General features: G+C 45.8%; 93 protein-coding genes and 1 riboswitch (2 of these 94 cut by a window edge). Of the genes, 47 read left to right on the forward strand and 46 right to left on the reverse strand.

What is annotated here, in order from left to right; genetic code table 11:
- The 6 genes from OGH69_RS00900 to OGH69_RS00925 all read right to left on the reverse strand — a co-directional run.
- Nucleotides 1-341, reverse strand: the 5' portion of a protein-coding gene (locus OGH69_RS00900) for a hypothetical protein (protein WP_265172547.1). 163 nt of this gene lie to the left of the window's left edge; only the first 341 of its 504 coding nucleotides appear in the window; it begins with the start codon at nt 339-341; the stop codon falls past the left edge of the window.
- A 1-nt stretch (nt 342) separates the two neighbouring features.
- Nucleotides 343-603 carry a hypothetical protein gene (locus tag OGH69_RS00905; protein WP_265172548.1) on the reverse strand — a complete coding sequence of 87 codons (261 nt, stop codon included), beginning with the start codon at nt 601-603 and terminating at the stop codon, nt 343-345.
- Between the two features lie 65 nt (nt 604-668).
- Nucleotides 669-1,463 carry an ABC transporter ATP-binding protein gene (locus tag OGH69_RS00910; RefSeq protein ID WP_265172549.1) on the reverse strand — a complete coding sequence of 265 codons (795 nt, stop codon included), beginning with the start codon at nt 1,461-1,463 and terminating at the stop codon, nt 669-671.
- Complete coding sequence (locus OGH69_RS00915) at nt 1,463-2,497, reverse strand: iron ABC transporter permease (RefSeq protein WP_265172550.1); 1,035 nt, start codon at nt 2,495-2,497, stop codon at nt 1,463-1,465. Before OGH69_RS00915 ends, OGH69_RS00910 begins: the two co-directional genes overlap by 1 nt.
- Nucleotides 2,497-3,633, reverse strand: a complete 1,137-nt coding sequence (locus OGH69_RS00920; protein WP_265172551.1) for an ABC transporter substrate-binding protein — start codon at nt 3,631-3,633, stop codon at nt 2,497-2,499. The genes OGH69_RS00915 and OGH69_RS00920 overlap by 1 nt, the downstream gene beginning before the upstream one ends.
- Nucleotides 3,634-3,788: 155 nt before the next feature.
- On the reverse strand, nt 3,789-4,241 hold the full coding sequence (locus tag OGH69_RS00925) for a DUF4442 domain-containing protein (protein WP_265172552.1): 453 nt from the start codon (nt 4,239-4,241) through the stop codon (nt 3,789-3,791).
- Between the two features lie 146 nt (nt 4,242-4,387).
- Between OGH69_RS00925 and OGH69_RS00930 the strand changes: the two genes are divergently transcribed.
- The 6 genes from OGH69_RS00930 to OGH69_RS00955 all read left to right on the forward strand — a co-directional run bounded on the left by OGH69_RS00930 (nt 4,388) and on the right by OGH69_RS00955 (nt 8,766).
- Nucleotides 4,388-4,840, forward strand: a complete 453-nt coding sequence (locus tag OGH69_RS00930) for a DUF4870 domain-containing protein (protein WP_265172553.1) — start codon at nt 4,388-4,390, stop codon at nt 4,838-4,840.
- Nucleotides 4,840-5,220, forward strand: a complete 381-nt coding sequence (locus OGH69_RS00935; RefSeq protein ID WP_265172554.1) for a hypothetical protein — start codon at nt 4,840-4,842, stop codon at nt 5,218-5,220. Before OGH69_RS00930 ends, OGH69_RS00935 begins: the two co-directional genes overlap by 1 nt.
- Before the next feature lie 86 nt (nt 5,221-5,306).
- Nucleotides 5,307-5,639 (forward strand): PadR family transcriptional regulator, encoded by a 333-nt coding sequence (locus OGH69_RS00940; protein WP_265172555.1) that lies wholly within the window; start codon nt 5,307-5,309, stop codon nt 5,637-5,639.
- 3 nt (nt 5,640-5,642) lie between these two features.
- Entirely contained in the window at nt 5,643-7,394 is a 1,752-nt protein-coding gene (locus OGH69_RS00945) for a PspC domain-containing protein (protein WP_265172556.1), read from the forward strand.
- Nucleotides 7,395-7,454: 60 nt separating this feature from the next.
- Entirely contained in the window at nt 7,455-8,186 is a 732-nt protein-coding gene (locus tag OGH69_RS00950) for a head GIN domain-containing protein (RefSeq protein WP_265172557.1), read from the forward strand.
- A 91-nt stretch (nt 8,187-8,277) separates the two neighbouring features.
- Nucleotides 8,278-8,766 (forward strand): nuclear transport factor 2 family protein, encoded by a 489-nt coding sequence (locus OGH69_RS00955; RefSeq protein ID WP_265172558.1) that lies wholly within the window; start codon nt 8,278-8,280, stop codon nt 8,764-8,766.
- 197 nt (nt 8,767-8,963) lie between these two features.
- Here OGH69_RS00955 and OGH69_RS00960 read toward each other — a convergent pair whose 3' ends face one another.
- A complete protein-coding gene (locus OGH69_RS00960) occupies nt 8,964-10,199 on the reverse strand; it encodes a WD40 repeat domain-containing protein (RefSeq protein ID WP_265172559.1) in 1,236 nt (411 codons plus the stop codon).
- 585 nt (nt 10,200-10,784) lie between these two features.
- Nucleotides 10,785-12,584: a translational GTPase TypA gene (gene typA, locus OGH69_RS00965; protein ID WP_265172560.1), complete on the reverse strand. Its 1,800-nt coding sequence runs from the start codon at nt 12,582-12,584 to the stop codon at nt 10,785-10,787.
- 311 nt (nt 12,585-12,895) lie between these two features.
- Between typA and OGH69_RS00970 the strand changes: the two genes are divergently transcribed.
- From OGH69_RS00970 to OGH69_RS00990, 5 genes are read left to right on the forward strand one after another with little or no spacing between them, the layout of a single operon-like run.
- The gene (locus OGH69_RS00970; RefSeq protein ID WP_265172561.1) at nt 12,896-13,804 is read left to right on the forward strand and encodes a MerR family transcriptional regulator; all 909 of its coding nucleotides are present in this window, start codon (nt 12,896-12,898) and stop codon (nt 13,802-13,804) included.
- Nucleotides 13,801-15,294, forward strand: coding sequence for a phytoene desaturase family protein (locus OGH69_RS00975; RefSeq protein WP_265172562.1), 1,494 nt, complete (start codon nt 13,801-13,803; stop codon nt 15,292-15,294). Before OGH69_RS00970 ends, OGH69_RS00975 begins: the two co-directional genes overlap by 4 nt.
- Nucleotides 15,291-16,130 carry a phytoene/squalene synthase family protein gene (locus OGH69_RS00980; RefSeq protein WP_265172563.1) on the forward strand — a complete coding sequence of 280 codons (840 nt, stop codon included), beginning with the start codon at nt 15,291-15,293 and terminating at the stop codon, nt 16,128-16,130. The genes OGH69_RS00975 and OGH69_RS00980 overlap by 4 nt, the downstream gene beginning before the upstream one ends.
- Nucleotides 16,131-16,140: 10 nt before the next feature.
- Nucleotides 16,141-16,587 (forward strand): sterol desaturase family protein, encoded by a 447-nt coding sequence (locus tag OGH69_RS00985; RefSeq protein WP_265172564.1) that lies wholly within the window; start codon nt 16,141-16,143, stop codon nt 16,585-16,587.
- A gap of 60 nt (nt 16,588-16,647) precedes the next feature.
- On the forward strand, nt 16,648-17,430 hold the full coding sequence (locus OGH69_RS00990; protein WP_265172565.1) for a hypothetical protein: 783 nt from the start codon (nt 16,648-16,650) through the stop codon (nt 17,428-17,430).
- 55 nt (nt 17,431-17,485) lie between these two features.
- Here OGH69_RS00990 and OGH69_RS00995 read toward each other — a convergent pair whose 3' ends face one another.
- From OGH69_RS00995 to OGH69_RS01015, 5 genes are read right to left on the reverse strand one after another with little or no spacing between them, the layout of a single operon-like run.
- The gene (locus OGH69_RS00995; protein ID WP_265172566.1) at nt 17,486-18,025 is read right to left on the reverse strand and encodes a DUF4252 domain-containing protein; all 540 of its coding nucleotides are present in this window, start codon (nt 18,023-18,025) and stop codon (nt 17,486-17,488) included.
- Nucleotides 18,026-18,030: 5 nt separating this feature from the next.
- The gene (locus OGH69_RS01000) at nt 18,031-18,561 is read right to left on the reverse strand and encodes a DUF4252 domain-containing protein (protein WP_265172567.1); all 531 of its coding nucleotides are present in this window, start codon (nt 18,559-18,561) and stop codon (nt 18,031-18,033) included.
- A gap of 53 nt (nt 18,562-18,614) precedes the next feature.
- Nucleotides 18,615-19,088, reverse strand: coding sequence for a DUF4252 domain-containing protein (locus OGH69_RS01005; protein ID WP_265172568.1), 474 nt, complete (start codon nt 19,086-19,088; stop codon nt 18,615-18,617).
- Nucleotides 19,089-19,093: 5 nt separating this feature from the next.
- The gene (locus OGH69_RS01010) at nt 19,094-19,537 is read right to left on the reverse strand and encodes a hypothetical protein (protein WP_265172569.1); all 444 of its coding nucleotides are present in this window, start codon (nt 19,535-19,537) and stop codon (nt 19,094-19,096) included.
- Nucleotides 19,518-20,033, reverse strand: a complete 516-nt coding sequence (locus OGH69_RS01015) for an RNA polymerase sigma factor (RefSeq protein WP_265172570.1) — start codon at nt 20,031-20,033, stop codon at nt 19,518-19,520. Before OGH69_RS01015 ends, OGH69_RS01010 begins: the two co-directional genes overlap by 20 nt.
- Nucleotides 20,034-20,144: 111 nt before the next feature.
- On the opposite strand from OGH69_RS01015, the gene OGH69_RS01020 reads away from it, so the two are divergent.
- Complete coding sequence (locus OGH69_RS01020; protein WP_265172571.1) at nt 20,145-21,587, forward strand: S41 family peptidase; 1,443 nt, start codon at nt 20,145-20,147, stop codon at nt 21,585-21,587.
- 62 nt (nt 21,588-21,649) lie between these two features.
- Here OGH69_RS01020 and OGH69_RS01025 read toward each other — a convergent pair whose 3' ends face one another.
- Both OGH69_RS01025 and OGH69_RS01030 read right to left on the reverse strand, forming a co-directional pair.
- Nucleotides 21,650-22,723, reverse strand: a complete 1,074-nt coding sequence (locus OGH69_RS01025; RefSeq protein ID WP_265172572.1) for a DUF5074 domain-containing protein — start codon at nt 22,721-22,723, stop codon at nt 21,650-21,652.
- Between the two features lie 6 nt (nt 22,724-22,729).
- Entirely contained in the window at nt 22,730-24,559 is a 1,830-nt protein-coding gene (locus OGH69_RS01030) for a TonB-dependent receptor plug domain-containing protein (RefSeq protein WP_265172573.1), read from the reverse strand.
- 29 nt (nt 24,560-24,588) lie between these two features.
- A riboswitch (cobalamin riboswitch) is annotated at nt 24,589-24,799 on the reverse strand.
- Nucleotides 24,800-24,960: 161 nt separating this feature from the next.
- On the opposite strand from OGH69_RS01030, the gene OGH69_RS01035 reads away from it, so the two are divergent.
- On the forward strand, nt 24,961-25,866 hold the full coding sequence (locus tag OGH69_RS01035) for a TIGR01777 family oxidoreductase (protein WP_265172574.1): 906 nt from the start codon (nt 24,961-24,963) through the stop codon (nt 25,864-25,866).
- Between the two features lie 95 nt (nt 25,867-25,961).
- Complete coding sequence (locus tag OGH69_RS01040; RefSeq protein ID WP_265172575.1) at nt 25,962-27,476, forward strand: tetratricopeptide repeat protein; 1,515 nt, start codon at nt 25,962-25,964, stop codon at nt 27,474-27,476.
- Here the strand turns inward: OGH69_RS01040 and OGH69_RS01045 are convergent, their stop codons facing one another.
- Nucleotides 27,477-28,403, reverse strand: a complete 927-nt coding sequence (locus tag OGH69_RS01045) for a peptidase associated/transthyretin-like domain-containing protein (RefSeq protein ID WP_265172576.1) — start codon at nt 28,401-28,403, stop codon at nt 27,477-27,479. It abuts the gene before it with no gap.
- Between the two features lie 43 nt (nt 28,404-28,446).
- Nucleotides 28,447-29,121 carry a hypothetical protein gene (locus OGH69_RS01050; protein WP_265172577.1) on the reverse strand — a complete coding sequence of 225 codons (675 nt, stop codon included), beginning with the start codon at nt 29,119-29,121 and terminating at the stop codon, nt 28,447-28,449.
- A gap of 341 nt (nt 29,122-29,462) precedes the next feature.
- Between OGH69_RS01050 and gyrB the strand changes: the two genes are divergently transcribed.
- Genes gyrB through OGH69_RS01065 form a run of 3 tightly spaced genes read left to right on the forward strand, consistent with a single transcriptional unit; the run spans nt 29,463 to nt 33,371 of the window.
- Complete coding sequence (gene gyrB, locus OGH69_RS01055; protein ID WP_265172578.1) at nt 29,463-31,403, forward strand: DNA topoisomerase (ATP-hydrolyzing) subunit B; 1,941 nt, start codon at nt 29,463-29,465, stop codon at nt 31,401-31,403.
- Nucleotides 31,404-31,419: 16 nt separating this feature from the next.
- Nucleotides 31,420-32,439 carry a DUF6588 family protein gene (locus OGH69_RS01060; RefSeq protein ID WP_265172579.1) on the forward strand — a complete coding sequence of 340 codons (1,020 nt, stop codon included), beginning with the start codon at nt 31,420-31,422 and terminating at the stop codon, nt 32,437-32,439.
- Nucleotides 32,436-33,371, forward strand: a complete 936-nt coding sequence (locus OGH69_RS01065) for a malate dehydrogenase (protein ID WP_265172580.1) — start codon at nt 32,436-32,438, stop codon at nt 33,369-33,371. Before OGH69_RS01060 ends, OGH69_RS01065 begins: the two co-directional genes overlap by 4 nt.
- A 124-nt stretch (nt 33,372-33,495) precedes the next feature.
- Here OGH69_RS01065 and OGH69_RS01070 read toward each other — a convergent pair whose 3' ends face one another.
- On the reverse strand, nt 33,496-33,873 hold the full coding sequence (locus OGH69_RS01070; protein WP_265172581.1) for a hypothetical protein: 378 nt from the start codon (nt 33,871-33,873) through the stop codon (nt 33,496-33,498).
- A gap of 173 nt (nt 33,874-34,046) precedes the next feature.
- Between OGH69_RS01070 and secDF the strand changes: the two genes are divergently transcribed.
- The 6 genes from secDF to OGH69_RS01100 all read left to right on the forward strand — a co-directional run bounded on the left by secDF (nt 34,047) and on the right by OGH69_RS01100 (nt 39,780).
- Nucleotides 34,047-37,019: a protein translocase subunit SecDF gene (secDF, locus tag OGH69_RS01075; RefSeq protein WP_265172582.1), complete on the forward strand. Its 2,973-nt coding sequence runs from the start codon at nt 34,047-34,049 to the stop codon at nt 37,017-37,019.
- Nucleotides 37,020-37,164: 145 nt separating this feature from the next.
- Complete coding sequence (locus OGH69_RS01080) at nt 37,165-37,875, forward strand: MotA/TolQ/ExbB proton channel family protein (protein ID WP_265172583.1); 711 nt, start codon at nt 37,165-37,167, stop codon at nt 37,873-37,875.
- Nucleotides 37,876-37,877: 2 nt separating this feature from the next.
- Nucleotides 37,878-38,270: an ExbD/TolR family protein gene (locus OGH69_RS01085; protein WP_265172584.1), complete on the forward strand. Its 393-nt coding sequence runs from the start codon at nt 37,878-37,880 to the stop codon at nt 38,268-38,270.
- 6 nt (nt 38,271-38,276) lie between these two features.
- A complete protein-coding gene (locus tag OGH69_RS01090) occupies nt 38,277-39,062 on the forward strand; it encodes an energy transducer TonB (protein WP_265172585.1) in 786 nt (261 codons plus the stop codon).
- A 56-nt stretch (nt 39,063-39,118) separates the two neighbouring features.
- Nucleotides 39,119-39,361, forward strand: a complete 243-nt coding sequence (locus OGH69_RS01095; protein ID WP_265172586.1) for a DUF6364 family protein — start codon at nt 39,119-39,121, stop codon at nt 39,359-39,361.
- On the forward strand, nt 39,361-39,780 hold the full coding sequence (locus tag OGH69_RS01100; RefSeq protein ID WP_265172587.1) for a type II toxin-antitoxin system VapC family toxin: 420 nt from the start codon (nt 39,361-39,363) through the stop codon (nt 39,778-39,780). Before OGH69_RS01095 ends, OGH69_RS01100 begins: the two co-directional genes overlap by 1 nt.
- 33 nt (nt 39,781-39,813) lie before the next feature.
- Here OGH69_RS01100 and lgt read toward each other — a convergent pair whose 3' ends face one another.
- The 4 genes from lgt to folE form a co-directional block, all read right to left on the reverse strand.
- The gene (lgt, locus tag OGH69_RS01105; RefSeq protein ID WP_265172588.1) at nt 39,814-40,758 is read right to left on the reverse strand and encodes a prolipoprotein diacylglyceryl transferase; all 945 of its coding nucleotides are present in this window, start codon (nt 40,756-40,758) and stop codon (nt 39,814-39,816) included.
- A gap of 62 nt (nt 40,759-40,820) precedes the next feature.
- Nucleotides 40,821-41,072: a membrane protein insertion efficiency factor YidD gene (gene yidD, locus OGH69_RS01110; protein WP_265172589.1), complete on the reverse strand. Its 252-nt coding sequence runs from the start codon at nt 41,070-41,072 to the stop codon at nt 40,821-40,823.
- A gap of 2 nt (nt 41,073-41,074) precedes the next feature.
- Nucleotides 41,075-42,556, reverse strand: a complete 1,482-nt coding sequence (gene cysS, locus OGH69_RS01115; RefSeq protein ID WP_265172590.1) for a cysteine--tRNA ligase — start codon at nt 42,554-42,556, stop codon at nt 41,075-41,077.
- Nucleotides 42,557-42,582: 26 nt separating this feature from the next.
- The gene (gene folE, locus OGH69_RS01120) at nt 42,583-43,254 is read right to left on the reverse strand and encodes a GTP cyclohydrolase I FolE (protein WP_265172591.1); all 672 of its coding nucleotides are present in this window, start codon (nt 43,252-43,254) and stop codon (nt 42,583-42,585) included.
- 383 nt (nt 43,255-43,637) lie between these two features.
- On the opposite strand from folE, the gene OGH69_RS01125 reads away from it, so the two are divergent.
- Nucleotides 43,638-43,997 (forward strand): hypothetical protein, encoded by a 360-nt coding sequence (locus tag OGH69_RS01125; protein ID WP_265172592.1) that lies wholly within the window; start codon nt 43,638-43,640, stop codon nt 43,995-43,997.
- 11 nt (nt 43,998-44,008) lie between these two features.
- Entirely contained in the window at nt 44,009-50,638 is a 6,630-nt protein-coding gene (locus tag OGH69_RS01130; RefSeq protein WP_265172593.1) for a T9SS type B sorting domain-containing protein, read from the forward strand.
- An 83-nt stretch (nt 50,639-50,721) separates the two neighbouring features.
- Here the strand turns inward: OGH69_RS01130 and OGH69_RS01135 are convergent, their stop codons facing one another.
- From OGH69_RS01135 to OGH69_RS01150, 4 genes are all read right to left on the reverse strand, one after another.
- Nucleotides 50,722-51,264, reverse strand: a complete 543-nt coding sequence (locus OGH69_RS01135) for a DinB family protein (protein WP_265172594.1) — start codon at nt 51,262-51,264, stop codon at nt 50,722-50,724.
- 57 nt (nt 51,265-51,321) lie between these two features.
- The gene (locus OGH69_RS01140) at nt 51,322-51,861 is read right to left on the reverse strand and encodes a Crp/Fnr family transcriptional regulator (RefSeq protein WP_265172595.1); all 540 of its coding nucleotides are present in this window, start codon (nt 51,859-51,861) and stop codon (nt 51,322-51,324) included.
- Between the two features lie 84 nt (nt 51,862-51,945).
- Entirely contained in the window at nt 51,946-53,139 is a 1,194-nt protein-coding gene (locus OGH69_RS01145) for a pyridoxal phosphate-dependent aminotransferase (RefSeq protein WP_265172596.1), read from the reverse strand.
- A 401-nt stretch (nt 53,140-53,540) separates the two neighbouring features.
- Complete coding sequence (locus OGH69_RS01150; protein WP_265172597.1) at nt 53,541-53,969, reverse strand: DUF1573 domain-containing protein; 429 nt, start codon at nt 53,967-53,969, stop codon at nt 53,541-53,543.
- Between the two features lie 163 nt (nt 53,970-54,132).
- Between OGH69_RS01150 and OGH69_RS01155 the strand changes: the two genes are divergently transcribed.
- Nucleotides 54,133-56,763, forward strand: coding sequence for a valine--tRNA ligase (locus OGH69_RS01155; RefSeq protein WP_265172598.1), 2,631 nt, complete (start codon nt 54,133-54,135; stop codon nt 56,761-56,763).
- Between the two features lie 183 nt (nt 56,764-56,946).
- On the opposite strand, the gene pheT is transcribed toward OGH69_RS01155, so the two are convergent.
- The 6 genes from pheT to OGH69_RS01185 form a co-directional block, all read right to left on the reverse strand.
- Nucleotides 56,947-59,373, reverse strand: a complete 2,427-nt coding sequence (pheT, locus tag OGH69_RS01160) for a phenylalanine--tRNA ligase subunit beta (RefSeq protein ID WP_265172599.1) — start codon at nt 59,371-59,373, stop codon at nt 56,947-56,949.
- Between the two features lie 136 nt (nt 59,374-59,509).
- The gene (locus OGH69_RS01165) at nt 59,510-60,145 is read right to left on the reverse strand and encodes a hypothetical protein (RefSeq protein WP_265172600.1); all 636 of its coding nucleotides are present in this window, start codon (nt 60,143-60,145) and stop codon (nt 59,510-59,512) included.
- Nucleotides 60,132-60,650 (reverse strand): hypothetical protein, encoded by a 519-nt coding sequence (locus OGH69_RS01170; protein WP_265172601.1) that lies wholly within the window; start codon nt 60,648-60,650, stop codon nt 60,132-60,134. Before OGH69_RS01170 ends, OGH69_RS01165 begins: the two co-directional genes overlap by 14 nt.
- A 20-nt stretch (nt 60,651-60,670) precedes the next feature.
- Complete coding sequence (locus OGH69_RS01175; protein ID WP_265172602.1) at nt 60,671-61,318, reverse strand: hypothetical protein; 648 nt, start codon at nt 61,316-61,318, stop codon at nt 60,671-60,673.
- A 53-nt stretch (nt 61,319-61,371) separates the two neighbouring features.
- Entirely contained in the window at nt 61,372-61,896 is a 525-nt protein-coding gene (locus OGH69_RS01180; RefSeq protein WP_265172603.1) for a hypothetical protein, read from the reverse strand.
- Nucleotides 61,896-62,540, reverse strand: coding sequence for a hypothetical protein (locus OGH69_RS01185; RefSeq protein ID WP_265172604.1), 645 nt, complete (start codon nt 62,538-62,540; stop codon nt 61,896-61,898). The genes OGH69_RS01180 and OGH69_RS01185 overlap by 1 nt, the downstream gene beginning before the upstream one ends.
- A 179-nt stretch (nt 62,541-62,719) precedes the next feature.
- On the opposite strand from OGH69_RS01185, the gene OGH69_RS01190 reads away from it, so the two are divergent.
- The 4 genes from OGH69_RS01190 (at nt 62,720) to OGH69_RS01205 (ending at nt 68,160) form a co-directional block, all read left to right on the forward strand.
- The gene (locus OGH69_RS01190; RefSeq protein WP_265172605.1) at nt 62,720-65,209 is read left to right on the forward strand and encodes a M14 family zinc carboxypeptidase; all 2,490 of its coding nucleotides are present in this window, start codon (nt 62,720-62,722) and stop codon (nt 65,207-65,209) included.
- A 63-nt stretch (nt 65,210-65,272) separates the two neighbouring features.
- A complete protein-coding gene (locus OGH69_RS01195; RefSeq protein ID WP_265172606.1) occupies nt 65,273-66,286 on the forward strand; it encodes a tetratricopeptide repeat protein in 1,014 nt (337 codons plus the stop codon).
- A 55-nt stretch (nt 66,287-66,341) separates the two neighbouring features.
- Nucleotides 66,342-67,313 carry an endo alpha-1,4 polygalactosaminidase gene (locus tag OGH69_RS01200; RefSeq protein ID WP_265172607.1) on the forward strand — a complete coding sequence of 324 codons (972 nt, stop codon included), beginning with the start codon at nt 66,342-66,344 and terminating at the stop codon, nt 67,311-67,313.
- 91 nt (nt 67,314-67,404) lie between these two features.
- On the forward strand, nt 67,405-68,160 hold the full coding sequence (locus OGH69_RS01205; RefSeq protein WP_265172608.1) for a DUF2490 domain-containing protein: 756 nt from the start codon (nt 67,405-67,407) through the stop codon (nt 68,158-68,160).
- Between the two features lie 16 nt (nt 68,161-68,176).
- Here the strand turns inward: OGH69_RS01205 and OGH69_RS01210 are convergent, their stop codons facing one another.
- Together OGH69_RS01210 and OGH69_RS01215 are read right to left on the reverse strand one after the other, a co-directional pair.
- The gene (locus tag OGH69_RS01210) at nt 68,177-68,569 is read right to left on the reverse strand and encodes a response regulator (protein WP_265172609.1); all 393 of its coding nucleotides are present in this window, start codon (nt 68,567-68,569) and stop codon (nt 68,177-68,179) included.
- Nucleotides 68,562-70,517, reverse strand: coding sequence for an ATP-binding protein (locus OGH69_RS01215; RefSeq protein ID WP_265172610.1), 1,956 nt, complete (start codon nt 70,515-70,517; stop codon nt 68,562-68,564). The genes OGH69_RS01210 and OGH69_RS01215 overlap by 8 nt, the downstream gene beginning before the upstream one ends.
- 193 nt (nt 70,518-70,710) lie before the next feature.
- Here OGH69_RS01215 and dnaK point away from each other — a divergent pair, with 193 nt between their 5' ends.
- Nucleotides 70,711-72,606: a molecular chaperone DnaK gene (gene dnaK, locus OGH69_RS01220; protein WP_265172611.1), complete on the forward strand. Its 1,896-nt coding sequence runs from the start codon at nt 70,711-70,713 to the stop codon at nt 72,604-72,606.
- A gap of 578 nt (nt 72,607-73,184) precedes the next feature.
- Here dnaK and OGH69_RS01225 read toward each other — a convergent pair.
- From OGH69_RS01225 to OGH69_RS01255, 7 genes are all read right to left on the reverse strand, one after another.
- Nucleotides 73,185-74,447 carry a glycoside hydrolase family 5 protein gene (locus OGH69_RS01225; protein WP_265172612.1) on the reverse strand — a complete coding sequence of 421 codons (1,263 nt, stop codon included), beginning with the start codon at nt 74,445-74,447 and terminating at the stop codon, nt 73,185-73,187.
- Between the two features lie 95 nt (nt 74,448-74,542).
- On the reverse strand, nt 74,543-74,839 hold the full coding sequence (locus OGH69_RS01230; protein ID WP_265172613.1) for a carboxypeptidase-like regulatory domain-containing protein: 297 nt from the start codon (nt 74,837-74,839) through the stop codon (nt 74,543-74,545).
- 123 nt (nt 74,840-74,962) lie between these two features.
- Entirely contained in the window at nt 74,963-75,697 is a 735-nt protein-coding gene (locus OGH69_RS01235; protein WP_265172614.1) for a carboxypeptidase-like regulatory domain-containing protein, read from the reverse strand.
- Between the two features lie 11 nt (nt 75,698-75,708).
- The gene (locus tag OGH69_RS01240; RefSeq protein ID WP_265172615.1) at nt 75,709-76,464 is read right to left on the reverse strand and encodes a carboxypeptidase-like regulatory domain-containing protein; all 756 of its coding nucleotides are present in this window, start codon (nt 76,462-76,464) and stop codon (nt 75,709-75,711) included.
- A 93-nt stretch (nt 76,465-76,557) separates the two neighbouring features.
- A complete protein-coding gene (locus OGH69_RS01245) occupies nt 76,558-77,400 on the reverse strand; it encodes an alpha/beta hydrolase (RefSeq protein WP_265172616.1) in 843 nt (280 codons plus the stop codon).
- Between the two features lie 163 nt (nt 77,401-77,563).
- Nucleotides 77,564-78,325, reverse strand: a complete 762-nt coding sequence (locus OGH69_RS01250; RefSeq protein WP_265172617.1) for a C40 family peptidase — start codon at nt 78,323-78,325, stop codon at nt 77,564-77,566.
- A gap of 171 nt (nt 78,326-78,496) precedes the next feature.
- Nucleotides 78,497-79,675, reverse strand: a complete 1,179-nt coding sequence (locus OGH69_RS01255) for an acetyl-CoA C-acyltransferase (RefSeq protein ID WP_265172618.1) — start codon at nt 79,673-79,675, stop codon at nt 78,497-78,499.
- A 192-nt stretch (nt 79,676-79,867) separates the two neighbouring features.
- Here OGH69_RS01255 and OGH69_RS01260 point away from each other — a divergent pair, with 192 nt between their 5' ends.
- Entirely contained in the window at nt 79,868-80,227 is a 360-nt protein-coding gene (locus OGH69_RS01260) for a hypothetical protein (RefSeq protein ID WP_265172619.1), read from the forward strand.
- Between the two features lie 154 nt (nt 80,228-80,381).
- Here the strand turns inward: OGH69_RS01260 and OGH69_RS01265 are convergent, their stop codons facing one another.
- Complete coding sequence (locus OGH69_RS01265; protein ID WP_265172620.1) at nt 80,382-80,798, reverse strand: OsmC family protein; 417 nt, start codon at nt 80,796-80,798, stop codon at nt 80,382-80,384.
- Between the two features lie 110 nt (nt 80,799-80,908).
- Here OGH69_RS01265 and OGH69_RS01270 point away from each other — a divergent pair, with 110 nt between their 5' ends.
- Nucleotides 80,909-81,880 (forward strand): hydrogen peroxide-inducible genes activator, encoded by a 972-nt coding sequence (locus OGH69_RS01270; protein WP_265172621.1) that lies wholly within the window; start codon nt 80,909-80,911, stop codon nt 81,878-81,880.
- Between the two features lie 72 nt (nt 81,881-81,952).
- Here the strand turns inward: OGH69_RS01270 and lpxD are convergent, their stop codons facing one another.
- Entirely contained in the window at nt 81,953-82,945 is a 993-nt protein-coding gene (gene lpxD, locus OGH69_RS01275) for a UDP-3-O-(3-hydroxymyristoyl)glucosamine N-acyltransferase (RefSeq protein WP_265172622.1), read from the reverse strand.
- Between the two features lie 214 nt (nt 82,946-83,159).
- Between lpxD and OGH69_RS01280 the strand changes: the two genes are divergently transcribed.
- The 7 genes from OGH69_RS01280 to OGH69_RS01310 all read left to right on the forward strand — a co-directional run bounded on the left by OGH69_RS01280 (nt 83,160) and on the right by OGH69_RS01310 (nt 97,609).
- On the forward strand, nt 83,160-84,839 hold the full coding sequence (locus tag OGH69_RS01280) for a DUF6377 domain-containing protein (RefSeq protein ID WP_265172623.1): 1,680 nt from the start codon (nt 83,160-83,162) through the stop codon (nt 84,837-84,839).
- A 273-nt stretch (nt 84,840-85,112) separates the two neighbouring features.
- Nucleotides 85,113-88,169, forward strand: coding sequence for a SusC/RagA family TonB-linked outer membrane protein (locus OGH69_RS01285; RefSeq protein WP_265172624.1), 3,057 nt, complete (start codon nt 85,113-85,115; stop codon nt 88,167-88,169).
- A gap of 12 nt (nt 88,170-88,181) precedes the next feature.
- Nucleotides 88,182-89,660 (forward strand): RagB/SusD family nutrient uptake outer membrane protein, encoded by a 1,479-nt coding sequence (locus OGH69_RS01290; protein WP_265172626.1) that lies wholly within the window; start codon nt 88,182-88,184, stop codon nt 89,658-89,660.
- Nucleotides 89,661-89,672: 12 nt separating this feature from the next.
- Entirely contained in the window at nt 89,673-91,127 is a 1,455-nt protein-coding gene (locus tag OGH69_RS01295; RefSeq protein ID WP_265172627.1) for a SusE domain-containing protein, read from the forward strand.
- Complete coding sequence (locus OGH69_RS01300) at nt 91,127-92,878, forward strand: endo-dextranase (RefSeq protein ID WP_265172628.1); 1,752 nt, start codon at nt 91,127-91,129, stop codon at nt 92,876-92,878. Before OGH69_RS01295 ends, OGH69_RS01300 begins: the two co-directional genes overlap by 1 nt.
- A gap of 88 nt (nt 92,879-92,966) precedes the next feature.
- Nucleotides 92,967-95,108 carry a glycoside hydrolase family 97 protein gene (locus OGH69_RS01305; protein WP_265172629.1) on the forward strand — a complete coding sequence of 714 codons (2,142 nt, stop codon included), beginning with the start codon at nt 92,967-92,969 and terminating at the stop codon, nt 95,106-95,108.
- Nucleotides 95,105-97,609: a glycoside hydrolase family 31 protein gene (locus OGH69_RS01310; protein ID WP_265172630.1), complete on the forward strand. Its 2,505-nt coding sequence runs from the start codon at nt 95,105-95,107 to the stop codon at nt 97,607-97,609. The genes OGH69_RS01305 and OGH69_RS01310 overlap by 4 nt, the downstream gene beginning before the upstream one ends.
- Before the next feature lie 66 nt (nt 97,610-97,675).
- Here OGH69_RS01310 and OGH69_RS01315 read toward each other — a convergent pair whose 3' ends face one another.
- Both OGH69_RS01315 and OGH69_RS01320 read right to left on the reverse strand, forming a co-directional pair.
- Nucleotides 97,676-99,076 carry a di-heme oxidoreductase family protein gene (locus tag OGH69_RS01315; RefSeq protein WP_265172631.1) on the reverse strand — a complete coding sequence of 467 codons (1,401 nt, stop codon included), beginning with the start codon at nt 99,074-99,076 and terminating at the stop codon, nt 97,676-97,678.
- 57 nt (nt 99,077-99,133) lie between these two features.
- On the reverse strand, nt 99,134-100,327 hold the full coding sequence (locus OGH69_RS01320; protein ID WP_265172632.1) for an imelysin family protein: 1,194 nt from the start codon (nt 100,325-100,327) through the stop codon (nt 99,134-99,136).
- Nucleotides 100,328-100,464: 137 nt separating this feature from the next.
- Here OGH69_RS01320 and OGH69_RS01325 point away from each other — a divergent pair, with 137 nt between their 5' ends.
- The 7 genes from OGH69_RS01325 to OGH69_RS01355 all read left to right on the forward strand — a co-directional run bounded on the left by OGH69_RS01325 (nt 100,465) and on the right by OGH69_RS01355 (nt 114,985).
- Nucleotides 100,465-101,571: an imelysin family protein gene (locus OGH69_RS01325; protein ID WP_265172633.1), complete on the forward strand. Its 1,107-nt coding sequence runs from the start codon at nt 100,465-100,467 to the stop codon at nt 101,569-101,571.
- A gap of 1 nt (nt 101,572) precedes the next feature.
- Nucleotides 101,573-102,949, forward strand: a complete 1,377-nt coding sequence (locus OGH69_RS01330) for an HTTM domain-containing protein (protein WP_265172738.1) — start codon at nt 101,573-101,575, stop codon at nt 102,947-102,949.
- Complete coding sequence (locus OGH69_RS01335) at nt 102,888-105,359, forward strand: TonB-dependent receptor domain-containing protein (protein WP_265172634.1); 2,472 nt, start codon at nt 102,888-102,890, stop codon at nt 105,357-105,359. The genes OGH69_RS01330 and OGH69_RS01335 overlap by 62 nt, the downstream gene beginning before the upstream one ends.
- Before the next feature lie 117 nt (nt 105,360-105,476).
- The gene (locus tag OGH69_RS01340; protein WP_265172635.1) at nt 105,477-108,728 is read left to right on the forward strand and encodes a tetratricopeptide repeat protein; all 3,252 of its coding nucleotides are present in this window, start codon (nt 105,477-105,479) and stop codon (nt 108,726-108,728) included.
- 28 nt (nt 108,729-108,756) lie between these two features.
- Entirely contained in the window at nt 108,757-110,643 is a 1,887-nt protein-coding gene (locus OGH69_RS01345; protein WP_265172636.1) for a DUF3857 domain-containing protein, read from the forward strand.
- Nucleotides 110,640-112,616: a DUF3857 domain-containing protein gene (locus tag OGH69_RS01350; protein ID WP_265172637.1), complete on the forward strand. Its 1,977-nt coding sequence runs from the start codon at nt 110,640-110,642 to the stop codon at nt 112,614-112,616. Before OGH69_RS01345 ends, OGH69_RS01350 begins: the two co-directional genes overlap by 4 nt.
- A 395-nt stretch (nt 112,617-113,011) precedes the next feature.
- The gene (locus OGH69_RS01355) at nt 113,012-114,985 is read left to right on the forward strand and encodes a heavy metal translocating P-type ATPase (protein ID WP_265172638.1); all 1,974 of its coding nucleotides are present in this window, start codon (nt 113,012-113,014) and stop codon (nt 114,983-114,985) included.
- 179 nt (nt 114,986-115,164) lie between these two features.
- Here the strand turns inward: OGH69_RS01355 and OGH69_RS01360 are convergent, their stop codons facing one another.
- Nucleotides 115,165-115,343, reverse strand: partial view of a catalase gene (locus tag OGH69_RS01360; protein WP_265172639.1) — the 3' end only. The gene runs 1,984 nt beyond the window's last position; 179 of the gene's 2,163 nt are visible here — the last part of the coding sequence; its start codon lies off the right edge, out of view; it ends in the stop codon at nt 115,165-115,167.

A 115,343-nucleotide genomic window follows, 5' to 3' on the forward strand; every position in this document is an offset into this window, starting at 1 on the left:
TCATCTGTCGCAAAGGCCACGGTATAACGATTTTCATAAAATGTTATCTTCATGCTGTAGTGTATCCGGTGACTATGCGTTTCTCCCCTGTCACGGTAAAAAAAACCATTCCTCTTATATGCGCTGATGGTCAGTGAGTTTGTGGTGACCTCTGTGACATCGGCACCGCTTTCCTTCCGATTGAATTCCTGTGCCCATGCTGTGGTTATCTCGATCAGTTTGTCATTTGGCGTTGCGGGAATAGAAACCTCTATGGGATCAAAGCCATAAGGCTCCAGTTCCATCTTAGGTGGCTGAGCCAGTGCGGACACCGAAAGGAATAAAAATACCAGGCGGTACATATCAGGCTTTTTTAAGGGCTTTTTCAAACTCATCCTTAATCATGCCTGTAGAAACCAGAAACGGCTTCTTGGTAATGGTAACGTTGATACTGTCCCCTTCTATGGTATAATTTCCGGCAAAGCTGCCCACGGGGGTATCGCCCTCAAAGCTGCCTTGTTGCTCATCGCCTGCTACCTTACCCTTGTCGCCGACAGTATTTTTTATCTTGTTGAGTAATTGGGATTTATCGCCCGGATAGGTTACGGTAAATTGACTTGCCATGATTTTTGTATTTAAGTTAATACGTAAATTTAACAAATCCCCAACCGATAAGTGTTTAGCTTATGTTAAACGTTCTCATCCCGGATGATGAACCTGCCTTTATCCGGATCAAAAATGATGTCCGGATCATCGAACAGCGTATCGAATGTTTTTTGGCTAACGAGGTGTTGCGGCGTACCCTGAATGGTTTTCCTGCCGTTCATCACAATGATTTCATCACTCATTTGCAATGCCAGGTCAAGGTCGTGGGTAGAGTAAAGGATGCATTTTCCGGCTTCAGCGGCCAGTTTTTTCAGCAGGCGCAAGAGGTTGGCTTTATGCAGCAGGTCGAGGTGGGTGGTAGGCTCGTCGAGGATGATGAGCGGTGTATCCTGTGCCAGCGCACGTGCTATCAAAACTTTTTGCAGCTGGCCGTCGCTTATCTCGTGATGCCTCCTGTGGGAAAGGTGGCCTATCTGTGTAAGCTGAAGCGCCTTTTCCACCTGTGCGAGATCTTCACCGGAAAGCGACCCCAGCCAGTTGGTATAGGGCTGCCTGCCCAGGGCCACGAGCTCAAACACGGTAAGGTTGCTGGGCGGCAGGCTTTCCGTCAGCACAATGCTGAGGTGTTGTGCCAGTTCTTTTGCAGGATAGGAGGGAAGGCTTTTGCCATTGAGCAAAACAGTTCCGGAAAGGGGTGGCTGTATGCCTGTGAGCGTACGCAACAAGGTTGATTTCCCGATGCCGTTCGCCCCGATGAGTGCATTAAGGCTGCCTGCTTTTAAAGACATATTGATATCCCGGGCGATAATTGCGCTGTTTTTACCTGAATAACCTATGCCGAGGTTTTCTGTTACCAAGATGTTTTTCCTGTTTTCCATCAGCTGAATACTCCTTTCTGTTTGCGCATCAGCAGCCATATTACTATAGGTGCGCCAATGATGGATGTTATGGCATTTATAGGCAGTACGTTTTCGCTGCCGGGCAGTTGGGTAAAAGTATCGCAAATGAGCAATATTATTGCGCCTGTCAGCAGTGAGGCCCAAAACAGCACCAAATGGCTGCTGGTGCGAAAAGCAAGCTTGGCAATATGCGGCACGACCAGGCCAATAAAGGCTATTGGCCCGGCAAATGCGGTGATGCATCCGGTTAATAGGCTAGCTGCCAGTATGATTATAAAGCGCGTCCGTTTAAAATTGATGCCAAGGCTTTTGGCATAGCGTTCGCCCAGTAATAAAGCATCAAGGGGCTTGATGCAGGCAGCAGACAGCATAAGTCCGGTCAATACAATTACTCCCATTATCAGGATGGTGCTCCAGGGTAGGTTGCCAAGGCTTCCCAGTGCCCAAAATGTATATTTTTGAAGTTGTTCAGCGCTGCTGAAGTAGGTGAGTACGCCAACAATAGCGCCTGCAAAACTCGAGAACATCAGGCCGATAATGAGGATGGCCATGGTGTCGCGAAGGCGCTGTGCCACCACCAGTATGGCCATGAGGACAAGAAAGCTGCCCAGTGTTGCTGCAAGCACTACGCCGTAGGCCGAAAGGAAAAAACCTGCCAACACACCCGGCAATAGCCCCGAACCGAGGATGACAAATGCAACACCCAAACCCGCACCGGAGGACAGCCCCAACACATCCGGGCCTGCGAGCGGGTTGCGGAAAAGCGTCTGCATCAGTAGCCCGCTGACGGACAATCCCATACCTGTAAGCAGCGCCGTAACGGCTTTAGGGAAGCGGTAGTTCAGTATGATATAGTCCCATGCAGGTTTGGAGGCATTGCCGCCGGTAAGGGTTTCAAACACTTCGCCTAAGGGTATTTTTACCGCGCCCAGACTGATATTGGCCAAAAAGAGGAAGGCCAGGGCAAAGCCAAGCAGGGTAAAAACAGCTATGTTCCGCTTTTTGTTCCGCATTATTTCAGTCGCTCGAAGAATTGGAGTTGATACCCTGGCAGCAGCTCCGGATGTAGTATGGCAATAAGGTCCTTCAGCACCAGGTCAGGACGGTTATTGGCGAGTTCATAGTAGATGAGCCCGCCTGTCTTTCCTTTTTTATTGGAGGAAGAATACACCTGCTTGTCCTTGAACGATTTGAACTGCGTATAGTGCGGGTTGGCATCGGTCATGTCCTTTAGGGAGGTGTACTGGCTCGGGCCAATCCAGAAGTCGGCATTCTCCGCCCTGTCCAGCACTGTTTCCAGCGAAAGACTGAGGCTGCCCGTTCCTTCGGAACCTGCCCAAAGGTAATCGGCACCCGCATCTTTCAGGAATAATGCCCCCCAGCTGCCGCCCTGGGGCATGTACCATTGGTTTTGGTAAATGGCACCGCAAAGCACGGTGGGTTTTGCTTTGGCTTTTTGTGCCAGTGCCAGCGCATCATTATATTCTTTTTCAATTTTGGCAAACAGCTCATCGGCTTTCGCTTCCTGATCATACAGCGCACCGAAAAATTTGATCCATTCGGCCTTCCCCAGCGGCGATTGTTCGTTCCAGTCGCCGTTATACAGCACTTTCATGCCGCTTTGCACCAGGTTATCCATGGTCTTGTTATGGCTACTGATACTGAACCCTACCAATGCATCGGGGTTGAGGTCGAGCAGTACTTCGGTATTAAGCTGCTCATTTTTACCAACTTCCTTTACCATTCCCGCATCTATGCGTGCCCTTGTCTTTTCGGAAGAAATGAAATTCATGTCGGGAAAGCCTATCAGTGTGTTTTCCGCACCAAGCATTTCAAGCGACGGGATGTGGGTAGTTGAGGTTACCACTATGGTTTTAAGCGGTACCTGAATTATTGGAAACTTTTTGAACTTATCAGGTATCACCGCATTTTTTTTCTTTTGCATCACATAAGTAAAAACCTCTTTCGAGTCCGGCCATGGGTTGGTGACCATAACGAGTGTATAGCCTCCATAGCGATAAATTTCCAGGCCTTTTGCATGCTTTATCGAATTACTGACAATTGTTGAGGCTGATTTGAGGACTGTCGGTTCCTGCTTACATCCGGTAAAAGCCACGGCAATGAACAGTATGCAGAGTATTTTTTTCATGAATGTGTATGTTCCCGCAAATTTATGGGATAATTTATTTTTAACCACGAATTACACAATTTCACTAATTAGATTGGTCAATAAAAGATAACAATTGCGTCTTTCCGGTATAATGTAATGCAATTTTTGAAGTTTGTGTGATTTGTGCTTAAAAACTACTTCACTTTGATGCTCCATTCAAACTCCATTTCAGAAACCTGATCGCCTTTTTGGTCTGTCCCAATGGATTTCATCCAGAAGGTTTGCCCTTCGCCGGTTGCTATAGCCGTTTGTATGGCTTGGTCTATCAGGTGGCCGTCGTTGCAGGTAAAGGTAATCCTGCCCGTGGCTTTCTTGGAAAAATTGCCTTTGTTGTTGGCTACGAGCATCGATATTTTCTTGCCGCTTTTCTTTATGTGGTACATCACTAATGCGCCTGTGGTAAGCTCCGCTGCCATGGCCTGCACGGCAAAATACATGGAGTTAAAAGGATTTTGGTTGAACCACCTGTGCTTTACCGCAGCAATGCAAAGAGTGGGCGAAATTTCCTTTACGCGCACCCCGCTCCAAAATGCGGAAGGCAGCTTGAAGAAAAGGAAGGTATTGAGCTTAGAGGGCGTGAATTCCATATTTTACTGTATTTTTTGCTAAAATACAGATAATTATCGAATTTAATAAATGTTAATATTTTGTTAAATATTAGTACTTTGTATTGCATAATACCTGACGATAGCCATATATTTGCATAGGATATTAATTGATATAAGCATATACTATGGAAACCACAAGTAGTAAAAATACATCAGTACTGTTGCAGCTCAGCGCATTGTCGCAATATATTTTCCCTTTGGGCAACTTCATTTTCCCGACGCTGATATGGAGCATTAAGAAGCATGAATCTAAATTTGTAGATGAGAATGGTAAGCAGGCCATCAACTTCCAGCTTAGCCTTTTGATGTACTCGCTGGTTTTGGGTATCATCGCGGTGCCTATTTTCATCTATACTTTGTTCAGCGACGTGAGCTTTAAAATGGTTAACGACGGCGACTGGGTGTTGGAGGAGCTATCGGCAGGGAGGGTTACAGGGCTTGTCATCATAGGTGCTGTTGCGGCTTTCATTTTTTTACTACTAAAAGTGGCCGAGTTTTTCCTTATCATTTACGCCGCGGTAAAAAACAGCAACGGAGAGAATTATAGATATCCGTTAACCATTAATTTTATAAAATAATGAAAAGGATAGCAGTATTAATGGCGCTTGCAATTGCATTTTTTTCCTGCAACTCACGGTATGAGCAGGAGAATGACGACAAAGGCAATATTATGCGCAAGACAAGCGAGAAAACGCCTTTTACTAATTACTCGCTTGAAATGAGAGGTAATTTTGACTATAGCGAAGACGGTGTGCAGATAACCGGGGTTCCCGAAGGCGGTTATGCTAACTATTCGTACAATGACATAGAAATAGAAGTGCGTAAGGGTAAGGGCAATGCGCCGGAAATATCCATTTATGAAAAAGGGGAGAAGGTAGCCCCGGAAAGCGAAAAAGGCAGGGACCTGCTGGAAGATGCCATAGGGCGTATGCAGGATCTTCAGGAACGCTACGAATAAGAATCAGCCGACCAATTATAATTCAATCATCATCAATCAATCATCAATCAAAAAATGGACAGTTTAATCATCAAACATGAAAGCTTATGAACATTGAGAATACCAAGGCACAGATGCGAAAAGGGGTTTTGGAATTCTGTATCCTGTGCGTGCTTAAGCAAAAGGACGCCTACACATCAGAAATCCTTGACACCCTCAAGAGCGCAAGGCTGCTTGTAGTGGAAGGTACCGTATACCCGCTGCTTACGCGATTAAAGAACGACGGCCTCCTTAGCTACCGCTGGGAGGAATCAACATCGGGGCCGCCACGCAAATACTACGGCCTGACCGATGAGGGGCACGAATTTTTAAAAGAACTAAACGTCACGTGGACGGAACTATCCGACGCAGTAAATATCATAACCAGTCAAAAAGCATAAGTCATGAACAAAACAGTAAGTATAAATTTAGGAGGCCTTTTCTTCCACATCGATGAAGATGCCTATCAGAAGCTGAATCACTACTTCGACGCCATACGCCGCTCTCTTTCTGCCGATGGAAGGGACGAGATCATGAGCGACATTGAAGGACGCATTGCCGAGCTTTTGACTGAAAAGCTTAAAAGCGATAACCGTGTAGTGAGCCTTCGCGAAGTGGAGGATATCATTGCCGTAATGGGCCAGCCTGAAGATTACAGGATCGACGACGAGTCGGGCGAAAAGGCAGGCAGCAGTACTAATTATTCAGGTTATAATCCCAACTATAACTACAATTACAAGACCAAAAAGTTTTACAGGGACGGCGACCGTTCTATTGTGGGAGGCGTATGTGGTGGCATAGCGCACTACTTCAGGATCGACCCGCTTTGGATCAGGATCATCTTTGTATTGTCGTTGTTCATTACCTTCTCTGCAAGCCTTTTTGTGTACATATTGCTCTGGATACTTATCCCGAAAGCTATAACTACTACAGAAAAGCTGGAAATGACAGGCGAGCCCATCAATATTTCGAACATCGAAAAAAAAGTAAAGGCGGAAATAGACCAGTTTGGCGAACGACTCAAGTCGATGGATTATGAAAAATTCGGGGCTAACGTGGGTTCTGGTGCCGAAAAGGTAGGGAATGGGATCGCTGCCGTATTTATGGCCATATTCAAAGGCATTGCGAAAGTTATTGGGGCGATAATTACCATCTTCTCTGCGCTTACGCTGGGTGGCCTGGTAGTGTTTTTTATAACCACGCTGTTCACTTCGGCACTTATCAACACCCCATGGCTGACCGCTCACGACATTTTCAATTATACCGATACGCCTTTTTGGGTTATAGGCCTGCTAATGTTGTTCACTTTCGGTATACCGGTATTCTTCCTGTTTCTTTTGGGCCTCAAAATCATGGTGGAAAACCTTAAGCCCATAGGCAATGTTACAAAATATACGCTACTTGCCCTTTGGATTTTGGCATTGTCTGTATCCATATACCTCGGCATCAGGCATGCGACCGAAATTGCCTATGAAGGTAAGGTTGTCAAAGAGCTAAAGGTAAATTTACCGGAAGATGATTTCATACTTAAGGTAAAAATGAATTATAATACATTATATTCCAAGTCAGTGGATGATCGCAGGGATTTCAGGATTACACAGGACTCGACAGATAACGACGTGATCTATTCTACAAACGTGGAGGTGCATTTCATCAAAACCGACAAAGAGAAGGTATTTGTGGAGGTAGAAAAGCTCGCGGAAGGCAGCTCACCGTCGGAAGCGAGGAAAAGGGCAGAAAAAATAAATTATAATTTCGAGTTAAAAGGAAATACCTTAACTTTAGACAATTATCTTCTCACTAACCTTGAAAACAAATTCAGGATGCAGCGCGTAAAGGTCTACGTATACCTGCCTTCGAACAGTATGCTTGAGGTTGATAAGAATATGAGGGATTATATCCGTTCCGACTATTCAGACCTTTCGGTTGAGTGGAGCGACAAAGACCAGATGTACCACCTCTTGGAAGATAAGCTGGAATGCCTTACCTGTGTTGAGGATGTGGTTGAACCGGACGCTGTGTACATTGAATCAACTACTGATCCTGACTCAATAAATATTGAGGCAGACTCACAGGGCAGCCGCGAAAACGTGAAGGTAAAAATGAAGGCTGACGAGAATGGCCTGCAGATTGAGACCGAAACCAAGAGAAATTAAAAATGCCGCACGGTTATTATAACCGTGCGGTTTATAAAACAACCATAAAACCAACCAATCATGATCAAAGTTATTTTGCACATAACCAAGGCAATAATAGTAGTCATCACATCACTGATGTTCTTGTCGTGCGGCTTCGACTTTAAACGAGTTGACGGCGACGGCAACGTAGTGACGAAAGAACGTAAGCTGACAGGTGATTTTACTAAAGTGTCTGCAGGAAATGGACTGGAAGTGATAATTGAGCAGGGGAACGGCTACATGGTAACTATTGAGGCAGACCAAAACCTGCACGAACATATTATTACCGAAGTAAAGGGCGATGAACTGGAAATAAAAGCCGATGTTAATATTGGCAATGCTACGGCAAAAAAAGTCATCGTGAGGCTGCCTAAAGTTGAAAGTATCGAATCGGGTAGCGGATGCACCGTCAGCAGCAGAAACACTCTAAAAGCAGATTCTATACTGCTTTCGTCAGGTAGTGGCAGTACCCTTACGGTTGCCATTGAAGCTAAAAATGCTACTGTAGAATCAGGCAGCGGCAGCAGCCTTATAGTTACCGGCCGCACCGAGAACCTTACAACCGATTCAGGTAGTGGCAGTACACTCAATGCAAGGGGGCTTACGGCAAAAGAAGTTAAGGCAGAAGCATCAAGTGGCAGCACCACTGTTGTAAATGCCACAGACGACCTCGACGCAAATGCCTCCAGTGGGGCAAGCATCAACTATGTATCTACCCCATCAAGCCTGAGCAAGAAATCCTCGTCAGGCGGCTCGGTAGGGCAGGAATAGATTCATCCGCATTCCATCATCTTCGTAACCATAGGTAGGTTACGACGTGAAGTGAATGCCAACTTATCAATCATCAATCAAATCACGAACCATGAAACAACTATTCCTGGCCGCCCTGCTATGCCTTTCGGCCATTGGCTACAGCCAAAAAGACCCTGCCTACCCTGCAAATCAAAAGGATCTCGAAATCAAGATCCTTGCATTCGACAAAGAAGTTTTTGATGCCTACAACACCTGCAACACTGAGGCTATGAAGGAATTTTTTACTGAAGACCTGGAATTTTACCACGACAAAGGTGGCATGACCAATACCCGCGACGAAATGATAGCCCGAACCAAACAGAACCTGTGCAGCAGGCCCGGCTGGAAAATTCGACGCGAGGCTGTACCGGGGACTTTAAAAGTGTACCCGCTGGAAGGCTATGGCGCGATACTTACAGGTGAGCACAGGTTCTACGTCACCGAGAATGACAAGGAAGAACTTACCGGACAGGCCAAATTTACCCACGTATTCCTGCTGAAGGACGGTAAGTGGAAGATAGCCCGCATATTGAGCTACGACCACGGGCCGGCAAAATAAACTTCTGATTTTTTATACTTGAAACCCTCCCCATATTGCCATTTGGGGAGGGTTTTTCAGTGGTATATATATTGTACGTTTTCCATTAATCATAGGAGAAATCTCCCTCTTCTATTTCGATAGTGAGAGAAATCTCAAAGTATTAAAGACAATTCGAGATTTCTCACTCCGTAAACTCCGTTCGAAATGGAAAACCATTATTCCGTGCCTATTTTATAAACACCTGTGTACCCGTCATAACCGAAGTAGTTATAATGGTTGATGGCAAAGTACTTCCCGTCGGGCGACCATACCGGTATCCCGAAAGAAGTGCTGTCGGTTTTGATGTTGTTCATCAGCATCTTTCCTGTAGCCACTTCATACACCATCAGCTTGTCGAACGATACTACCACAAGGTATTTGGCATCAGGGCTGAAAGCCAGCCTGCTGGTGCGAAATCCGGTATTGATGGTGTGTACGCGCTCCAAGGTTTCGGTATTCCAGATATCTACGAAATGGTAGGAGCCGCCGCCCATGGCAACCAGCTTATCATCGGCCGAAAAGGAAAAGGCCTCTACACAGCCGGGCTGCTCAATGCTGCGGCCATTACCAAAGTCGAGCAGCTCATCTTCCCCATACTCTACTGCATATTTTCCGGTACGCGAAAAGCCGCGTGCTGCCGTTTTTGGGGTTTTGTCCGAAATCGCTCCTGTGGCAATGTCTACCACCCCTGCTATTTTATTATAGCGGGTAATCCACACGATACCCTGCTCCTCATCAATCTTCATGTCGCCGAACATATCCTCGAACTTCTGCCTCCAAAGCTCCTGCCACGTTGCGGTATCAAAGCACACGATCTCGTTCTCTGAACTGGAGGCGATGAGTTTTGATCCGTCTTTGGTAAATACCAGCACTTCAGTTCCCTCCTCAATGCCGGGAAATGGCTCCAAACGGACGACTTCCGCATCGAAGTTGGGCATGAAAGGCGCTGCCTCCCCCGGATGTACATAAGACCGGGTTTCATAGCTCGTTGTGCCCCACGACTGGCCTACCTCCAGATGCTCGAAAAGGCGGGCATCGTGTACGTACACTTCATAATCCGCCTGTACGAGTTTCTCCTCGTCTTTCCATGGGCCGTCGCCATAGTAGAAGTCGTGGTAGCCGGTATAGTCCCTTAGAGGGTAGTTCCTGGTGCTGAGCTGCTTTACATGGTCGATGTATTTATAGGCATTGGCATTCACCCAATCCTCATCGAGAAACTCGTCCATTGATATTTGTGTTGCAATGTAAGCATCGCTGTCCCACAGCACGCGCAGAAACATGCTTTTATCTGTAGGCAGCGGTTCGTGGCTTTCGTAGGCCACATCATAATATACCACGATCACTTTCATGGTAATTTTCTTTTGGTCCGGCTCCTTTTTCAGTATGCGGATACCATAGAGGTCTGTTGACATAGGTTTTGTGTTTTGTTTTACCCGTTGGTTAATGGCGGGAAGCAAATATATCTTTTTTATTGTGGCGGTTTATGATGTTCGGAAAGTTAATTATTATTTATTGAAGCAGTGGCCTTTCGCTGCAGAATAGTTGCCATTTACTTTTTGGAATTTTGAGATTTCTCCACTACGCTGCGTTGCGGTCGAAATGAAAGCTACACTCTTGCATGTAAATATTTAACCACCCGGCCTTTCAGGCACCCCTCCAAGGGAGGGGAAGAGCTGCACTCCTGCAGGATGAGCATTGAAATAGGCCTCAATAGTTACGTATTGTCGGCACGTCCAGGCTCCCTCCCCTTTGGGGAGGGTTGGGGAGGGGACTTTTGACTGTAAAGATTACCGCGCTCATTCTTCCGCTTGCAATTACAGCTACATTCCTGCTGGAAAACTAAACACTAATAGTCACGTACTCCCGGCACGTTCCGGCACCTCCCCTTCGGTGTGGGTTGGGTAGGGGAACAAAAAAACCGGACTCTCTCAAGTCCGGTTCTATATTTATCCGTTGCAATTGGGCCGACAACTGTCAACCATCAACTATCAACCAATTTAAGCGATCTTATACCTCTTCCTGTCGTTTTCGTTCAGGTAGATCTTGCGTAGGCGAAGGCTCTTAGGCGTTACTTCTACGTACTCGTCTTTCTGGATGTATTCCAGGGCTTCTTCAAGCGAGAACTTGATAGCCGGGATGATGCGCGCCTTATCGTCGGCACCGGATGAACGTACGTTGGTCAGCTTTTTAGTCTTGGTTACGTTCACAACCATATCGTCACCACGTGAGTTCTCACCGATAACCTGGCCTTCGTAGATGTCCTCATTCGGGTCAACGAAGAACTTACCGCGATCCTGTAGCTTGTCGATTGAGTAAGGGATGGCCTTACCGTTCTCCATTGAGATAAGCGACCCGCTCAAGCGGCCCGGTATCTCGCCTTTGAACGGCTGATACTCCAGAAAGCGGTGCGACATGATCGCCTCACCCGCAGTAGCGGTAAGCAACTGGTTCCTTAGTCCTATGATGCCCCTTGACGGGATGTTGAATTTAATGATCATGCGGTCTCCTTTTGGTTCCATGCTCAGCATTTCGCCTTTGCGAACGGTAACAAACTCTACCGCACGTCCTGAAAGGTTTTCCGGAAGGTCGATGGTAAGCTCTTCGATAGGCTCGCATTTTACGCCGTCGATCTCTTTGATGATAACCTGGGGCTGCCCGATCTGTAGTTCGTAACCTTCCCTCCTCATCGTTTCGATAAGTACCGACAAGTGGAGTACGCCACGGCCAAACACCATGAATTTATCAGCGCTGTCTGTCTCAGATACGCGAAGGGCAAGGTTCTTTTCCAGCTCTTTTGCCAGCCTGTCCTTGATGTGGCGCGAGGTAACAAATTTACCTTCTTTACCAAAGAAAGGAGAGTCGTTGATAGTGAAAAGCATGCTCATGGTTGGCTCATCAATAGCAATTGAAGTAAGCGCTTCAGGGTTTTCGAAGTCGGCAACGGTATCGCCGATCTCAAAGCCTTCAATACCTACAAGTGCACAGATGTCGCCTGCTATTACTTCCTCCACTTTCTTACGGCCAAGCCCTTCGAACGTGTGAAGCTCTTTTATTTTCGACTTGATGATCTTGCCATCACGCTTCACAAGGCTTATGTTCATGCCCTCGCGAAGTATGCCCCTTTGAAGGCGGCCGATGGCGATACGGCCTGTGAAGCTCGAAAAGTCAAGCGATGTGATAAGCATTTGCGGCGTACCTTCAGATACTTTAGGTGCAGGGATGTGTGCCAGTACCATATCCAAAAGCGGCTCGATATTTTCAGTTTTGTTTTTCCAGTCGTCAGACATCCAGTTTTGCTTGGCCGAACCGTATACGGTTGGGAAGTCAAGCTGCCACTCTTCCGCGCCAAGCTCGAACATAAGGTCGAACACTTTCTCGTGCACCTCTTCCGGCGTACAGTTTTCTTTGTCTACCTTATTGATTACCACGCATGGCTTCAGGCCAAGGTCGATGGCTTTTTGCAGTACGAAACGTGTTTGCGGCATTGGGCCTTCAAAAGCATCTACAAGCAGGAGTACACCGTCGGCCATGTTGAGTACGCGCTCTACCTCGCCACCAAAGTCGGCGTGGCCCGGGGTATCGATGATGTTGATCTTGGTGCCTTTGTAGGTTACCGATACGTTCTTCGACGTAATGGTAATACCCCTTTCGCGCTCAAGGTCGTTGTTGTCCAGGATAAGGTCGCCTGTGTTCTCGTTCTCACGGAACAGCTGGCAGTGGTACATGATCTTGTCAACCAGTGTTGTCTTACCGTGGTCAACGTGGGCAATGATCGCAATGTTTCTAATGGGTGTCATACGTATTTTTTTGAAGGTGCAAAGGTATGATTTATTTCGACAAAAAAAACTTTAGTTATGAGGAGGTTAGCATAAAATTTTTATAGCATTGAAAATGTAACCATTTAGAAACGAAAAAGTAATGTAAAAGGTAGTTTATCATTAGAAATTGGAAGCTTGGTGCCGCATTTTTATAAGAGATAAAAAATTCTTAAAATAATCCTAAAGCACTTTTTGAACAGGTTTTATTTGACTAATTTAAAATTTAACAAGTCATTAACTTTTAACCACATTTATAGGACTTACTTTTGTTTAATGTTTTTTAAAAAAGAATGAACAATATTAAAAATATATTTACCATCAAGGATTTGGAAAACCTTTCCGGAATCAAGGCCCATACCATCCGGATATGGGAAAAACGGTACAATATATTGCAGCCGCTGCGTACTGAAAGTAACATACGGTATTATGATGTAGCCAGCCTGCAAAGAATACTGAACATTAGTACCCTAAACTCTTTCGGCTATAAAATTTCCATGCTTGCAAGGGTGCCAGAAGATGATATTCCGAAAATGGTGAAGGAAATTTTGTCAAATAAAAGCCTTGCCGGGCATGTTGTCAATAATTTCAAGCTGGCAATGATGAATTTTGACAAGCAGCTTTTTATGACAACTTATAATTCCCTGGCGGATAAAAAGACCTTTGGTGAGATATTTTATGAGTGTTTTATTCCATTACTGGAGGAAATTGGGTCACTATGGCAAACCGATACGATAACTCCTGCGCATGAACATTTTATAAGTTATCTGATCCGGCAAAAGCTCGCTTTGGAAACCGCCAAGCTTCCACTTGATGAAGATAATGGCGACAGGACTTATGTACTGTACCTCCCCGAGGAAGAAATTCACGAATTGGGTCTTATGTTTCTTAATTATGAGCTTCAGCAAAAAGGTTATAAAACCATCTATATAGGCGAGAATGTGCCTCTTAGCAATATTGAAGAAATAAAGAACCATTTTGAAAAAATTACCTTTATATGCTATACAACGGTTGCACCGGGCTTTGATGCTGTAAATGCATACATAAAAGAAATGAATGAAAAGATAGTCAATGACGATACCACTGAATTGTTGCTCTTTGGCCGTAATACTCACTATCTGAATGACAATATCATCAATAATAAAATTAAAGTGTATAGTTCAATAGTTGCTTTTACAGAAACCCTTCACATCAAAGTATGAGAAAACAGGCAAAAATAATAGGTTCCGGATTTTCATCACTTGCAGCGTCGTGCTATCTGGCACAGCAGGGTTATGGTGTTACAGTTTATGAAAAGAATGCTGCAATAGGGGGGAGGGCACGACAGTTGAAGCGTGATGGCTTTACCTTCGACATCGGCCCTACGTGGTATTGGATGCCCGATGTATTCGAACGATTTTTCGGCGACTTCGGCAAAAAGCCGTCCGATTATTATGAACTGGAAAAACTGTCGCCTGCTTACAGTGTTTATTTTGCCGAAAAAGATTTCGTTACCATTGCCGACAACCTCGACGAAATTGCCGATACTTTCGAATCCATTGAAAAAGGCAGTGGTGCAGAATTGCGTGAATTCATTGATGAAGCCAAAAGCAATTACGACATAGCCATAAAAGACCTGGTGTACCGCCCGGGGGAGTCGCCTATAGAGTTGGTTACCCCGCAAACCATGATGAAGATGGGGCAGTTTTTTGGCAATATATCCAAAGACATCCGTAAGCGTTTCAAAAATAAAAAACTGGTACAGGTGCTGGAGTTTCCCGTGCTGTTCCTTGGGGCAAAACCAAGCGACACACCTTCGTTCTACAACTTCATGAATTACGCTGATTTCGGCCTTGGCACCTGGCACCCGAAAGGCGGTATGTACAGCGTGATAAGGGCAATGGAAACACTTGCCAAAGAACTCGGAGTAGAAATAATTACGAATGCGAATATTGAAAAGATAGGTGTTGAAGGCGGAAAGGCAACACACCTCATCATAAACGGAAACAAGATCGATGCCGATATCATAGTAAGTGGGGCCGACTACCACCATACTGAAACGCTGCTCGACAAACAATACCGTGCCTATTCAGAAAAATACTGGGAGAAGCGCACATTCGCACCGTCATCGCTGCTGTTTTATATAGGGTTTGATAAAAAGATAGAAAATGTCGAGCACCATACGCTCTTTTTCGATACTGATTTTGACATCCATGCCAAAGATATTTATGACAACCCTAAATGGCCGGAAGAACCGCTCTTTTATGCAAGCTTCCCTTCGAAGACCGACACTGATGCCGCACCTTCAGGCAAAGAAGCCGGCATTTTCCTGATACCGCTTGCACCGGGACTGGAGGATACACCCGAGCTGAGGGAGCGCTATTTTGAAAAGATCATCTGCCGCTTTGAAAAACTGACACAGCAGGAGGTGAGGAGTCATATCCTTTTTAAAGAATCCTTCTGCGTGAATGATTTTGTGAAAGAATACAATTCTTATAAAGGCAATGCCTACGGGCTGGCCAATACGCTGTTGCAAACCGCTTTCCTTCGACCGAAACTGAAAAGCGGCAAAGTGAAACACCTGTACTTTACGGGCCAGCTTACCGTTCCGGGTCCGGGCGTGCCACCTGCGCTCATATCGGGTAAACTCGTTGCAGGCCTTGTGACCAAACATTCTAAATACAACAAACAATCTGAAATACCTACCCTATGAAATCGATCTTTGATACCATATCGTACGATTGCAGCAGGAACATTACAAGAGCATACAGCACGTCATTTTCGCTTGCTGTAAAAATGCTGTCGCCACGCATACGCAGGGATATCTACAATATTTACGGCTTTGTAAGGCTTGCCGACGAAATCGTGGATTCGTTCCACGACTACGACAAAGAAATCCTTTTCAATCGCTTTGAGAATGATCTTAAAAATGCTTTGGCAGACAGGATAAGCCTGAACCCTGTGCTGAATGCCTTTCAGCATACGGTATACAAATACAATATCGACAAAAGCCTGATCGATGCTTTCATGGCAAGTATGGAGCAGGATTTGGTAAAGAAAGACTACGCCACCTTTGCCGAATACAACCAGTACATTTACGGTAGTGCCGATGTGGTGGGGCTGATGTGCCTGAAGGTTTTTACAGATAATGATAACGAACGCTATGAAGCGCTGAAAGCTCCTGCAATGCGCCTTGGTTCGGCATTCCAGAAGGTCAATTTCCTCCGTGATCTCAAGGCCGATATGGAAGGGCTGGAACGCAATTATTTCCCAACGCTTAACCTTGATGAAATGAATGACGATACCAAGCGTGCTATAGTTGAGGAGATCGAGGCCGACCTGCATGAAGGTTATTTAGGTATTTTACAGCTTCCGGCAGAGGCCAAGTTTGGCGTGTATACAGCGTATGTTTACTATCGGACATTACTCAAGAAGCTCAAGAACACCCCGCCACTGGAAATCAAGAATACCCGTATACGTGTACCTAATTACCAAAAAATGGGGCTTCTGGCGCGTTGCTATGTAAACTATCATTTCAATTTACTTTAACTTTGTACCCATGTGGTGGATATATATCTTAGTTTTCCTGCTCACCTTCGGAATGATGGAATTTATGGCGTGGTTTACGCACAAGTACGTCATGCACGGTTTCCTGTGGTCACTCCACAAAGACCATCACCGTAAGGACCATGACTCCTGGTTTGAGCGTAACGATACTTTTTTCATTTTCTACGCGGTGATAAGCATTGGGTTCTTTTTGCTGTGGCGTTATGATATCCTTGAAATAGGCCTGGCCATCGGGTTGGGAATATTCGCCTATGGGCTAACCTACTTTTTGGTGCACGACATCTTCATCCACCAGCGGTTTAAGATATTCCGCAATGCTACCAGCCGCTACGGCAAAGCAGTTCGCCGTGCCCACAAAATGCACCACAAACACCTTGATAAAGAGCATGGGGAATGTTTTGGGATGCTCCTGTTCCCGATGAAGTATTGGAGGAAATAATTTTTGCCGTTTGGTTTTTCCGGTGATCTTTTAATTAAATTTATCGGAAAATCAACACTGATGAAAACATTCCTTGCAGGGATATCGCTGCTGGCGGTACTTGCGAACTACTGCACCCCAATCCGGAAAACTCTTCCATCACAAACCGGTTACACCGGAGCGGCGGCAGATTCCGGATTTGTACGTAAGGAACAAGCCGTAAAGCTCCTTTTACAGGCAAATTACGATTTGGGGTACGAATTGGAGCCAGGGCAGCGTGACACACTGGACCTCAATCTGCATGACATCACGGATACCGACACACTTGGCAAATACTACCGCATGGATAACGGCAATTATCTTGCCTGCCTGCCGGATGTAATTCATCCTGATCGTTTTTCAATCCTTGTACTTCTCGAATATTCACCTGATGGTAAGGTACTCCAGGCAGAGCCTTTTTATGGGGGTATGCACTTCTGCTGCTGGGATAAATACTATGACACCCTTAACAAGCATGAGGAAGGCTACTATAGCATAAATACGTGTGGTACAGGGTCGGGACATTGTTCCTCTTACACACATCTTTTTAAAGGTTTCGGTCAGCAGGGCGGTTATATATGCACTTACATTTGGACAGGATGGTGCAAGCCGGGACGCAAGGCAATGCTGGCATGCCATCTTACCTCAAAAATGGAAATTAAAAACGACACTGTGACCATGCATTACAAAATGGAGCACCTGAAAGAGCGCCGCAACGGCAAATATAAAACAGTCTTCTCGGAAAAATTCGACGTAAAATATGTGGAGCGGGAGCAGGGTTGGGTAGCACTCGACAGTACTAAGATTAATGATTTTCCGTATTAGACAAAAATCCCCCGCAAGCCAAAACTTACGGGGGATCCTACTAACCTAAACAAACCTATTTATTTTTGAGCAGTTGCTGCAGCGGTGCAAACTGCTGTGTATCTATATTGGCCTTTTCCAATAACCCTGCAATGGTCAGTACATTGTTTGGTGTCATGTCGTCGCCCAGTACGCGTACAACGCCAAAACCGTTGTCCTGGTTGTGCACGAATACTACAAATTCATCAATATTCTCGCCTTCACCCTTAGTACTGATGGATGCGCCGCTCGTACCGTTGTTAAACTTCATCAGTTCTTCATACTCCGATTTTACAAGCGTCCGGACCTGGTCTTTTTCTTTGTTATATTTTGCATGGTCCACATCCAGGCTGTCCGCTTTATATACCAGCACATTGAACTTATGCAGCGATTTAAGCGCCTTTGTTTCTTCAGGAGACAGCTTAATGTTCTTGGTATCTATGAAAGTCGGGGCGATGTCAAGGCTAACAAAGCCCGGGTTGCCACCTTTTTCAACATAGTATTTTTGTAAAGTAGGCTCGTTGGAGCACGAGGCAAGCAATAGCAGTGCGAAGCTGGCTAACAGTATACGTTTCATGGCTCTTATTTTTTAGATTTTGAAGCTTTTTTCAGTTCGGTACCACCCGGCAGGCTCATCTTGTCAGTCAGGATGGATATCTGGCTTAGGTCGAAGTTGCCTGTAAGCGACATGATGATGGTTTCCTGCTTGCCGCCGTCCATGAACATGAGCAGTTCGCGCACTTGGGATGCCGTAGTTCCCGACTTCACGTAGATCTTAATGTTCCGGCCTCCTTCGTTGATGCGCATCAGCTCTTCAAGCGGGTTATTTTTCAGGTAGGCATCTACAGTAGCCTTCATTTCGGCGCTGTATTTGGAATTCACAGTGCGGAATACCTTGAGGTTGTCCAGCTTTTTAATCAGGTCGATATACTGCTGGTAGTTCGCCTTGTCCTCACCGGTAGCCTTTACCTGCGACATCAGTTGGAACATTTTTTTGTTCACTATTACGCTTTCAATGCCTGCCTTGTCCTCAAATTTGTCAAAGGCGGTTACCTGTGCGTGCATCAGGGTTGGCAATATGGCAAATACTAAAGCTATTATCAGGTTTTTCATGGTCTTCATTTTTAGTTCTTTTGTTTTTGGTGTTTTTTAGGGCATGGAAGGGCTTATTTTTTAAGCCCCTCAATGTCGTTCAGGTTCAGTGTCCCGGTAAAGGATACCAATACCAGGTCCTTGTCATCTCCGCCTTCAACAAATATAAGGCCTTCCTTGATGATGGATTCTGTTTTGCCTTGTGCGGCATAAATTTTCACTTTTTGGCCGTCCTGGTTTATGCTCATCAGTTCGGTAAGTGGGTTCTTTTTAATATATTCTGCTACCGATGCCCTAAGCGCATCCTTGTGCTTTTTTTCCTTAGTGGTAAATACCTTCAGGCCCTCTATGTTTTCTGCCATATCAAGGTAGCTTTGGGTCTTTTTGTCATCGGAAACCTTCACTTCGCCAAGCATCTCGAACATCTCCTTATTCACGGTTATAGACGATATGCCCTCCACGTCCTGGAATTTGTCAAATGCTTTTGTTTGTGCAAAGGTTACAAAAGGCATTGCTGCCATTACTGCTGTGATTATAAACTTTTTCATGATTATCAGTCTTTAAATATTGTTTTTCTTGATTTTTCGTATTCTCCTATGTAATTAACGCTTTCAACACCCACGTTTACATTTTTGGAGAGCATGTTCAGCGCCTTCTGCGTTTCCCTGAAGGCTACCTCGGGGTCGTCATAGGTGCCGAGGTCCCCACTCGCAGGCTGCTCATGGTTATTAAAAATGGTAAACATGCCCAGCATTACCGCAACGCTTGCCGCAACCGATATCCATGGCCTGTAATTCCTTTTGGCTTTCAGTGGCAGCGGCTTTTCAAATTGCTGTGTGCCGGCCTGGGTAAAATACCCGAACATTGGCCTGTACTGCTCCAGGTGCGGCGCCACATCCGGTGAAGAAAAATACAGCTGCAGCTGTTTCTCTTCGGCAATACTGGTTTCTGCATCAAAATATTTCTCCAGTAGTATCTCAATTGTTCGTAATTCCATAGCGGTGTGTTTTTAATAGTTCCTCCCTCATTGTCTTCCTGGCCCTGGACAGCGCCACCCTTACAGCGGTCTCGTTCATGTCCATTATTTTGGCTATTTCCTCAAATTCATATTGTTCAATGTCCCTCATCTGCAATATCAGCTTCTGCTGTTCGGGCAATGTTTCCATTATCTTTTCAGCCCATTCCCAGCTGTCCCTGTCCTCTGCCTGCTGCTGCAATCCTGCCTGCCGGTCGGTGTAGTTGCTGTGCACTATCCGCATCTCGGTAGCCCTTTTGGACTTCAGCTGGTCCAGGCAGTAGTTTTTGGTCATTGTCATCGCCAGGGCTTCAACGCTCGAGTAGCTTTCCAGCTTCGCCTTGTTGTTCCATAGCTTGACAAGCACCTCCTGCGTGGCGTCCTCGGCCTCCTCGTTGCTCACGAGCAGCCGTTTCGCCAGCCGGTACAGCCGGTCCTTAAACGGAGAGATCACTTTTATGAACTCTTTCTGATCCATTACTGATGGTGGTTTGTTATTGGTTTATAAAAGGAAGACGAATAGGCATAACTTTTGTTACAAGCTATATCAAAATTATTTAAATTTACGTTCTGTAAAAAATTGAATTGCATGAAAAAGATAAGATTATTAATGGCTTCGCTGCTTGTTGGCGCGCTTGCCTTCACAGGGTGCGAAGACATGGACGACAATGCCGTACCCGTAAACGACTTTATATGGAAAGGACTTAACCTTTATTATTTGTGGCAGGCTGAAGTTCCGGATCTCTCGGATGAGCGGTTTGCCAACCAGGGCCAGCTCAATTCCTACCTTGAAGGATTTTCCAGCCCTGAAGATCTATTTGAAAGCTTGCTCTACCAGCGCGGCACTGTAGATCGTTGGAGCGTATTGGTGCCTGATTTCCGTGTATTGGAAAATGCCCTGCAAGGTGTTGTAAAAAGTAACGGTATGGAATTTGGCCTTGTCTATACCGATGGTACCCAAACGGCTATTTTTGGTTATGTAAGGTATATATTACCCAATACGGACGCTTCTGCTAAAAACATTCACAGGGGCGATATTTTTTATGGTGTAAACGATACTCCCCTGACTCCTGAAAATTACCAGAGCCTGCTTGGCGCGGATACGTATACCCTCAATATGGCGACGTATAATAATGGCGTAGTCACCCCTACAGGTACTACAGTAACACTAACGAAAGCTGAGTATGCCGAAAATCCGGTGTACAACGTACAGGTTACCGAAGTAGACAACCACAAAATCGGATACTTTATGTATAATGGTTTTTACAGCAATTACGATTCCGACCTCAATGCGGCCTTCGGCAATCTCGCTTCGCAGAATATTACCGACCTGGTCTTGGACCTTCGCTATAACTCCGGAGGCTCTGTGCGCACAGCTGCCTTTCTTGCCAGCATGATTACGGGACAGTTCAATGGTGAGCTTTTTGCCAAGCAGCAATGGAACAACAAACTGCAAAGCTATTACGAGGACAATAACCCCGATGCGTTGCAGAACCTGTTTACCAATCAACTATCAGGAGGGGCATCCATCAACAGCCTTCACCTGAATAAAGTATATATACTTACAACGCGCTCTACAGCTTCGGCGAGCGAATTGGTAATCAACTGCCTGAAGCCATACATAGATGTTGTGGTGATAGGCGATACCACTACAGGAAAAAATGTGGGGTCTGTAACACTATACGATTCACCTGACTTCGGCAGGAGCGGCCGAGACGGAAGCCACAGGTATGCGATGCAGCCCATTGTTCTGAAAACCATAAACGCCGATGGCTTTGGTGACTATAGTGCCGGCATTGCGCCAACCGTAGAATTACGTGAGGATTATGGCAATATGGGTGTTATAGGCGATCCTGCAGAACCGTTATTTGCGGCTGCGATTGGCGACATTACCGGAAACGGCAGGCCCATATGGTCTCCATCCAAAAAGCATAAAGGCTTTAAAGATTCAAAAAATATACGCCGCTTTGGTACCGAGATGTATATAGACGAGATGCCGGCGGGATCGGCAGCGTTACAGCCAATACCATAAAAGCGAAAAACTCCACCATGTCGGTGGAGTTTTTCATTATAGAAACAATTTAATAGCCTGAATTAATCGTTGAAATAGAATCCTGCAGGAGTTATCCCAACGGTAAAAGATTGCGGTGTCCCACCGGTCAGTCCGTACACATGTACTTTTCCGTTTGAGTTGAAGTTACCTGCATCGCCGATATAGATGCGTCCATCCTCAACTGCAAAGGCAGATACGCCATATACGCCTTGTTCTGTTGTGGTAAATATAGGTTCAGAAGGAAGTGTAGCAGCGTTCTTTGCCATGGTATAAATGTCAGAACCTTCGGTGAAATAAATTTTATCATCCTCTATTACAAGGTTGGTAGGGTGGCTCGTGCCGGTAAAACCAAGTGTAGAAGTTACCGAATTGTTAGAAAGGTTGATAACCACAAGGCTGCCCGGGGTTTCAGGGGTTGGTGCCCATGATGGTTTTCCTTCGCACATTACATAAAGCTTCCCATCTTCCTCTTCCATGGTGTTAGGCACATCACCAACAGCAATCGTAGTTACAACCGCATTCGTTGACCCATTGATAACGGTAACTGAGTTGCCGTACCCATAACCTCCTTTATGCGTAACATACAGTTTGCCGTCCTCTTCAAGAATGCGCTCCGGGCCTTCCGCTACAGCGATCTCCGAAGTTACAGTATTCGAAGAAAGGTTAATAACTGCTATATAGTCGTCAGTTGTAACGCCACCGTCACCCCAGTTGGTTACAAATGCCTTGTTATTGCTAAAGGCAATGTATCTTGGGTTGTCAAGCCCCTGGCTTATAGTACCAACGTGTGCAAAAGTGTAGCGGTTTACGATTTCGATTTTGTTCGAAGCATTCATTACAATGTAGGCAAGGTCGCCTTTAAAGCCAATGTCCTGTGCTGTATCACCAAGGATGTGGCCCGGGTTTACTGCAGCGAAAATGTTGTTCTCCAATAGTAGGCCGTCAGAAAGGAAAGAAACGGTAGAGTTGCTTTGGCCGAAGTTACCTTGGTTGATGATGAGCATTCCGTTGTCATAAGCACCGGATGGCGCATTTCCATTTGAGTCGTCGTCGCTACAAGATGCAAATATTAGCGATCCTGCAAGCGCTGTAAGGATTAGTTTGTTGATTTTCATTGTATATCAGAATTTAAAATTAAGGTACATATTGTAGTAGCGTCCCGGCATGGGGCGCATGATCACGTTTTGGTATTCCTCGTTCCAAAGGTTGTTTGCCTGTACTCCCAGTGCAATGCCTGAAAGCACTTTGAAATTATATTCAGCCCCGATGCCGGAGACATTGTAGGCATCAAGATTGTAGGCATTGTCCGTACTGGTAAAAACTTCCCCATTGAACACATGCCGGTAATATCCCGAAAAGCCCTTATAAGCATAGGCAAGTGAGGCCGTAGCCTTGTGGAGCGGTACATAAATGAGCTGTTCGGTTTTCCCGTCCTCGCGCGATACGGTATAGGCATAGGTGCCGTTAAATTCCAGTTGCCCTCCACCTATTTTCTTTTTCCAGTTCAGGATGGATTCCAGGCCATAGGTATTAACTTTATCCACATTCTCAGGCCTCCAAATGCCGCCCGCAGAAGGTACCCAGCGCAGCATGTCCTGCAATTTGATGTAATAGCCGGTCAGCGTAAAAGTAAGGTTGCCAAAATGCAACACATTGCCCAGTTCTGCCTGGTACGAGTTTTCATGCTTCAGGTTAGGATTTCCTGTGCCCTGCCAGTACAGGTCGTTGAAGGTAGGTATCCGGAAGTTGCGTGAAGTATTGACTTTAATCGTGTAAAAGGCAGCAGCTTTAATGGCTGTTCCTGCCGAGAACAGCAGCGGGCTTTCATAGGCATTGGTAATTTCCTTTCGGATACCCAGTTCGTAATGGAATTTTTGCGAAACCTGGTGCTTCATTAGCAGGCTGCCCGAACCAATGCCTCTTTTTTCAGACAGTATGTCCGAACCTTCCCCATTGTTTTGGGTGTAGTCGATAATCGTATTAAATTTTATCTTTTCGGATATATCATATGCCAAATCATATTTCCCGATGAATGTTTTTACCTTTCCGAATGTATAGTTGCTGTTTTGGTGGTTTTCGTAATACCTGTATTCTTCCTGCAGGTAAGCAACTTTTATCTTCGATGTAAATCGATTATAGTAACCCGCCCATTCAAGCAGGTTGCGGGTATTGGTGTCATAGTATTTACTTTTTGAAGGAGTGCCCAGCGTTCCTGAAAAGTGCCTTTCACCATCATAAACATAACTGTAAAGCTTCAGGATGTTCCTGTCATTCAGTTGGTAGGCAAAAGCGGCATTCAAACTGGTGTTATGATACTGGCCATTCTCATTTTTCATGTCCCATCCCGGGTAGTCATAGTCGTTATCCGAACTGTTGCGGCTAACGCTTAGACCGGTACTCAGCTTTTCACCGGATGCTTTCAGGTTGTAGTTCGCCCCGAACGTGTTGAAGCTGCCGTAATCTATGCGCAGTGAATTGTCAAACTTATCACCGAAAGTAAGGTCATTATCCAGGTGGATGCTGCCGCCAATAGCACTGCTTCCGTAAATGACACTGCCGCCACCGGCACGTACTGTAACCGAATTAAAGTCGCGTGCATTGATGATGTTGAAATCTGTTTGCCCGTTCAGCTGCGAATTGATGTTGATGCCGTTCCATATCACGGCCGTCTGTTGGGCAGTAGTGCCGCGGAAGGAAGGGGATGCCACCATTCCGAGTCCATTCTCCTTAAAATAAATCACGGTATTGTATTGCAGCAACGAAGTAAGCGATGTGCCGTTCCTGCCTGGTAAGGAATCGTTCAGTTGCTGTGTGGATTGTGTGCCTGAGAACTCAAGTAATTGCATATCTGAAACAATCACTTCCTGCAATTGCACAATGGTGTCATTCTGCGCAAAAATGAATTGGCACAGCAACAGAAAAAACGGTAAGATGATTTTTTTACAAGCCATAATCCCTGAACCTTTTTTCCCGAAGGTCCGATATTAGTTATGCTCAAGGCAGGTCTCCTGGCTTGCGTACTGTTGTTTACCTTCCCGCCTTTACAGACAGTGGTTTGCAGTTAACAACAGCCTTCCGATTTACAATCGGAATAAGCTTACAGTTGCGGGAACAGCCCGGGATTTTAACCCGGTTCCCTTTTAATGCGGCACGCCGAAAAATGCGCCGCAACCTTAAGTTGGCGCAAAGATAGCATTATTAGGGACTAATTTCATCTATATGATTAATTTTTGATTTAGTCTCAAATAAGGCTGGAGCTGAATTTTCAATCATAAACAATAGTTAAACGATATGTTTTTAAATGATATTAAATTATCTGGCCTTACCTTTGGTTTTAAGAAAATAAAAAGCCATGAAAGTTTTAATAACCGGGGCTACCGGGCTCGTGGGAACCGAGCTCGTATCTTTACTGCTTAAGAATGGTATCCATATACATTATCTTACCACATCTGAAAAAAAACTACAACACGAAACGCAATATAAAGGTTTTCTCTGGGATCCTGAAAAAGGTGAGGCCGATGTACGTTGCATTGAAGATGTAGATGCTATAATCCATCTTGCAGGGGCTTCCATCTCCAGGCGCTGGACTGATGCTTATAAAGAAGAAATCCTGGAAAGCCGGGTTGTTTCGGCCAACCTGCTGTACAAAATACTCAAAAACCACAATCATACTGTAAAGCACTTTATTTCAGCGTCAGCCATAGGTATATATCCGGACAGTACAGACAAGGTATATTCTGAGGATAGTCCTGAGGCAGATGACTCATTCCTTGGGCAGGTAGTCACGAAATGGGAGCAGGCTGCCGACCTTTTTTCCCAATTGGGCATTTCGGTCACAAAAATAAGGACCGGACTTGTGCTTTCCGGAAAAGGAGGTATGCTCAAAGAACTTGAGCTGCCGGTCAAATTCGGTTTAGGTGCGGCTTTCGGAAACGGAAAGCAAATGCAGTCATGGATACACCTGCGGGACCTGGTGGGTATTTACCATTTTGTACTTATGCACCATCTGGAAGGGATATACAATGCTGTGGCGCCCTATCCCGTTAGCCAAAAACAACTAATCAGGCAAATAGCAGAAGCATTAAAGGTGCCTTTTTTCCTCCCCGGAATACCTAAATTCATGATGAAGGCCATTTTAGGAGATATGCATGAACTGCTTTACTCCAGCCAGAATGCAAGTGCAAAAAAGATCATTGGCGAGGGCTACCAATTCCGTTACCTTTCACTTGAAAAGGCATTGAAGCAGGAATTGCACTAGTAGTATCGGGATGATGGGTTAACCTTAGATTATTTTGATGGAAGTAGTTCTTTTAGGCAATAATCCCTATATTTCGCCATAAATAACCGTCTTGCATGAAAAAGCTTTTCGCCTTCGTCTTTCTCCTTTTGCTATCGAATACATTTGCTCAAACCGCCTATAGGTTTAAAGGAGATTTTGGCGAAGTGCAACAGGAAGAAATCCTGAAAAGTGCTGACTCCCTTTTCTATTTTCTGCCAAATATAGCCCTTAATGTTTCGACCAACCACCTTCGCCCTTACAAGGAAATACCTGTAGATAAAACTTACCAGCCCGGTTATCTGGAGGAACAACAAAAACTTTTGAAGCAGCATCCCGGTGATGCGACTGTCTATAACAACATTGCCAACTATTACCAGAATAAAGGCGATCTCAAGAGCGCGCAGGAAAATTATACAAAGGCTTTGGAAAACCTGAAGCTACAGCCCAAAGCCAAGGATTCGGCGAGCTTTTATTCATTAAGGGCAATCATTAAATTGAATCTGGGACAGGAGGGTGTCGGGGACATTGAAAAGGCGCTTGCCATCAACAAATCTGATTCTATTTCCCAGGTGTTTTATCCGCTATTCCTTGTGGGCAGGCAGGACTTTTCCAAAGCGCGAAAAGTCGTTACCGATGCGCTCGAAGATAAGGATAACCATATGAAGGATTTTAATTATATCATGCTGGGGATGATTGAGATGTATGAGGTTGCTTCTAAATTTAATGGGTTAAGTGATGAGGAAACTGAGTTGCTGATGAATAAGGATATAGCTAAAATAATCGACTTTGATGCTAATGACAGGTACATGGATAAAAAAAATCCATGGTACAACAGGGCAAAGCAGATGTTGGGCCTTTTTAATGGCATTATAAAGTACTCACAGGGGCTCGAACCCGGGGGCAGCTTTACACCAACGCAAAGCGACATTGCCTATATGGCGGCTAAAGAGGAATACTTCAAAAAAGTGCTGAAAGAAAAGAATGCCAGTCTGTACGGTGCATATTTCAGCCTGGGTATTATCAATTATTCGCAAAAGAAGTTTACTGAGGCGAATGGCTATTTTGAAAAGGCGTTATTGTCTTTTCCAAAAGACAAAGAAGGCTTTCAGTTCAATACTGCAGAGATATATGATAACATGGCCGGAGTGTACTATATGCAAAAAAACTATGCGAAAGTAAAGGAAATACTTTTGAAGAAAGTTGCCCTGAAATCGCTAAATGCCATGATGCGGCGTGACGATTACACACACATTGCTGGGATATGTCTTGAGCAAAATAATTTGGTGGAAGCTGAAACCTATGCACAGTTGGCGCTGGAGGCCGATGACAGCTTTGCGGCCAACAGTATGCTGGCCTACATCAGCTTTAAGCGCAACTACGGCCTTTCGGCAGAGAAATACCTGCAAAAGGCTATGGCACAAATAAGCAACCAGGAGGAAGTGTGCAAGGCGCTTACTATGGTAGCAGCAATACAATTGGTAAATGGTTCACCCGATGGTGCTTACTCGGTGTATAACGACCACAAATCCTACCTTGAAGGTTATGAGTGTGACTGCGAGGCGATGTTGGAGAGGTATGTGGTGGAATAATTAAGGGTTGGGGACAATTATTTTTATGCTGAAAGATGGTGCTACAAGCTGTTCCTTAGCTATATCTGTCCCAAAAGAATTTTTGTAATCTTTCGTGAGCCAATCATTAATATTTTGCCATCCGTTTTTTGAAAAGCTATATCTTTCGCAATACTTTTTGTTATCTGATTGATGCACAGCAAAGCCTAAATTGACTGTTGAATTTTCTACCAAATTGCCGTTTTGGTCAAATTCTCCAATAGCTTCAAGGCCAATGTATGCTCCTTCTGAAGGTAAAATTAGATCATATCCAGACAAGTCAATTTCTATATGGCCTTTAACACCGGGTTTAAGTATTCCGGTAATATTTTCAGAAGAAATTTCATTTCCAGGCCAAATTTTGTCTTCTATTGCTGAATAAAGATGAAAGCGATAACCTATATGGTATTTCTTAGTTTGCGTGATGAATATAAAGGATTGTATACGGGTGGGTTTTTTATATGGGTTTTCAATATAAACAGCTACAATTCCGCCTTTATTGATGCCTCTATACTTTTTATTGTTTTTTTTGTCGCCATATCCAATGGTCTTTATTTCGGCATTACTGCTAATAATGACTTCATCAAGTTGGATTATTTCTTTTTCTAGGTAGATAATATTTGTAAGTTCATTCTTTTGTAAAATTAATGGTTTGTAACCAACGCAGGAAAATTCTATTGAGTCAAAAGCTTTTGTAGTGTCTATTTGTATTTTCCCATCAATATCACAATAATTGCCCTCAAGAGTTTTTCCATTTTTTAATAAAATGACCGATGCAAATTGAACTGGTTGGTTTGTTTGGATGTCAGTAATTATTACTGATATTGCTTTGCAGCTACTACTAAAACCAATCAATAGAAGTATTATCAAGAATTTATTCATAATTAAACATATTACTGCTCCGTCCAACAAGATTTGTTTGACGGAACAGTTGATTTATAGTTCAGATGTTCTATCCTGGAGGACAATCGCATGGGAAAGTAGCAGGTACTTCATTTCCTGTGTTAGGATTTATTGTCATTACTTGTTTTGGAGTATCATTTGTTGCGATCCAAAAAGCATAATAAGTATAATACTGTCCATAAGAACAGCCTCCATCGCCATTTGAATTAGGCCCACAAGACCCGTTTTCAATTGACGAGCCAAAGAATCTCCTGGGTTTTATTAACCTTTCAGAACTGGTGCTGAATGGTGTAAAGCCGCCGCTTTGATACAATGTGTCATGTGACAAATCAAATGAGTTTCTTTTATAACCTGAGCCTAAAATACTATACTGGTTCAATGTGCTCGTTGAGCGAATGTGCTCCATATAAAAATCTTCTGAAGGAGTTTCAAGCAAGTAACCTCTCAATGTTTCTGTTCCTGATGAAGTAGCATAAATTTCTGTAACATAATATGAGATTCCGGCTTCACGAATTTCTGAACGGGCTGCGTCAATCCTGTATGAAGAACTCCCATAGAGCGTTGTAAATAATGTCCTGAAGTCCGCAGATCCCCTGCTCATCTGTTCCAAATTTCCTTCTCCTTCGATCGCTGAAGATTCATTAATTTTTAAATCTTCTTCGCTACTGCACCCAATAATTAAGGTAATGGCAAATAGCCAAAATAATAAAAATAATCTTTTCATTTTTGTAGTTTATAATGATTAATTAATTCTATCCGCGCGCAGTAGTACTTGGTTGTGAGATCAAACTTAATTAACGAATTGTGAAAAAAAAATATAATTTAAAAAATATTTATCGTATTTTTTGTTTATTATTTAACAAATAAATAATAATTTATTTTTTATTTAAGATTTTAATGTTGGTCGACTTATAATATACATTTCAGCGATGCTCTAATTTAAGTTTTTAAATGTAATAAATTGTTAATAACTTAAAAGCTAATTAGAGGCGATTTAAGCCATTATCTCCCGTATTTGATTATATTTGTTCGTTAAACTTAAAATCTGTTTAAGAACCCAATTTTATGAGTGAAGAAATAAAGAAAAACAATTATTCGGCAGATAGTATTCAGGCCCTTGAAGGGATGGAGCACGTAAGGATGCGCCCTTCTATGTATATTGGCGATGTGGGTACGAGAGGGCTTCACCACCTTGTGTATGAGGTTGTTGATAACTCGATAGATGAAGCGCTGGCCGGGCATTGTGATACTATTTTTGTTGCGATTAATGAAGATAATTCCATTACTGTCGAAGATAATGGCCGTGGTATACCGGTAGATATACATAAAAAAGAAGGCGTATCGGCTCTTGAGGTGGTAATGACCAAAATTGGTGCCGGCGGTAAGTTCGATAAGGACTCCTATAAAGTTTCCGGAGGTCTTCACGGAGTGGGTGTTTCGTGTGTTAATGCACTGTCAGACCACCTGAGGGCGACCGTATACCGCGATGGTAAAATTTACGAACAGGAGTACGAGCGCGGTAAGTCGATGTACCCGGTAAAACAAATCGGTACGACTGAAAAAAGAGGTACAACTGTAACCTTCAAGCCGGATACTACCATATTTACCCAGACGACCGAGTATTCGTACGATACCCTTGCGGCACGTATGCGTGAGCTTTCGTTCCTGAACAAAGGCATCACCATAACATTAACCGACAAAAGGGAAAAGGACGATAAGGGTGAGTTCGTGGGTGAGACTTTCCATTCTGAGGAAGGCTTGAAGGAATTCGTCAAATTCCTTGATGGTAACCGTGAGCCTATAATAGCGAGTGTTATCAGCATGGAGACTGATAAAGGCGAAGTGCCGGTTGAAGTAGCCCTTATCTACAATACCAGCTATAGTGAGAACATTTTCTCGTATGTAAACAACATCAACACCCACGAGGGGGGTACCCACCTTTCGGGCTTCCGCCGCGGGTTGACCAATACACTTAAAAAGTATGCCGATAACTCCGGGCTTCTTGAAAAGCTGAAGTTCGAGATTTCTGGTGATGACTTCCGTGAGGGGCTTACTGCAATCATCTCGGTTAAAGTTCAGGAGCCGCAGTTCGAAGGGCAGACCAAGACCAAGCTGGGTAACCGTGAGGTAGTGGCGCCTGTGAGCCAGGCGGTAAGCGAAATGCTTGAAAACTATCTGGAGGAAAACCCGAACGATGCACGTACTATAGTACAAAAAGTTATCCTGGCGGCACAGGCGCGCCATGCGGCTAAAAAAGCCCGCGAAATGGTACAGCGCAAAACTGTTATGGGTGGGGGCGGACTTCCCGGCAAACTTTCGGACTGTTCTGAGCAGGATCCTGAAAAGTGCGAGATATTCCTTGTGGAGGGTGACTCTGCAGGCGGTACTGCCAAGCAGGGTCGCGACAGGGCGTTCCAGGCTATACTGCCATTGAGGGGTAAGATCCTCAATGTGGAAAAAGCCATGCACCACAAAGTGTTTGAGAATGAAGAGATACGCAACATATTCACCGCACTTGGCGTAACCATTGGTACGGCCGAAGACAGTAAGGCACTCAACCTGGAGAAGCTGCGTTACCACAAGGTGGTTATCATGTGTGATGCCGACGTTGATGGTTCGCACATTGCCACGCTGATCCTTACGTTCTTCTTCCGCTTCATGAAGGAGCTTATTGAGAATGGACACGTATATATTGCTACACCACCGCTTTATATGGTGAAAAAGGGTAATAAAAAAGAATATGCGTGGACCGATGTACAGCGTGATGTAGCTTCTGAAAAGATGGGTAACGGTGCTACCATACAGCGTTATAAAGGTCTTGGTGAAATGAACGCCGAGCAGCTTTGGGAAACTACACTTGACCCCGATCACCGCACGCTGCGCCAGGTAAACATTGACAGCCTTACAGAGGCCGACAGGATATTCTCGATGCTTATGGGCGATGAGGTTCCGCCACGAAGGGAATTCATAGAAAAGAACGCTGCTTATGCCAAGATCGACGCGTAAGCCGTTTATTATAGGTATGTCTGCAATAGCTCTCCTGTTTTCGGGCAGGGCAGTTGCGCAGACGGATACCGAACTTGCATTAACACAAATAGGGCATCTGTTAGACGATGCCTTATTTTTTTCGGACAAGTATGTAACCCCGGCTACCGATGCGGCAGTGTACCAGTCGTCATCAGGATGGGTGAACAGCCCGAAAGCAAAGGGGTTGTTCGAGGTGACCTTCGGATTGCATGCGAATGTGTTTTTCACACCGCAGCGCGACAGGACCTTTAAGATACAGAACAGCGATTTTACCTTTTTCCAGCTGGAAGAAGGCACAGAGGCTACAGTGCCTACATCGTTAGGGGATGACCATCAGGTATATCTTGTGGGTACCCTCGGGGATAGTGAAGTAAGGCTCGAAACACCGGAAGGCATCGATATGCAGACGGTGGCTTACCCGTACCTGCAGGGCAGCATTGGCCTTTGGTACGATACCGAACTGATTGCCAAATATTCAACCCGCGTAAAACTTAAAAAAAGCAACTACCAGGTATACGGGGTAGGCCTGAAGCATACTTTCAGCCGTTATTTTAAGGCACTTAAAGAGAATAATATCCACTTATCAGTGATGGCAGGATATTCCAATGAAGAGGTGTCTTTTAATTTTCTTGATGTAAAGACGGATTACGGTACGCTTGGCATCGATGAAATTACCGGCAATGTCGATACCTGGCAATTCCAGCTGAATGGCTCCAGGGAATTTGGGAGATGGGAGGCCATGGGCGGGTTTATAGTGAACACCAGTGATATCAAGTACCATGTAAGCGGCCCGAAAGGAACGATAGAAGAGTTGCTGCCTTTCCAGAAAATACTGAATACCCGCCTTGAGGAAATCTATAAAACCAAAGTGAATTATATAGGAGAGGCGTCATTGCGCTACAATATTGGTAATTTTAACGTGCAAACTATACTTGCTTTTGGTAAATTTGTAAATACTAATATATCTTTACAGTATACATTTAACAGTAACAAACCACAAACACAAGAATTATGAAAGTAACAATAGTTGGCGCCGGAAATGTGGGCGCTACGTGTGCCGATGTTATCTCCTACAGGGGAATTGCCAGTGAAGTAGTTTTACTTGACATTAAAGAAGGTTTTGCAGAAGGTAAGGCTATGGATATCATGCAATGCGCAACCACTACAGGCTTCAATACCAAAGTGAGCGGCGTAACCAACGATTACTCCAAAACAGCGGGCAGCGATGTAGTTGTGATTACATCGGGCATACCAAGGAAGCCGGGGATGACGCGCGAGGAGCTTATCGGTATCAATGCGGGCATCGTAAAATCGGTTGCCGAAAATGTATTGAAGCATTCGCCTGATACAATTATCGTAGTTGTATCTAATCCAATGGATACAATGACTTACCTAACGTTAAAAGCTACCGGCCTGCCGAAAAACAGGATAATCGGTATGGGCGGTGCGCTGGATAGCTCGCGTTTCAAATATTACCTGTCAAAAGCACTTGACAGGCCGTCGAACGACGTGCAGGGCATGGTAATCGGTGGTCATGGCGATACAACCATGATACCGCTTACAAGGCTGGCTTCGTACAATGGAAGCCCGGTATCCAATTTCCTTTCGCAGGAAGTGCTTGATAAAGTTGCTGCCGATACCATGGTAGGTGGTGCTACACTTACGGGCCTGTTGGGTACATCGGCCTGGTATGCACCTGGAGCATCGGTTGCTTACCTGGTAGACAGCATCCTAAACGACCAAAAGAAAATGATAGCCTGCTCTGTACTGCTTGAGGGTGAGTATGGCCAGGAGGATATCTGCATGGGAGTTCCGTGCATCATTGGCAAAAACGGCCTTGAGGAGATCATCGACATCAAGCTTGATGAGAAGGAAAAAGCATTGTTCGCCAAGAGTGCCGATGCGGTAAGGGCTATGAACGGCGACCTGAAATCGGTACTGGCATAACACCTTATTATATATAGAATTTCAAAAGCCGCGATGAGCGGCTTTTTTGTTGGATTATTACGGATATTTTTCAGTCATTCACAGTTATTTGCGATGCTGTTCGTCAGTATAAAAGCGTTGAAAATTATTGTTTCACGACTTTGTCATAATTCCCGCTGCTGCACGGGTCTACAAAAAAGTAATCCAGGTTAGGGCCAGGAGAGGGCATGGCGGTAATTATCGGGTCGGTATTGTTGTCGTGGTAATTGTTGTAATAGCGGTTATCTTCATCCTTCATGTAAAGACGATAAAAGTCAGCTTCATTGGCAGGAGCCTGAGAGGAAGTGTCCTGTTGCGGCTTGTTGTTTTTAGCATAAAAAATGATGTCATGCTGCTTTTGCTCCTCTATTTTCTGAAGGCTTTCTTTAGCGGCAGTGGTAAGGCTGGATGGCAATTGAGCCTCCTGTCCGTGTGCCTGTAAGGCAGCTAAAACAATTGCGGAGAGGGTGAAAGGTCTTATCATGATGCGACTGTTTTACCAAAAATACAAAATAATTTTATCGTAAACCCTTAAAACTATGTATTTCCTGCGGATTTCGTTTTTTATGATAATGTTAGTAAATAAGTTGGTTTATCAAACGGTAAATTATATATTTGCTCGTTTTTAAAAAATGGAATATTTTAATTTAAGTAATAATGCAGAATAAGGGACTCATTAAATTTTTCGCAATCATATTTGCGTTAGTGTGTATTTACCAGCTCACGTTCACATATGTATCGCATGGTATCCAGGATGATGCCAAGGCTTTTGCCAAAGGTGATACAGATAAAGAGGTAGCTTACCTCGAACAAATGAAGGATTCGGTAGTTTATCTTGGTTACACTTATAAGGAAGTAAGTGATAAGCAGATAAACAAAGGGCTTGACCTTGAGGGCGGTATTAACGTAATGCTGGAAATATCAGTAAAAGACATACTTCGCGGGCTTGCAAACAATTCTACCAACGCTGTTTTTAACCAGGCGCTTGACAAAGCTACTAAAGACAGGGAAGGTAACCAGGATTACCTGGATGCATTCTTTATTGCATTTGACAAAGTATCCCAGGGTAAAGAAAAACTTGCTTCGCCGGAATTGTTTACAAACAGGATCATGGATCAGGCGGTAAACACTTCGATGACCGATAATGAAGTGAAGGCGGTACTTAGGAAGAAAGTGGCTGAAGCCATTGATAGTGCTTTCGGTGTACTTACAGAGCGTATAGACAAGTTTGGTGTTGTTCAGCCAAACATCCAGAAAATAGGCGAATCAGGACGTATCATGCTTGAGCTTCCGGGCGCTAAGGATATAGATCGTGTTAAAAAGCTCGTTTCAAGTACAGCGCAGCTTGAGTTTTGGGAAGCTTATAAAACAAGCGAATTGCAGATGTTCCTTATGTCTGCAAACCAGGCCCTGATGGCAACTGAAAAAAAAGTAGAGACAAAAGAAGAAGTTAAGACTACAGCAAACGACTCTATCGAAAAGCTTTTGGGAGGCAAAGATTCGCTTAATGCGGCCAAGAAAGGCAACAACCCGCTTTTCGACAAACTTATGCCTAACCAAAACGGTGGGCCTGTGTTGGGTTATGCTTCAACAAAGGATACTGCCGCAATCAACGGTTACCTTAACAGGGGTGATATCCGTTCACTGCTTTCAGGCGACCAGCGTTTTGCGCGTTTCGCATGGGGTAAGGAAGCTGCAGGCAGCAAAGGTATCCTTGAGCTTTATGCCCTTAAAGGAAATAAAAGCAACATTGCGCCACTTGGAGGAAATGTAATCACGGGTGCTAACGATGCATTCGACCAACAGGGACGTCCGTCTGTAGAAATGCAGATGAGCCCTAAAGGAGCTGTGAAATGGGAGGAGATGACTGGTAAAGCATACAGGGAGCAGGGCTTTATTGCTATTGTCCTTGATAATGTTGTTTATTCTGCTCCGGGTGTTACTACAGGCCCTATTTCCGGCGGTAACTCACAGATTACCGGTTCGTTCGACGTAACCGAATCAAAAGACTTAGCTAACATTTTAAGGGCTGGAAAACTTCCTGCAAAGGCTGAGATTGTACAGTCGGAGATTGTTGGTCCGTCATTGGGACAGGAAGCTATCGATAACGGTATCATGTCGTCAATAGTAGGTTTATTGCTTGTATCGCTTTGGATGGTGGTTTACTACGGTAAGGCCGGTTGGTATGCTAACGTTGCTCTTCTTGTGAACCTTCTGTTCCTTTTCGGTGTGCTTGCAAGCTTTGGCGCGGTGCTTACATTGCCTGGTATTGCAGGTATCGTACTTACAATGGGTACTGCCGTGGATGCGAACATTATCATCTATGAGCGGGCTAAAGAAGAATTGCGTGCCGGTAAAACGCTTGAAGAAGCCGTTAAAATATCATATAGCTGGAGGGGTGCAATGTCATCGATCACCGATGCTAACGTAACACACGTACTTACAGGTTTGGTACTATTGATTTTCGGTACAGGCCCGGTTAAAGGTTTTGCTACTACGCTACTTATAGGTATATTCACTTCACTGTTCACTTCTATTTTCATCGCAAGGCTATTTCTTGATAATGATATCAAAAAAGGCAATGTTGTGAACTTTGTAACCGGTATGTCTAAAAACTGGTTTACCAACTTCCATTTCAATTTCCTTGGGGCGAAGAAGTTTACCTACATTTTCTCTTCACTTGTTGTTATTGTAAGTTGTGTTTCTTTCTACGTTAACGGACTTGATCAAGGTATCGACTTCGTAGGTGGGCGTACTTTCCAGGTTAAATTTGAAAAACCTGTTGTTGTAGATGAGGTTAAAGCAAACCTTGAAAAGGAATTTGCAAATGAATATGTTGATGTTAAGGTGTTTGGTAATACATCGCAATTGAGGATCACCACTAAATATAAAGTAAAAGAAAACACGGTTGAGGCGGATACCGAAGTAAACCAAAAACTTTATAATGGCCTTAAAGGTTACTATACTAATCTTGATTACGATAAATTCGCTAACAGTTACACAGGTAAAAATCTTGGTATCATGCAGGCATCTAAAGTAAGTGCTGTAGTTGCTGATGATATTAAGGCAAACTCAATATGGGCGGTTCTGGGCTCAATGGGTATCGTATTCATCTACCTCATGGTAAGTTTCAGGAGGTGGCAATATTCTCTCGGAGCGATTGCTGCCGTTGCACACGACGTTATCTTTGTGTTAGGTATCTACTCGCTATGCTATAAGTTTATGCCTTTCCACATGGAAATGGACCAGCACTTCATTGCAGCGATCCTTACGGTTATTGGCTACTCAATGAACGATACGGTAATCGTATTTGACAGGGTTAGGGAATTCCTTGCCGGTAAGACAAAAGGTAAATTTGCCGATATCGTTAACGCTTCAATCAACACTACCATGTCAAGGACTATCAACACGTCATTTACAATGATATTGGTACTTCTGATCATGTTTATTTTCGGTGGTGACTCTATCCGCGGATTTATTTTCGCAATGCTTGTGGGTATCGTAGTAGGTACATACTCATCACTATTTATCGCTACGCCGGTACTGGTAGATACGGTTCCTGCCAAAGATAAAGACAGGATTGAGCACGAGCACAACGACGAAGTGGTTGTAGCAGAGAAAGTAAAATAGTTACTTGGTAAAAATATTGTAAACCTGCTTATGAAAATAAGCAGGTTTTTTATTTTGCATCATAACAAGTTCTAAAGCCGGTAGCATTTGAGCAATTTTTAAACTATATTAGCGTTCAATTTAAAACGAAACTTAAGTTATTTCTATGCTAAACTTCCAGAATGCTGACAGCCTTGCTACAGCAAACCAGGCCGTATCTACCGATGGTACAGTTGTAACCGAGAAAACATTATCTATTTGGGAACTCCTTACAAGCGGCGGGCTTGGAGGGCAGCTCATAATGATTGTTTTGGGGATTCTCTTCTTTGTTGCGATCTACCTTTATATTGAGAGGTCTATGTCCTTAAAAGCAGCGTCAAAAATAGATAAGGGCTTCATGAACCAAATAAGGGAGCATGTTGTGCACAGGAGGTTTGATAATGCAAAACTGCTTTGCCAGCATACCAATTCCCCGGTGGCGAGGCTCATTGAAAAAGGGATTTCCAGGATTGGGAGGCCCCTTGAAGATATTAACACCGCTATCGAAAATGCAGGCAAGCTTGAGATATACAACCTTGAGAAGAATGTGAGCATTCTCGCTACCATATCAGGTGCAGGGCCAATGATAGGCTTCCTGGGTACAGTAGTTGGTATGATACTTGCTTTCCATGAGATAGCAAGCGGGGGTGGCCAAATTGAGGTTGGCGCACTTGCAAGCGGAATTTATACAGCTATGACCACTACTGTGGTAGGCCTTATTGTAGGTATCTTTGCCTACATAGGCTATAATCACCTGGTAGTAAAGACTGATAAGATTGTGAACCAGATGGAGGCCAACGCGGTAGAGTTCCTTGATTTATTAAATGATCCTTTATAAGTATGAAGTTCAGAAGCCGAAATAGGGTTACGCCCGAATTTAACATGTCGTCGATGACCGACATTGTGTTCCTGTTGCTGATATTTTTCATGCTGACATCGACAATGGTTACTACCAATGCTTTGGACCTTAATTTGCCTAAAGCTAAAGGTAAGACAGAAAATACAAAAAGCATATCGGTCAACATCAATAAAGACCTTCAGTTTTTTATTGATAAAGATCCTGTAAGCGAAGCAGATATTGAGGCAAAGCTTTTGCAGATGGTGGGGCAGTCGCCTGATAAAGCGATCATACTGCGTGCCGAGCAGGGTGTGCCAATAGAGAAAGCCGTGAGTGTAATGGACATAGCCTACCGCAATAAGCTAAAGATTGTATTGGCGGTAGACCCAAAATAAAAAGCCATGAAATACCTGGAAACAGAAAATGAGAAGAAATCATTTGCCATCACAACTGTAATATTTGTGATCATACTGATTTTGTGCTTTTTCCTGGGCATGACTTATTTTGATCCGCCGCCTGAGAATGGTATTGCGATCAACTTCGGTACAAGCGAGTTCGGTATGGGTGAAGTGCAGCCCATGGAAAATGTGGCATCGGCACCACAAACACAATCGGCCTCACAGTCTGTACCGCAAACAGACCAGGTGGCAACACAGGATGTGGATGATGCTCCTGTAATTACTAAAAAAGAGCCGCAAAAACAAACGCCAAAGGAAACGGCTAAACCGGCACCTAAGCCCTCGCAAAGTACCGAGGATGCCTTAAACAGCCTTATAAACGGGCCGAAATCAGATGGCAAACCCATCGACGGTCAGGGGAATACAAACAAGCCGGGCGACCAGGGCAGGGAAGATGGCGATCGTAATGCGGATGGCGACGGTGATGGTAAAGGAAAAGGCAAGGGGCGCGGAACCGGTGTAGGTAATTATAAGCTAACGGGAAGAAAAGCATTGGCAATGCCGGCTCCTAATTATACCTGCAATGAGCAGGGTACGGTAGTTGTTGAGATTGCCGTCGACAAGGATGGGAATGTTATTTCTGCTACTCCCGGGGCAAGAGGCACTACCAATACTGCAAGTTGCCTATACAGCCAGGCTAAAGCTGCAGCCATGAAAGCCAAATTCAATGAAGGCGAATCTAACAAGCAGGTAGGGACAATTGTCTATAACTTTAAGCTGACGGATTAAAAGAACTCTCTTGTTACGTGATTTTTTTATATTTTTGCACGTATAAAATATATGCTATGAATAATAAGTTGACTTTAAATATTGATAAAGATATTGTTGAGGAAGCTAAGCTATATGCCAAGGATCATAAGATAAGTCTGTCTAAGCTCATAGAGAGTTATCTTCGATCCCTTTCAAAAAAGAAGAATTCTGAAAGAGAGATTAGTCCGCTTGTTGAAAGCCTGACAGGTGTTATGAAATCTGTTAACGATGACTATAAAAAAGGCTATACGGACTATCTTTCTGAAAAATATTCCTGATGGATAAATTGTTCATTGATACGAATATTGTCCTGGACTTGCTTTCAAAGCGTCCTGAATTTTATCGCGAAGCACAGGAGTTATTTACGTTGGCTGAAAGGCAAAAAATTAAACTATTTGTTTCCTCATTAACTATTGCCAATACTTATTATCTTTTGTCGAGGCAATACAACAGCGGAGATGCTAAAATCATATTGACGAAATTTGAAATATTGGCAGATATACTTCCATTCGATGGTAAGGTGGTTCGTTTAGCACTCTTGTCCGAAGATTTCAAAGATTTTGAGGATGCGATACAGTATTACATTGCTCTTGAAAACAATATACCTATAATTATAACAAGGAATAAAAAGGATTTTAAAAACTCTTTACTTCCGATTTTTACGGCCAGGGAATATTTAAATAATTCTGGATTATAAAAAAACCGCTCTTTTCAGAGCGGTTTTCGTGTTTTACAAAGTCTCTTTCCTGTTCTTTGCAGTAAATATCAGCCAGAAGCCAACAAGGATAAACGGTATGCTGAGCCATTGGCCTGTGGACAGCGCATTGCCCAATGAGCTTTCAAACCCGCCCTGGCTTTCCTTGACATATTCTACAACAAAGCGTACACTCCAGAGCAATACGAGGAATACGCCAAAGATAAGCCCGTGTTTTTTGCGGGCATCGGTCTTCCAATACATAAAATAGATGATAAGGAATACGAAGACATACAGGAAGGCCTCATACAGCTGTGCGGGGTGCCTGTAGGGTATGTCGGCTAATATGTTTGCAAACTGAGGGTCATGTTCTACTGCTTCGTAAGCTTTATCATAATCCTTAATGCCGGTTTTTTTAATAACATCTGCCTTATTGAGCCATTCTTCACCACGGATGAATTTTACCGCTGTTGGGGTATCGGGAGAAGTTACATCACCTAATATTTCGCTGTTGAAAAAGTTACCCAAACGTACAAAGATACCGCCGCTGGTTACAGGTATTACCACTCTGTCAAGTACCCAAAGCAATGGCCTGTGAATGACCTTCCGGCTGTAGTAAATCATGAACAATATAATCGCTATCGCGGCACCATGGCTGGCAAGCCCCGCAAAGCCGCTGAATTCAAATTCCGGCCTGAATTTAAATGGGAGGAGTATTTCTTCAGGATGTTCACGAAAATAAGGCCAATCGTAAAAGAATACCTGGCCAAGCCTTGCGCCAAGAAGTGTTGCAATTAGCGTGTAAATAAAGAGCTTGTCGAGCTTTTCCATCGATTCGCCTTCGCGCTCAAATATCTTTTTCATGATGAGCCACCCAAGGCCGAAAGCGATTACAAACCCAAGGCTGTAATAGCGCAGCATTATCGGGCCAAGGTGGAATCCTTCGGGGGAGTTCCATACAATGCTTAAACTTTGTATCATGTGCAATTTATTGGTTTGGTGTAAAATTAAATAAATGAGTGGCAACCGCAAGGAAAAACACGTTAATGTTTGTGGGTGCATCCTTTTTCGGGCACTGGGTCATAGCCGCGTCCGCCCCATGGGTTACAGCTTACAATGCGCTTTAACGCCAGCCAGCTTCCAACTATAAGCCCACGTTTTTGTAAAGCCTCAATAGTGTATTGGGAGCAGGTAGGGGTATAACGGCATGCCGAGGGCAGAAAAGGGGAAATGGCTGCCTGGTAAAACCGTATCAGCAGCACAAAAGGCAATGTAATAACCTGCCGGGCTTTCAAAATCAGTTGATTGAAAAAGTGGTGCCTTCCTTGGAGTCTTTCAGTTCGATGCCAATTTCGCCCAGGCGGTTCCTTATCTGGTCAGACAAGGCAAAGTCTTTGTTGGCACGAGCTTCATTGCGCATCCCGATAAGCATGTTTACCACGCCTTCCAGCTTGTCATTACTGCTCTCGGCATCCGATTCGCCTTTAAGACCAAGTACATCGTAAATGAACGCATGCAGTGTGCGGGAAAGGTTTTCTAGGTCGGCGGCTGTAAGCGTCTCTTTGCCTTCCTTTAGGAGGTTGATGTAGCGCACTGCTTCAAACAGGTGCGATATGAGTATCGGGCTGTTGAAGTCGTCGTTCATGGCATCGTAGCAGAGTTGTTTCCATGCGGCAATGTTTAGAGACGAAGTTGCAGAAGGGGCAATGCCTTCCAATTTATCCATGGCTTCCATGAGGCGGTTGTAGCCTTTTTCGGCAGCCACGATGGCATCGTTCGAAAAATCGAGTATGCTCCTGTAGTGTGCCTGCATCATGAAGAAGCGCACCACTGACGGCGTGAATGCTTTTTCCAGCTTATCGTTGTTCCCGGAGAATAATTCCCTTGGGAGGATATTGTTGCCGGTAGACTTCGCCATTTTTTTACCGTTAAGTGTGAGCATGTTGGCATGCAGCCAGTAGTTTACCGGCGCGCTGCCTTTGCAGGCTTCGTTTTGGGCAATTTCGCACTCGTGGTGTGGGAACTTCAGGTCCATGCCGCCTCCGTGAATGTCAAATTTATTACCAAGGTATTTCGTACTCATTGAAGTACACTCCAAATGCCATCCCGGGAAACCGTCGCCCCATGGCGAAGGCCAACGCATGATGTGCTCTGGTTCGGCTTTTTTCCAAAGCGCAAAGTCGGCAGGATTCCTTTTCTGTTCCTGTCCTGCCAGCTCGCGTGAATTGGCCAGCATGTCATCGAGGTTCCGGCCGCTTAATATGCCGTAATTGTGTGATTCGTTGTATTTTACCACATCAAAATATACTGAGCCATTCGACTCGTAGGCATAACCGTTGTCAAGGATCTGCCTTATGGTCTCGATCTGCTCGATGATGTGCCCGGTTGCAGTAGGCTCTATGCTTGGCGGAAGTGCGTTGAACAGTTCCATTATCTGGTGGAAATCTACAGAGTATTGCTGCACGATTTCCATTGGCTCCAGCTTTTCGAGCCTTGCCTTTTTTGCAATCTTATCTTCACCTTCATCGCCATCATCCTCCATGTGGCCAACATCGGTAATGTTGCGCACATAGCGTACTTTATACCCAAGATGCTTCAGGTAGCGGAAAACCAGGTCAAATGAAATGAACGTACGGCAGTTGCCAAGGTGTACATTGCTGTATACGGTTGGGCCGCATACATACATGCCCACTGCGCCTTCGTGCAGAGGGGTAAAAGTTTCCTTGTCGCCGCTGAGCGTATTGTATATCTTTAATGACTGGTTTTGGTATAGCTGCATATCCTGAAAGTGGGTATATAGATGGATTAGAACTGTGTGTCTAGCTTTATGTAATCGAGGAATTCCCTTCTTGCGCTTTCTTCCTTGAATTTACCTCCAAATTCAGAGGTTACAGTGCTGCTTTCAATGTCTCGTATGCCGCGTGAGTTCACACACAGGTGCTTGGCGTCGATAACGCAGGCCACATCCTCTGTACCCAATACTTTTTTAAGTTCCTGTACAATCTGCATGGTAAGCCTCTCCTGTACCTGTGGCCTTTTGGCAAAATAATCTACAATGCGGTTCATTTTGGATAGGCCTACCACAGTACCATTAGATATGTAAGCCACATGCGCGCGGCCCACGATAGGGAGGAGGTGGTGCTCGCAGGTAGAGTATACGGTAATGTTTTTCTCAACCAGCATTTCGCCGTACTTATAATGGTTTTCGAAAGTAGATGATCCCGGTTTTTTTGCGGGGTTGAGTCCTCCGAATATTTCTTTTACAAACATCTTGGCAACACGGTTGGGAGTGCCTTTAAGGCTGTCGTCGGTAAGGTCCATACCCAGGGTGAGCAATATATTCTCAACGTCTTTCTTTATGGAAGCAATTTTTTCGTCGTCAGTCTTGTCAAAAGCGTCAGCCCTCAGGGGTGTTTGTGCGCCGGAAGCAATATGGTTATCTCCTAATTCGTCTTTATTGTCTTCGTTATGGATCATTATATTCCTTAGTTATTAATATAGAGCTGGATTCAGCACGCAAAGATAATTATAAAAGTTGATTGGAAGAAAGATACTAACACTGGTTTTTTTGGCGTTTCAATATTTACTGCTCATGTTAAAATGTTGAAAAAATCACAATTGAGATATGTTATGTTAAAAATCATTTTTTTTTTAATTTTTGATTAGGGTAAATGCTTTAACGGATGTTGTATATAAAAAAATAACCTGTTTTGTGTTTTATTTGAATCAATTTTATGTAAATTTCGCACCTCAATATTCTTTCGTTATTGCAGTCCTAAAGTGGCTAATAATCAGGGAAAAGAATTATGTGACAGCGGAATTATGTTGACCTAAACCTAAATGAGAAAACTATCTACACTATGAAAAATTGTTATATGCTGGCCATAGGCCTGTTGTTTGGCTTTGCCTGCCACGCGCAGGAGGGCAAAAACAATGGCCTGAAGGTGGTGAGGACAGAACCCAATGGAATTGTTATTTATGAAGCTCAGGGTGTCGAAACCGTTGAAGCCAAGCCTGTAACACCTCAGGTGGTGGAAAGAGAAGCTGCACCTACATTTCTGCAGCTTACTATCCCCGAACTGGAGGTGAGGCTGTACCAGATAAACATGAAGCTGCAGCTTGCAAAAGATGAAGAGGATCCTGAACGCATTGCTATTTACGAAGAGCATGTGAGACAGACTACTGAGAGAATTGAAGCACTGAAGAAAGACAATAAATAAAAGAACAGAGAATGAAAAAATTTTTATCCCTTGGGCTTTTCCTTTTATTGTCCGTTACATTAAATGCCCAAATCACCGCTAACGGAAACTCCGGCAACGGAATGACATCGTATACCAACGGCGCCCCGAACGACCCAATTTATATTTGGTGTAATGAAGGCTTGTCGGCTACTACCGGAAGCCTGACGGCTACCCCGCCTGCAAGTGCCGGTGCGGGGCCTTTTACATTCCGTTGGTACTACCACAACCAGAATAACTCTTCGTGGACACTGTACAGCACTCAAACCGGTATGACATCCACGATATCCAATCTTCCGAGCGACGGTTATCGTGTACAGATCTATAGTGCGGCCAATGTACTGCTAAACTGCTACAATGCCTGGGTGTGGAACCTTAATACACAGGTTACTGCAGGCAACCAGCCATCTACATGTGATAAGACGAACCTGGTGGGTAGTGTACAGGCAACAGGCCAGTTTACGTATTATAACCCGCCGCCACCGGAAGCGATTATTACGCCGACTACACAAATCAGTGTTACATTTAATGCCACACATACTTATATTTCCGATTTGGCATTTTACCTTGTGGCGCCAAACGGGGCAACAATATTGTTAATGCCTAACCCGGGTGTTACGGGCAATCCCGGCGGAAATGTATGTAACAGTAACAACAACGTGGTTAACTTCACGCTGACAAATACCTCTACTGCCAGTATCAACGTGTGTAACCCTGCAACGGGTCCGCTTACCGGAACTTATGGTGCCTATGCTTTTGGTAACCCCGTAGTGCCTACTCCTATTAACTGGGCTCCGCTTTATGGTTTGAATGCGGCGTCAGGAGGATGGGCAGTACAGATATATGACTGTATTGGTGCAGACGTAGGTGCTCTTACCAATGCCACCATTACGTTTACCAACCTTGATGCTACCTGTAATGCATCTCCATCCATTACGTATTCATCGGGTAATATTAACTCGGCAATTAATGATAACTCATGTTCAGCCGCATCAGCATCTATTTTCCAGGTGCCTGTGTCACCTGTATTGAGTACTCCAATAACCATCACAGCTTCGGGTACTACCAATAACGGTACAACTCCTAATAACTTTTTCTGGAGCTCTTCAGCCGGTGCTATTACCAACCCTGTAGCGCTTAACACACAGGCTACCGGTCTTCCTGTAGGTACTACGATATTTGACCTGAGTGTTACCCTGGGTTATGGTAATGCAATATGTAACTACGTTAAGACTACAAGTTTTACCCGTGATCCTATAGAATTGGGTGAGCCTGAAGATATTATCATTTGTGCGTTGGGCGATCCTCCTTACAGTTTTGATCTTACCCAGAATAATGAGGATATACTTGACGGCCTCGACCCGAACGTTTACCTTGTATCATTCTACACCACCTTTGAGTTGGCAGATGAGGATATTGACAGGATACTAACGCCTGAGGCTTATGAAACCGATGGTGAGCTGCAGCCTATTTTTGTAAGGGTGGAGAGCTACACCACAGGCTGTCATGAGGTGACTACATTCAATATCCAGGCCGATCCTGCCCCGACAGCCAACTCGCCTGCAGATATCCAGCTATGTGACCTGGATAATAACGGTTCGGAAATATTTGACCTCACGCAACTGGATGGTGATGCACTTGCCGGACAGGACCCGAATGAACTGACGGTGACTTACCACAATTCATTGGGTGGCGCGACTAATAATACTGACTTCGTGTCTAATGCTTCTGCGCATCCTGTAACCGATGGCATGACAGTATACATCCGCGTGACCAATAATAACAATGTAGATTGCTACGGTACATCTGGTGTTACTTTTATTGTGGACGAAACACCGGTTATTGTACCGCCTGCCGATGGCTATGGCTGTAGCGATACAGGTTATACGCTTCCTGAACTTGAGGTGGGTAACTACTTTACAGCTCCGGGCGGATTGGGCACACCTATGCAGGCAGGGCAGGTGCTGTATACTTCCCAAACAGTGTATATTTTTGCCGAAAGCAACACCACGCCAAATAACTGTACCGATGAAGATAGCTTTAACGTTACAATTTATGAAAGGCCGGTTGTAGATACCCCTGCGCCGGTAGCTGCCTGTGAGAGCTACTTCCTTGATCCGCTTACGGTAGGTAACTATTATACAGGTCCGGGCGGTACAGGTAGCGTGCTTGCTCCCGGTACTGAAATTACTGATACTGATGTTCTATATATTTATGCGGAATCAGGTACTGCTGATACCGTGCTTTGTACAAATGAACATATATTTGAAATAAAAATTGACAAGAGGCCGGAGCTTATAGCTGCTACGCCACTTGAAGAATGTGACAACGATTACGACGGCATTGCTACCTTTAACCTTGTGCCTGCAGGTACAGAGGTTGTGAATGGTGTAAGCGGTGTTTTGGTATCCTACCATACAAGTGAGTTTAATGCACAGTACAACCTTCAGCCTATTCAGGATGCTGATTCTTACCAGTCTGCCAGCGGAATTGTTTACATCAGGGCCATTAATGCAGTGAGTACTACCGACTGTTATTCGATTGAGCCGGTTGAGCTGATCGTGCATCCGAAGCCGGTTCTGACCGAAATAGCCCCTTATATTGTTTGTGATGATAACAACTCGCCTGACGGTGTGGAGTTCTTCGACCTTACAAGCAAGAATGATGAAGTATCAACAGATGCTGATATCACAATTACATACCACACTACGCAGCAAAATGCTATCGATAATGTAACTGATATAGCTGATGCTACCGCTTACGAAAGCGGAAATGGTACCGTATGGGTGAGGATGGAGAGCAGCTTTGGATGTTACAGCGTCAACTCTTTTGAGCTTGTTGTCAATCCGCTTCCGGTTGTGGCTACCGACCTTGAGCCGTTCTATGCGTGTGAAGAGGAACCGGGAGAAGGCCTGTTTGACCTGAGCCTGATCGGGCCGCAGGTTACCATGGGTGCATCGGGCTATACCGTTGCTTATTATGCAACGCTTGATGATGCACAAAACAATCCTGACAACTACCTGCCTACGCCATACCTCTCGCCAACTACAACTATATATGTGAGGGTGGTTGACGCTATTACAAACTGTGTGGTGATCACTACGGCCGACCTTGAAGTGCTGCCGGCACCTATAGCGCCAAACGTTGGCCCTATTGAGGAATGTGACCCTGACTATGACAAAACTGCTGAGTTTAACATTGTGCCTGTACTTGAGGAGATCGAGGCTGCACTGGGCAATGTTACTGCAATTCCTTTTGAAACCTATAATGACGCATTCTTTAATGCTACGAACAACATAATTGATAACCCGTCTGCCTACTGGAACGTACTGGCCCAGACCACTAACGGTGTACAGACCATTTACATAAGGGTAGAGTCTGACCAGACTGACTGTTTTGATATTGTTGAGCTGCAGCTTATAGTGAACCCTGCGCCGCTCGTGACAGCTCCGGATCCGTACATCCTTTGCGATAACGGCAGCAATGACACCGACGGCCAGGCGATATTTGACCTTACAACGCTTGAAGCGATAATTTTGGGCACACAGGACCCTGCACTGTATGATGTAACATTCTACAACGAAATGGGCCTTATCCCAACACCTGGCAGCTACCTGAGCGCAACCGATACCATCGTTGCCAGGGTAACCAACACGGCTACAGGGTGCTACAAGGAAACCGACGTTGAGCTTATTGTGAATCCGCTTCCGGTAGCTAATCCTCCTGTACCTTATACCGTATGTGATGAGAACAACCCGGGTGATGAGCAGGAAGAGTTTGACCTTACGACTAAGATTGATGAGATCATCTCTGTAGGTGGTGTTCCGCAATCAGGAATCATTACTACATTCTATCATACGTATGACGATGCGGTGGCAGGGGTGAACTTTATACAAAACCCGGAAACATATACCAATAATGGTGCAGTAGAGACTATTTTTGTAAAAGTAGAGGTTGAAGAAACAGGCTGCTACAGGATCGTATTGCTGGACGTGAGGGTAGAGCCGCTGCCTGTACTTGTACCTCCGGCCGCAGAAGACCTTACCATTTGTGATACAACAGGACTTGGCATAGGCTCTTTTGACCTTGAAGCTCTTGTTGAGGACATGGTAAACGGTGCGCCTAACCTTGAGGTAACCTTCCACCTTACAGCCCTTGATGCTGAGAACGGTGTAAATGAGATACAGAATACTGACAACTTCCAAATCAGCAATCCGGGCAACCCGGGCATACAGTATGTGTATGTGAGGGTAGAGAACACAATAACCGGCTGTACCAATGCTGAGCCTTTGGCGCTGATGCTTACGGTACTGAACGCCCCAATGGCTCCGGAAGATCTTGATGATCTTGAGCAGTGCGACGACCAGGATAACAATGGCCAGGACGGAAGGGCTTACTTTGACCTTACTGTTCAGGATGCCGATATCCATGCGGCTTTGGGTACAACGCCTGACAACCTGATCATACACTATTTTACAACTGAAAACAATGCCAATAATGGCATGCCAAGGATAACTAACCCGTCGCATTACTATGGTACGAATGGCCAGACAATATGGGTAAGGGTAGAGACTCCGGATACCGAATGTTTCAGTGTGACAAGCTTCCAGTTGGAACTACACCAGCCGCTGCAGCTTACTACGCCAACCATGCTGGTGAAGTGTGATGATACCGACCCGATAAATGATGGCCAGGCTGTATTTGACCTTACAGTAAAAGACGATGAGATACTTGGAATATACGGCATCGGCCAGGGCAATACAGTGACCTATTTTGTAGAAGACCCTAGGGTAGTGACAACAGCATTGCCTATAGATAACCCAACAGCCTATACTAACCCGGCACCACCACAGGGTAACCCTAAAACACTTTACGTGATGGTTACTACGCAGGAAGGATGTAAGAGCTACACAACGCTAACTATAAAAGTACTTCCGTTGCCGCAGCCTGACATGGATGTTGATCCGCTAATCCAGTGTGATGTTAACAATGCACCGGACGGTATGGAAGTATTTGACCTGAGCGATGCAGAAACGGATATCAGGGATAATGACTTTAATATGATCATTACCTACTATCCTACCGAGCAGGATGCCATAGACAGGACGAACCAGATACTTAACTATACAGCGTATAACAGTGGCAATGCAACAATATGGGTAAGGGCAGAGTCGAACACCGGAAATTCTCAGAACCCTGTGTGCTTTACGATAACGCATTTTGACCTGATTGTTTCTCCGCTGCCTGAACTGGGCGAAGCGGGCGTGATCGAGCCATATGCTATATGTGAGCAGAACACCGACGGTATTGCAACATTTGATTTCAATACGCATATGGACGAAATCCTTGGAGATACTGCCAACGTGGCTGATTATACGGTGAAGTTCTTCAGGACTGATGCTGACCGCATAGCAGGTATCGCAATGCCATACATCTATACCAATACAAGTTCGCCTAACCAGCAGAACATCGTGGTGGAGGTGACCAACAATGAAACCGAATGTGTAACATGGGCACCGCTTACGCTGCTTGTTGAAGAAGCGGCTATAGCCAACCCTGTTACCGAAACGTTCTTTGAATGTGACTATGATGGAGACAACGATGGTGTGTTCACTTTCGACCTGACGCGGGCCGATGATGATGCCCTTGGCTCTCAAAGCCCGACAGATTACAGTGTGACCTATTACACCAGCCAGGCGGATGCCGAAGCAGGGGATAACGCGATACCGAATCCAACGGCGTACCAAAATACCACATCACCGGATTACCAGATGATATGGGTAAGGGTAACTAATGAGTCTACAGTTAGCGGATGCTACGAAGTGACTACGCTGGAGCTGTTTGTAGAGCGCATACCGGAGCCAAGCCTTACAGGAGGCACGATATGTGTTGACTTCAGGACACAGGAAGTACTTCGCGACCACCTGTTGAACAGTGGCCTTGATGCAACACATACCTTTGTGTGGTACCATGACGGTAATGTGATACCTGGCGCTACAGGTCCAACATATACTGCAATCGAAGCAGGTGAATATACGGTAATCGCAACCAGCGCTACAGGATGTGTGTCTGACCCGATAGCTGATGTGGTAGTAGAGCGTAGCGGCCCTGCCAGCCCTATAGGCGATGGCATCGCGGTGAGCAATGCCTTTAGTGATGGCCAGACCATAGTAGTGCTTGTTGAAGGTTATGGTGAATACCAGTTCCAGTTGGATTACGGCCCATGGCAAAACAGCAACGTGTTCAACAACGTATCGCCAGGCGAGCACGAAGTACACGTACGCGATGTAGCCACCGACAACCCATGTGATGAGTTCAACATACTCATTGACAGGGTTAGCGTTATCGACTATCCTAACTTCTTCACGCCGAATGGAGACGGTTACAACGATACCTGGAACATCATAGGTATGTGGGGCGACGATTTTATCGGTACCGAAATATATATCTTCGACCGCTACGGCAAACTGATCAAGCAATTGAGCCCTGCTTTTGATAGCGATGGATGGGACGGTACCTTCAATGGTGCTCAAATGCCTGCCGATGACTACTGGTTTACCGTTACTTACCGCGAAGGCGGCGTAACCAAAGAATTTAAGGCCCACTTTGCTCTTAAGCGATAAAGGCCAATCTGAATAACAAAAGGGCATCCGGTGAGGATGCCCTTTTTGCGTTTAAATACTTGTTATGGATATGACAGGAAAAATTATGTTTGCACCCGTAACGCCTGCTGGATGTGCCTTTGGTTGTGGTAAGCCATAAAGCGGAGGGCATCGCCGGTTTTTAGCCTGATGAGTTTTGTAAAAGTAACTGCGACGCCAGCTTTATTGAGGTCGTTTGATTTCGATTGAACGAGCAATGCGAGCATCTTTTCCTGAGAATTGAGAAACGTATCAATCACCCCGCTCCCCAGGCTGCTGCCGGATGGGTTCATGGCAGTGAATGTCTTCATCTTTTTACCGCCTTCTTTTGGGATGACCATGTTCACAAGGTAGTTGCCCATGAAACCGCTTTTGAATTGCGGTTGCGGCGTTGTGGACGATGCGGCAAGATGCCTCCCTATCTCCGGCAGGTAGAATGCGGAGTAACGATTGAGGTGTTCCAGGCATTCGAGGATGCTCCAGGTTTCCGGCGAAGCCTTGTGATTAAGTTGGCTTTCACTCAGGTGTAAAAAGGATTTTGCCGCTGCAATGTTGCTTTGGGTAATGAGTTCCAGCTCTTGCAGCAGCTCGTTACTGTTCGTTTTCATGATTGATGATTTTGTGGCAAAGGTCGGTATCATCCTAAAGCAAAACATTGATCGCGCTCAAGATTTTTGAAGTCGCGAGAGCGTTTCGGGCGTCATGCGCAGGTACGAGGCAATATACTTGTGCGGCACTTCCTGGAAGAGTTGCGGCGAGCGTTTCAGTACCCTCTCATAGCGCTCGCGGGGCGAGGTGGTAAGCAGGTCGGTTTCACGCTCCAACTGCCCAAAAATAACGTAGCCCAAAATGGTATTCCACAAGGCTAAGTGTTTTGCGTCGCTATTGATGAAATTCAGGAAATCCGCCCTCGGGATGGACTTAACTACCGTTTGTTTTATCGCCTCTGCCGAATAGATCGTGGGCTGCCCTGTAATGAGTGCGTCCATAGCAGCAAATAGTGAGCCTTTGTAAGCAAACCGTATGGTATTGAGGTCATCGCCATTTTGGTGGATGATTCGGATGATGCCCTGTTCCAGGAAATATACCGGCATATCGGCCCTGCCTGCCTGAAAAAGCAGGTCGCCACGCCTGAGTTCCATTGGCGCCGACCATTCCAGCCCTGCATTTTGCATGGCGTTGAGAAGCTGTTGCAGTACATCCATTGTGTTTATTTTCACAAATATAGCAACTGCAAATAAAAAAGCCTCCCGCAGTGCGAAAGGCTTTCATATATGATATGCAAAAAATTACCTGTTGTTGTATTTTTCCAATGCCACTTTCAGTATTTCTACCGAACGTACCAGGTCTTCTTTCTTCAGGACGTAAGCGATGCGTATTTCGTCAAGCCCAACATTTGCTGTAGAATAGAAACCTGCTGCAGGGGCAACCATTACGGTCTCGCCGTCAAGATCGAAGCTTTCCAGCAGCCATTGCGCGAAGTTGTCGGCGTTGTCTACCGGCAGCTTGGCGATGCAGTAGAATGCGCCTTTCGGGGTGGCTACTTTTACGCCTTCAATTTTGTTTAGTTCGGCAATCAGGGTATCCCTGCGCTCTTTGTATTCGCCGATAACCTCGTCAAAATAACTTTGAGGTGTATCAAGCGCGGCCTCACTTGCGATCTGCTCAAAAGTTGGCGGGCTAAGGCGCGCCTGCGCATATTTCATGGCCGTAGCCATCACTTCTTTATTTTTAGATACGATGCATCCGATCCTTGCACCACACATACTGTAACGCTTGGAAACAGAGTCGATCATGATGGCATGCTCCTCGATGCCCGGAACGTTCATCACCGAATAGTGCTTGTCGCCATCGTAAGTGAACTCGCGGTATACTTCGTCTGCAATAAGGAACAGGTCATGCTTTTTCACCAGTTCGGCAAGCTGCTGTATTTCCTCCTGCGTGTACAGGTAACCGGTAGGGTTGCCGGGGTTGCAGATAAGGATGGCTTTTGTTTTTGGCGTGATGAGCTTTTCGAAGTCGGCAATGGGAGGAAGGGCAAAACCTTCGTCGATGGTCGAGATTACCGGAACTACCTTTACGCCCGATGCTACGGAAAATCCGTTATAGTTGGCATAGAATGGCTCAGGGATGATTACCTCGTCTCCTGCATCCATGGTGCTGCCCAAAGCAAAAAGCAGTGCTTCAGAGCCGCCTGTGGTTATGATGATGTTTTCAGGGTTTACGTTTACGCCATGTGCCTGGTAGGAGGCCGCAAGCTTGTTCCTGTAGCTTTCAAAACCCGCCGAATGGCTGTATTCCAATATTTTTATAGTATTATTTTTGATGGCTTCCAGCGCCACTTCCGGGGTTTTGATGTCCGGCTGGCCAATGTTCAGGTGGTAAACCTTATGGCCTTTTTTCTTGGCTGTTTCAGCGTAGGGTACAAGTTTCCTTATAGGAGATTCAGGCATCTGCCTGCCTTTTTGCGATACGTGAGGCATGCGTATAAGTTTTTAAGTTTGAGGGCAAATTTGCGACTTTTTTTAGAGACAGTATAATTTTTTGCCACGAATTACCCTAAATATTACAAATTGTAAATCTTGATTACGGATTATAATTGCCCGAAAAAGAATTAGTAACTATCTAAATTTTGCTGAATTAAAAAATTAACCACATGGGGACATAGCTTTTAGCTGTCGGGTATAGAATGTAATTAAGAGACACAGAGCCCGAAGCTTCGCTTCACTACGTTTCACTATACACGCTTTTTAGATTTTTAAGAGCTATAAAGCCTATGTACCTATGTGGTTAAATGATTACTTAGACAGTTACTTAGTGAAATTCGTGGCAAAAGAAAAAGCCCTGCAAAACAGGGCCTCATTATGTAAAAAGTTGGATGCAATTACTGGTTTACGATCGTCTTCTTTTTCTGGAGTACGTTGGTGTTTTCAGGCGATGTCACCTCTCCTTTGATCTTCAGCGCAACGGTACCGCCGGGATAGTTTACCGCATTGGATTGTACCGTTATGGTCTTGCGGATGGGGCCCGGGTTCATGTTGTATTTCACCTCGATCTTGCCTGTCTTGCCCGGCGCAATTGGCTCTTTCGGCCAGCTGGGCACCGTACACCCGCAGGTAGATTTGGCTTCTTTAATGATAAGTGGCGCATCGCCGGTGTTGGTAAATTCAAATACCCTCACCCCGTTATCATCTTCCTTACTGGTCGTTCCATAGTCTATGGTGTCGCCATTCTTAAGTTCAAGCTTAGCACCCTGCGCATTGGCAGATAAGGTGATAACAAACATTGCGATAAGGCCTAAAATTCTTTTCATCTCTGTTGTAAATTTGATTTTAGTAAAAATAGTCAGTTTAAATTAAAGTACAAATATTGAATGCTTCTTTTTTCAAAATTGTACTTATATGGTTACTTTTGCATACAATTACAAAAAACAAGCCAAATTTTTTTCATTTGGCATAAAAGCTAACAATAATAACATGACAATCCCATCGCAATTTGACGCCAAAGCTGCTGAAGGCAAATGGTATGACTACTGGATGAAGCACAATTATTTCCACTCGGAGCCTGATCACAGGACACCGTACACCATAGTTATCCCTCCTCCAAATGTCACCGGCGTACTGCACATGGGCCACATGCTCAACAATACCATCCAGGATGTACTCATCCGCCGCGCACGCCTGAAAGGCTTCAATGCCTGCTGGGTACCGGGTACCGATCACGCGTCCATTGCAACCGAAGCCAAGGTAGTTGCCAAGCTTAAGGAGGAAGGCATCAACAAGGCGGACCTGACCCGTGAGGAATTCCTGAAGCATGCCTGGGAATGGACCGACAAATATGGCGGCGTTATCCTGGAGCAGTTAAAAAAGCTGGGCGCTTCGTGCGATTGGGACCGTACCAAATTTACTATGGACGACGATATGTCGGCCTCAGTTATCCGTTCTTTTGTTGACCTGTATAATAAAGGCCTCATCTATCGTGGCTACCGCATGGTAAACTGGGACCCGGAGGCAAAGACTACGCTTTCGGACGAAGAAGTGAATTATGAAGAAAGGCAGGGGAAGCTCTACCATCTTAAATATAAAATTGAGGGCAGCGGGGAATATGTAACCATAGCCACTACCCGGCCAGAAACGATATTGGGCGATACTGCCATCTGCATCAACCCGAACGATGAGCGCTATACCCACCTGAAAGGCAAAAAAGCCATTGTGCCGATTGCCAACCGTGTCATACCCATCATTTTTGATGAGTATGTGGATATGGAGTTCGGAACCGGATGCCTGAAAGTGACTCCCGCGCACGATGTGAACGATAAGGAACTGGGCGAGCGCCACAACCTCGAGATCATTGATATTTTTAATGAAGATGCTTCACTCAACAGCTACGGCCTGCACTATGCGGGCAAGGACCGTTTTGTGGTGCGTGATGAGATAGCCAAAGAGCTTGAAACCATAGGCAGCCTCGAAAAAACGGAAGTACACGTTAATAAAGTAGGCACATCGGAAAGGACGAAAGCGGTTATCGAGCCAAGGCTGAGCGACCAGTGGTTCCTGAAAATGGAAGACCTGGTAAAGCCTGCGATAAAAGCCGTGCTTGAAAGTGATGAGATAAAGCTATACCCGAAACGTTTTGACAATACGTACCGCCACTGGCTGGAGAACATCCGCGACTGGAACATTTCGCGCCAGCTGTGGTGGGGCCAGCAAATACCGGCCTATTACTATGGTGATGGCAAGGAGGATTTCGTAGTGGCCGAAAACGCGGCCGATGCATTGGCTTTGGCCAAAACAAAGACAGGAAATGAAAATCTTTCCGCTGCCGACCTGAAGCAGGATCCCGATGCACTGGATACCTGGTTCTCATCGTGGCTGTGGCCAATGGCCGTGTTCGGGGGCATAATGGATCCCGAAAATAAAGATTACAAATATTATTACCCGACCAACGACCTTGTTACCGGGCCGGACATCCTGTTCTTCTGGGTGGCGAGGATGATAATCGCAGGGTATGAATATGCCGGTGACAAGCCGTTTAGCAATGTATACCTTACAGGGCTTGTTCGCGATAAGCAAAGAAGGAAAATGTCTAAATCATTGGGCAATTCGCCGGATCCGCTCGACCTGATCGAGAAGTTTGGTGCCGATGGCGTTCGTACAGGATTGCTGTTGAGCGCCTCTGCGGGTAACGACATCATGTTCGATGAGGAACTGTGCGCGCAGGGCAAGGCATTTGCCAATAAGATATGGAACGCGTTCCGCCTGATAAAAGGGTGGGAGGTAGCCGATATCGACCAGCCGGAGCATGCCCGCATGGCGATAAGCTGGTATGAGGCCAAACTGAATAAAACGCTGGCCGAGATTGAGGACCACTTTGAAAAATACCGCATCAGCGATGCGCTCATGGCGATATATAAGCTGGTGTGGGACGATTTCTGCTCGTGGTTCCTGGAGATGATCAAACCGGGCTACCAGCAGCCAATTGACAGGGAAACCTACAACAAGGCCATCGAAATGCTGGAGGCCAACCTGAAGCTGCTGCACCCATTCATGCCGTTCCTTACTGAGGAAATATGGCAGTACATAGCCGACAGGACACCGGAAGAAGCGCTTATCATTGCCAAATGGCCAATGCAGAAGCAGGCAGACGAAAGGCTGATAGGTTTGTTTGAGAATGCCACCGAGGTTATTTCGGGCATACGCACCATCAGGAAGGACAAGAACATTCCGTTTAAAGATGCTATTGACATGAAAGTGCTGAACAATGAAGCCTGGCCTACGGAGTTTGACAGCATCATTAAAAAGCTGGGCAACATTGCCGAACTGGAATATGTTTCTGAAAAAGTAAACGGCGCACTGACGTTCAGGGCAGGTTCCAATGAATATTTCATTCCGGTAACGGGCGCTGTGAACGTTGAGGAGGAAATTGCCAAACTGACCGAAGAGCTCAACTACAACAAGGGCTTCCTTAAATCGGTACAGGCAAAGCTGTCGAATGAGAAGTTCGTAGGCAGCGCCCCCGAAAAGGTGGTAGCCATGGAAAGACAGAAAGAAGCCGATGCGCTGGCCAAAATCGCTACTATAGAGCAGAGTTTGGCGAGTTTGAAATAGCCGACCACTCTTTGCGTTCAGTCATTGCGAGGCACGAAGCAATCTTTCCTTCGTTATTAAGGAAAGATTGCCGCGCTCCATTCTTCCGCTCGCAATGACGGAATCCGACAAGCTGACGAATAAAACCAAAAACTCCCGCAAGTACTTACCTGCGGGAGTTTTTTTTATGCTCTAAAGAAACACTTACCTCAGTTGGGCTCCCGTTTCTTTTTCAAGGTTCTGCCTTATTTTGCCCATGATCTTGTCGATCTGCTCATCGGTAAGGGTCTTGGCGCTGTCCTGAAGCGTAAAGCTCACGGCATACGACTTTTTGCCTTCCGGGAGGTTCTTGCCTTCATACACATCGAAAAGGCTGATGTCTTTCAGCAGTGACTTCTCGGCCTGCCTGGCCACGGTGTAAATGCTGTCGAATGATACGGCGGCGTCTACCAACAGCGCAAGGTCGCGGCGCACCTCCGGGAACTTCGATATCTCGGTATATTTTATTTTTGACGAAACAAGGCGGATGATGGCACCCCAGTTGAAATCGGCAAAGAAAACCTCCTGCTTGATGTCGAAATGCTTCAGGATGTTCTTTTTGATGCTGCCGAACTGTACCAGTACCTCATTGCCGGAAACCAAAGCGATCCCTTCGCTAAAAATGTCCGATGCTACCGGCTGTGCCTCTATCTTGCCGATGCCAAGCCTGCCCAGTACCAGGTTTACAAATCCTTTGAACATGAAGAAGTCCGACGGCTTTTGCTGGGTTTGCGTCCAGCTTTCCGGAAGGCGGCTGCCTGTTACGGTAAGGGTCAGGTGCTTGTTCTCGTCGTACCCGCCCGGCATTTTATGGTAGGTTTTGCCAAACTCGAACAGTTTCAGGTCGGCCCTTTTCCTGTTGATGTTAAACGACACTGCTTCCAGCGCGCTGAACAGTAATGACTGCCTCATTGCGGCAAGGTCGTTGCTCAGCGGGTTCAGCATCATTACGTTGAACTCTTCCTTCAGGCTTTCCGACAGTTTTATGTATTCCGGCGTGGTAAGCGAGTTGGCCATCATCTCGTTGAAGCCAAGCGATGCCAGCTGTTCGGCGATGATGTTCTGCAATTTATAGTCTTCCGTGCGCGACGAGTTGGATATTGACGCGTTCAGCTTTGTAGTAAAGTTGATGTTGTTGTAGCCGTATACCCTCAGGATTTCCTCGATAACGTCAATCTCGCGCGTCACGTCTACACGGTAGGCAGGTATCACCAGGCCAAGCCCGGCATCGGACATGGTGCTGATCTTGATGTCGAGCGATACCAATATCTTCTTTATGGTTTCCTTTGGCAATTCCTGGCCGATGGTGCGTGTTACATTGGCAAAATTCAGGAGTACCGAATGGTCTTCTATCTTTTTAGGGTAAATGTCGGTTACGTCCGAGGTGATCTCTCCGCCGGCCGTTTCCTGTATCAGCAGGGCGGCCCTTTTCAGCGCATACTCTGTGATGGTAGGGTCGATACCCCTCTCGAAGCGGAACGACGAATCGGTGCTGAGGCTATGGCGCTTGGCCGTCTTACGAATGGATACCGGGTTAAAGTAAGCGCTTTCGAGGAATATGGTAGCCGTGGTATCGGTCACGCCCGAATTCTTCCCGCCGAATACACCCGCAATGCACATCGGGCCGTTCTCGTCGCATATCATCAGGTCCTCCTCGTGCAGCGTCCTCTCCACATCGTCGAGCGTTGTGAATTTGGTGCCTGCCGGTACTGTTTTCACGATTATCTTGTTTCCTTTTATCTTGGCGGCATCAAAAGCGTGGAGCGGCTGCCCGAGCTCGTGCAGCACATAGTTGGTCACGTCCACCACGTTGTTCTTTGGCGTAATCCCAATAGCCTTAAGCCTGTTTTGCAGCCATGCCGGCGACGGTTTTACGGTAATGTCCGATATGGTCACGCCGCAATATCTTGGCGCCAGTTTACTGTCTTCCACCTTCACATCCATTTTCAGGGTGCGCTTGTCGATGCGGAAGTTGCTTACTGATGGCGTTATGAGCTCTGTATTTACGTTCTTTTGTGTCAGTCCGGCACGGAGGTCGCGCGCCACGCCCCAATGGCTCATGGCATCGGCACGGTTGGGGGTAAGGCCTATTTCGAACACCTCATCGGTCTCAATGCTGAATACCTTGGAGGCAGGCGTACCCGGCTTCAGGTCGTCCTTCAGCACCATGATGCCGTCGTGCCCTTCGCCCAGGCCAAGCTCATCCTCGGCGCATATCATGCCGTGGCTTTCCTCGCCGCGTATCTTGCCCTTTTTTATCTGGAAGGCGTTGCCCTCTTTGTCATATAATGTCGTCCCGATGGTTGCCACCGGAACTTTCTGGCCTACCGCTACATTGGGAGCGCCACATACAATTTGTACTGGAACGCCATCCCCGAGATCGACAGTGGTAATGCGCAGCCTGTCGGCATTGGGGTGCTGGATGCAGGTAAGTACGTGGCCCACGACCACGCCTTCGAGCCCGCCCTTAAGCGACTCAAACTTGTCGACACCCTCCACCTCAAGGCCGAGGTCGGTAAGCAGGGCAGCGGTTTCTTCAGATTTCCAGTCGAGTTTAATGAATTGTTTCAGCCAGTTGTACGATATGCGCATTTGTAATTTGTTTTTTAAAGCACGCAAAGATAATGATTATGGGGGAAAGAATAATTACAAACTACTGAACTGTTACGGAATTTATTAAGTGAAAAAAGAGGCAGGAGCCTCTTAATGTTTATTGTATTGCCGTGATTTATTCCTTCCATAATTGCACTTTAGGTTGTATAAGCAAGGGTGCTATTATTTTGTTTCCTTGCCACTGCCCATTAATTTTTCTAAATACCATTATCCCTGAACGTGTGTAATAACTAATTGAAACCAAAGCGGCTTTCTTGTCTCGAGTATAAACAGGCTTGCCAACGGAGATAATCTCCACTCCCCGTTTTTTTCTGTTATTGGCATATCGAAAAACGTTCGAGACGTTGATTTTACTGAAATCCCATTCGGAATTTGCCTTTTGTGCCAATAGGTAATCATACTCTTGTTCATTAAGAATTTGATCAACTACGCTATCCCTCTGAATTGAGATAAAGCCATAATCCAATTCCATATTTTCCGGTGCACAGGGATGTTCTTCTTTATACCGTTCGGATTCCACTACGCCGATACTAAAACTATTTTGGTTTGTGGGCCTCAGGTAAATGGTGTCAACTTTTGAAACAATCTTTGTCGAGGCCAGAAATTCATTTAAGATAAGGTAGTCCTCATCGTTTTGGGCGAAGCAGAGCGTGGCGCTCAATAAATAAAACAAGGCCAGTATACGTGTGAAGGTATTTACTGATACTTTTATAACCTGCCTTTTTTTGATTCTCCTTCTACTTTTTACCATACTTTTTAGCAATAAAATCAATTACTTTTTCCAGATTATTACTTAATAAAATGTCTCTTATGGGATTCGCATAGTCGCCTCCCCTGATGTCATAATCATTTACATATTTATCATATATATCGGTAATATCTTCGGGCGTTATAAGATATAAGTTAGATTCGGGCATTTTCTTTCTTTGTAAAACCGTCAAAGTTAGATCCCTGAACATTTCATTTTTATCATTACCCGGCAGCTTGGAATCGAGTATCCAGAAATAGAATACAGAATATTTGATGTCTTTTTGAAGGACATACTTTTTTACCTTTTTTATTATGGCGGATTGCTCTTCTTCTTTGTAACTTAAAATTATGAAAACATCCTTAACATTTTTAAATTGCTTATACACCCTATCGACTTCGATAAAATTTATGCCCGATTTTTCATCGAAGATTTTTTCCTCAACAATGGTTTGACCAATTGAGAGATTAAAAAATAAAAATATTGGTATTGATAAGTATTTTGTCAAAATTTATATGATTCTATTTTTTAATGCAGAGATTTGTTTTTCATTCTGTCAATTATTTCATCAATTTCCCGAAAAGCCCTTTCAATGCAATAGTATGCGAGATAAGAACCGTCAGGATTAATTACTATGAGGCTTCCGATGTGGCAATTATACTCCAGGAATGTTTTGGCAATGTAATCATCTTTGTCAAAAAGCCACGTAACTTTTTTACTGTAGCGGTCAATTTCAGATTTATTAGCGGGATGTTGCAGCCATAGCAGGTTTATATCAGTGCGCTTTTTTGTTTTACGGTTTCCTTTGTAATCAGAAGTGTCGTAAATATTGATCCTCCCTGTTGCCGGATTTCTGCTGGTTGGGTCTATGGCAGACACATAATTGATTACAATTGGTTTTGAAATATCTAATGCCTTACCTGATAATTTTTCGAGATGCTTTCTTATGGCTTCGAAATGTTTGGTTTCCAACTCTCCATAATTTTCAAAAAGGTATACTTTTCCGACATTTGCAGTATCCAGTTCAAAAAATTGACTGAATTTATCGTTTCCTACTTCCGTTTGCCGAAAAGCCTTTTCTGTGATGGCATTCCAGTTTTCATCAAAGAAGTACGATTTTTTGTTTTGACCGATGCATTGAATTCCAATCAATAGGAACAGACATAAATATTTCATTGGTAAGGTTTTTATAGTTGGGTTTGAACAAAGGGGCCGAAGCCTTATTGCATTTATTTCTCAATAATGTCAACACTAAGTATTCTATTCGCATCATCAGTTTGAATTTCAAATGTAGCGCCTTCTATAGGGTAAGAAATGCCGATTTTTGTTCCTTTCGAATTTTTTATAACCGATGTGATTTTTATGTAATTCTTATGTTTTTTAGCAACATTTTGCGCAACTGTAATAACTTTTAAAGCACCAATTGTTTCATTAATATCACACAGGTCATTTTGTACAACATACAGCGTATTTCTAGATTCCGGATGGAGATATTTCATAATCTTTTCATCACTAAGAATAGTACTTATGACACAGTTAGGTTTATTATTTTCGTGTGGGGTTGAACGTTCTTCTTGGCGTTTTTCGGATACAGTCGTAAAGCTAATTTGATTTGATGTGTTTAGATAAACTACATCCGATTTTGAAACTGTCTTCGCCCAGGCAAAAAACGCATTTAGTGTATAATCATCACTCTGGCTATAAAGTATTTGAGTGATAAGGATAAAAGTTAATGTTGGTATCCTCTTTTTCATCACGTACCTTTTTTCATCTTATCAATAACATTGTTAGCTTCATGCAGTATTTTTTCAATACAGTAATATGAAAGATAAGAACCATCCGGCATGATGATAATAAGGCTCCCGATATGGCAATTATATTCTAAAAATGTTTTGGCTATGTAATCATCTTTGTCAAAATACCAGTCAATATTTCTCCTGTAACGGCCTTTTTCGGGTTCGTTTCCGGCATGTTGCAGCCATATCAGGTTTATATCTGTCCGTTTGTCCATTTTTTTCATTTCGTCATGTCGCGACGTGTCATAGATATTCATGCGTCGCGTATTGGGATTTATGTCTGACGGATCATTTAAAGATATATAGCTAATGACAATTGGCTTTGTCGTGTCCAATATTCTGCCTGATATATTTTCCAAATGCTTTTTGACACCTTGGTATTGTTCCTGTTGCAGTTTCCCATAATTTTCAAACAGGAATGTCTTCGCTATATAGGCAGTATCCATATCAAAATATCTTGTTATGTACTCCTCAGACTGATTTTTTTTAAAGTTATGTTCAGTGGTAGGCTTCCAATTCTCATCGAAATAATAGACCTTTTTATCTTTATTTTGTGAAAAGCAATGAACGCTAAAGATAAGGAACAGGCATAAATATTTCATTGGTAGCTTTTTGGTTCCAGTAAATTTAAAAATTTATTCGGTGAAGAATAAAATATATGGTCAAATTGAATCGGTTTTGTCGTGAACTGCATAAAAAACAACGTGAACTGTATTGTCATCTGCTGATTATCCCACCGCAACTATTGTAAAATCCTTACATTTGGGTTTTAAAATTCCTTATGAAGCATTTCTTATACGCACTCGTGCTATTGTCCGGCATTACCTTGCAGGCACAGCTCAAAAGCCCCTCAGAATTCATCCCAAATTATGGCAGGCAGGTCAGCTATTACCATCAGTTGGAGAGCTATTTCGCGCATTTGGCCCAAAATTCAGATATGGTTATCCATAAGCCGTACGGGCAGACCAACCAGGAGCGCGGCCTGAACGCCTACATCATCTCCACCCCGGAGAACATTAAGGATATTGAGAACATCCGCAACAACCACCTTTACAATATCGGTATGGGCGGGAAGCAGGGCAATGCGGGCGACAAGGCGATTGTGTGGCTCAGCTTTAACGTGCATGGCAACGAGCCCGCCGCCGCCGAAAGCGCCATGAGCGTGGCGTATGAGTTGGTAAACCCAAAAAATGCGGCTACAAAGGAGTGGCTTAAAAATACCATCGTGATACTCGACCCGTGCCTCAACCCCGACGGCTATGCACGCTATGGCAACTGGCTGCGCGACATATCGGGCAGGGAGCCGAACCCCAATGGCTACGACCGCGAGCACATGGAGCCCTGGCCGGGCGGCAGGCAAAACCACTATGCCTACGACCTGAACCGCGATTGGGCCTGGCAGACGCAGGCCGAAACGCAGCAGCGCATCCTCCTGTACAACGAGTGGATGCCGATGGTGCATGTCGATGTTCACGAAATGGGCTACAACGAACCCTACTTTTTCCCGCCGGCTGCCGAGCCGATGCACGATTTCATCACGCAGGGGCAAAAGGATTTCCACAATGCGATAGGGGAGATGACCTCCAAAAAATTTGACGCACAGGGCTGGAATTACTACACCCGCGAGCGCTTCGACCTGTTTTACCCCAGCTATGGCGATACCTACCCCAGTTTTAACGGCGCGGTGGGCATGACCTACGAGCAGGGCGGCATTGGCGCCGGCCGTGCTGTAACCATGCGCAACGGGACCGTACTCACGCTAAAAGACAGGATAAACCACCATACTACCGCAGTGCTTACCGCGGTGGAGACGGCAGCCTGGCAAAAGGACAAGCTGCTGCGCAACTTCAGGGGCTATTTTAAAGATGGCCCCAAAGGCAAATACAGCGCTTACATAGTTAAGAACAGCGGCAAGAACGAGGAACTGGCGCAATTGCTGAAGCGCAACCGCATACAGTTTGCCTACGCCGATGAAAGCAAAAAACTGTCGGGATACCACTACCAGACCGATAAGGAAAAAGACTTTACCATAGAGCCGAATGACATGATCATTTCGGCGAACCAGCCCAAGTCGGTACTTACGCAAGTACTCTTCGAGCCGTCGCCACGGCTCACGGACAGCCTGTCGTATGACATTACGGCCTGGGCGCTGCCGCATGCCTATGGGGTGGAAAGCTATGCCGTGAAAAGGGACGTAGCTGTAAGGACCAGGGCACAGGTATCGCAAAAAGGAAAATTTGAATACGAAAATATGTACGCCTACTACGTGCCGTGGAATGGCAGGGCATCGGCGAAAACGCTGGCATTGCTGTTTAAGAACAACATTAAGGTAAGGTCGGCCAGGAAGGCATCGACATTCCGCGGGATAAAAGTAAACCCGGGCGACCTGGTGGTACTGAAGGGCGACAACCCGCAGGTAAGTGAGTTTAAAAACACGATGACGATGCTGCTGGACGGCAAGCCCGACCACGAGGTGATTGAGAGCGGCTATTCCATCAGCGGTGCCGATTTGGGTGGGGAATACTACCCGCTGCTGCAGGCCCCGAAAGTACTGCTTCTTGCCGGGAGCGACGTGAGTGCGACCGACTTCGGGCAGGCGTGGTTTTATATGGATGAGGTGGTAGATTACCCGGTAACCATCGTAAATACCGACAACCTTAGCAGGGTAAAATTATCCGATTTCAATACGCTCATAATGCCTGACGGATGGTACGGCCTTAGCGACGGCCAGAAGAACAGCATCGACAGCTTTATCAACGATGGCGGCAAGGTGATTGCCATGGGCGGCGCGCTCAACCTGTTTGAAGACAGGCCGGGCTACAGCCTCACCCGCTTTGCGACTACAGACGACAAGGACAAAGAAAGTGCCGAAGCCGATGCGGAAGCCATGAAAGCCCGTTACTTCGACTACCAAAATGCCGAAAGGCGTGCCATATCAGGTTCTGTACCGGGAGCGATAGTGGAGAACGTACTGGACAAGTCGCATCCGCTGTCGTATGGATTGGGTGATAAATATTTTAGCCTCAAAACCTCCGACAGCCGTTACCAACTGCTCAAGAACGTGTGGAATGTGGCCTATGTGCCTGCAGGCTATAAAAATTTCGGCTTCATTGGCCGCAGCCTGAAAAAGAAACTGGAAAACACCGTAACTTTTGCCGTAGAACAAAAGGGCAGGGGCCAGATCATTTACATGGTCGACAATCCGCTGTTCAGGGGATTTTGGGAGAATGGCAACGTGCTGTTTGGCAATGCGTTGTTTTTGGTGGATTAAAGATATGCCATCCAATAACTAAGAAAATTCACCGTTTGCAAATTAAACCATAAAACCAACCCTATGAAAGCAATTATTTACTTACTACTGTTGCTGCCTGCAATTTCATTTTGCCAGACGGCAAAGGAATTCATAACGCAAGGTGTTGCCCTGCATGATAAAGGGCAATATAAAGAAGCCATTGAAATCTATAAAAAGGCATTGGCTGTAGAGAAGGATAATCAGGAAGCAATCTATGAGGTTGCGCTTTCATCAATAAACCTTAAGGATTATCCTACCGCTATTGAATATGCCGATAAACTTATAAAAGCAAAAAAGGATTTTGTAGGTAAAGGGTATCATTTAAAAGGCATGAGTCTTGATTATAGCGGAAAACCTAAAGAAGCTATTGATGCATTTAAAAAAGGGATAAAGGCTGCACCGGATTATACAACACTATACTATTCACTCGCACTTACATCATATCAGTCAAAGGATTTTAAAACTGCGGAAGAAACACTGCATTCAGGCATTCTTAAAAATAACCGCCATGCGAGCAGCCACTATATGCTTGGCCTGATTAAACAGGATGAACGCTCAAAATCGCTTTTGGCTCTCTACTATTTTTTATTGACTGAACCAAACGGGCAACGCGCAAATAATGCTTACAATCTCATTCTTTCACAGCACAAGATCGGGGTGGAAGTAAAAGATGAGAAAACGATAAATATTAATATTAACCCAGGGAATGATAAAGATGGTTTCGGGCCGGCTGAAATGATGCTATCCATGCTTGAAGCAAGTAAAAATCTCGAAGACAACAAAGGGAAAAGTGAATTTGTATTATTCTCAGAAAACACTAAGTCATTTTTCATGGTATTGGGAGAGTTGCAGGAGAACAGTAAAAATAAAGGTTTTTGGTGGGATTTTTACGTCGACTTTTTCTACAGCCTTGCCAAAAATGAAGAAATGTACAAGGCATTCACTTATTATATTACCCAGGATGTAGACTATACTGTGGTACAAAACTGGTTGCAGTCAAATCCGGATAAAATAAAGGAATTTGAACAGTGGGTTGCCAATTATAAAGCAAAGTAAAGCGGCAATAAAAAACAAAATGCTGCCGTTAGTTCCGTATAAAATGACCCCATACATGAAGACATTCCTTTCAGGCCTCCTGCTGCTCGTGCTGGCAGGATGCGGCAGCGACGATTCCGGTAACGGGAACAACAACGAAAGCCGTGACTACAAGCAGGACATGCGCGATTTTGTCATTGGCATCAGCCAGGCGGCAAAGGCGGTAAACCCCAATTTTGCAGTTATCCCCCAGAACGGCATCGAGTTGGTTACTCTCACTGGCGAACAGGGCGGCGCGCCTGCAACGGCCTATCTTAATGCCATCGACGGGAATGGGCAGGAAGACCTGTTTTACGGTTATGACGATGACAATGTGGCCACTCCGGCAGGCGCGACAAGCTACCTGCGCAGTTTTCTCGATGTGTCTAAAAACGCAGGGAAGAAGATATTGGTGACCGACTACTGCTGGTCGGCGGCTAAGGTGGCAGACTCTTATACTAAGAACGAAAACGCAGGATATATCTCCTACGCTGCCGAAGACCGTAACCTGGCCCTTATTCCGGACAGTGCACCGCATAATGAGAATGCAGGGGTGATTACTTCGCTGGCACAGGCTAAAAACCATATCTTTTTCATCAATCCTGAAAATTTCAACACGAAGCAGCAGTTCATCAACGCGGTGAGGGCCACCAATTATGATGTGGTGATCATGGACCTTTTCCTGGACGATGGCGCTTTTACCGCAGCCGAAGTGGAGCAGCTCCGCTATAAGTCGAACGGTGGCAGGAGGCTCGTGATCTGCTATATGTCGATTGGCGAAGCGGAAGATTACCGCTACTACTGGCAAAACAGCTGGGACAGCAACAGGCCGTCATGGATTGCCGCCGAAAACCCTGACTGGCCCGGCAACTACAAGGTCAAATACTGGAATGCCGAATGGCAGGCGCTCATTTACGGGCAAAGCGATTCGTACCTGACCAAAATTACCGATGCCGGTTTCGATGGCGTTTACCTCGACATCATTGACGCCTTTGAGTATTTTGAGTAGCCGTAATGTGCTAAGTTTTTCCCAAACCGGCTTACTTTCCCAAATCCTTCCCAATTCCCTACACAACTTGCGTCCTGTAAAATGATACAGGATGAAGATACGATTTGCAATTTTGGCATGCCTGGGTGTAGCCGCGACAGCATGGGCACAATTAAGCCCTCCGGGAATGGGCGCTACAAAGACAGCCTACTGGTCGGCCATAGGCATCAATCAAAAGCTGGGCGAAAACAACAGTACCACAGCCTACCTGGGTTGGGGAAGGGTTAGCGGCGCCGATGGCGGATCCCCTGTAGATATGCCTTTGATTTTTGTGGCAAACCAGGAATTTTATCATAAGTTCAGCCCCCGGTGGAAATACAGTGTGGCGCTCAGCTACCGCCGCCAGCATGAGTATGAGGCAGGCGAAGGCCTGGCGGATACCGATGCGATACAACAGGAATTCAGGGTGTACGGGAGGCTACAGTATTCGCAGGATATAGGCGGCGTAAAGTGGGCCACAACCCTGAGGCAGGAAGTACGCAGGTTTTATGCGGATGATTTTTCTGATGCAGAGTACGGCCTGCAGCTCCGTACACGTTTCAAGACACAGGTTTCGGTTCCGTTGAACAGCCATAACAGCATTATGGGGAGTGCGGAGGCGTTGTTCTCGGCAAGCAGGGACAACCATGCCGGCTGGCAGGGTATGGGCTATAAGGAAAGCCGCTTTTGCTTGTATTATTCCCTTTCGCCCGAAAGCCTGCCTGTCACTTTTGACGTTGGGTATATGAACGACCTCATGGGCCACGGCAGCCATACCGCCGATGCAAGTTATGTGGCGATAGACATTATTGTAAAAGACCCGTTTTAGGAGGTGGATATCATGCTCAGGAATAATACTTTGCTATGACTTCTTCGAGCATTTCCTGCGTAACCGGCTTTGGCCTGAAATCATGGAATATGCCTTGTACGGCTTCGAGCGCTTCATCTTCCGGTTCATCGTAATCGTTGGTCATGACCACAATGAGGCACTTTTGATGTAATGGCAGTTTACTGAACTCTGCTATGAATTCCCAACCATTCATGCCGGGCATGTTCACATCCAGGAAAATGATGTCGGGCAGCATTTCGCCGTTTTGACAATGGGCCAGTGCTTCGATTGCAGATCCTTTGGGGATAATATGGGTTGCGGCATCACATTTCCTGATGACGCGCTCATGGAAAAAGTTATCGATCTTATTGTCGTCGATAAGCATGATGCAATTTACCGGTCTATTCATGCTGCAGGTTTAAAATGGTAAATTTAAAAGTGCTGCCTTTCTCGGTGCCGGGCTCTACCCAGATGCGTCCACCGTGCATTTCGGCAATTTTTTTACAATTTGCGAGCCCTATTCCGTGGCCCTCATAGTCTTCTTCTGAATTTAACCGTTGAAAAATACGGAAAATCTTGTCATGGTCTTTGGGGTCGATGCCAATACCGTTATCCGAAACGGTGAACTCATAGTAGCCGCCGTTTTCCCTGCTGCTTATCCATACTTCAGGGTTTGCATCCTGTTTATGGAATTTGATCGCATTGGCAATCAGGTTTTGGAACAGTTGGCGAAGCTCTGTCCTGTAGGCATAAAATTCCGGCAGGCCGCAGGTTATGTGTATTTTAGCACCGTTTGCCTTTATCATGCTGTCGAGGTCGGCAATAACTTCATCTACTATCTCGTGGCAGTTTGTAAGCGACAGCCTTCTTTTGCGGCCAAGTTTGCCGTAGCTCAGGAGGGATTTTACCACATGGCTCATCCGGTCTGTTGCCGATTGCATGGTACCTAAGTGCGTTTTTACCTCATTGTCAATACGGTCGCCATAATCCTCTTCGATCATTTGGATGTAGTTAGACATCGTGCGGAGCGGCTCCTGCAGGTCGTGCGACGAAATGTAGTTAAACTGCTCCATTTCCTCGTTTTTCAGCTGTAGCTCGATCAGCTGGTTGCGTATGATCTCTTCCTGCTGCTTTCTTTCGGTGATGTCTACTATAGAAGCCAGCGCAACAATTCCCTTTTCAGTTTTAATGGGAGTAATCCCAATTTCTATCGGGAATTCGGTCCCATCTTTTTTCAGTGCATAAAGTTCGCTGATTGCGCTGAAATGGCGCGGATGCGGATTGTTAGCGTACTGGGGTTGCTTTTCTCTATGTGCAGCCCTGTATCTTTCCGGCACTATTATGTCCAGGCTGCGGCCCTCCATTTCATTAGGACCATAGCCAAAAATTTTGTTGGCTTCCCGGTTTACCAAAGCGATGTTACCCTCAGTGTCGCTCATTACCAGCGCATTCGGAGCGGACTTTACAAGCGCCTTAAAGTTATATTTGGCGATCTCCTTTTTAGTACCCATTTCGTTGAGTACCATCGACGTCGCAAAAATTAAAACAAGTGTTGTGATTAAAAAGGCCAACGCATACAACGCGATTCCCAATTCCTGGGATACCCACCCATTACGGTAGGCCATTATTTTCAAGTAAGTAATCAAAAATCCTACAACCATTATCCTTGACGATAGTCGCCTCGCCATAATATTACCAATCTTATTGCCGGTGTATATCGCTGTCAGGCCGGTTGTCGGGTTGAAAAGCGTGGCAGTAATTGTAAAAATGCCCAGCCCCACCGCAGTATAGATCGACATGGCTTCAAAAACATTAAAATTATATAGGGGAGGAATCTTAAGGATATGCCCGAAGATTACAATACCCGATATAAACGTAACGGAATGCAAAAGCAACTGGACAGGCAGCTTCGCTCTTTTAACTCTTATAAAAAAAATGGCTAACCCGGTAAGCACAAAGGCAATCGCAGTTTGCTTTGCCATCCCAAAATATATATGATCGCCTAAAATGAAAATGCGCTTGTAGACTTCCGGAAAATTATTTTGGATTACAGAAAGAGAAGCTGTCGCAACAATTAAGGAAGCCATTATTCGTGATACAATACGCGCAGATTTGGTTTGCGCCCCAGCTCCCCATAAAGCGAGTCCGGACAGGATAAAACAAAATGCAGCGTCCTTTGCCATTGGCAAATGCCCGGTTACTTCCGGAGAAAGGATACTGTGTTCCAGCAAAACGGAATATACCAGGACTGCTACGCCTAAAAAGACAGCAAATATGCATGAATACAATATTGGCCTTTTATAGTATTCCCAGTCAATCTCTTTTTTGCGGGTTTTTCGCTCTTTGGATTGTTTCATGCTTAAAGTTACCTTAAATTATGCTCAGTCACAACTTTTTTGACATGTTATTCTTACCATTTGGCTTCAAATAGTGATCGAGTGCCATCTTGTCATACTATTTGTGCCATTTTTCTATTGGCACAATCATTGTCTTTAGAGAGGCAAAGGTGTAACAAACAAAAAATCAAAAACAAGAATAAAAACAAAAAGTATGAGTAAGATAATCGGAATTGACTTAGGTACAACCAACTCGTGTGTTGCCGTAATGGAAGGTAACGAGCCGGTGGTTATTCCTAATGCTGAAGGTAAAAGGACAACCCCGTCAGTAATTGCATTTGTTGAAGGCGGGGAAATCAAGGTTGGTGACCCGGCCAAAAGGCAGGCAGTGACCAATCCGACAAAGACAATAGCTTCTATCAAGCGTTTCATGGGTAACAAATACTCTGAAAGCTCTAAAGAAGCATCGAATGTGGCTTACCACGTAGCCAAAGGCGATAACGACACACCGCGTGTTGACATCGATGGCCGCCTGTACACGCCGCAGGAACTTTCTGCCATGACATTGCAGAAAATGAAAAAAACTGCCGAGGACTACCTTGGCACAACGGTAACGGAAGCGGTTATTACCGTTCCGGCCTACTTTAACGACGCGCAGCGCCAGGCAACCAAAGAAGCCGGTGAAATTGCGGGCCTTAAAGTAAGAAGGATCATCAACGAGCCTACCGCAGCGGCACTGGCTTATGGCCTTGACAAAGCGGGTAAAGACCAAAAGATCGCTGTATATGACCTTGGTGGCGGTACATTCGACATCTCGATCCTTGAATTGGGTGACGGCGTATTCGAAGTGCTTTCTACAAACGGTGACACGCACCTTGGCGGTGACGACTTTGACCAGGTGATCATCGACTGGCTGGCCAATGAGTTCAACAGCGAAGAAGGTGTTGACCTTCGTAAAGACCCTATGGCGCTACAGCGTTTGAAAGAAGCTGCTGAAAAGGCAAAGATCGAGCTTTCTGCTTCATCGCAGACAGAGATCAACCTGCCATACGTTACTGCAACGGCTTCGGGCCCTAAGCACTTGGTGAAAACCCTTACAAGGGCTAAATTCGAGCAGCTTGCCGACGAGCTTGTAAAGCGTTCGATGGAGCCGGTGGCTAAAGCGCTTAAAGATGCCGGGCTTTCTAAATCAGATATTGATGAGGTGATCCTTGTAGGTGGTTCTACACGTATCCCTAGGATACAGGAAGAAGTGGAGAAATTCTTCGGCAAGAAGCCATCAAAAGGCGTTAACCCGGATGAGGTTGTGGCTATTGGCGCGGCGATCCAGGGTGGCGTACTGTCAGGCGACGTGAAAGACGTACTGCTTCTTGACGTAACCCCGCTTTCCCTTGGTATCGAAACCATGGGCGGTGTAATGACAAAGCTTATCGATGCCAACACCACGATCCCTACAAAAAAGTCGCAGGTATTCTCGACCGCAGCTGACAACCAGCCGTCTGTTGAGATCCACGTACTGCAGGGTGAGAGGCCAATGGCTACCGACAACAAAACGATAGGCCGTTTCCACCTTGACGGAATCCCGCCTGCACAAAGGGGCATCCCGCAAATTGAAGTAACATTCGACATCGATGCCAACGGTATCATCAAGGTGTCGGCTACCGATAAAGGTACAGGCAAGTCGCACGACATCCGTATCGAGGCTTCTTCAGGGCTTACCCAGGAAGAGATCGACAGGATGCGTAAGGAGGCTGAGGCCAATGCGGATGCTGACAAAGCTACACGTGAAAGGGTTGAGAAACTGAACGAAGCTGACGGCATGATTTTCCAGACGGAGAAGCAATTGGCAGAGTTTGGCGATAAACTGTCAGGCAGCAACAAAGAGGCTATCGAGTCAGCACTTAACGAGCTGAAGGCAGCCTATGAGTCGAAAGACATCGCTACGGTACAGCCGGCACTTGACAAGATCAACGAGGCATGGAAGAATGCTTCGGAAGAAATGTACAAGGCACAGGCCGAAGGCCAGGGCGGCGCGCAACAGGCACAGCCGGACAACGGCCAGGCCGAAGGCGACAACGTACAGGATGTTGACTTTGAAGAAGTGAAGTAATCCGTAAGGACGTAAGGATTATTAGATATTAGATTTTAGATAATATATAATAGACTTTAGATAATAGATTTGAGAGAGACGCCCCGCAATTGTGGGGCGTTTTTGTATATAATCGCTGCATTTCTGTCATTTCGACCGCAGCGCAGCGGAGTGGAGAAATCTCAATCAAGGATAGAGGAATATAAATTTCGAACAAGAGATTCTTCGACTCCGCTGCGTTTCGCTTAGAATGACACGGACATCCCTAATAGCAAAACGCCCCGCAATTGTGGGGCGTTTTTGTATATAATCGCTGCATTTCTGTCATTTCGACCGCAGCGCAGCGGAGTGGAGAAATCTTAATCCGGGATAGAAGAATATAAATTTCGAGCAGGAGATTCTTCGACTCCGCTGCGCTTCGCGCAGAATGGCACATAAATCCGAGCAACAAACGCCCCGCAATCGCAGGACGTTTTTTGTTTATTATGTCAGTTTTACATCCGAGTGAAGCTCGCTCCCCTCTCCTTTGGAGAGGGGCTGGGGGTGAGGCCAAATAACCAAATCCACAAATCCACAAATCCACAAATCAACCCATCAACCTACTCCACCGTAAACCCTAATCCCTCCACATATCCCTTATTCTGGAAGTTGTTCTTATACTTGCAGTTTTCAAGGTATTCATTAAGGGCCTTCTGTACTTTGGCACGGTCGGGCATGTTCTCGCGCACTTTCTCAAATGAGCTGCGGTCGCTGTCGGCATACTTCGTGATGAGCGGGTAATCTTCCGGCTGCTTAAAGTTCATGATGCCGCGCAGGTTGTCCATCTTTTTGTACGGCCAAAACGCCCAGTTCACCTGGTTGGCATCGAGCAGCTTGCGGAACTCCAGCACCCATTCGTCGGTATTCTCGCCCGTCTCGCCTATGTAGATAGGCACATTATACTTGTCGCGGAAGTCGATGTACTTCTGTATCGACTCCTGGTTGATGTCGAACCAGTACTTGTGGAACTCATACACCACATTATCGTCCAGCACGCGTTCGAACACGCCGAAATCGCCGGCCCAAACCGACCCGTTAAGGTAGATGGTATGCTTTTGGTCTACGGCACGGATGTCCTTCACCATGCGCTCATACACAAGGAACAGCCTGTGGTTATAGTCGGGTATGTCTTTGGTAAAGTAGTGCGCAAACGGTTCGTTGATCACGTCGTAGCCGATGATTATTGGGTCGTCCTTATAGCGTCGGGCAATGCGTACCCATATTTCGCTCATTTCGTCCTGTGCCGTTTTGCTGAAGTACAGCCACGGGTAGCCGTAGGAGTCATCGATGTTATCGCCCGTTTGCCCGCCCGGGGCGCAGTGCATGTCGAGCAGCACATACAGGTTTTCCTGGCGGCACCATTCGATCACGCGGTCAAAGTATTCGAAGCCGGCGTTGCGCTTGCCCATGTACAGGTCGTTGGTAAAAAGCTTGTAGTGGAACGGGAGGCGCAGGTGGTTGGAACCGGTGCGCTTGAGGTACTTGATATCCTCCTGCGTAATGTAGTTGTCCAGGTATTTGTGCCAAAAGGCGGCCAGGCTGTCGGGGCCAACCATTTCGTGCAGCAGCTCGTCGATCTTGCGGGGGGAGCTTACCTTGCCCATTTTGAACATATAGCCTTCGGGCACAAGCCAGTTGCCCAGGTTGGTGCCTTTCAGCGTGATGGGGCTGCCATTGGCATCAAGGATTTCCCTGCCCTTTGTTTTCGGGATAGCGCCTTTGTAGACTTTGCCGTTATCGCCATAGGTGGAATACGATTTGCACGAGGCCAGCAGTCCGCCGAAAGCGAGGACAAGCAGCGCCAGTTTGAGTTTGTTTGTCATTTGTTAAAGCAAATTTTATGAATGATGTTTGGAAAATTTGCCTTAAAGATAGGAAAAGTGGCGGAAAGCGCTACAAATTTGAACCTGCCGGTGCATCAGTCATAATTAAACATATAGGTTGCAGCCACGCCACGCAGCCGCCCGCTATATTTCGCATAAATTACCAGGCCGGTATCAATGATGTCATCCTGCAGCATAATTTTGTACGCATGCTTTTCCGATACCGTTATCACTTGCGTTTTCAGGCCTATGTATGAAAATTCCAGCCTGTCATCCTCTTTCGCCATAATGGTAAACTCACCGTCAAAGTTGGTTTGTACCGGCAGGACTTTAGCGCCTTGTAGTTTCACATTTACAGAGGGCAGTGGCATGCCCATGTAGTCGGTAACCACACCTGTTACGGTTTTGTAGCCTTTGGGCGGCGTTTTCGAAATAATGGTTCCTGTGCTGCCACCAAATTGATTCCTATAAAAAGGAACGCTATTATTAAAGTAAGGTTTTTCATGGTTTAGGGTTTAATAGTTGAACATGTATTGTGAAGCGACGCCAAGTCGGGGTTTTCCGGAATGGTCTACAATAATTAGCCCTGTTATCTCATCTTCCATTGCCATTTCTACTGCCGGCATATCTGACTTTGAAACTTTCAATCTCTTGCTTTTCATCCCGACATAAGTAAATTCCAATGTATCGCCTTCTTTTGCGGCAATGGCAAACATTCCGTCAAAATCGGTTTGCACCATTTTGTCCGTCCCTGCAACTTTTACATTAACTGCCGGTATGGGCATCCCTGATTGATCGAGTACTACCCCTTTTATCTTGGTACTACCCCTAAAATCATCACGGGTAACCTCATTTTTCTCCCTGTCGTGCCCCTCAAATTCCTCTTTTTCTTCATTTTTACCCCTGTTTTCATCCTGGTTTTGGTGTTTTTCAGCTTCGGTGGGAGTCTGCGCTGCTGCTTCATTTACCCCTAAGGCCAATAGTGCGATTGCAGCCGCGCCTGCCGTTGCCCAAAACGGGCTTTTCTCCCTTGGGGCTATCAGGTCGCGGTTCAGTTGCGACGCCCTGAAACGCCCGCAGGCCTGCCCGCCGGATTTGAGGGCTTCCAGTATCTCCCTGTCGGAAGACCTGGTGAAGTCAATTACGTTCTTTTGGCAGGATGCGCAAAAACGCCCTTTATCTGCGGGCGTCATGGCATCCCAATTCTCATGGCAGGGTTCGGGAATGGATAGTTGTATAGTTTTTTTCATGGTTACAAGATTTATCGGAATAAATTGCCTATTGAATGGAAGATGCGCCCAAAGAAGGTGCGTTTTTTCTCTGTTGACTTTATTGGCCCTGTTGTTTCTATTGTTGTAGTCATATAAACCTGGCCAGAAATAGCGCGTGTTGTTGTACGATAAGCTTCTATTACTACCTCATTCTGTATTTCTTCGATCTCGAATTTTGCATTAATTATTTTCGCATTGCGAAGCACCACATTCTTCTGTATCTCAAAATCCCTATACGTAAACACCAGCGTTTGTCCCGGCCGCGCTTCAATGGCATAGGTTCCGTCAGCATCGGTTTCTACAGAAATAGCCGTGTTTTGGATAGCAACCTTTGCCCCGGTTAATGGCCCTTCAGCATCGGATACCATGCCCGTTACCGTAATTGCAGGCGGCAGTAGTATTTTTCCCATTTTCATTCCGGGAGTTTGTTCGGTGCTTTCGGGAGTTTGTGCAACAGAGGTGGCAGGCGCCAGCGAAATGAAACTTACAAGTGCAGCCGCCACAGGCCAAAGGCTGCTTTTCTCAGCAGGAATGATAAGCGCCCGTTCCAGCTGGTTACTGTTAAAACGCCCGCAGAGATTTGTGTCTTTAGCAAATGCCGATACAATCTCCCTGTCGGACGACCTTATAAAATCAATTACGTTCTTTTGGCAGGATGCGCAGAAACGCCCTTTATCTGCGGGCGTCATGGCGTTCCAGTTTTCGTGGCACGGCTCGGGGATGGATAGTTGTATCGGCTTCTTCATATATAGTAAGAGGCCGATTTCTATAAAAAGGTTGGGAGGGATGAAAAATATTTTTCCATCCCTCCCAATTATATGCATTGCCTGTACTGCCTGTTAAAACCGTGCCTGTAAAAAAGCTTCAACCTTGTTGTACACTTCGGCAAAGGTAGTGGCGTCCCAGTCGGCATGGCCGCCATCGGGGTAAAAGTTGAACTCGTTGTACACTCCTGCCTCGTCCAGTTTGGCCTTGAGCCTTGGTCCCTGGCTTGCGGGAACCAGCGGATCCTGCCCGCCGTAAAAGGTTAGCGTGGGTGCCGACTCTCCAGTGATATGGCTTGCCGGGCTAATGGCTTCTATCTGCTCCATTGTTGGTGCCGAAGTGCCGGTGAGGTACAGTGCGGCAATGGGGTACAGGTCGTGCGACAGGTAGTCCGGGTCGGTAAAATCGGCAGGGCCTACTACGTTTACGATGGCTTTCACATCATGGTCCGTGTCATGGGCATAACCGTAAAGCATCGAAAGGTGTGCCCCGGCGCTGAAGCCGATGAAGGCGTAATCGTCCGAAACCTCGTAATCGCTTGTTTCAAGGTAATCCAGAACGGCTTCGATGTCGTCGGTCTGTTTCGGCAGGGCAGGGCTGGTTTCGGTTGCCAGCCTGTAGTTGATGTTCACCACGGCATGGTTGGGGAAGCGCTGCTGCAAAACAGGCACCAACGGGGCCACATCGGCCTTGCTGCCGGAAGTCCACGCGCCGCCATGCACCAGTACGATGACCTTGGTATTTTCGTCCCGCCCTTCGGGCAGGTACACGTCCATGGACTGTTGCGGATCGGGCCCGTAGGGCACATTGAGGATGTTGCGCGCTGCAAGGGGCGCCTGTGTTGTTGAATCGTCGGAGCTGCATCCCGTTATTAGGAACAGGAGGAGCAGGGGCAGGAGTGAGATGTATTTTTTCATAGCCATGTAAAGATAACAAAAAATGTGCCTTTTTGTTTCATCTTTGTGTTTTGAAGTAAAGACTAAGATGGTTGTTGAAATTATATGTGATTGATATTCAATGTTTTGTATTTTTTTGCCCATTCTGTTTTTCAATGTCAAAACATGGCCGGTGCAATAAAAATCAGATGATCTTTTTGATTACCCGAAGCTTGTGGGTATGCCTCTTTGTATCAATGTTATAGATGCCCAAATGGTCCAGCCGGTCGATGCGTACCGTGCCATGGGCGTGGATGATGTAATTGTCTTCCATGATGATGCCCACGTGGATGATGCGGCCTTCCTCATTGTCAAAAAAAGCCAGGTCGCCCGGTTCGCTCTCTTCAATGAAGCTGAGCGCTTCGCCCTGTGTGGCCTGCTGTGAGGCATCTCGAAGCAGGGGGTAGCCATTCAGCTTGTATACCATCTGCACCATGCCGGAGCAGTCGATGCCAAAAGGGGTTTTCCCGCCCCAGAGATAAGGCGCATTGAGGTACATGTATGCTGTCTGTATAAGGCTTTGTTTGCTTGTTACGCCGGTTGCTTTGAGGCCCTCAAAGGTAAAATTCTCCACATTGAGCGACGGGCTGTCCAAAAAGGTTACGGCAGCGCCAAGGGGTATGGGCATCAGGCTGTTGTTGGAGCCTGTAGTATATTCAATCAGGTCGGCATTGAGAATGGCAGGGGTGTTTTCCAATGCATTATAATCGCTTTCTGAAATGGTGCGGAACTGCTTGTTATCGATCCATCCCTCATAAGCGTCATAGCCCATTTGGATGCGAGACCATTTCGGGGTTTGTTCCAGTATCTTAAAATGTTCCCCGAAAAGCACCTGCGAGGTCATTTCGCTCCTGTCACTTGGCTCTAAACGAAGGGGTACAATAGCAAGATTGCAAATGCCAAACATTTCTGATTGATTATTTTTTATTGTTTATTTTTTATTGGATCAGCAGTGCGTAAAAAAGCTAACGCTGCCCCGTTATGCCGCAAATATAGCAGTTATTCCCGAAGCAGCGTTATATGCTGACAGCTGTTTTCACCGAAGTTAATAACAACTTTATTTAATAAAAATCAATTCTTATGCGCGTTCCAGAACAATAGCCGAAGCCCCGCCACCACCGTTACAGATAGCCGCAGCTCCTGTTTTGGCGTTGTTTTGCTCAAGTACATTGATAAGCGTTACGATGATTCTCGCACCCGAGCATCCCAGTGGGTGGCCAAGCGATACAGCGCCACCATTTACGTTCACCTTGCCGGCGTCAAGCCCCAATATTTTGCAGTTGGCAAGGCCCACTACCGAGAATGCCTCGTTGAATTCAAAGAAATCAACGTCTTCTTTAGAGATGCCTGCCTTGTCAAGGGCTTTCGGAAGCGCTTTAGCAGGGGAGGTAGTGAACCATTTCGGCTCCTGCTCCGCATCGGCATAACCTTTTATATATGCCAGCGGCTTAAGGCCAAGCTCGTTAGCCTTCTCCTCGCTCATCAGTACCAATGCAGCCGCACCGTCGTTGATGGTAGAAGCGTTGGCAGCCGTTACCGTACCTTCTTTGGTAAAGGCAGGGTTAAGGGCAGGTATCTTATCCAGTTTTACATTGCTGTATTCTTCGTCTTTGGTTACCATGATCGGGTCGCCTTTGCGTTGCGGAACGGCTACCGGAACTACTTCATTGTCGAATTTACCGGCATCCCATGCATCGGCTGAGCGCTTGTACGATTCGATGGCGAAAGCATCCTGCTCCTCGCGCGATATGCTGTATTCAGTAGCGCAGGCGTCGGCGTGTACACCCATGGCGTTGTTGTCATACGCATCGCTAAGGCCGTCTTTCTGCATGCCGTCGATCATTGTCGCAGGGCCAAATTTAGCGCCGGTCCTCATCTGTACATAGTGCGGTATAAGGCTCATGTTCTCCATGCCACCGGCAACGATAACATCCGCATCGCCAAGCTGTATGGCCTGTGCGGCCTGCATAACGGCTTTCATTCCCGATGCGCATACTTTATTCACTGTAGTAGCAATAACGGTGTCAGGAAGCCCTGCGTGGCGCGATGCCTGGCGTGCCGGGGCCTGGCCTACACCGGCCTGTACTACGTTGCCCATGATCACTTCGTCAACGTGCTTAGGGTCAAGGTTTATCTTTTCGAGCGCGCCTTTGATTGCTGCTGCGCCAAGGTGCGAAGCCGTAACGGTTGACAAAGCGCCCATAAAGCTGCCGATTGGGGTACGAACAGCTGAAACTATAACTACTTTCTTATTCATATTATTGCTTATCTGTTTGGTTGTGAGTTGCGAAATTAATGAAATTACTTCCATATAAAAATATTATATGTAAAAAATATTTCAAAAAAATGGGTTTGTTTGAGGATTGATTAAATTTCACAGGTGGTCATATAACAATGCCATACCCTGCCAAATTCTTCCTATAATTGTATCCGAAAAAAACCAACCCCTATGGAAGCTATTTCAATTATTATTACTGTTATATCCCTCATTCTTGGTATCGTAAAGCTGGTTAGCGGCGGGGACAAATCCCCGGAAAGGCAAAAGGAATATTTTGTTACGGCCAACCTCAAAGTGCCTGTTGAGACCGTAAAAGCCTCAGGGATTGAGGCCGGGGACGCTGTGACACTACAGCTGACAGGAGAAATGCAGACTGTAAGCGTGCACGCGCAGGGCACCTCGTGGACACCCGTGCACCTTGGTAACGTAACGGATTACGAACTGTACAGCAAGGTAAGCCAGAATAATGCCAGGGCAAGGGTATATGCGGTAAATGGCGATGTGGTAACCCTCGAGTTTGTGTACAGGTAGAATGATTTAGCCACGAACTACACCTACTAATCCAACCGAAATTTCATCTTACATAAAGTCATTGCGAGGATTCTTCCGCCCGCAATGACTCACGTATTCGGAGAAGTCCTGATATTATAGTGCGAAATTTGTGTAATCCGTGGCTAAATACAGATTATACCAAGGTAGCCGAAAGTGTTATCTCAGCATTAAGTACTTTAGATACCGGGCATATTTCTTTCGCTTTCTGGGCGGTTGTCTGGAAATCCTGTTCGGTGATGCCCGGAACGGTAGCCTCCAGTTTCAGGTGGATTTTGGTAATGGTGCCGTCTTCAAAAGTAAGCTGTGCTTCCGTATCAAGGTTTTCAGGCGTAAAGCCAAGCTCGCTAAGCAGGAAGCTCAACTGCATCGTGTAGCATCCTGAGTGTGCCGCAGCAATAAGCTCTTCCGGGTTGGTGCCTACGCCTTCTGCAAAGCGGGTTTTGAACGATAGCTGCGCTTTGTCGAGCGTGGTGCTTTGAGTGCTGATGGTTCCTTGTCCTTCCATGCCTGTACCTTTCCAGTTGGCATTTGCTTTTCTTGTAAATTTCATGGTTATTGATTTTAAGATTATTGTTCCGTTGAATTACAGACAAATTTACGGCGGATGTGTTATCGAATCAAATTAATAATTTTATATCTTTATTAATAATTTTTATAATCATGACACTCCAACAACTCAGATACATTGTCGCACTCGACGAACACCGCCATTTTGCCAAGGCTGCCGAGGTATGCATGGTAACACAGCCGGGCCTTACCATACAGCTGAAAAACCTTGAAGAGGAGCTTGGCATTAAGATATTCGACCGTGATAAAGTCCCCCTAAAGCCTACCGAAGCCGGGCAAGAAATTATCATACGGGCTAAAAAGACATTGTATGAGGCAGATGGGATACGCGATTTTGTCATCGGGCAAAAGGACAACCTCCACGGCACTGTCACCATTGGGGTCATCAGCACATTATCTCCCTACCTGGTGCCGCAATTTATGAAGGCCATTGGCCCGAAGGCGCCAAAAATGCAATTCACCATTAAAGAAATGAACACCGGGCAACTGATGGAAAGCGTTCTTACAGGCGCGATCGACATTGCCCTCATGGCAACACCTACGGGCCATCCGCAGCTCAGGGAAAATGTGGTCTTTAATGAGCCGTTTGTGGCATTGCCGGAGGTTTCAGCTACGGTTGGGGATGATTTGTACCAACTTAGTTCCGGCGACACGCAAAACCTGCTGCTGCTACGCCAGGAATACTGCTACAATGCGCAGTTGCTGGACATTTGCGGAATCAATAATGGGAAGGGTGTAATGGCCGGGCAGTTTATCTACGACATCAGCTCGGTAGAAACGCTCAAGAACATGGTGCGTGCAGGGTTGGGCTTTGCCATTGTGCCTGAGCTGTCGGTAATACATGACACATCAATACCATACAAACGATTTGCGGAACCGGCACCATCGCGGGAAATAAGCCTCGTAGTGTCCGATAGCTTTACGCGTAAGCTGCTGCTCGAAAAAATTAAGGAATCGCTTTGGGAATCGCTGCCGGAATCGTTAAAGCAAGGCAAGCGCTATCGCAGGATACAATGGAATGATTCTCCTTATTTTATTAATGCGGTGAGTGGATTGAAGGGGTAAAATAAGCCACGAATTACACGAATTCCACCAATTTTGAACTTGTGGAATTTGTGTAATTCGTGGCAAAAAAGATTATTTATTCTCCGCCAGCCTTTTCAAAACCGCCCACTGCTTGAGTGCGGTACGTGCTTCTACGGCAGGGTAGCCCAGCATTGTTTTGCCGGCAGGTACGTCGCCGGTAACACCGGATCCCGCACCTATTATAACGCCCGATCCCAATGTACTGTGGTCTTTTATCGAGGCGCTTCCGCCAATAATCACGCCGTCGCCAAGCGTTACCGATCCTGCCAGCCCGCTGTTGCCCGCCATAATGCAGAACTTGCCCAAAATGCTGTTGTGGCCTATCTGTACAAGGTTGTCAATCTTACACCCATCGCCAAGTATTGTCGAGCTAAACTTGCCACGGTCTACACAGGAATTGGCGCCAATTTCCACGCCATTGCCTAAAATTACGTTGCCAATTTGCGGTATTTTAGCCAGCCCACGCTCGGCACAAGGTGTAAACCCGAAGCCATCCGCACCTATGGCTGCATTGGGGTGGAGTATGCAATGCGCGCCTATGTGGCACCTTTCGCGAACCACAACACCCGACCATATTATGGTGTTTTTGCCTACAGTACAGTCGTCAAGAATGGTAGCATTAGGGTATATGGTAACATTTTCGGCGATCTTCACGTTAGGGCCTATGTAGCAGTTGGCCCCCACTTTTGTGCCTTCGCCGATTGTTGCGGTAGGATGAATTACTGCTGTTGGGTGTATGGCATCGTCAAAACGTGGCGGTGCAGGATTAAAGAGCTCCAGTACTTTAGACATGGCCAGGTCGGCATTCTTTACCTTGATGAAAGCCCTGCCGTCGCCCGGTTCTATGGAAATGTTGTCATTGACAATGGCTGCAGAGGCTTTGGATGCTGCCCATAGCTTTTCATATTTTGCATTGCCGATGAAGGTAATGTTGCCGGGTTCGGCCATTTCAATCTGCTGGGGCCAGGAGATGCTGTCGGGCGTGCTGCCAACGACTTCACCACCGACCAGGTCGCTGATCTCTTTGATGTAATACGATTTCATTTAAACGATTGTTTTAGATTGTATGTTTTATGTTGGCTAAATATAGATAAAATATAATTTTTAATGCTTATTTTTTGTGAAATGTGTTAAAATGGGTTTTTGGGATGTAATTTTGTGAGCTGCAGGACATCGCTGACAATAGGTAATTGATTTATTTTGCCGTGTCGCGGGACTCATTTGTATCTTTGAAGCGGTCAATAAATATGTGCACTATATGGGCAACCCTATTAAACATAGTTTTATCTTACTGATCCTGCTACTCGTTGCATCCTTGCAGGCAAACGGCCAGGAAGCCGGGGAGCTTGACAGGCTTTTCAGGGCCATTGATGATTCCGGCAGGCATGACGCCAAAAAAAACGAAATAATAGACAGCCTGAAAAGCGTTTTAAAAGGGTTGCCAAAGAACAATTATGCCGGTCAATTCGCTGTTAGCCAACACCTTTTTGATCAATACAGTGTCTTTAAGCGCGATTCGGCGTTTACCTACGCGCTGAGGACGAAACAGGTTGCCGAAAGGACCGCAGACCCTTCCTTAATTGTAAAGTCATATCTGAATCTCGCTAATATTTGTGTCTCTGCCGGAATGTATAAGGAGGGCATTGATTACCTGTCATCTGTTAATCCGGAGGATATTACAGGGGACAATGGTTCGCTTTATTACGGATTGCTTGGGCGTTGTTACAGCGACATGGCTGAATACAGTACCATACCTTTATTTAGCAGCAAATATAATCTCCTTGCCCGCCAAAACAGAATCAAGGCGTTGGAATTGACTGATGATGGAACATTTTTCAATTCATTTCTTAAAGCATTCAATTCCTATAAAGATGGTAAGTCAATGCAGGCCAAAGATGCTTTCCTGGGTTTGCTGGAGACTACCATTGGCGACCGGGACAGGGCACTGGTAAACTACATGCTGGGGGAAATATATAATGAAATGGGAGACGTAAGGCTTGCCATAAGCTACTATACCAAGGCTGCCATTAGCGACGTACAGGTATCTACCAAAGAATCCCTGGCATTAATACGCCTTTCTGAACTGCTTTTTAAGGACAAGAAACTCAAGGAAGCCTCAGCGATAATTACAAAAGCCTATGAAGATGCCCAGTTTTACGGCGCACAGCAGCGCAAGCTTCAGGTGGGGGCGATACTCCCGCTGATAGAGCAGGAAATCGTTGAAAACAGTGAGAGGGAGCGCAAAAGATTATACATACAGTACATTGGGGCTATAATATTTTCGATAATCGTGATTTGTTTTCTTGTGCTTGTATTCATTCAGAACAGGCGAATTAAAAAAGCCAGGAAAATCATAGCCGCTGCCCACAGCGATCTGGAAAAGATAAATAATGAGCTTGTAAAGGTCAACGGGCAGGTGAGGGCACGTAACGAAGAAATACAGCAGATTAACAGCCAGTTGTTTGAGGCCAATAAGATCAAGGAAGAGTACCTTGGGTTCTTTTTTACCCAATACGACGACATTTTTGAGAAGTTTAACGAGTTCATTTCCAATATAGGGGCCGAAATAGATGCCGGTAATTATGCCAGGGCAAAAAGCCGCGTATCGCGCTATGACCTTAAAAGGGAAAAGGAAAAGCTGCTACACAATTTCGACACAGCATTTGTGAGCCTTTTTCCCAACTACATTGCCGAATTTAATGCCCTGCTGCGTGAAGAAGAGCAAATTACCCTGAAGGAAGGACAGATATTAAATAAGGAACTGCGAATATTTGCCCTGATGCGGCTCGGTATTACCCACAACGAAAAAATAGCGCAGATACTGGGTTATTCGGTTAATTCGATCTACTCTTACAAGACCAGGGTAAGGAGTAAGTCAAAGATTGAAAATGAAGGCTTCGACAAAAAACTTTTAATGAATACATCAATAAAGCAGTAGCCACTACACTACATTATCTTTTAAATATAAATAATAGTTATTTTATGTTTAATTCGTTGAAAATAGCTCCAAAAAAATCTATACGATTTAAAACGATATAGTAAAATTAAGATGTTGTGAATCAGTATTTTTTAATTATTTTTTGCTGCTAAATGTCTTGATTTTTCTATACGGGATTTTCATAACTGCTTTCCGCTTTTTAATTTTTGTTCCTTTGTGATGCTAGCACCCATAAAACAAATGATAACACGAATTTAAACTCAGAAACAGTAAATGAAAATACCTATTATTGACAGTACGGAAAGATCCCGGATAGGATTTTTACTGTGCCTCCTTTTGCTGACAGGTTTATGGAACCCTACCCATGTTTCGGCCACTCCGGGCGGCATGGCCATGATTTTCCAGCGACAGGTTTCGGGCACGATATACGACGACCAGCGCCAGCCCCTCCCGGGGGCATCGGTTATGGAACAGGGAACATCCAACAGCACTATTACCGATGCAGACGGAAAATTCTCGCTTACACTCACTTCCACTTCACCGGTTTTGGTGGTATCCTACATGGGATTTTTGCAGCAGCAGGTGGTAGTTAATGGCGACACCGTTGAGGTACAATTGGTGCCCGACATTACGACTTTAGAGGACGTGGTTGTGATAGGCTACGGAAAGGCGCGTGCAAAAGATCTTACAGGCGCGGTTTCGACGGTAGACCTGAACAAGACGAGAAGCCAGCCTGTTGCCGACCTTGGCCAGGCCATACAGGGCCGTGCCGCAGGCGTACAGGTATACAGCTCGGGCGAGCCGGGCAGCAACGTGACCTTCAGGGTGCGCGGTACCGGTACCATTGCCAACAACAATCCCCTTATCGTTGTAGACGGAATGCCCCTTAACGGCGGCCTCAACCAGATCAACATGAACGATGTGGAGTCGATAAGCGTACTCAAGGACGCGTCATCTACCGCGATATACGGTGCCCGGGGCGCCAACGGTGTGGTGATTGTAACCACTAAGAGGGGCAGCAGGCAGGAGGGCAGCACCCTGAGCTTTGACACCTTTACAGGCATACAAAACGCCGCTAACATGGTGGAAGTGCTCAACGGCAGGCAGTTTGCCGCCCTGAATAACGAAATGCTGGCCAATGCCGGCCTTACGCCAAACCCTGCCTGGGCAGACCCTTCTGCCGTGGCCAGGGGTACCGACTGGGTTGGGGCGCTCTTTAATCCCGAAATGATGTCGAGCTATACGCTGTCTTACGGCAACAAAAGCGAGAAATCCAACCTCTATGTGTCCGGTAACTACTTTAAGCAAAAGGGTATCGTGCTCGGTACTGACTACGAGCGTTTTGTGGTGCAGTTCAATTCGGATACCCGTTTTAACGACCATATTAAATTTGGCAACAGCCTCAAGCTTAACCACGACATAAAAAAACGGGGCGATTACAACATCCAAAATGCCTTGCTGGCCAACCCGACACAGCCGATACGCGATGAGAACGGAAACTACACCGGGCCAACCGGCAACCCGTTGTACTCCGGGGATATACTTAACCCCATCGGCCAGGCCAACAGGGTGGAGACCTCGACAAAAGGCTACAACCTTCAGGGCAACATTTTTACCGAGATCACCTTCCTTAAGAACTTTACCTTCAAATCGCTGGCAGGGGTTGAGGCTAACTTTTGGTTCGACCGCACCTGGTCGCCAAAATATTCATGGGGATCGGACGTGCAGGCCAATTCCTACCTGTCCGAAGGCGCCAACCGCAGCATCACATTGCTTTGGGACAACACCGTTACCTACGATGCCTACTTTGGAAAGCACCACGTGAACGCCGTTGCGGGCAGCAGCGCCCAGCAGAACAAGTACAATTTCCTTAACGGGTCGATACAGGCTTTTGCCAGCGATAACACCCAGCAAATCGACAATGGTACGCTCCAGCCAACAGTGGGGGGCAACGCTTCAGAGTGGGCCATTATGTCTTATTTAGGCAGGGTAAATTATGATTTTGATGAAAAATATTATGTTACGGCGACCATCAGGCGGGACGGTTCTTCACGGTTTGGCGGCAACAATAAGTGGGGATGGTTCCCGTCGGGAGCCCTTGCATGGAGGATATCGGGCGAAAAGTTCATGGAAAAGGTGACTGCCATAAACGACCTGAAACTTAGGCTGGGTTATGGTATAACAGGCAACCAGGAGATAGGCAACTATGCTTTTTCATCGGCATACAACACGGTTATGTATAACTTCAACAACAGCTATGTGAGTGCGGTTGTTCCAACGGTTTTGCCGAATACCAACGTGAAATGGGAAGGGCAGGAGCAGTTTAATGCCGGTATCGATGCATCGCTTTACAATGGCCGCATCAACCTTACCCTGGATGCTTATGTAAAGAACACCAATGATATGCTGGTACCGATGTCTGTGCCGGTAACGTCGGGTTATTCCGACATCTATGTGCCGTCCATCAATGCGGGAAAAATCGTGAACAAGGGTATCGAACTGGCATTGTCCACCAAAAACTTTGTGAACGAATTCCGGTGGTCTACCGATGTGGTGTTCTCCTATAATAAGAATGAGGTGAAAAGCATCAATGGCGATACGGCCATCATTACAGGTAGTACGGGCCTTAACAGCAGCATTTCGCTCATACAGGCGGGCTATCCGGTAAATGTTTTTTACGGCTACGTAACCGACGGCCTTTTCCAGACACAGGCCGACGTGAATGCGCACGCCGTTCAGATGCCCGGAACGAACCCTGCAACCAGTACGGCTCCCGGAGACATCAGGTTTAAGGACCTGAACAGCGACGGAATCATCAATGATAAGGACAGGACCTATCTGGGCAACCCGAATCCCGATTTTACCTTCTCGCTCAATAACAGTTTTTCCTATAAAAATTTCGACCTGAGCATTTTCTTCCAGGGCGTATTTGGCAATGATATTTATAACGCGAACAGGATGTACACCGAATCGATGTCGGTAATCAACAACCAAACGACCGAAACGCTGGGCCGCTGGACCGGCGTAGGGACAAGCAACTCAATGCCGCGTGCCGTATATGGCGACCCTAACGGCAACGCCAGGGTTTCGGACAGGTTCGTAGAAGACGGTTCGTACCTGAAGCTCAAGAACATCAACCTCGGATATACCTTCCCGTCGGAAACCTTCAAAAACGTGTTTTCATCAGCCAGGGTATATTTCTCGGCACAAAACGTATTCACCATTACCGACTATAAAGGGTTTGACCCCGAAGTATCGGTAAACGGGATTGATAACAATGTATATCCGGTAACAAGTATATTCTCACTGGGATTAAATGTTGCATTTTAAAAAGATATGAAAATGAAATTTACCAAAATAGGCTTACTGCTCCTGTTATCACTTTCATTAGTGCAGTGCAGCGACGAGTTTTTAGAAAAAACGCAGCCCGATACCATAAATACCGGCAACTACCCCACCAATGCCGAAGAGCTTGTCACGTTGGTCAACGGCGCCTACCAGCCCTTGCAATGGCCAAAGCTGTACAACCTGAGGATGTGGACTACAGACATTTTTGCAGGCAACAGCCTTGTGGGTGCCGGCGGGGGTGAGGACGGCATTGAGACCACCAGCCTGGCTAACTTTGTGACCAACAGCGCCAACGAAGGCGTACTCGACCTGTGGCGCGGGCCATGGCCGGGGATACTACGCTCGAATATCGTGATTTCGGTAGCGCCCGGGCTTAACATAGATGAAACCATAAAGAACCGTAGCCTGGGCGAAGCCTACTTTCTCAGGGCACATTACTACTTTGTGCTGGTAAGGTTTTTTGGCGATGTGCCGCTCATTACACAGCCGCAAAGTTCAAGCAGCAACCTGTACCCTTCACGTACCCCTGCTGGTGAGGTGTATGCCCAAATCATCAGCGACCTTGAAAATGCCGCGGAGCTGCTCCCGGTAAAGCAGGATTATGCCGATGCCGACAAAGGACGCGCCTCCAAAGGCACTGCCCTGGGGATGCTTGCCAAAGTACACCTTACGCGGGGCAACTGGCAGGAGGTGGTAAACCTTACCGCCCAGCTGCAAAGCATGGGTTACAGCCTTAATGCCAACTATGCCGATAACTTCAGGACGGAGACCGAGAACTCCAACGAATCGCTGTTTGAGGTGCAATATGCCGCCAATGCGGGCTATGATTTCTGGAGCAACGAAAACCAGTCGTCATGGGCAAGTACCTTTATGGGGCCGAGGAGCTCCGGGCTTGTGGCAGGCGCCTACGGGTGGAATCAGCCTACGCAGGAATTCATGAGCAATTACGAAGCAGGCGATAACCGTAAAGATGTAACCGTATTGTATGAAGGCGGCCCCGCGTTTGACGGGCAGCAATACAGCGCGTCGTGGTCGTTTACAGGATACAATGTACGCAAGTTCCTGGTGCCGCTTAGCGTAAGTTCCTCATTTGACAACAGTCCCCTCAACTTTCCGGTGCTTCGTTATGCCGATGTGCTGCTGATGCGCGCGGAAGCACTGAACGAACTGGGGCAGACAGCCGCCGCGGAAGCGCCGCTTAATGAGGTGCGCCACCGTGCGGGATTAGACGATATACAATCCGGGCTGAGCCAGTCCGCTTTCAGGGATGCCGTGCTGAAGGAGCGGAGGCTGGAGCTCGCGTTTGAAGGCCAGCGCTGGTTCGACCTCATAAGGGTGAACAACGGCCAGTACGGGCTCGACTTCCTGCACTCCATTGGGAAGACCAATGCGGATGAACACCACCTGCTGCTGCCGATACCGCAGATAGAGCGCGACAGGAACCCTAACTTAACCCAGAATCCCGGATATTAAAAGCTATATATCATGAAAAAAAATAGAAACATAAAGCTTTGGTCACTACTGTCGTGCCTGGCAATATTGCTGGTGTTTGGCTGTAGTAGCGACGACGAACTGAATGAGAACATACCTCAGGCCGGGCCACTTCAATTGTCAGTCTCTGCCAATGAAATGGTGCTGGAACCCAGCATGTACCTGAACAATTTTACTTTTTCCTGGACAACAGGCACCAATGAAAATACAGGAGCATCGATATCGTATAAACTGGAGATTGACAGGGCAGAGAATGGTTTTTCCAACCCGATTGAATACGATTTTGGCAGGAACAAATTTTCGTTCGACCTGAATGTGGCAACGCTGAACAACATCCTGCTGACCACATTTGCCGCAGAGCCGGGTGCGCCCATTGCCTTGCAGGCAAGGATAACCGCTACGTTTGGTGATGAGTCGGTTGCCAACCAGACTTCTACGGTAGATTTGGTGTTTACACCCTACAGGCTGCTGACTTCTACATTGTATATTGTAGGGAGCGCCACACCGGCAGGTTGGGATATTGCCAATGCGATCCCTTTGGTGCAATCGTCAACCAACCCCATGGAATTCCGCTACAGCGGGCAGATGAGTTCGGGAACGTTTAAGTTTGCCGTGAGCCAGGAAGGCTGCTGGTGCCAGGATTTTTATACCCGTGACCCGCAGGACGCCGGAAAAATGGTATATAATGAAGGAGGCAGCGGAGACGACCTGCAATGGGAAATGGAAGCGGGCGGAATGTTTGAGATCGTGGTGAATGTACTCGACCTTACCATCACGATACAGGAGCAGGATTTACCATTATTCAATAATTTATGGATCGTGGGCGATGCCTCTGAAAGCGGATGGAACATTGATACCCCCGCGGCATTTACGCAAACCAGTAACCCTTTTGTATTTACCTACGAAGGGATGCTTACTCCGGGCAACTTTAAGATACTGGCAGGCGCTACGGGCGACTGGTGTGGCCAGTGGTACAGGCCCTTGACAGACAACGAGGTGCTGACCGCTACAACGGTGGAGCAAAACTCAGGTTGCGATGTGGACAACAAGTGGCAGGTGACTGCCCAGACCGCAGGACGATACAAGATAACGCTGAACATCGCGACCAACGTGATAAAAATCCAGCCGGTTGAGGTATACCTTATAGGCAGTGCCACGCCAAACGGCTGGAGCATGGGCAATCTGGCGCCTATGACCAAAAACGGCAGCATTTACACCTGGACAGGCAACCTTACCGAAGGGGAAATGAAGTTTACCAAATTCAACACCAACTGGTGCGAGGGCACAGAAATCGTGGCCGCCACGCCAAACCAGAACATTACCAATACCAACTTTAATTACCGTGACAATTGCGAAGGCGACGATAACAAATGGCTGGTAACCGCTGCCCAGGCTGGTACGCACACCATTACCATCGACCTTGTTACTAATACACTTACCATACAATAATGATAAAAAGAAAAATGACAGGGCTGTGGCTGGCCGCTTTTTTGGCGGTAGCCATTGCCTGCAATGACGATGAGGATGGCGCGATAAGCTATATCCCGGATGCTGTGGCCAACACCATGGAGGTGACTACCGATAAGGCGGCCTACCAGCCGGGCGATAATGTTGCCTTTACTGCCGATAAAACTTACGATAATGCTTTTGTACGCTACCGCCATCTGGGTGAAATACTCGAAGAGGCGCCGCTTGCGGGAACCTCGTGGACATGGACTCCGCCGTCGCAGGACTACCGCGGGTACATGGCCGAGATATTTGTAAGGCATGAAGACGGCACTGAGGAAATAGTGGGTACTGTGGGTATCGATGTGTCTTCAGACTGGGCGAAATTCCCGCGCTACGGCTTCCTTTCGGAATACGGCCAGACGAACGATGCCGAAATGGCGGGTGTTATCAATAACCTGAACAAGTACCACATCAACGGGATCCAGTTTTACGACTGGATGTACCGCCAGCACCAGCCTTTGGCCGGAACGCCGGAAAACCCGATGGCCATGTGGAACGATATTATGAACCGCAGCAACTACAAAAGCACCGTGGACGGTTACATTGCAAAGGCGCACCAAAAGAACATGAAGGCGATGTTTTACAACCTTGCCTTCGGGGTACTGGACGATTACGACCAGTCACAGATCACCCCGCAGATGTTCATTTATAAAGATGCCAGCCACAATGTGAAGGACAGGCACGAACTGGGCCCGCCGTTCATCAGCAACATCTACCTGACGGATCCGGCAAACAGTGGCTGGCAGTCGTACCTGGCGCAAAAGAACGACGATGTGTACCAGGTATTCAATTTTGACGGCTACCACATTGACCAGTTGGGCGACAGGGGCAATGTGTACAAATACGATGGGTCATCGGCCAATCTTGAAAATGCCTATCCAACGTTTATCTCGGCCATGAAAGCCGCACATCCTGATAAAAGGCTTTTATTCAATGCCGTGAACCAGTACGGGCAGGAGCAGATGGCGAACGGTCCGCTGGATTTTCTCTATACCGAAGTATGGGGGCCGAATGAAGGTTTTAAAGATTTGACAACCATTCTGGAAAATAATAATGCCTATGGCGGAGGGAAAAATACAGTGCTGGCGGCCTACGTGAATTATAACAAAGCCAACAGCCAGGGGATTTTCAACACGCCGGGGGTTTTGATGGCCGATGCCGTGATCTTTGCCTTTGGAGGGTCGCACCTTGAGCTGGGGGAGCACATGCTGGCAAAAGAATACTTCCCGAACAAAAACCTGAGCATGACCGCCGAGCTAAAAGCCAGCCTGGTGGAGTACTATGATTTCATGGTGGCGTACCAGAACCTTTTACGTGATGGCGGAACCTTCAATAGCCCTGTCATTACTACCGGCGACGGAAAGCTCAACCTGGGCAGCTGGCCGCCATCAATGGGCAAAGTGGCCGCGGTAGGTAAGCAGGTAGGCAGTAAGCAGGTAATACACCTGCTGAACTTTACCAATGCCAATTCCCTGAACTGGCGCGATACCGACGGCACGCAAAACACCCCGGCCACTATTGAAAAGGCAGTGGTGAACATTCAGGCGGGCGGTGCGGTAACTAAAATATGGTATGCCTCGCCGGATTATAAAGGTGGTGCCGCCATACCGTTGGAATTTACCCAAAACGGCAATGCTGTAAACATAAAAGTACCGTCCCTCAAATACTGGGGAATGATCGTGATAGAATAAGTTTGGTTTGATTAATCGTTAGGTTAGTTAATTGTTGATGGCCCCTGCCGCACAGCGGGGGCTTATTTTTAAAAAAGAATACCTCATAATGAAAAAAATACTAGTACTGGTAAGCCTCCTGCTTACCCTCCCGGGTCTCTCCGCGCAAACCCTGAAATCGCCCGACGGCAACCTTGCGATGGCTTTTAAGGTGAATGAAAGCGGAACCCCCACATACAGCCTTACGTATAAAGGCAAAACCGTTATCAGTACGAGCAGGCTGGGCCTGGAGCTCAAAAATGACAAAAATTCCCTGTTGGATGATTTTATAGTTTCCGGCACAAAAAACACGTCATTTGATGAGACCTGGAAGCCTGTTTGGGGTGAGGAATCGGCCATTCGCAACCATTATAACGAGCTCGCCGTGACCCTGGACCAAAAAAACACAGCCAGGCAGATGGTGATCCGCTTCCGGCTGTACGATGATGGCTTGGGATTCCGCTACGAATTCCCGCAACAAAAGAACCTCTCGTATTTTGTGATAAAAGAAGAACGCACGCAGTTTGCCATGACGGGCGACCACACCGCATTCTGGATCGCAGGGGATTACGACACGCAGGAGTATGATTATACGGAGTCGAAACTCTCGGAAATCAGGGCACTAATGGCAAAGTCGATTACCAGCAATCTGTCGCAAACCTCATTTTCGCCCACAGGCATCCAGACTGCGCTCATGATGAAGACCGCCGAAGGCCTGTACATCAACCTGCACGAAGCCGCGCTTATTGATTACGCGTGCATGCACCTCAACCTCGACGATAAGAACATGGTATTCGAATCGTGGCTCACCCCCGATGTAAAAGGCGACAAAGGCTACATGCAGGCGCCGTGCCATACCCCGTGGCGTACGGTTATCGTGAGCGATGACGCAAGGAAAATACTCGCCTCAAGGCTTACCTACAATCTGAACGATCCCTGCAAAATCGATGACACCTCCTGGATAAAGCCTGTAAAGTATGTAGGCGTATGGTGGGAAATGATCGCCGGCAAAAGCTCGTGGGCCTATACCGACGACCTCCCTTCGGTACAGCTCGGCACAACGGATTATTCCAAAACAAAACCCAACGGCAGGCACGGCGCCAACACAGCCAACGTAAAACGATACATTGACTTTGCCGCCAAACACGGTTTTGATGCCGTACTGGTAGAAGGCTGGAACGAAGGCTGGGAGGACTGGTTTGGCAACTCAAAAGATTATGTGTTTGACTTTGTAACGCCATACCCTGATTTTGATTTGAAAGGCATCAGGGACTATGCAAAATCCAAAGGCGTAAAGATGATCATGCACCATGAAACATCGGGTTCGGTGCGCAACTATGAGCGCCACATGGACAAAGCCTACCAGTTCATGAAGGACAACGGCTACGATGCCGTGAAGAGCGGCTATGTAGGCCCAATTCTGCCTCGTGGCGAGAACCATTACAGCCAGTGGATCGTAAACCACTACCAGTATGCCATCGAGAAAGCCGCAGAGTACAAGATCATGGTCAATGCCCACGAGGCCGTGCGCCCTACGGGTGTTGCCCGTACATGGCCCAACCTGATAGGCAACGAAGCAGCCCGCGGCACCGAATACCAGGCCTTTGGCGGGTCGAAGCCCAACCACGTAACCCTCCTGCCGTTCACAAGGCTCATTGGCGGCCCGATGGACTACACGCCCGGCATATTCGAGATGGACATCAAAAAGTTCAGCCCCAATAATGAATCGCACGTCAACAGTACGATTGCCAACCAGCTCGCCCTGTATGTAACACTCTACAGCCCTTTGCAAATGGCAGCCGACCTCCCCGAGCATTACGACCGTTTCCCGGATGCATTCCAATTTATCAAAGACGTAGCGCTGGATTGGGATGAAAGCAAATACCTGGAAGCCGAACCGGGCAAATACATAACCATAGCGCGCAGGGCCAAAGGGGCTAAAAACTGGTTCCTCGGCAGCGTGGGTGGGGATAGTTCGCGTACGTCGAATATTGCATTCGATTTCCTTGAAAAGGGCAAAACGTATGTCGCCACCATTTATGCTGATGCGGAAGACGCACATTACAAAACCAACCCACAGGCGTACGTTATCAGGAAGGTTATCGTGACAGGCAAATCGAAGCTGTCGCAGTTTGTGGCGCCCGGCGGCGGGTATGCCATAAGCATCATCGAAGCTACTAAAGACAACTCTAAAGGATTGAAAAAATTATGAGAAATATAATAGCATTCCTGTTCCTGTGCCTGATGCCCGCGCTATCCACTGCACAGCAAAAACCCATAGCCGAAAAAACACTGGGCAACTGCTCGTCCTACAACATTGCGGGCAATGAGGCTGTCTTCAATTGTGAGAATGGCAAGGTAAAATTGCAGCTTTGCAGTGGCGAGGTGGTCAAAATATGGGTAGCACCCAATGGTAACTTTACCCGCAGCAACCCCTCTTTTGCGGTGATTAATGAAGACCTTGGCTGGACCGGAGCCATCAATGTAAAGGAAGAAACATCCGCTTATGAGATATTTACGGCATCGCTGCGCATCCGCGTAAACAAGGCGCCGTTTAATTTGCAGGTATTCGACAAATACCAGAAGCTGCTGTTCAGTGACTATAACGAACGCGGCTTTGTGAAGAACGGCGATAAGGTTACGGCCTACAAAAACCTGCGCGGCGACGAACAATTCTTTGGACTGGGCGAAAAATCCGGCCCGTTGAACCGCAGGGGCAACAGTTACAAAATGTGGAACAGCGATCAGCCCTGCTATGGGGTTAATGAGGATCCGCTTTATAAGAGCATACCGTTCTTTATGAGCAGCAACCGATACGGGGTGTTTTTTGACAATACCTATAAAACGGAATTCAAATTCGGTACCGATAGCAACGACTACTATTCGTTTGAAGCGCCGAAAGGGGAGATGGTGTACTATTTTATTTATGGCAACGACTACAAAGAGATCATCAAACGCTACATCGACCTGACCGGAAAACCGATCATGCCGCCAAAATGGGCGCTGGGCTTTTCGCAGTGCCGGGGCGATTACACCCGCGAGGACCAGGCCAGGGAGATAGCGGCGGAGTTCAGGAAACGCAACATTCCTTGCGACATCATCTACCAGGACATTGGGTGGACCGACGGGCTTCAGAATTTTGAATGGCGCAAAGACCGCTATACCAATCCCAAAGGCATGGTGCAGGACCTGGGCAAAATGGGTTTTAAGATGATCGTGTCACAGGATCCGGTTATCTCGCAGGCTACTAAAGAACAATGGCACGAAGCCGAAGCCAAAGGCTATTTTACAACGGATATCCGCACAGGTAAATCATACGACATGCCCTGGCCTTGGGGCGGCAACTGCGGGGTGGTCGACTTTACGAAACCCGAAGTAGCCGACTGGTGGGGCACGTACCAGCAAAAACCGCTGGACGATGGTGTACGCGGATTTTGGACCGACATGGGCGAACCGGCCTGGAGCAACGAGGATGCAACCGACAGGCTGAACATGAAGCACCACCTGGGCATGCACGATGAAATACATAATGTATATGGCTTTACATGGGATAAGGTAGTGACCGAACAATTTTACAAGCGCAATCCCAACAAGCGGGTGTTCCAGATGACACGCGCGGCCTATGCCGGATTGCAGCGCTATACCTTTGGCTGGAGCGGAGACTCCGGCAATGGCAACAATGTACTGGATGGCTGGCAGCAGATGGCCAACCAGATTCCGGTGGGGCTGTCGGCAGGCATGGGCATCATCCCATTCTGGACAACCGATATTTCGGGATACTGCGGGGAAGTAAAAGACTATCCTGCCATGGCTGAGCTGTATGTGCGGTGGATGCAGTTTGGCATCTTTACCCCGCTAAGCCGTGCGCACCATGAAGGCAGCAATGCCGTGGAACCATGGCTGTTTGGTCAGGAGGCAGAGGATATTTCGAGGAATGTTATCGGGATGAAGTACAAACTTTTTCCTTATATCTACACTTATGCCAGAGAAGCGCATGATACAGGACTGCCACTAATGAGGGCACTGTTCTTTGAGTACCCGAACGACAGGGAAACCTTTAAGCTGAACGAGCAGTTCCTGTTCGGTAAGGAATTGCTTGTGGCCCCTGTGGTAGAAAAAGGAGCGGTGACCAAGGATGTATATTTGCCGGAAGGCGAATGGATCAATTACCACGATGGTAAAACACTTCACAGGGGAGGGCAGTGGATCACTGTTGATGCTCCGCTGGAGGTAGTACCTGTATTTGTGAAGAAAGGAAGCATCATCCCGACCATGCCGGTAATGCAGTACATACACGAGAAACCGGTGTACCCTGTTACATTTGATGTATTCCCGGCAACGGTAAACCAGCAGGCAGCCTTTGTCCTGTATGAAGATGAAGGCGAAAACAGGGATTATGAGAAGAACATTTACTGCAGGACAGCTATTATGGCCAAGACACTTAAAGAGGGAATTGAAATTACTGTAAGTGCCCGTGAAGACAAAGGTTACAAACCGGCGGGACAGCGAAATTTCATCCTGAAAGTGCATACAGGCAAAAAGCCTAAAACGATAACCGTTAATGAGGCGAAAATAAAGAAAGTAAAAGGTGGGCAGTTTCACAAAGCCATTGATACGGATTTTAATGCCGCATGGAACTGGAACGAAGAGGAGGGAGTCATTGAAATTAAGATTCCCGACACAGGGAAGGAATCGGTTATAAAAGTATTATAACGAGACCGGGCTGCTAAGGGCAGCCCGGTTTTTTATAAAAAGAAAGAAAGTTTACTGTTGGAATACTTACAGCGAGTTGAGGAAATCGAGCAGGTCCTGTCTTTCTGCAGCAGTCAGCTGCTTAAACATGTTTTTGCTGTTTTCTGCCTCTCCACCATGCCACAATATTGCCTCTGTAATGTTCCCTGCACGGCCGTCGTGAAGCAGTTGCGTATGGCCGTTTACAGTGCTTATTAGCCCTATGCCCCAAAGTGGCGGTGTGCGCCACTCATTGCCTGTAGCCAGGTAATCGGGAGCACCGTCAGCAAGTCCCGGCCCCATGTCGTGCAGGAGCATGTCGGTATACGGCCGAATGGTTTGGTTGCGCAATCCCTGAAGGTAATAATCGTTGCCGGTTTGCATTTTGGGGATATGGCAGGATGCACATTTGATATCGCTGAATATTTTCTTGCCGCGCAAAACATTGGGTGCATCGTGGTTGCGCCTTACGGGAACCGAAAGTGATTGGGAGTAAAGCACTACCCGGTTAAAGGCGACATCGGTAATTTCCGGGGTACCGCCATTGGGTATGCCGGAAAAATCAAAGCCTGCAGGGCCATGCTCATCAGGAAAAACGGGCGAGGTAATTCCAATGTCGTTTACAAAAGCCGCTGCTACCTGCTGCCGTATATTGGGCTGATTGGCTTTCCACCCGAATAGCCCCATTTTAATGCTGTTGCTTTCTTTGTCGTAAACATAGTTTGGCCTGCCGGATATGCCGTCGCCATTTGCATCATGTTCATCTGCAAAGGAAAGGTAGGTTGCCTGTGGTACAGCCTCCAATAGCCCGAGTCCCACCATCTGGCTGGCTACCCTTGGCGAAACAAGCACTCCGGGAGCCAATGGGCCGTAAGCGAGGGCGTTGATATGGTAGGAAGGCGAACGGAGCTGTACAATGGTGCCATCAGCAAGTGTTTCGGTAATGTTTTGATAGGTAATGGTATAAACTCCTTTCGGGGTTACATCCAGCAGGGCATTGTCCTGCAGCTGGTGCCCGTAAATTGGGTCTGCAATGGCGCCGCCCCAGGCATCTGTCCCCGGAAGGCTTAATCTCAAAAGCAGCCCTTTGCCCATTTCGCCGTCAAAGGAAGGCGGACGGCCACGGCCATCCTTAAAATGGCAGGCGCTGCACGAAATGGCGTTGAAAAAAGGCCCAAGCCCGTCGCGGGCTGTTGTAGATGAAGGCGCTGTTACCCAGCTTTGCCTGAATAGGGAATTACCTACACCAAAGTCTACCGACTGGTCGGGTGTAAGGGTAGCGGATGCAAAACCAAAGGCTTCTGCCGTTGCATTGATTACCGTTGATGTACCGCCGCTGAATTCCTCACCGTCTTCCGCGGTAATCTTTTCATAGCCGCTTTCATCGTCTGAGCAGGATAGTGCAAGCAGCGAAAGGGCTATCAGCCATGTGTGTCGTATACCTTTCATAAACCAAGTAAGAGTGCCGTTTTGCGGCACTCTTAGTATTCAAAAGCCAAAATTGTATTATTCTATGCCGTTTACAGTAATGCCCGAAGCTGTTGCCCCCGCAAGTAGCTTCTGGGACATTGCCATGATCTGCAGGTAGGCAGTTTTTACTTTAGCGCCTTCAGTACTTGTAGGGCCGCCACTGATGGCAAGGTCAAACGGAGTTGCTATTGCATTTACGTCATCATAAGCTGCGTCAATTGCATCTTCAATAGCATTGTACTGATCCCTGTTGGCCTGCCTTACAAGGTCTGCCAGCGATGGGCCGTCAACGTTTCCGTATTTGCCTTCATATACATTTACTATGCCTTTAAGGTTCAGGTAAACATCGCGGTGCGTGTTATCGCTAAAGCAAGAGTGTTCGTCCTCCTGGTCGGCGTTTTCAAGGGCAACCGACATACGTTCGATTGGCAGCTCAGAGCTTCCCAGCGTGATTATTCCAAGATAAATGTTTTGAAGTGCATCGTTTTCCGGCATGGCAAGGAATGTGTTCCTGTAGCTTCCGCCTTCTTTCCAAAGGTTTACCAGGTAAGTAAGGTGGTCGGTAAGCAGGTCTGCCGCTGCATTAAGGTAGTCCCTTCTCCTGTCCTGGTTGTCAGCTGTACCACCGTCAACAAAGTCAGTATAGGGCCTTTGTCCCGGTTGGTTGGCAGCGGGTGCTGTAAGATCCTGCCCCCAAAGAAGGAACTCAATCGCGTGGTATCCTGTAGAGATGCTCTTCTCATCCTCTCCTTCGTTAAGGTCTTCCAGCAGTTGTTTGTTTATTACCGGATATATGGCCGGCTTGTTGATGATGCCGCCACCATAATCAGGCGAATTGCTGTCATTAACATAGTCAATATAAGCCTCGTCAAGCGGCCATGCGTTAATAAGCCCTTCCGGGGCTTCAAAGTCGATGTCGTTATCTATAGGGCCGTTGGCAAAACGAAATGCTTCTGTAGTACCATAGCTTTCACGGGCTGCTTTCCATGCCGCTTTTGCTTCGTCAAATTTAGCTTGCGTTGGGTTGGCAGTAAATGCATTGATGGCGGATTTAAGAGCTACAGCGTCATCAAGGGCATCCTGGTAGTTTTGATATACCAGGTCAGCATAGTTCTCAATTACTTCTGCTTTTGTAACATTCCTGCTGCCTGAGCTGTCGTCACTGCTGCATGCTGTCATGATCAGGCCTGAAACCGCAAGAGCCAGTAAACTAAAGGTAACTTTCATCATTACTTGTTATTTAGATTGATTAAAAACAGTGCAAATGTAAGGTAATTTTTTATTTGTGAAAGTTTAATCGTAAAAATTATTTAGAACTATTACAGATAAGAAATTTGTCATACATTTGCCCGCAAATTCAATTCGTTATGAGAAATACGATATATTTACTTTTTATAATCTTCTTTGCAGCGGCGGGTTGTTCATCGTCCGATAACGACAAGGGGCCGGAAGGTACTTATGACCGCTCAGCCATGATGGCCAGCTGGGCCGATAACATCATTATACCTTCATTCAGCAATTACCAGGCAAAGCTGAATGCGTTGCATGCAAGCGCACAGGATTTTTCGGGTGCGCCTTCCCAGCAGTCACTGGAAGCTTTAAGGAGCGCATGGCTTGATGCTTATAAAGCCTACCAGCATGTGGGTATATACGATGATCCCAAAGCGTACGAACTCCACCTTATAGAGAGCAGCAATACCTATCCTGCCGATGTTGCGGGAATTAACAATAACATTGCAACAGGTAACTATAACCTTTCGCAACCGGCACAATATGCCCGCGAAGGTTTCCCTGCACTGGACTATTTGCTTTATGGTGTTCAGGATTCAGATGAGGCGATAGTTACCTATTATGCGGGTAATGCCAATGCCCGCGAATATATGACCGACCTTACGGCACACCTGAAAAATGTGGCCGACGGAATTCTTGCCGACTGGAACGGCAGCTATCGCGACACCTTCATAAGCGGTACCGGAACTGCAGTAAGTGCACCGATAAACCAGACCGTAAACAATTTTGTAAAAAACCTTGAGAAAGATGTCCGTACACCTAAATTGGCTATCCCGGCAGGTAAGTTCAGTAACGGTGCGACATTGCCGGATAAAGTAGAGGCCTATTACAGGAACAATGTCAGCAAAGAGTTGCTTGTTGAGGCGCTGACGGCTTCGCGTAATTTTTTCAATGGCAAATATTTTAATTCCCAGACTATGGGCCCCGGGCTTAAAGGATACCTGGATGCCGTACATGCCGGGCGCAACGGGCAGAACCTTAGTGATATCATCAATGCACAGTATGATGCCGCCATTGCTGCCGCCAACCAGCTTAATAACAGCTTTGGCAGCCAGATTGCCACAGATAACTCTAAAATGCTGGCGGCTTATGATGCCCTGCAACAGGTTGTTGTATATGAAAAGCTGGACATGCTGCAGGCGCTGAACATCAGCATCGACTATGTAGACGGCGACGGTGACTAAGCTGCGCCAAAAAATAACACACTACATCAGCCTGGATGCAGATGCGGCAACACTTGCTTTTTACCGCATTGCATTTGGGCTGATGATGTTTTTCAGCCTGGTGCGCTTTGCCCTCAATGGATGGATTGAAAAGTTTTACATTGCGCCCAAATTTCACTTTAGCTACTGTGGTTTCGAATGGGTTAAACCCATCGGTGGCTATACATATCTTATTTTCATTATTTGCGGCATTGCCTCGCTGATGGTTGCCGTGGGCTACAGATACCGGTTGGCGATAGTACTGTTTTTCCTTAGCTTTACCTATATCGAGCTTATGGATAAGACAACTTACCTCAACCACTATTACTTCATTTCTGTCATAAGCTTTGTAATGATTTTCCTGCCGGCAAATGCCTTTTTTTCCGTAGATGCAAAACGTGACGGGAAAGTTTATTCAGAAAGGGTTCCCCGTTATGCGGTTGACGTACTTAAAGTACTGCTCGCTGTGGTTTACATTTATGCCGGCCTTGCCAAACTGAATTCTGACTGGCTGGTGCATGCGATGCCGCTGAAAATATGGCTAACAGGCAATACACACCTCCCCCTGATAGGGCCATGGCTGGGCAGGGAATGGGTAGCTTATGCCTTTAGCTATGCAGGCGCGGTATACGACCTTTTTATCGTTTTCCTGTTGCTGGGCCGCCGTACAAGGCTGTTTGGTTTTTTTCTTGTAGTGGTTTTTCATGTGCTTACGCGAATCCTGTTTCCTATAGGTGTTTTCCCGTTTGTGATGATCGTATCATCGCTGATTTTCTTTAGCCCGCTACTTCACAGGAAGCTATTGGCAGGAATAAAATGGGTTCTCACCTTTGGGAAAAATAAAAACATTTCGGGCAGCCCTGCCGATGCTACAAACAGAGTAGCAGTCCGGCCAAATGTTTTTGTTGCGTACTTCCTTGGGATATTTCTTGCCATCCAATTATTGCTGCCGTTCCGTTACCTGTTGTATCCCGGCGAATTGTTCTGGACCGAAGAGGGCTTCCGGTTCTCCTGGCGGGTAATGCTTATGGAAAAGGCCGGTTACATACAGTTCAGGGTCAGGGATGGCATAACGGGCAGGATACAATATGTCAATAACCGTGAGCACCTTACTGCCTTTCAGGAAAAGCAGATGTCCTTTCAGCCCGATTTTATTTTAGAATATGCCCATTACCTGAAGGACCTATATGCTGCAAAAGGCATGGCCCGCACCGAAGTATATGCCGAAAGCTACGTGGCGCTGAACGGAAGGCTGAGCACACCCTATATTAACCCGGATGTAAACCTTGCTGACGAATATGAATCATTTGAACATAAAACCTGGATATTGCCGTTTAAAGAAAGCATTGCGGGCTTTTAGCCTTTTGCTGATCCTTTTTTCAGGAGCATCTGTATTTTCGCAAAGCGTTTTCACCGGATTTGTAACGGATGAAAGCAATGCACCGTTGGCTAATGTGGAGGTCATCTATACGCAAAATAACGTTACGGTCCGCACAGCTGCAGATGGCACATTTAACCTGTTGGCAGCAGATGAAAAAGTGCACCTTGTGTTTTATCTCGATGGTTATGAGCTTACAGAGCAGGACCTGTCGCAAGGGCAATCGGCAACCATAATCCTGCAGCGCATTACCGAATTAAATGAAGTAGTAATAGAGCGCGAGCAGAACCGCCTTTTTGCCCTTACGCACCTGAAGGATGTTGAAGGAGTTTCGGTATTTGCAGGGAAAAAGACCGAAGTTGTGCGCATGGACAGGATTACCGCCAACAAGGCAGCCAATGCGGCAAGGCAGATATACTCGCAGGTGGTGGGGCTTACCATCAACGAAAATTCCGATGGCGGGCTGCAGCTAAACATAGGGGGGCGGGGGCTTAACCCCAACCGGAGCAGCAATTTCAATACGCGCCAAAACGGTTACGACATTAGCGCAGATGTATTGGGTTATCCTGAAAGCTACTATACGCCTCCGGCAGAAGGTGTAAGCCAAATACAAGTGATACGGGGTGCGGCCTCATTGCAATATGGAACACAGTTTGGCGGACTTGTAAACTTTGTAATGCGCGAGCCGTCATTAAAACCTATTGAGGCTACCGTGCGTAATTCAGCAGGTTCGTATGGTTTTCTATCAAATTTTACGAGCGTTGGGGGAACTACGGGTAAATTCAGCTATTATACATTTTTCAACTATAAGCAAGGCGATGGTTTCAGGAGCAATTCGCAGTACAATAGCCGTAATTTCTTCGTGAACGTGAATTATGCTTTTAAGCCCGGCACATCGCTGCACTTTGATTATACCCTGTTCGACTACCTTGCCAAACAGCCCGGCGGACTGACTGATTATATGTTTGAGAAAGATATGTTCCAAAGCAACCGCACCCGCAACTGGTTTGACGTCAACTGGAATCTGTACAGCCTGCGATTTAAGCACGCTTTGTATGAAAAAACCAGATTCGAATTGCAGCTATTTGGGCTAAATGCAACACGCAGCGCCCTTGGCTACCTGAGCAACCGTGTGAGCTCATCAGACGTGGAGGGTACTGTGCGTGACCTTATAACGGGCGATTTCAACAACTGGGGCAGTGAAGCTAAGTTGCTTACGGAATATAATATCATAGGCAGGAAGAGTACATTTATGGTGGGGGCTAAGTACTACCAGGCCAGGAATACAGGCCAGCAGGGTCCGGGCAGTAGCGGCAGCGGGCCGGATTTTAATTTTGCCGACGATGAATTCCCCTACTATACCAGCCAGAGCAGCTATACCTACCCAAACAGGAATGTGTCCTTGTTTGCTGAAAACATCTTCAGGGTATCGGATAAGTTTTCGATAACACCCGGTTTGCGTACGGAGTACATTAAAACACAGGCCGAAGGCTACTGGGGCCGCATTAATACCGACCAGGCCGGGAACGTGATACTGGATGAAAGGGAAAATGAGGACATCGACAAGGGCCGTACATTTTTACTGGCAGGGCTGGGGTTCAGCTATAAATCGGGTACTAAAACAGAATGGTATGCCAACATATCGCAAAACTACCGTTCAGTTACGTTTAATGACATTCGGACTGCCAGCCCGGGACTGGCTATAGACCCTTCAATAACAGACGAGAAAGGGTTCACGTTCGACCTTGGCGTAAGGGGCACTGCCGATGACCGGTTTAATTATGATTCCAGTGTTTACCTGCTGTATTATAATGACAAGATAGGGGAGTATATGGCGCCAAACCCTAACGGAAGCGGTGCGGTAGTGCGTTACCGGAGTAACATAGGCACAGCGGTGACCTATGGTTGGGAGCTTTTGGCAGACTGGAACATAGCCAACACTTTTTTTACAGGGAACAGGAATTTCAACTGGTCTGTTTTCGTAAATAATGCCATAACAGGAAGCAGCTACATTAAGTCAGATGCGCCAAACATTGAAGGAAATTCGGTTGAGTTTGTGCCATTGGTCAACCTGAAGGCAGGAACATCTGCCGGTTACCGTAATTTCATGGCTTCGGTACAGATGAGCTGCCTTACAGAACAGTTTACCGATAGCGGCAATACCATAACCGACAGCAATGACAATACCTATGGTATTTTTGGGCAAATACCGTCCTACTACGTTGCTGATTTTTCGGCTTCCTATACATGGCGGAACTTCAGGCTGGAGGGCAGCATCAGTAATTTTACCAATAATTACTATTTTACCAGGCGTGCAACAGGGTATCCGGGTCCGGGCATATTACCGAGCGATCCCAGGATGTATTATGTAACGTTGCAGGTTAAAATTTAAGATGCGGTATTGATTAGGTCGGGATCTTTTATGGATTAAGATTTTTTTTAGAAAAATTTAAGAAGGGCTTTGTTGTTTTACTAAAAAAATTATATTTGGGAAAAATAACCTCCCAATATGAAAAACCTACTGGCAGCCCTTGTTTTCGGGCTTTGCAGCACTACTTATGCCCAAACGGATTATTCAGTTGTTTACGATGGCGATGCTTATCTATCTGAAGGCATCCGGCTGTATGACGAAGAAAAATATGCTGAAGCCATTAAGCAGTTTGATAAGATTGTAAAAACAGACCCGATTTTTTATACCGCACAATATGAAAAGGCCCTGGCTCTTGCCGCGGGAGAGGATATGGAGGCCGCAAAAGCCTTTTATGAGAGTGCCCTTGAAAAAGGCTATATGCAGGAAGCCCCGGATTTTTATATGTCATACGGCACCTTCCTGAGCGACCGGAAAGAGTATGACAAATCGGAAAAGATGTTTTTGGAAGCGCAAAAGCTGTATCCGAATTCAAGCGTACTGCTATACAACATGGCATTGCTTTATGTAAGAAAGGATGAGCGCCAGAAGAGTGTTGATCTTTTGGAAAAAGCCATAACAATAAACCCTAACCATGTTGGCTCCCACTACCTGTTGGGCCTTATAGCCCTTGAGGATGGCCGCGCTGTTGAAGGAACCATGGCTTTGCTGGCTTACCTTACATTATTACCGGAGAGTTCGGTAAGTCCCGAAATTATTGTAAAGCTGAATGCCAAATTTGCAGATAATTACACTGAAAAGAGCAAACTTGTTTTCTCTAAGGCTGGTGGGGACAATTTTGAAGAGATTGATGTTATACTGCGCAATTCGCTACCATTAAGGAGCGCTTATAAAGTGAATTCGGAGTTTGATGACATTATCATCCGCCAGGTGCAGGCTGTTGTGGAATATGCCGCAGAACATAAAGTACAAAATGGTTTTTTTGAAACTACTTATGTTCCGTGGCTTGCCGACATGGCGAAGAAAAAACAGTTTGAAGGATTTTCGTATTATATGCTGTCGAGTATGAAGGAACAGCTTGGTAAAAAGCTCACGGCCCACAATAAAAAAGCCCAGGCTTTTATAGATAACTACCTCTCGAACGATTTCTGGCAGGTGTTTGCAAAGCGAAAAGTAGACCTTTTTGGTAAGCAGGAAGAGGTTGTGGTTTACCTGAATGAGGGCAAGCCGTATCTTTTGGGCAAAGTGGTAAACGGGAAGAAGGAAGGTAAGTACAAAGTACTTAACACAAGCGGAAACATGGCCAGCGAACTTAACTTTGTCAACGACATGGCCGAAGGCTTGCAGAAGTATTATGACTACAAAGGCCGCCTGAGCGAAGAAAAGGAATACAAGAACGATAAGCTAGACGGGAAAAGGACTACTTATTTTGATAATGGCAATGTCTCTTTGGTTGAAATCTATAAAGATGATAAGCTTCAGGGTATAAGCACTTCTTATTACATCAATGGGGGTAAAGCCTGCGAAGGTAATTTTGTTAACGGTGAGCGGGATGGCAACGCGGTATGTTATTATGAAAACGGAAGTAAAAAAAGCGAGACCGGCTACAGCAACGGAAAGCTGAACGGCAAACATGTGATGTACGATAAAGCCGGCAATATTTCACTCGAGGAATCGTTTAAGATGGATAAGCGCGATGGCAGGGCTGTGGAATATTATGATGGCAAGGTTTTGAAATCAGAGATTGAGTATAAAGACGGTGCAGCCGTTTCATCGTATAAAAAATATTTTCCGAACGGGACGCTAAATGAGCAGACCGACTTTGTAAATGACCTGCCTACCAAAGGCCTTTATAATTTTGCAAATGGTAAAAAATCGTATGAGGCGGTATATGACAAAGCAGGAAACATTGTGAGTTACGATTATTATAATGATAACGGCGAACTATACTATCAGGAAAACTACAAAAATGGGGAAATGAAGTCCGGGAGCCAGTATGTTGCAGGAAACACAAAGCCTGTCGAGGTGCCGGTAAAGGGAACCTATACCATAAAGACTATTGACGGCATAACACTGACATCAGGAAAATACGAGAAAGGCAAGAAAACAGGAGATTGGGAGTATTTTTTCAGGACAGGTGTACTGAGAAATAAGGAAACTTACAAAAATGGCCTCCAGTCGGGAAAATCATTTGTTTATAATGATGACGGCAGGCTGTACAGCGTTTCGAATTATGTGAACGATTCGCTTCAGGGAATTTATGAGAAATATGATTACGGAGACCTTTCTTATATGTATCATTATAACCATGGTGTTGCAAATGGTCCGGCTAAGTCATTCTTCTCCAATGGTAAAGTTTCTTCTGAAAGCTTCTACATAAATGATGAGGTTTACTCAAAAAGGTATGACTATTGGCAAAATGGCAATCCGAGTGAAATAACAACTTATGTGGATGGTGTGGCAGTAAAGATGGAGAGCTTCTCCGTTGATGGCAAAAAAGAGGTAGAAATTGATTACACCAACAAGAATGGTAAGGTTGCCCAGGCGTATTATAACGGAGCCATATTGCACGACTTTATATTGGCGAACGGTACTTTGAATGGCAAGTATACCGTGAAAGAGAAAAATGGAGCATTGATTATTGAAGGCAACTATCTAAACGGCAGCCGCCATGGCAAATACGTTAAAAATGGCCCTACAGGGGCTCCTCTTCTTGAGAAGAATTATTATTCAGGGAAAGAACATGGAACCAGTAAATACTATGATATAGCGGGTAACCTGAGAAGGGAAGATGCATATGTTTTTGGTAGCGAAACAGGTAGTAATATTACTTATTATGGCAGCAAAGGCAAGCTTTCTGAAAGCACCGTGTTTGATGATGATAAGGAGGGTGAGGTAAAATATTATAATCATAAGGGTGATATAGTGCTGATACTGGGATACCAGCGCAATGCCCTGGTGTATTACATAACTCCGGGTAAAGACGGTAAGTTTACGGATAAGAAACCTGTAGCCGGACAAACTGCCAAAATCGTTTCGACCTATCCTAACGGGAAAACTGCAATGGAAGTGAACTTTGTGCAAGGGAATATGGATGGCAGGTTTCTTATAAACAGTGCCGATGGCAAGCCCGAGTATGAGTCTAACTATGACAAAGGGCTTTTGAAAGGAGTGCGCATAGAGTATTATGCTAACGGAAAGATTTACAAGAAAGAAAATTTCAGGAATTCATCATTTGACGGGGTTCAGGAATTTTTTAAAGAAGACGGCAAGCCCTGGATAGCAGCAGAGTATAAAAATGACCAGATGCATGGGGCTTGTAAAATTTATACCAATGGAGTGTTGTCGCAAACAAAACAATATGATTCAGATGTCCTTATTGAAATTAAATAGAAAAAGCCTTGTGGCCCTATTGCCGTTAATGGCAATTACGGCCCTGGCGCAGGAAAAGCAGGGTGCTTTTGCAGAGTATAAAAAGGTTTACCCCAATGTAAATGAATTGGTTATCAGCGATAAAAACACCTATGATATTTTTGTTGAAGACAAAAAGCTCAGGGTGTTGCGCAATAACTATTATGAGTCGATGATTATGTCGCAAAACGGCATACAAAATAATGAGGAGAGCTTCTCCTATTCAGAGCTTGTAAAGCTTAATGAGTTTGAAGCGTATTCGATTGTTAACGACAAAGGGAAAGACCGTAAAATAAAGGTTACACAAACCAACGAAAAGCAGTCAAGACAAAATTCTGTTTTTCATGATGATGTAAAGCAGCGCCAGCTTATTTTTCCAAATCTTGAAGCAGGGGCAAGAAAGGTGTATTCGGTTGAGACTGAATTTCTGGATCCGTTTCTTCTCCAAAGCTATGTTTTTGGAAGCAGTTTTCCAATGCTGAATTCAACACTGGAAGTGCGTACTGACAAAGACGTTACCATCGGTTACCGTGTTTTTAACGATCCCGATAACAGCATCATATTTTCCAAAACCGAGAAAAAGGGGAAGTATATTTATACCTGGACATTGAAAGATGTTAAAGCAGTGAAATTTGAACCGGGCAATCCGGGATTCCGGCATTTTATTCCGCATATCAATGTCTATGTGAAGGACTATAAGGTAGATTCAAAAAAAGTGGAGGTACTTGATAATACTGAAAAGCTGTATGATTACTATAAATCGTTTACAAAAAACCTTAACAGGACAGAGGACGCCGAACTAAAGGCAATTACAAAAGAGATTACTGCCGGTCTTACTACTGACAGGGAAAAGGTCAAAAAAATATTCTATTGGGTAAAGGACAACATTAAGTATATCGCTTTTGAAAATGGGTATGAAGGCTTTATTCCCCGTGAAGCCGCACTCGTTTGCAAGCGCAAGTTTGGAGATTGCAAGGACATGGCGAGCATTATTAGCGCTATGGCTAATTATGCCGGGGTAAAGGATGTAACGGTATCCTGGATAGGCACACGCGACATTCCCTATTCTTATGAAGAACTTGCCACACCTGCAGTAGACAATCACATGATTGCTGTATTCAATGACAATGGCAACTATGTTTTCCTGGATGCTACAGATCGTGAGACACGATATGGGCTGCCTACATCTTTCATACAGGGTAAGGAAGCACTGATGAGCAATGGCGATACTTATAAGATTATACAGGTTCCGGTTGTTTCTGGCGAAGATAATGCTACTCATGAAGTGGTTGATCTTACGCTGGATAAGGAGAAAATTACAGGGTCGGGCTCATTAAACTTCTATGGTTTTTCAAGAAGCCATATCTTACCGCAGATTGGAGATGCTTCGGGCAAAACACGCTTTGAAATGATAAAGAGCCTGGTACTTTTAGGCAGCAATAAATTTATGCTGAAAGAGTATAACGAGGCCAATGTGGCCGACAGGGACAAACCATACCAGGTGAATTTTAGTTTTGAGCTGGAAGACTATGCCATACAGGTTGATAAGGAACTTTACATTAATCTGTTTATGGACCGGGCTTATGAAAAGCTTACCCTTGAACCTGACCGTGTCACCGCTTATGAAATGGATTTTTTGTCGGCCTATAATACTACCTATAACCTGAAAATCCCGCAGAACTACTCGGTAAAATACCTGCCGGAAAACTTCAGCCTTGACAATGCGCTTATGAAGGCAGATTTTACTTATGCCAATAAAGCCGGGGTAGTTTCATTAAATGCAAAAATACAGGTGAAAAAGCTATTGATTGAAAAGGCCGATTTTGCACTATGGACTGACACTGTAAAACAACTGAAGAATGCCTATACACAAACCTTAATACTTACCGAAAAATGAATTTAAAACAAAAGGTGAAAGCCGGATTGCTATTTTTGACAGCCTGTTTTTACAGTAATGCCCAGGGGCAGGATTTTTCTTTTAAAAACTACAACTGGGACACAAAGGAGACCAAAGTAGAAATACCTGCCAAGTACAAAGATGAGAAGGAGGTAATACTTGAACGGAATGTAAAAATTGAATTTGTACCGGGCAAGGATGGTGCATTACAATATTATCTTTCACATGAAAAGATTTACATTAACAGTGATGAGGCTGTAGAGCGTAACAACAAAATTTATGTGCCTTATGGCTCTAACGAAAACGTGATTGCTACGAAAGCACGCGTACTATTGAAAAGCGGTAAGGTGATTGAGCTTAAAAAGAGTGATATTAAGGAAGAAACAGATGAGGAGCGTGGGGTTAAGTACAAATACTTCGCGGTGAACGGCCTGGAGAAAGGAGCGGTTGTAGAAACAATATTCATACTTGAAGAGGAACCGGAGCTAAAAGGGCATACAATCAGGATGCAGGATGAATACCCTATAGCAAAAGGTACGTTCCAACTGATTTATCCCGATCATCTGGTGTTTCGAACCAAGGGTTACAACGGATTGTCTGAACCGGTTATAACCGAAAAGGCTCCTTCGGCAAAATTCACAACCCTCACAGTAAACGAGGCGGATACACCTGCCCTGGATGACGACGAAAACTACTCGAACTGGAATAACAACATAAAGCGTTTTCGTTACAAGCTTGATGCAAACTTAGCCAACGGGGCAAAGAATTTGTTTAATTTCAAGGAATTTTCCACAAATCTTTATGACAGGTTCCATCCGGAATATAGCAAAAAAGACCAAACCGCTATAAATGACTTCTGTAAGGGAATAGCCAAATCTAATGATGTTCAGGAACAGGTTTGGAATATTGAGAATAAAATAAAGAAAACTATTAACTACAGCCGTTATATTGACAGTAAGGAAACGCTTCAGGATATTCTAAAATCCAAACAGGCTAACCAAACGGACATTATAAGGCTGTACATTGCAGTATTTACTACAATGGGGATTGAGAATAACCTCGTATTTACTTCAAGCCGTTACAAGAAGCCTTTTGATGCCGATTTTGAAAGCTATGAAAACCTTGATGAGCTTTTGTTTTACTTCCCTTCTGTCAAAAAATACATGACTCCTCTTGAAGTGGAGTACAGGATACCGCTAATCCCAAGGGAACTTGCCGGAACCAATGGCCTGTTCATTAAGGAGAAATCTTTTGCAGGTACAAAAATGGGAATCGGCGAAATAGCGATGATTGACATTCCGGGAGCTGAAATTACTCATGACATCATGGATATCACTATTGATTTCTCAAAGGACATTGAAAATCCTTTAGTGACCAGTAAAATACAGTTTGGTGGCTATTCGGCCCTGAATTTTCAACCCATAAAGGATTTTGCGCCTGCCGAAAATTATAAGACCATACTGAAAAGCATTGCTGAAAATTATACTGCTGAAACAGAATACAAAACTCTTACTACATCGAATGATGGTGTAGAGTTCATCGGCAAGAAGCCATTTGTGATGGACATTACTTTTGAAGGTAAGGACCTTGTACGTAAGGCTGGAGAAAATTACCTGTTTTCTGCGGGTCTGACTATTGGCAAGCAAATGGAATTATACCAGGAAAACAAGCGCGTGCTGCCGGTTGAAATCAACAATCCGCATTCGTATACCCGTAAGATAAAGATCATTCTGCCGCAAGGGGCAACGGTAAAGAACCTTGAAAAGTTTAATATGGATAAAAAGCTTGATGTTAACGGTAAGACAGAAGCAGCTTTTGTCAGCAAGTATGAGAAAAAAGGTAATGAGATCATTGTGGAAAATACAGAATATTACAACATACTGCACTACCCGCTTGAGCATTTTGAAGCCTACCGTGCCGTAATAAACGCTGCTGCCGACTTCAATAAGATTGTTATCATAGTGAATAAATAATGTTAGGCAAAAAGTTTTTGATGAGAGCCCGGTTTTTAGCCGGGCTTTCACTTAATAGTACAGCATGATTTTTTTCTCACATAGAAAATTTACCAAAATTTGGTGACTGTTTTGCTATTTCATTATTCCACCAGAATTAATTTAATACATTTACTTAATGGACAACGCAAGGCTAAACTGATATGGTAGCTTTACATCGCCACTTATCCGAAAGAGGACATCTTAGAATTTTTATCTAAGAGTTTTTATGTGAGATGTATTAGCTTTTTGCAGTAAGTGTTCAGATATATCCTAAAAAAGGGTAGCAAAAGGGGAAATGCTCCAAAAAAATCACCTGAAATTCCCAGTGCTTAACTAAAAATGCCTGAGGATTTTACGAACTAAAACTTATTTTAATGGAAACAGGGAACAAGCATAATCATGAAAATCATATTCATAGTGGCCTATTGGGGAAGAATACAGAACTGTATTTTTCAATACTCTGTGGCATATTGCTTGGATTTGGTTACCTGTCTGCGTTCACGGGTCTCGGGCCAAATGTAGCACTGGGTTTATATATAGGTGCCTATTTTTTTGGTGGATTCTTTACTGCTAAGGAAGCTGTTGCGACTATGGCAAAGGGTGGTTTCGAGATCGACTTCCTTATGCTGGTAGCTGCGGCAGGTGCCGCCATTTTGGATGAATGGGCAGAAGGTGCGCTGTTGTTGTTTCTGTTTAGCCTTGGGCATGCGCTTGAACATTATGCCATGGGGCGTGCACGAAAATCGATTGAGGCACTGGCTAACCTTGCACCGCCGACAGCAATCCTGCATCAGGGAGGTATTGAAAGGGAAGTAAATATAGAGGAATTGTCTTTAGGGGATATTATCCTCATTAAGCCCAACAGCAAGATTCCTGTAGATGGGGTAGTAGTAAAAGGGATTACCAGCGTTAATCAGGCACCGGTGACCGGTGAGAGCGTACCTGTTGACAAAAGGCCGGTTGATGATGTAGATAAGGATTATTCAACGGACGAGAAAATAAAGCCGGAAAACAGGGTTTTTGCAGGAACAATCAACGGTAGTTCAGTTATAGAGGTTAAAGTAATACGCGAAGCTGACGACTCAACAATAGCAAGGCTGATAAGGATGGTTAATGAAGCTGAAAAGCAAAAATCGCCAACCCAGCTATTTACAGATAAGTTTGAAAAGTTTTTTGTGCCCTCAGTATTGCTGTTGGTTGCCCTTTTGTGCCTGGCCTTCCTGGTGATCGATGAGCCATTCAGTAAAAGCTTCTACCGGGCGATGTCTGTACTTGTTGCTGCCAGTCCCTGTGCGCTTGCCATATCTACGCCCAGTGCAGTACTTAGTGGCGTAGCGAGGGCTGCCCGCGGAGGGGTTTTAATAAAAGGCGGCAGGCCTCTGGAAGATCTTGGCAACCTGGAAGCAGTGGCCTTTGATAAAACCGGTACCCTCACAGAAGGAAAACCAAAGCTTACAAACATCATCACGCTTGCAGGTAAAGAAGAAGATTTTCTGAAACTTCTTGTAGCGGTTGAGAGCCAGAGCGATCACCCTTTGGCAGAAGCGATTGTCAATGGTATCAAAGAAAAAAATCCTGATATCCAAGAACCTGAACCCAAAAATGTAAAAGGTATTGTAGGGAAGGGGGTGAGTGCTGAGATTGACGGTGAAACGATCCTAATAGGCAACAAGTCGCTCTTCAGGGACAATGGAGGGTTGCCCAAAGAACTGGAAGAAAAGGTAACCGGCCTGGAGCAGGGTGGGCACACGACTATGATCGCTAAAAAAGGGGTAACGTTTATAGGCATAGTTTCCCTTATGGATGTACCCCGTGCCGAGGCCAAAGTCGTTCTTTCAAAACTTGCTGCATTAGGTATAAAGGAAATGATAATGCTTACCGGTGACAATCAAAAAGTAGCCGAAGCTGTGGCCGGACAAATAGGTATAACTGTTGCGAGGGGTAACCTGATGCCGGAGGATAAGGTTGCAGCAGTGGAGCAACTCGATACACAATTTGGCAAAGTTGCTATGGTAGGCGACGGTGTTAACGATGCTCCGGCAATGGCCAAGAGTACAGTAGGAATAGCAATGGGCGCAGCAGGCAGCGACGTGGCACTAGAAACAGCTGACATTGCACTTATGGGAGACAAACTTATAGCTCTTCCGTTTGCCATAGGCCTTAGCCGGAAAGCCAGGACTATAATAAAACAAAATTTATGGATTAGCCTTGGAATGGTTGCCATCCTCATCCCATTAACCATAACGGGGATTGCCTCTTTAGGGCCTGCCGTTATTGCCCATGAGGGATCAACATTGCTTGTAGTCTTTAATGCATTAAGATTATTAATGTATGAGCCTAAAAAATAGAGATTAAAGGATTGTTTATATCTGTCACTACCCAAGAAATGAGTAAGGGCACTGCCAGGCGGATTCCTCCGCGTTGGCAATGCCCTTCTTCTTTTATTTTACAATCTCAGATTATGACGGTATCTATGTATCTCCGTTAGTTATACTAATAATTGGATGCATACAACAAATCTGCTTATCTATTCGGCAAAAAGCTGCTCGCGCTCCCAAATACGGTGCCTGCCCATTTCTGAGGTAAAACTATCAGTAAAGGCTTTCGCGGTACCGTCGTTAATGATTACACCGGGCACACTATCCTTTTCAGGTTTTCCTGCCATGCCAATTGCGGTTTTGGCAATGAGCCCGTCAAGGCCTTTAT

Origin of the sequence: Flavobacterium sp. MFBS3-15 (assembly GCF_026107645.2) — a bacterium.
Taxonomy (GTDB): domain Bacteria; phylum Bacteroidota; class Bacteroidia; order Flavobacteriales; family Flavobacteriaceae; genus Flavobacterium.

Bases quoted from the DNA above. Each gene is read 5' to 3' on its own strand.
- OGH69_RS00905 (WP_265172548.1), bottom strand. From the start codon at position 603: ATGGCAAGTCAATTTACCGTAACCTATCCGGGCGATAAATCCCAATTA.
- OGH69_RS00910 (WP_265172549.1), bottom strand. From the start codon at position 1,463: ATGGAAAACAGGAAAAACATCTTGGTAACAGAAAACCTCGGCATAGGT.
- OGH69_RS00915 (WP_265172550.1), bottom strand. From the start codon at position 2,497: ATGCGGAACAAAAAGCGGAACATAGCTGTTTTTACCCTGCTTGGCTTT.
- OGH69_RS00920 (WP_265172551.1), bottom strand. From the start codon at position 3,633: ATGAAAAAAATACTCTGCATACTGTTCATTGCCGTGGCTTTTACCGGA.
- OGH69_RS00925 (WP_265172552.1), bottom strand. From the start codon at position 4,241: ATGGAATTCACGCCCTCTAAGCTCAATACCTTCCTTTTCTTCAAGCTG.
- OGH69_RS00930 (WP_265172553.1), top strand. From the start codon at position 4,388: ATGGAAACCACAAGTAGTAAAAATACATCAGTACTGTTGCAGCTCAGC.
- OGH69_RS00935 (WP_265172554.1), top strand. From the start codon at position 4,840: ATGAAAAGGATAGCAGTATTAATGGCGCTTGCAATTGCATTTTTTTCC.
- OGH69_RS00940 (WP_265172555.1), top strand. From the start codon at position 5,307: ATGAACATTGAGAATACCAAGGCACAGATGCGAAAAGGGGTTTTGGAA.
- OGH69_RS00945 (WP_265172556.1), top strand. From the start codon at position 5,643: ATGAACAAAACAGTAAGTATAAATTTAGGAGGCCTTTTCTTCCACATC.
- OGH69_RS00950 (WP_265172557.1), top strand. From the start codon at position 7,455: ATGATCAAAGTTATTTTGCACATAACCAAGGCAATAATAGTAGTCATC.
- OGH69_RS00955 (WP_265172558.1), top strand. From the start codon at position 8,278: ATGAAACAACTATTCCTGGCCGCCCTGCTATGCCTTTCGGCCATTGGC.
- OGH69_RS00960 (WP_265172559.1), bottom strand. From the start codon at position 10,199: ATGTCAACAGACCTCTATGGTATCCGCATACTGAAAAAGGAGCCGGAC.
- typA (WP_265172560.1), bottom strand. From the start codon at position 12,584: ATGACACCCATTAGAAACATTGCGATCATTGCCCACGTTGACCACGGT.
- OGH69_RS00970 (WP_265172561.1), top strand. From the start codon at position 12,896: ATGAACAATATTAAAAATATATTTACCATCAAGGATTTGGAAAACCTT.
- OGH69_RS00975 (WP_265172562.1), top strand. From the start codon at position 13,801: ATGAGAAAACAGGCAAAAATAATAGGTTCCGGATTTTCATCACTTGCA.
- OGH69_RS00980 (WP_265172563.1), top strand. From the start codon at position 15,291: ATGAAATCGATCTTTGATACCATATCGTACGATTGCAGCAGGAACATT.
- OGH69_RS00985 (WP_265172564.1), top strand. From the start codon at position 16,141: ATGTGGTGGATATATATCTTAGTTTTCCTGCTCACCTTCGGAATGATG.
- OGH69_RS00990 (WP_265172565.1), top strand. From the start codon at position 16,648: ATGAAAACATTCCTTGCAGGGATATCGCTGCTGGCGGTACTTGCGAAC.
- OGH69_RS00995 (WP_265172566.1), bottom strand. From the start codon at position 18,025: ATGAAACGTATACTGTTAGCCAGCTTCGCACTGCTATTGCTTGCCTCG.
- OGH69_RS01000 (WP_265172567.1), bottom strand. From the start codon at position 18,561: ATGAAAAACCTGATAATAGCTTTAGTATTTGCCATATTGCCAACCCTG.
- OGH69_RS01005 (WP_265172568.1), bottom strand. From the start codon at position 19,088: ATGAAAAAGTTTATAATCACAGCAGTAATGGCAGCAATGCCTTTTGTA.
- OGH69_RS01010 (WP_265172569.1), bottom strand. From the start codon at position 19,537: ATGGAATTACGAACAATTGAGATACTACTGGAGAAATATTTTGATGCA.
- OGH69_RS01015 (WP_265172570.1), bottom strand. From the start codon at position 20,033: ATGGATCAGAAAGAGTTCATAAAAGTGATCTCTCCGTTTAAGGACCGG.
- OGH69_RS01020 (WP_265172571.1), top strand. From the start codon at position 20,145: ATGAAAAAGATAAGATTATTAATGGCTTCGCTGCTTGTTGGCGCGCTT.
- OGH69_RS01025 (WP_265172572.1), bottom strand. From the start codon at position 22,723: ATGAAAATCAACAAACTAATCCTTACAGCGCTTGCAGGATCGCTAATA.
- OGH69_RS01030 (WP_265172573.1), bottom strand. From the start codon at position 24,559: ATGGCTTGTAAAAAAATCATCTTACCGTTTTTTCTGTTGCTGTGCCAA.
- OGH69_RS01035 (WP_265172574.1), top strand. From the start codon at position 24,961: ATGAAAGTTTTAATAACCGGGGCTACCGGGCTCGTGGGAACCGAGCTC.
- OGH69_RS01040 (WP_265172575.1), top strand. From the start codon at position 25,962: ATGAAAAAGCTTTTCGCCTTCGTCTTTCTCCTTTTGCTATCGAATACA.
- OGH69_RS01050 (WP_265172577.1), bottom strand. From the start codon at position 29,121: ATGAAAAGATTATTTTTATTATTTTGGCTATTTGCCATTACCTTAATT.
- gyrB (WP_265172578.1), top strand. From the start codon at position 29,463: ATGAGTGAAGAAATAAAGAAAAACAATTATTCGGCAGATAGTATTCAG.
- OGH69_RS01060 (WP_265172579.1), top strand. From the start codon at position 31,420: ATGTCTGCAATAGCTCTCCTGTTTTCGGGCAGGGCAGTTGCGCAGACG.
- OGH69_RS01065 (WP_265172580.1), top strand. From the start codon at position 32,436: ATGAAAGTAACAATAGTTGGCGCCGGAAATGTGGGCGCTACGTGTGCC.
- OGH69_RS01070 (WP_265172581.1), bottom strand. From the start codon at position 33,873: ATGATAAGACCTTTCACCCTCTCCGCAATTGTTTTAGCTGCCTTACAG.
- secDF (WP_265172582.1), top strand. From the start codon at position 34,047: ATGCAGAATAAGGGACTCATTAAATTTTTCGCAATCATATTTGCGTTA.
- OGH69_RS01080 (WP_265172583.1), top strand. From the start codon at position 37,165: ATGCTAAACTTCCAGAATGCTGACAGCCTTGCTACAGCAAACCAGGCC.
- OGH69_RS01085 (WP_265172584.1), top strand. From the start codon at position 37,878: ATGAAGTTCAGAAGCCGAAATAGGGTTACGCCCGAATTTAACATGTCG.
- OGH69_RS01090 (WP_265172585.1), top strand. From the start codon at position 38,277: ATGAAATACCTGGAAACAGAAAATGAGAAGAAATCATTTGCCATCACA.
- OGH69_RS01095 (WP_265172586.1), top strand. From the start codon at position 39,119: ATGAATAATAAGTTGACTTTAAATATTGATAAAGATATTGTTGAGGAA.
- OGH69_RS01100 (WP_265172587.1), top strand. From the start codon at position 39,361: ATGGATAAATTGTTCATTGATACGAATATTGTCCTGGACTTGCTTTCA.
- lgt (WP_265172588.1), bottom strand. From the start codon at position 40,758: ATGATACAAAGTTTAAGCATTGTATGGAACTCCCCCGAAGGATTCCAC.
- cysS (WP_265172590.1), bottom strand. From the start codon at position 42,556: ATGCAGCTATACCAAAACCAGTCATTAAAGATATACAATACGCTCAGC.
- folE (WP_265172591.1), bottom strand. From the start codon at position 43,254: ATGATCCATAACGAAGACAATAAAGACGAATTAGGAGATAACCATATT.
- OGH69_RS01125 (WP_265172592.1), top strand. From the start codon at position 43,638: ATGAAAAATTGTTATATGCTGGCCATAGGCCTGTTGTTTGGCTTTGCC.
- OGH69_RS01130 (WP_265172593.1), top strand. From the start codon at position 44,009: ATGAAAAAATTTTTATCCCTTGGGCTTTTCCTTTTATTGTCCGTTACA.
- OGH69_RS01135 (WP_265172594.1), bottom strand. From the start codon at position 51,264: ATGAAAACGAACAGTAACGAGCTGCTGCAAGAGCTGGAACTCATTACC.
- OGH69_RS01140 (WP_265172595.1), bottom strand. From the start codon at position 51,861: ATGGATGTACTGCAACAGCTTCTCAACGCCATGCAAAATGCAGGGCTG.
- OGH69_RS01145 (WP_265172596.1), bottom strand. From the start codon at position 53,139: ATGCCTCACGTATCGCAAAAAGGCAGGCAGATGCCTGAATCTCCTATA.
- OGH69_RS01150 (WP_265172597.1), bottom strand. From the start codon at position 53,969: ATGAAAAGAATTTTAGGCCTTATCGCAATGTTTGTTATCACCTTATCT.
- OGH69_RS01155 (WP_265172598.1), top strand. From the start codon at position 54,133: ATGACAATCCCATCGCAATTTGACGCCAAAGCTGCTGAAGGCAAATGG.
- pheT (WP_265172599.1), bottom strand. From the start codon at position 59,373: ATGCGCATATCGTACAACTGGCTGAAACAATTCATTAAACTCGACTGG.
- OGH69_RS01165 (WP_265172600.1), bottom strand. From the start codon at position 60,145: ATGGTAAAAAGTAGAAGGAGAATCAAAAAAAGGCAGGTTATAAAAGTA.
- OGH69_RS01175 (WP_265172602.1), bottom strand. From the start codon at position 61,318: ATGAAATATTTATGTCTGTTCCTATTGATTGGAATTCAATGCATCGGT.
- OGH69_RS01180 (WP_265172603.1), bottom strand. From the start codon at position 61,896: ATGAAAAAGAGGATACCAACATTAACTTTTATCCTTATCACTCAAATA.
- OGH69_RS01185 (WP_265172604.1), bottom strand. From the start codon at position 62,540: ATGAAATATTTATGCCTGTTCCTTATCTTTAGCGTTCATTGCTTTTCA.
- OGH69_RS01190 (WP_265172605.1), top strand. From the start codon at position 62,720: ATGAAGCATTTCTTATACGCACTCGTGCTATTGTCCGGCATTACCTTG.
- OGH69_RS01195 (WP_265172606.1), top strand. From the start codon at position 65,273: ATGAAAGCAATTATTTACTTACTACTGTTGCTGCCTGCAATTTCATTT.
- OGH69_RS01200 (WP_265172607.1), top strand. From the start codon at position 66,342: ATGAAGACATTCCTTTCAGGCCTCCTGCTGCTCGTGCTGGCAGGATGC.
- OGH69_RS01205 (WP_265172608.1), top strand. From the start codon at position 67,405: ATGAAGATACGATTTGCAATTTTGGCATGCCTGGGTGTAGCCGCGACA.
- OGH69_RS01210 (WP_265172609.1), bottom strand. From the start codon at position 68,569: ATGAATAGACCGGTAAATTGCATCATGCTTATCGACGACAATAAGATC.
- OGH69_RS01215 (WP_265172610.1), bottom strand. From the start codon at position 70,517: ATGAAACAATCCAAAGAGCGAAAAACCCGCAAAAAAGAGATTGACTGG.
- dnaK (WP_265172611.1), top strand. From the start codon at position 70,711: ATGAGTAAGATAATCGGAATTGACTTAGGTACAACCAACTCGTGTGTT.
- OGH69_RS01225 (WP_265172612.1), bottom strand. From the start codon at position 74,447: ATGACAAACAAACTCAAACTGGCGCTGCTTGTCCTCGCTTTCGGCGGA.
- OGH69_RS01235 (WP_265172614.1), bottom strand. From the start codon at position 75,697: ATGAAAAAAACTATACAACTATCCATTCCCGAACCCTGCCATGAGAAT.
- OGH69_RS01240 (WP_265172615.1), bottom strand. From the start codon at position 76,464: ATGAAGAAGCCGATACAACTATCCATCCCCGAGCCGTGCCACGAAAAC.
- OGH69_RS01245 (WP_265172616.1), bottom strand. From the start codon at position 77,400: ATGAAAAAATACATCTCACTCCTGCCCCTGCTCCTCCTGTTCCTAATA.
- OGH69_RS01250 (WP_265172617.1), bottom strand. From the start codon at position 78,325: ATGTTTGGCATTTGCAATCTTGCTATTGTACCCCTTCGTTTAGAGCCA.
- OGH69_RS01255 (WP_265172618.1), bottom strand. From the start codon at position 79,675: ATGAATAAGAAAGTAGTTATAGTTTCAGCTGTTCGTACCCCAATCGGC.
- OGH69_RS01260 (WP_265172619.1), top strand. From the start codon at position 79,868: ATGGAAGCTATTTCAATTATTATTACTGTTATATCCCTCATTCTTGGT.
- OGH69_RS01265 (WP_265172620.1), bottom strand. From the start codon at position 80,798: ATGAAATTTACAAGAAAAGCAAATGCCAACTGGAAAGGTACAGGCATG.
- OGH69_RS01270 (WP_265172621.1), top strand. From the start codon at position 80,909: ATGACACTCCAACAACTCAGATACATTGTCGCACTCGACGAACACCGC.
- lpxD (WP_265172622.1), bottom strand. From the start codon at position 82,945: ATGAAATCGTATTACATCAAAGAGATCAGCGACCTGGTCGGTGGTGAA.
- OGH69_RS01280 (WP_265172623.1), top strand. From the start codon at position 83,160: ATGGGCAACCCTATTAAACATAGTTTTATCTTACTGATCCTGCTACTC.
- OGH69_RS01285 (WP_265172624.1), top strand. From the start codon at position 85,113: ATGAAAATACCTATTATTGACAGTACGGAAAGATCCCGGATAGGATTT.
- OGH69_RS01290 (WP_265172626.1), top strand. From the start codon at position 88,182: ATGAAATTTACCAAAATAGGCTTACTGCTCCTGTTATCACTTTCATTA.
- OGH69_RS01295 (WP_265172627.1), top strand. From the start codon at position 89,673: ATGAAAAAAAATAGAAACATAAAGCTTTGGTCACTACTGTCGTGCCTG.
- OGH69_RS01300 (WP_265172628.1), top strand. From the start codon at position 91,127: ATGATAAAAAGAAAAATGACAGGGCTGTGGCTGGCCGCTTTTTTGGCG.
- OGH69_RS01305 (WP_265172629.1), top strand. From the start codon at position 92,967: ATGAAAAAAATACTAGTACTGGTAAGCCTCCTGCTTACCCTCCCGGGT.
- OGH69_RS01310 (WP_265172630.1), top strand. From the start codon at position 95,105: ATGAGAAATATAATAGCATTCCTGTTCCTGTGCCTGATGCCCGCGCTA.
- OGH69_RS01315 (WP_265172631.1), bottom strand. From the start codon at position 99,076: ATGAAAGGTATACGACACACATGGCTGATAGCCCTTTCGCTGCTTGCA.
- OGH69_RS01320 (WP_265172632.1), bottom strand. From the start codon at position 100,327: ATGATGAAAGTTACCTTTAGTTTACTGGCTCTTGCGGTTTCAGGCCTG.
- OGH69_RS01325 (WP_265172633.1), top strand. From the start codon at position 100,465: ATGAGAAATACGATATATTTACTTTTTATAATCTTCTTTGCAGCGGCG.
- OGH69_RS01335 (WP_265172634.1), top strand. From the start codon at position 102,888: ATGAATCATTTGAACATAAAACCTGGATATTGCCGTTTAAAGAAAGCA.
- OGH69_RS01340 (WP_265172635.1), top strand. From the start codon at position 105,477: ATGAAAAACCTACTGGCAGCCCTTGTTTTCGGGCTTTGCAGCACTACT.
- OGH69_RS01345 (WP_265172636.1), top strand. From the start codon at position 108,757: ATGGCAATTACGGCCCTGGCGCAGGAAAAGCAGGGTGCTTTTGCAGAG.
- OGH69_RS01350 (WP_265172637.1), top strand. From the start codon at position 110,640: ATGAATTTAAAACAAAAGGTGAAAGCCGGATTGCTATTTTTGACAGCC.
- OGH69_RS01355 (WP_265172638.1), top strand. From the start codon at position 113,012: ATGGAAACAGGGAACAAGCATAATCATGAAAATCATATTCATAGTGGC.